This is a genomic window from Paenibacillus sp. 37 (assembly GCF_008386395.1).
In the GTDB taxonomy this organism is placed as follows: domain Bacteria; phylum Bacillota; class Bacilli; order Paenibacillales; family Paenibacillaceae; genus Paenibacillus; species Paenibacillus amylolyticus_B.
On the sequence record NZ_CP043761.1, the window covers coordinates 3,398,975 to 3,514,317 of the forward strand.

Annotated in this window: 94 protein-coding genes (2 of these 94 running past the window's edge); 77 read left to right on the plus strand and 17 right to left on the minus strand. The window is 44.2% G+C overall.

The annotated features are described in order from the left end of the window. The 4 genes from F0220_RS14665 to F0220_RS14680 all read left to right on the plus strand — a co-directional run. On the plus strand, positions 1 to 1,235 hold the 3' portion of the coding sequence (locus F0220_RS14665) for a sensor histidine kinase (RefSeq protein WP_149846656.1). The gene continues 529 nt to the left of window position 1, outside the view; 1,235 of the gene's 1,764 nt are visible here — the last part of the coding sequence; its start codon lies off the left edge, out of view; the stop codon is at positions 1,233 to 1,235. A gap of 16 nt (positions 1,236 to 1,251) precedes the next feature. Next, on the plus strand, positions 1,252 to 2,778 hold the full coding sequence (locus F0220_RS14670; protein ID WP_149846657.1) for a response regulator: 1,527 nt from the start codon (positions 1,252 to 1,254) through the stop codon (positions 2,776 to 2,778). A 243-nt stretch (positions 2,779 to 3,021) separates the two neighbouring features. Then, positions 3,022 to 5,007: a methyl-accepting chemotaxis protein gene (locus F0220_RS14675; RefSeq protein ID WP_181155402.1), complete on the plus strand. Its 1,986-nt coding sequence runs from the start codon at positions 3,022 to 3,024 to the stop codon at positions 5,005 to 5,007. Positions 5,008 to 5,264: 257 nt separating this feature from the next. Beyond that, on the plus strand, positions 5,265 to 6,020 hold the full coding sequence (locus F0220_RS14680; protein WP_149846658.1) for a gamma-glutamyl-gamma-aminobutyrate hydrolase family protein: 756 nt from the start codon (positions 5,265 to 5,267) through the stop codon (positions 6,018 to 6,020). 107 nt (positions 6,021 to 6,127) lie between these two features. Here F0220_RS14680 and F0220_RS14685 read toward each other — a convergent pair whose 3' ends face one another. Both F0220_RS14685 and F0220_RS14690 read right to left on the minus strand, forming a co-directional pair. After that, entirely contained in the window at positions 6,128 to 8,452 is a 2,325-nt protein-coding gene (locus F0220_RS14685; RefSeq protein WP_149846659.1) for an MMPL family transporter, read from the minus strand. A 20-nt stretch (positions 8,453 to 8,472) separates the two neighbouring features. After that, positions 8,473 to 9,120 (minus strand): TetR/AcrR family transcriptional regulator, encoded by a 648-nt coding sequence (locus tag F0220_RS14690; protein WP_091016359.1) that lies wholly within the window; start codon positions 9,118 to 9,120, stop codon positions 8,473 to 8,475. Between the two features lie 234 nt (positions 9,121 to 9,354). Here F0220_RS14690 and F0220_RS14695 point away from each other — a divergent pair, with 234 nt between their 5' ends. The 5 genes from F0220_RS14695 (at position 9,355) to nspC (ending at position 15,037) form a co-directional block, all read left to right on the plus strand. Continuing rightward, positions 9,355 to 10,248, plus strand: a complete 894-nt coding sequence (locus tag F0220_RS14695) for a TetR/AcrR family transcriptional regulator (protein WP_091016357.1) — start codon at positions 9,355 to 9,357, stop codon at positions 10,246 to 10,248. Positions 10,249 to 10,466: 218 nt separating this feature from the next. Continuing rightward, positions 10,467 to 11,720 carry a cytochrome P450 family protein gene (locus tag F0220_RS14700; RefSeq protein WP_197997667.1) on the plus strand — a complete coding sequence of 418 codons (1,254 nt, stop codon included), beginning with the start codon at positions 10,467 to 10,469 and terminating at the stop codon, positions 11,718 to 11,720. 113 nt (positions 11,721 to 11,833) lie between these two features. Next, positions 11,834 to 11,971 (plus strand): hypothetical protein, encoded by a 138-nt coding sequence (locus F0220_RS32890; RefSeq protein ID WP_223199950.1) that lies wholly within the window; start codon positions 11,834 to 11,836, stop codon positions 11,969 to 11,971. 698 nt (positions 11,972 to 12,669) lie between these two features. Beyond that, positions 12,670 to 13,908 (plus strand): saccharopine dehydrogenase family protein, encoded by a 1,239-nt coding sequence (locus F0220_RS14710; protein ID WP_017688530.1) that lies wholly within the window; start codon positions 12,670 to 12,672, stop codon positions 13,906 to 13,908. A gap of 1 nt (position 13,909) precedes the next feature. Then, the gene (nspC, locus tag F0220_RS14715; RefSeq protein WP_133384741.1) at positions 13,910 to 15,037 is read left to right on the plus strand and encodes a carboxynorspermidine decarboxylase; all 1,128 of its coding nucleotides are present in this window, start codon (positions 13,910 to 13,912) and stop codon (positions 15,035 to 15,037) included. A gap of 84 nt (positions 15,038 to 15,121) precedes the next feature. On the opposite strand, the gene F0220_RS14720 is transcribed toward nspC, so the two are convergent. Continuing rightward, entirely contained in the window at positions 15,122 to 15,877 is a 756-nt protein-coding gene (locus F0220_RS14720; protein ID WP_149846660.1) for an SDR family NAD(P)-dependent oxidoreductase, read from the minus strand. Positions 15,878 to 15,988: 111 nt separating this feature from the next. Between F0220_RS14720 and F0220_RS14725 the strand changes: the two genes are divergently transcribed. Both F0220_RS14725 and F0220_RS14730 read left to right on the plus strand, forming a co-directional pair. Then, positions 15,989 to 16,345 (plus strand): MerR family transcriptional regulator, encoded by a 357-nt coding sequence (locus F0220_RS14725; RefSeq protein ID WP_149846661.1) that lies wholly within the window; start codon positions 15,989 to 15,991, stop codon positions 16,343 to 16,345. Between the two features lie 90 nt (positions 16,346 to 16,435). Further along, positions 16,436 to 17,308, plus strand: coding sequence for a YitT family protein (locus F0220_RS14730; protein WP_149846662.1), 873 nt, complete (start codon positions 16,436 to 16,438; stop codon positions 17,306 to 17,308). A 74-nt stretch (positions 17,309 to 17,382) separates the two neighbouring features. On the opposite strand, the gene F0220_RS14735 is transcribed toward F0220_RS14730, so the two are convergent. After that, on the minus strand, positions 17,383 to 18,054 hold the full coding sequence (locus F0220_RS14735; protein WP_149846663.1) for a cyclase family protein: 672 nt from the start codon (positions 18,052 to 18,054) through the stop codon (positions 17,383 to 17,385). Between the two features lie 162 nt (positions 18,055 to 18,216). On the opposite strand from F0220_RS14735, the gene F0220_RS14740 reads away from it, so the two are divergent. From F0220_RS14740 to F0220_RS14760, 5 genes are all read left to right on the plus strand, one after another. After that, positions 18,217 to 18,411, plus strand: coding sequence for a hypothetical protein (locus F0220_RS14740; protein ID WP_017688524.1), 195 nt, complete (start codon positions 18,217 to 18,219; stop codon positions 18,409 to 18,411). A 199-nt stretch (positions 18,412 to 18,610) separates the two neighbouring features. Then, positions 18,611 to 20,560 carry an AraC family transcriptional regulator gene (locus tag F0220_RS14745; RefSeq protein ID WP_223199951.1) on the plus strand — a complete coding sequence of 650 codons (1,950 nt, stop codon included), beginning with the start codon at positions 18,611 to 18,613 and terminating at the stop codon, positions 20,558 to 20,560. A gap of 25 nt (positions 20,561 to 20,585) precedes the next feature. Next, entirely contained in the window at positions 20,586 to 21,170 is a 585-nt protein-coding gene (locus F0220_RS14750) for a nitroreductase family protein (protein ID WP_091016346.1), read from the plus strand. Positions 21,171 to 21,401: 231 nt separating this feature from the next. Beyond that, a complete protein-coding gene (locus F0220_RS14755) occupies positions 21,402 to 22,535 on the plus strand; it encodes a serine hydrolase domain-containing protein (RefSeq protein ID WP_105598692.1) in 1,134 nt (377 codons plus the stop codon). Between the two features lie 294 nt (positions 22,536 to 22,829). After that, a complete protein-coding gene (locus F0220_RS14760; protein WP_181155404.1) occupies positions 22,830 to 23,972 on the plus strand; it encodes a DUF4309 domain-containing protein in 1,143 nt (380 codons plus the stop codon). Between the two features lie 102 nt (positions 23,973 to 24,074). Here F0220_RS14760 and F0220_RS14765 read toward each other — a convergent pair whose 3' ends face one another. Further along, on the minus strand, positions 24,075 to 25,049 hold the full coding sequence (locus F0220_RS14765; protein WP_091016341.1) for a DMT family transporter: 975 nt from the start codon (positions 25,047 to 25,049) through the stop codon (positions 24,075 to 24,077). A gap of 273 nt (positions 25,050 to 25,322) precedes the next feature. On the opposite strand from F0220_RS14765, the gene F0220_RS14770 reads away from it, so the two are divergent. The 9 genes from F0220_RS14770 (at position 25,323) to glyA (ending at position 34,562) form a co-directional block, all read left to right on the plus strand. Further along, positions 25,323 to 26,312, plus strand: a complete 990-nt coding sequence (locus tag F0220_RS14770; protein WP_091016339.1) for a LacI family DNA-binding transcriptional regulator — start codon at positions 25,323 to 25,325, stop codon at positions 26,310 to 26,312. Continuing rightward, entirely contained in the window at positions 26,305 to 27,183 is an 879-nt protein-coding gene (gene rbsK, locus F0220_RS14775) for a ribokinase (RefSeq protein WP_091016337.1), read from the plus strand. The genes F0220_RS14770 and rbsK overlap by 8 nt, the downstream gene beginning before the upstream one ends. Then, the gene (gene rbsD, locus F0220_RS14780) at positions 27,183 to 27,584 is read left to right on the plus strand and encodes a D-ribose pyranase (protein ID WP_091016335.1); all 402 of its coding nucleotides are present in this window, start codon (positions 27,183 to 27,185) and stop codon (positions 27,582 to 27,584) included. Before rbsK ends, rbsD begins: the two co-directional genes overlap by 1 nt. Before the next feature lie 14 nt (positions 27,585 to 27,598). After that, positions 27,599 to 29,080, plus strand: a complete 1,482-nt coding sequence (locus F0220_RS14785; protein ID WP_149846664.1) for a sugar ABC transporter ATP-binding protein — start codon at positions 27,599 to 27,601, stop codon at positions 29,078 to 29,080. 10 nt (positions 29,081 to 29,090) lie between these two features. After that, positions 29,091 to 30,053 (plus strand): ABC transporter permease subunit, encoded by a 963-nt coding sequence (locus F0220_RS14790; RefSeq protein WP_397387004.1) that lies wholly within the window; start codon positions 29,091 to 29,093, stop codon positions 30,051 to 30,053. A gap of 14 nt (positions 30,054 to 30,067) precedes the next feature. Continuing rightward, a complete protein-coding gene (gene rbsB / locus F0220_RS14795) occupies positions 30,068 to 31,000 on the plus strand; it encodes a ribose ABC transporter substrate-binding protein RbsB (RefSeq protein ID WP_091016330.1) in 933 nt (310 codons plus the stop codon). Between the two features lie 323 nt (positions 31,001 to 31,323). Further along, entirely contained in the window at positions 31,324 to 32,067 is a 744-nt protein-coding gene (locus F0220_RS14800) for a YggS family pyridoxal phosphate-dependent enzyme (protein ID WP_149846666.1), read from the plus strand. Positions 32,068 to 32,086: 19 nt separating this feature from the next. Then, the gene (locus F0220_RS14805; protein ID WP_181155406.1) at positions 32,087 to 33,292 is read left to right on the plus strand and encodes a benzoate/H(+) symporter BenE family transporter; all 1,206 of its coding nucleotides are present in this window, start codon (positions 32,087 to 32,089) and stop codon (positions 33,290 to 33,292) included. A gap of 25 nt (positions 33,293 to 33,317) precedes the next feature. Next, entirely contained in the window at positions 33,318 to 34,562 is a 1,245-nt protein-coding gene (gene glyA / locus F0220_RS14810; protein WP_149846667.1) for a serine hydroxymethyltransferase, read from the plus strand. Positions 34,563 to 34,697: 135 nt separating this feature from the next. Here the strand turns inward: glyA and F0220_RS14815 are convergent, their stop codons facing one another. Continuing rightward, positions 34,698 to 35,318, minus strand: a complete 621-nt coding sequence (locus tag F0220_RS14815; RefSeq protein WP_149846668.1) for an NAD(P)-dependent oxidoreductase — start codon at positions 35,316 to 35,318, stop codon at positions 34,698 to 34,700. A gap of 45 nt (positions 35,319 to 35,363) precedes the next feature. After that, on the minus strand, positions 35,364 to 36,794 hold the full coding sequence (locus F0220_RS14820) for a MocR-like pyridoxine biosynthesis transcription factor PdxR (protein WP_149846669.1): 1,431 nt from the start codon (positions 36,792 to 36,794) through the stop codon (positions 35,364 to 35,366). Positions 36,795 to 37,080: 286 nt separating this feature from the next. Here F0220_RS14820 and F0220_RS14825 point away from each other — a divergent pair, with 286 nt between their 5' ends. The 4 genes from F0220_RS14825 (at position 37,081) to F0220_RS14840 (ending at position 42,203) form a co-directional block, all read left to right on the plus strand. Continuing rightward, a complete protein-coding gene (locus F0220_RS14825) occupies positions 37,081 to 39,186 on the plus strand; it encodes a serine hydrolase domain-containing protein (protein WP_188310551.1) in 2,106 nt (701 codons plus the stop codon). A gap of 343 nt (positions 39,187 to 39,529) precedes the next feature. Next, entirely contained in the window at positions 39,530 to 40,975 is a 1,446-nt protein-coding gene (locus tag F0220_RS14830) for an amino acid ABC transporter substrate-binding protein/permease (RefSeq protein WP_149846671.1), read from the plus strand. Continuing rightward, positions 40,968 to 41,696, plus strand: a complete 729-nt coding sequence (locus F0220_RS14835) for an amino acid ABC transporter ATP-binding protein (protein ID WP_091016318.1) — start codon at positions 40,968 to 40,970, stop codon at positions 41,694 to 41,696. Before F0220_RS14830 ends, F0220_RS14835 begins: the two co-directional genes overlap by 8 nt. A gap of 132 nt (positions 41,697 to 41,828) precedes the next feature. Continuing rightward, positions 41,829 to 42,203: a hypothetical protein gene (locus F0220_RS14840; RefSeq protein ID WP_105598704.1), complete on the plus strand. Its 375-nt coding sequence runs from the start codon at positions 41,829 to 41,831 to the stop codon at positions 42,201 to 42,203. A gap of 83 nt (positions 42,204 to 42,286) precedes the next feature. Here the strand turns inward: F0220_RS14840 and F0220_RS14845 are convergent, their stop codons facing one another. The 4 genes from F0220_RS14845 to F0220_RS14860 form a co-directional block, all read right to left on the minus strand. Next, positions 42,287 to 43,567: a glycoside hydrolase family 27 protein gene (locus tag F0220_RS14845; RefSeq protein WP_105598705.1), complete on the minus strand. Its 1,281-nt coding sequence runs from the start codon at positions 43,565 to 43,567 to the stop codon at positions 42,287 to 42,289. A gap of 108 nt (positions 43,568 to 43,675) precedes the next feature. Continuing rightward, positions 43,676 to 44,557, minus strand: coding sequence for an AraC family transcriptional regulator (locus F0220_RS14850; protein ID WP_105598706.1), 882 nt, complete (start codon positions 44,555 to 44,557; stop codon positions 43,676 to 43,678). 34 nt (positions 44,558 to 44,591) lie between these two features. Further along, positions 44,592 to 45,392 carry a GNAT family N-acetyltransferase gene (locus tag F0220_RS14855; protein ID WP_181155410.1) on the minus strand — a complete coding sequence of 267 codons (801 nt, stop codon included), beginning with the start codon at positions 45,390 to 45,392 and terminating at the stop codon, positions 44,592 to 44,594. 29 nt (positions 45,393 to 45,421) lie between these two features. Beyond that, complete coding sequence (locus tag F0220_RS14860) at positions 45,422 to 46,057, minus strand: TetR/AcrR family transcriptional regulator (protein WP_105598708.1); 636 nt, start codon at positions 46,055 to 46,057, stop codon at positions 45,422 to 45,424. Positions 46,058 to 46,195: 138 nt separating this feature from the next. Here F0220_RS14860 and F0220_RS14865 point away from each other — a divergent pair, with 138 nt between their 5' ends. The 4 genes from F0220_RS14865 (at position 46,196) to F0220_RS14880 (ending at position 49,851) form a co-directional block, all read left to right on the plus strand. After that, positions 46,196 to 46,957, plus strand: coding sequence for an alpha/beta fold hydrolase (locus F0220_RS14865; protein WP_105598709.1), 762 nt, complete (start codon positions 46,196 to 46,198; stop codon positions 46,955 to 46,957). Positions 46,958 to 47,156: 199 nt separating this feature from the next. After that, positions 47,157 to 47,591: a ribonuclease domain-containing protein gene (locus F0220_RS14870; RefSeq protein WP_091016306.1), complete on the plus strand. Its 435-nt coding sequence runs from the start codon at positions 47,157 to 47,159 to the stop codon at positions 47,589 to 47,591. A gap of 14 nt (positions 47,592 to 47,605) precedes the next feature. Continuing rightward, positions 47,606 to 47,881, plus strand: coding sequence for a barstar family protein (locus F0220_RS14875; RefSeq protein ID WP_091016304.1), 276 nt, complete (start codon positions 47,606 to 47,608; stop codon positions 47,879 to 47,881). Positions 47,882 to 48,156: 275 nt separating this feature from the next. Next, entirely contained in the window at positions 48,157 to 49,851 is a 1,695-nt protein-coding gene (locus tag F0220_RS14880; protein ID WP_105598710.1) for an ABC transporter substrate-binding protein, read from the plus strand. A 137-nt stretch (positions 49,852 to 49,988) separates the two neighbouring features. On the opposite strand, the gene F0220_RS14885 is transcribed toward F0220_RS14880, so the two are convergent. After that, a complete protein-coding gene (locus F0220_RS14885) occupies positions 49,989 to 50,852 on the minus strand; it encodes an AraC family transcriptional regulator (protein WP_105598711.1) in 864 nt (287 codons plus the stop codon). Positions 50,853 to 51,015: 163 nt separating this feature from the next. Here F0220_RS14885 and F0220_RS14890 point away from each other — a divergent pair, with 163 nt between their 5' ends. The 5 genes from F0220_RS14890 to F0220_RS14910 all read left to right on the plus strand — a co-directional run bounded on the left by F0220_RS14890 (position 51,016) and on the right by F0220_RS14910 (position 59,321). Further along, positions 51,016 to 52,533 (plus strand): glycoside hydrolase family 43 protein, encoded by a 1,518-nt coding sequence (locus F0220_RS14890; protein WP_105598712.1) that lies wholly within the window; start codon positions 51,016 to 51,018, stop codon positions 52,531 to 52,533. Positions 52,534 to 52,540: 7 nt separating this feature from the next. Further along, positions 52,541 to 54,091, plus strand: a complete 1,551-nt coding sequence (locus F0220_RS14895) for a glycoside hydrolase family 43 protein (protein WP_105598713.1) — start codon at positions 52,541 to 52,543, stop codon at positions 54,089 to 54,091. A gap of 125 nt (positions 54,092 to 54,216) precedes the next feature. Beyond that, entirely contained in the window at positions 54,217 to 55,896 is a 1,680-nt protein-coding gene (locus tag F0220_RS14900) for an extracellular solute-binding protein (protein ID WP_105598714.1), read from the plus strand. A 48-nt stretch (positions 55,897 to 55,944) separates the two neighbouring features. Continuing rightward, positions 55,945 to 57,711 carry a sensor histidine kinase gene (locus F0220_RS14905; RefSeq protein WP_308737307.1) on the plus strand — a complete coding sequence of 589 codons (1,767 nt, stop codon included), beginning with the start codon at positions 55,945 to 55,947 and terminating at the stop codon, positions 57,709 to 57,711. Continuing rightward, complete coding sequence (locus F0220_RS14910; protein WP_105598716.1) at positions 57,696 to 59,321, plus strand: response regulator; 1,626 nt, start codon at positions 57,696 to 57,698, stop codon at positions 59,319 to 59,321. The genes F0220_RS14905 and F0220_RS14910 overlap by 16 nt, the downstream gene beginning before the upstream one ends. A 124-nt stretch (positions 59,322 to 59,445) precedes the next feature. Here F0220_RS14910 and F0220_RS14915 read toward each other — a convergent pair whose 3' ends face one another. Continuing rightward, complete coding sequence (locus F0220_RS14915) at positions 59,446 to 60,213, minus strand: helix-turn-helix domain-containing protein (protein WP_047842955.1); 768 nt, start codon at positions 60,211 to 60,213, stop codon at positions 59,446 to 59,448. 274 nt (positions 60,214 to 60,487) lie between these two features. Here F0220_RS14915 and F0220_RS14920 point away from each other — a divergent pair, with 274 nt between their 5' ends. The 15 genes from F0220_RS14920 (at position 60,488) to F0220_RS14985 (ending at position 81,646) form a co-directional block, all read left to right on the plus strand. Beyond that, positions 60,488 to 61,840 carry an ABC transporter substrate-binding protein gene (locus tag F0220_RS14920; protein ID WP_091016292.1) on the plus strand — a complete coding sequence of 451 codons (1,353 nt, stop codon included), beginning with the start codon at positions 60,488 to 60,490 and terminating at the stop codon, positions 61,838 to 61,840. A 105-nt stretch (positions 61,841 to 61,945) separates the two neighbouring features. Further along, positions 61,946 to 64,843 (plus strand): extracellular solute-binding protein, encoded by a 2,898-nt coding sequence (locus F0220_RS14925; protein WP_105598717.1) that lies wholly within the window; start codon positions 61,946 to 61,948, stop codon positions 64,841 to 64,843. A gap of 19 nt (positions 64,844 to 64,862) precedes the next feature. Continuing rightward, positions 64,863 to 65,819, plus strand: a complete 957-nt coding sequence (locus F0220_RS14930; protein ID WP_036615906.1) for a carbohydrate ABC transporter permease — start codon at positions 64,863 to 64,865, stop codon at positions 65,817 to 65,819. A gap of 2 nt (positions 65,820 to 65,821) precedes the next feature. After that, positions 65,822 to 66,697, plus strand: coding sequence for a carbohydrate ABC transporter permease (locus F0220_RS14935; RefSeq protein WP_026081082.1), 876 nt, complete (start codon positions 65,822 to 65,824; stop codon positions 66,695 to 66,697). A gap of 15 nt (positions 66,698 to 66,712) precedes the next feature. Further along, positions 66,713 to 68,176 (plus strand): NHL repeat-containing protein, encoded by a 1,464-nt coding sequence (locus tag F0220_RS14940; protein WP_036670947.1) that lies wholly within the window; start codon positions 66,713 to 66,715, stop codon positions 68,174 to 68,176. Continuing rightward, positions 68,160 to 68,795: a YIP1 family protein gene (locus F0220_RS14945; RefSeq protein WP_036670948.1), complete on the plus strand. Its 636-nt coding sequence runs from the start codon at positions 68,160 to 68,162 to the stop codon at positions 68,793 to 68,795. Before F0220_RS14940 ends, F0220_RS14945 begins: the two co-directional genes overlap by 17 nt. A 17-nt stretch (positions 68,796 to 68,812) precedes the next feature. After that, positions 68,813 to 71,389 carry a DUF5696 domain-containing protein gene (locus tag F0220_RS14950; RefSeq protein ID WP_149846672.1) on the plus strand — a complete coding sequence of 859 codons (2,577 nt, stop codon included), beginning with the start codon at positions 68,813 to 68,815 and terminating at the stop codon, positions 71,387 to 71,389. 53 nt (positions 71,390 to 71,442) lie between these two features. Continuing rightward, positions 71,443 to 72,288, plus strand: coding sequence for a carbohydrate ABC transporter permease (locus F0220_RS14955; RefSeq protein WP_091016283.1), 846 nt, complete (start codon positions 71,443 to 71,445; stop codon positions 72,286 to 72,288). Between the two features lie 17 nt (positions 72,289 to 72,305). Continuing rightward, on the plus strand, positions 72,306 to 73,253 hold the full coding sequence (locus tag F0220_RS14960) for a carbohydrate ABC transporter permease (protein ID WP_105598719.1): 948 nt from the start codon (positions 72,306 to 72,308) through the stop codon (positions 73,251 to 73,253). A gap of 58 nt (positions 73,254 to 73,311) precedes the next feature. Beyond that, complete coding sequence (locus F0220_RS33240; protein WP_256704251.1) at positions 73,312 to 73,446, plus strand: hypothetical protein; 135 nt, start codon at positions 73,312 to 73,314, stop codon at positions 73,444 to 73,446. 82 nt (positions 73,447 to 73,528) lie between these two features. Next, positions 73,529 to 75,235 carry an RICIN domain-containing protein gene (locus F0220_RS14965; RefSeq protein ID WP_105598720.1) on the plus strand — a complete coding sequence of 569 codons (1,707 nt, stop codon included), beginning with the start codon at positions 73,529 to 73,531 and terminating at the stop codon, positions 75,233 to 75,235. Between the two features lie 293 nt (positions 75,236 to 75,528). Continuing rightward, positions 75,529 to 77,880, plus strand: coding sequence for a helix-turn-helix domain-containing protein (locus F0220_RS14970; protein ID WP_105598721.1), 2,352 nt, complete (start codon positions 75,529 to 75,531; stop codon positions 77,878 to 77,880). A gap of 275 nt (positions 77,881 to 78,155) precedes the next feature. Then, complete coding sequence (locus F0220_RS14975; protein ID WP_036671100.1) at positions 78,156 to 79,010, plus strand: ABC transporter permease; 855 nt, start codon at positions 78,156 to 78,158, stop codon at positions 79,008 to 79,010. A 27-nt stretch (positions 79,011 to 79,037) separates the two neighbouring features. Then, positions 79,038 to 79,967, plus strand: a complete 930-nt coding sequence (locus F0220_RS14980) for a carbohydrate ABC transporter permease (RefSeq protein WP_091030502.1) — start codon at positions 79,038 to 79,040, stop codon at positions 79,965 to 79,967. 20 nt (positions 79,968 to 79,987) lie between these two features. Further along, on the plus strand, positions 79,988 to 81,646 hold the full coding sequence (locus F0220_RS14985; protein ID WP_105598722.1) for an ABC transporter substrate-binding protein: 1,659 nt from the start codon (positions 79,988 to 79,990) through the stop codon (positions 81,644 to 81,646). Between the two features lie 222 nt (positions 81,647 to 81,868). Here the strand turns inward: F0220_RS14985 and F0220_RS14990 are convergent, their stop codons facing one another. Next, positions 81,869 to 83,011 (minus strand): family 8 glycosyl hydrolase, encoded by a 1,143-nt coding sequence (locus F0220_RS14990; protein WP_105598723.1) that lies wholly within the window; start codon positions 83,009 to 83,011, stop codon positions 81,869 to 81,871. 289 nt (positions 83,012 to 83,300) lie between these two features. Here F0220_RS14990 and F0220_RS14995 point away from each other — a divergent pair, with 289 nt between their 5' ends. The 14 genes from F0220_RS14995 to F0220_RS15060 all read left to right on the plus strand — a co-directional run bounded on the left by F0220_RS14995 (position 83,301) and on the right by F0220_RS15060 (position 99,728). Continuing rightward, positions 83,301 to 84,584, plus strand: a complete 1,284-nt coding sequence (locus tag F0220_RS14995; RefSeq protein WP_091016271.1) for an SGNH/GDSL hydrolase family protein — start codon at positions 83,301 to 83,303, stop codon at positions 84,582 to 84,584. Positions 84,585 to 84,625: 41 nt separating this feature from the next. Then, entirely contained in the window at positions 84,626 to 85,399 is a 774-nt protein-coding gene (locus F0220_RS15000) for an alpha/beta hydrolase (RefSeq protein WP_105598724.1), read from the plus strand. 71 nt (positions 85,400 to 85,470) lie between these two features. Continuing rightward, positions 85,471 to 86,106, plus strand: coding sequence for a glycoside hydrolase family 11 protein (locus tag F0220_RS15005; RefSeq protein WP_091016268.1), 636 nt, complete (start codon positions 85,471 to 85,473; stop codon positions 86,104 to 86,106). A gap of 133 nt (positions 86,107 to 86,239) precedes the next feature. After that, positions 86,240 to 87,079 (plus strand): formylglycine-generating enzyme family protein, encoded by an 840-nt coding sequence (locus F0220_RS15010; protein WP_105598725.1) that lies wholly within the window; start codon positions 86,240 to 86,242, stop codon positions 87,077 to 87,079. Positions 87,080 to 87,423: 344 nt separating this feature from the next. Continuing rightward, positions 87,424 to 88,539, plus strand: coding sequence for a response regulator transcription factor (locus F0220_RS15015; RefSeq protein WP_149846673.1), 1,116 nt, complete (start codon positions 87,424 to 87,426; stop codon positions 88,537 to 88,539). 4 nt (positions 88,540 to 88,543) lie between these two features. Further along, complete coding sequence (locus tag F0220_RS15020; RefSeq protein WP_105598726.1) at positions 88,544 to 90,325, plus strand: sensor histidine kinase; 1,782 nt, start codon at positions 88,544 to 88,546, stop codon at positions 90,323 to 90,325. Between the two features lie 13 nt (positions 90,326 to 90,338). Further along, complete coding sequence (locus F0220_RS15025; protein WP_105598727.1) at positions 90,339 to 91,880, plus strand: response regulator; 1,542 nt, start codon at positions 90,339 to 90,341, stop codon at positions 91,878 to 91,880. A 139-nt stretch (positions 91,881 to 92,019) separates the two neighbouring features. Then, on the plus strand, positions 92,020 to 93,675 hold the full coding sequence (locus tag F0220_RS15030; protein ID WP_091016262.1) for a type 2 periplasmic-binding domain-containing protein: 1,656 nt from the start codon (positions 92,020 to 92,022) through the stop codon (positions 93,673 to 93,675). A 112-nt stretch (positions 93,676 to 93,787) separates the two neighbouring features. Next, entirely contained in the window at positions 93,788 to 94,753 is a 966-nt protein-coding gene (locus F0220_RS15035; RefSeq protein ID WP_017688458.1) for an ABC transporter permease, read from the plus strand. 12 nt (positions 94,754 to 94,765) lie between these two features. Next, entirely contained in the window at positions 94,766 to 95,668 is a 903-nt protein-coding gene (locus tag F0220_RS15040; RefSeq protein WP_017688457.1) for a carbohydrate ABC transporter permease, read from the plus strand. Between the two features lie 282 nt (positions 95,669 to 95,950). Next, the gene (locus tag F0220_RS15045; protein WP_091016260.1) at positions 95,951 to 96,325 is read left to right on the plus strand and encodes a response regulator transcription factor; all 375 of its coding nucleotides are present in this window, start codon (positions 95,951 to 95,953) and stop codon (positions 96,323 to 96,325) included. Then, a complete protein-coding gene (locus F0220_RS15050) occupies positions 96,315 to 96,950 on the plus strand; it encodes a hypothetical protein (protein WP_017688455.1) in 636 nt (211 codons plus the stop codon). The genes F0220_RS15045 and F0220_RS15050 overlap by 11 nt, the downstream gene beginning before the upstream one ends. Next, positions 96,943 to 97,905, plus strand: coding sequence for a sensor domain-containing diguanylate cyclase (locus F0220_RS15055; RefSeq protein ID WP_105598728.1), 963 nt, complete (start codon positions 96,943 to 96,945; stop codon positions 97,903 to 97,905). Before F0220_RS15050 ends, F0220_RS15055 begins: the two co-directional genes overlap by 8 nt. A gap of 1,025 nt (positions 97,906 to 98,930) precedes the next feature. Further along, positions 98,931 to 99,728, plus strand: a complete 798-nt coding sequence (locus F0220_RS15060; protein WP_105598730.1) for a peptidase — start codon at positions 98,931 to 98,933, stop codon at positions 99,726 to 99,728. A 73-nt stretch (positions 99,729 to 99,801) separates the two neighbouring features. Here F0220_RS15060 and F0220_RS15065 read toward each other — a convergent pair whose 3' ends face one another. Then, entirely contained in the window at positions 99,802 to 100,146 is a 345-nt protein-coding gene (locus tag F0220_RS15065; RefSeq protein ID WP_074095086.1) for a winged helix-turn-helix transcriptional regulator, read from the minus strand. 265 nt (positions 100,147 to 100,411) lie between these two features. Here F0220_RS15065 and F0220_RS15070 point away from each other — a divergent pair, with 265 nt between their 5' ends. The 3 genes from F0220_RS15070 (at position 100,412) to nfsA (ending at position 103,732) form a co-directional block, all read left to right on the plus strand. After that, positions 100,412 to 101,515, plus strand: a complete 1,104-nt coding sequence (locus F0220_RS15070; RefSeq protein ID WP_105598731.1) for a Gfo/Idh/MocA family protein — start codon at positions 100,412 to 100,414, stop codon at positions 101,513 to 101,515. Between the two features lie 115 nt (positions 101,516 to 101,630). Further along, entirely contained in the window at positions 101,631 to 102,977 is a 1,347-nt protein-coding gene (locus tag F0220_RS15075) for an NtaA/DmoA family FMN-dependent monooxygenase (protein WP_105598732.1), read from the plus strand. A gap of 14 nt (positions 102,978 to 102,991) precedes the next feature. Further along, positions 102,992 to 103,732, plus strand: coding sequence for an oxygen-insensitive NADPH nitroreductase (nfsA, locus tag F0220_RS15080; RefSeq protein WP_091017686.1), 741 nt, complete (start codon positions 102,992 to 102,994; stop codon positions 103,730 to 103,732). Positions 103,733 to 103,817: 85 nt separating this feature from the next. On the opposite strand, the gene F0220_RS15085 is transcribed toward nfsA, so the two are convergent. After that, entirely contained in the window at positions 103,818 to 104,369 is a 552-nt protein-coding gene (locus F0220_RS15085; RefSeq protein ID WP_181155414.1) for a TetR/AcrR family transcriptional regulator, read from the minus strand. Positions 104,370 to 104,588: 219 nt separating this feature from the next. On the opposite strand from F0220_RS15085, the gene F0220_RS15090 reads away from it, so the two are divergent. From F0220_RS15090 to F0220_RS15100, 3 genes are all read left to right on the plus strand, one after another. Beyond that, complete coding sequence (locus F0220_RS15090; RefSeq protein WP_091019089.1) at positions 104,589 to 105,350, plus strand: SDR family oxidoreductase; 762 nt, start codon at positions 104,589 to 104,591, stop codon at positions 105,348 to 105,350. A gap of 115 nt (positions 105,351 to 105,465) precedes the next feature. Beyond that, positions 105,466 to 105,894: a MarR family winged helix-turn-helix transcriptional regulator gene (locus tag F0220_RS15095; RefSeq protein WP_091019087.1), complete on the plus strand. Its 429-nt coding sequence runs from the start codon at positions 105,466 to 105,468 to the stop codon at positions 105,892 to 105,894. Positions 105,895 to 106,180: 286 nt separating this feature from the next. Next, on the plus strand, positions 106,181 to 108,499 hold the full coding sequence (locus F0220_RS15100; protein ID WP_105598734.1) for a glycoside hydrolase family 95 protein: 2,319 nt from the start codon (positions 106,181 to 106,183) through the stop codon (positions 108,497 to 108,499). Positions 108,500 to 108,614: 115 nt separating this feature from the next. Here F0220_RS15100 and F0220_RS15105 read toward each other — a convergent pair whose 3' ends face one another. Continuing rightward, a complete protein-coding gene (locus tag F0220_RS15105) occupies positions 108,615 to 109,466 on the minus strand; it encodes an AraC family transcriptional regulator (protein WP_105598735.1) in 852 nt (283 codons plus the stop codon). Between the two features lie 159 nt (positions 109,467 to 109,625). Between F0220_RS15105 and F0220_RS15110 the strand changes: the two genes are divergently transcribed. The 4 genes from F0220_RS15110 to F0220_RS15125 all read left to right on the plus strand — a co-directional run. Continuing rightward, the gene (locus F0220_RS15110) at positions 109,626 to 111,608 is read left to right on the plus strand and encodes a hypothetical protein (protein ID WP_105598736.1); all 1,983 of its coding nucleotides are present in this window, start codon (positions 109,626 to 109,628) and stop codon (positions 111,606 to 111,608) included. A 102-nt stretch (positions 111,609 to 111,710) separates the two neighbouring features. Beyond that, positions 111,711 to 113,297, plus strand: a complete 1,587-nt coding sequence (locus tag F0220_RS15115) for a response regulator (protein ID WP_105598737.1) — start codon at positions 111,711 to 111,713, stop codon at positions 113,295 to 113,297. A gap of 5 nt (positions 113,298 to 113,302) precedes the next feature. Beyond that, complete coding sequence (locus F0220_RS15120; protein ID WP_223199953.1) at positions 113,303 to 115,018, plus strand: sensor histidine kinase; 1,716 nt, start codon at positions 113,303 to 113,305, stop codon at positions 115,016 to 115,018. 121 nt (positions 115,019 to 115,139) lie between these two features. After that, on the plus strand, positions 115,140 to 115,343 hold the start of the coding sequence (locus tag F0220_RS15125) for an ABC transporter substrate-binding protein (RefSeq protein ID WP_105598739.1). The gene runs 1,458 nt beyond the window's last position; 204 of the gene's 1,662 nt are visible here — the first part of the coding sequence; it begins with the start codon at positions 115,140 to 115,142; its stop codon lies beyond the right edge, outside the window.

A 115,343-nucleotide genomic window follows, 5' to 3' on the forward strand; every position in this document is an offset into this window, starting at 1 on the left:
GCACGATCAATGATCAGAACGGCAAGGTGTACGGTTATCTTAGCATCCAGATGGAACAGGCCTATATACAGAATCTGACGGAGGGCATTACCGCTGGCGATGTCTATATTCTGAATGAACAAGGGGAGCAGATGACCGGCTCGGAAACGGGTGTGACATTTGCCAATTGGACAAAGCCTTCATCAGACGAGGGACTGGATGTGGACAAAAACGACAATTATATCACGCATTCCACATCACCCAGTACAGGCTGGATCACGTATATCATAACGCCCAAAAAATCTGTTCTGGGTTCGATCCATTCGGTTCAGACGATGTCCATTCTGCTGATTACAGCACTGATGCTGGTTTCGTTTGTGTATATCTTCCTGTCGACACGTAACCTGCTGCTGCCTATCCGCAAGCTACGTGGTCAGATCTGGCGCATGAACTATAGCAATATGAATCTGAAAGTGGATGAAACGCCGAAGAATAACGATCTCTCATTGTTGAATGAAGCCTTTCAGGATCTGATGGAGAGGCTGCAGCAATCGATTGACCGGGAAAAGTCGGCGCTTCATGAAGAAGTAAAGGCACGTAATTCGGCGCTGCAAGCCCAGATTGCACCTCATTTTATTCATAATGTCTTATACCTGATCAGTATAGCCGCCCAAGAGGGAAAGACCAAAGTTGTATCGGATATGTGCAAACATCTTTCGGACAGTCTGCGTTATATTGTCTCTTCACCATACGCGCATGTAACTTTGGCTGAGGAGCTTCAACATACGAGACATTATCTGTCCCTTGTACAACAAAAGTACGAAGAGGATCTGGAGTGGGACATCAGTGCTGACGAGCTGGCGAACGATATCAGGTTGCCGCGGTTGGTCATTCAGCCGTTTGTGGAAAACTGCATTGAACATGCCTTTGCCAACACTACGCCGCCTTGGCGTATCCAGATTACCGTGAAGCAATATAACGGATTATGGGCTTTGGAGATCAAAGATAACGGAGAGGGCTTTCCACCGGATAAGATCCAGGAGATTTTAGCCAATATTCAGGCATCGGGTTCTGGAATGAACCAGACTGCCAATCGTGGAACAGCCCTTGGTAACATGGGGATTATCAACAGTGTCAATCGACTCAAACTAATGTATAACAACCGGCTCTTTATTAATATATTTAACAATCATGCGGAAGAGCAACATGGAGCAACGATTCAAATCATCGGCTCACTGATGAAGGATTTTTACTAGCAAGGAGGTATAGGCGATGTATAACGCGATGATCGTTGAGGATAGCAAACCGATATTACGTAATATTAAAATGCTCTTGGAGACGCTGAGCTTCCCAATTCGTGTAACGGCTACGGCAACGAATGGAGAGGAAGCCTTGGCAGCGATAAAGCAGTCACCGATTGATCTGCTGTTGACAGATATACGAATGCCGAAAATGGATGGGCTGTCCCTGATTGAGCAAGCCAAGCTTGCCAACCCGGATCTGAAGGTTATCTTGATTAGCGGTTATAGCGATTTTGAATACACAAGAAAAGCATTGAACCTGCAAGTGTTTGACTATTTGTTAAAACCTGTCGAGCGAGAGGCGCTTGAAGAAGTCATGGGTCGGGTAATTGATCAACTTGATCAACAGATGTCCAAGGAACTGCTGGATTTGCAGGAAATCATTCATCCCCAAGGTGAGACTACGCCCAAACAAGGGGAGGAGTTTCCGCCTTTATTCAGCCAGATGATGATTATTATGAGCAAACAGCCTTTTACCGCAGGGCATGAACGATGGGTGCAGGTGGAACTTGAGCGCATAGTGCAGGATTTTTTTGCATTCCATCCTTGTCGTGTTTACACTAGTCAAACCCCATATCAATTTATCGCTTTTGTCAATAAGAGTGCACTTGAGGTGTACTCTTCCGTACATGAGTGCCTTGAATCGATGCGACGGCATTTGGTTGCGCATGACATCGATGCGATCATTGGAGGACAACTTCTATTCGCTGAGTCTGGTAATCTGCCGGAGCTCTATCACCGCATGTCGTCCATTTTGTCTGAGCAGCAACGGTTGAAACAAGGAATAGTGCTGGATACCGGTAATCCGGTGTCGATGGCCAGATCTGAGACAGGCTGTCTGGATCCGGTGCAGGAATCTGCTTTTGTACAGATGATACAGGCTCGGCAGAAAGAACGGTTTGCTCTTAAGTTATCCGAATTGCTGAATCGATGGGCAGAGGATAATGTACATATGACCGAGGTGGATCGGTTTATTGGTTTGGTCGTAGACACGTTTGCTCATCTGTACGAGGAACAGGGGTCGGGCATGAGATTGGGTCTGGAGCTTCGGTCAAGACAATTCGCCCAGGCACAGTCCTATGCCGATTTTTGCAGGGAACTGGCGGAATGGACGGGACAGTGCTTCGATATGCTGCAATCCCACGTTCGAAAAAGCAAGGCGATCCTGTTCGAACAGATTGACGATTACGTAAAACTAAATAAATACTCTCAATTATCTATCAACGACATTGCCATGAAGTTTCATATTAGCCCGTCGTACGTCAGCAGAGTGATCAAAAATGCAACACAAATTACGTTTGTTCAGTATTACACCCGGCTTCGCATTCAGGAGGCAGTCAGACTGATGGAAAGTCAACCCGACATGAAGTTTAAGGAAGTATCCGATTTGTTGTCATTTAGCGATCAGCACTATTTCTCGAAGGTGTTCAAAGAGTATACGGGGCTAAGTCCTACGGATTATAAACAACAGATGTCTGGTATAAAGAACCAATCATAGCTAACAAACCCTTTTTATTTATGTTATAATACGAAACAAATACGGCTTGTTACTGAATTTATTCAGGCAATACCTATGTATATACATGCTCAAAGTTTCTTTGGGTGTGCATATACATGGGTTTTTTTGCGTTTACTTGCCGATTGATTCTACCAAAAATGGATAAAGAGAGGAAGATTCACTTTGGAAAAGAAAAAGAAAAAAAGGTCATTTTATAAGAAAGGAGGAGCTGGTTTACGATTAATGAGTACTAGACTCATTGCAGCTTTCCTTGCGGTGCTTATTGTCCCAACTGCACTTATCGGTTATTTCTCGTATCATAGTGCCAAAGATCAGGTGCAACAAAAAATGACAGATCCCATTAATACAATTTTAACGATGACAGGACAGCATATTAACAATCTGGTAGGGGAAAAAGCAGAAATGTTGAGTTACATAGACAGCATGTATGGCTCCGATCCCAGTCAGGCGAACAATGAAGTAATACAAGTAGGAATCGACCAGTTAGCTGATACATACCCTGATATTATTGCCATAACCGTAGGCAACGACCAAGGCAGTGTTATATCTTCTCCAGCAATTGAGGATGCAACATATGATCCACGCAGCACAGAATGGTACACCAATGGTATAAGTAACAATGGATCACTCTATTTTTCGAGTATTATGAAAGATTCGGTATCCGGGAAGATTTATGTAGAGATTTCAAAAGCTCTGTCAAATGAACAAGGTGTAGCAAGTATTAAACTTGATCTGGAGCGATTAGCAAATGAAATATCGATTGTGGATGTCGGAGGTAATGGGAGTCTGATTGTGGTGGACTCCAATCGAACCATCGTGGCTTGGTCCGGTGCCATTGTAAACGGTGGGGGAGGAGAGCTTGGCGGAGCACTCATCGAGGGAATTCCAGTCCATCCAAATACGGCTTCAAGTTCCGATGAACCGATGGCATTTTCCCAATTTGTCAGAACGGATCTGGCGTATGATCTGGAGGTATATAACGGTGTTAATGCTTTGACGGGTTGGAATGTCATTGCTTTAATGGGCCATGAAGACTTTATCGCCGCAGCGAAGCCCATCATGGTATCGAGTTTAACCGTCATTGCGATATCTGTATTGATTGCTGGTGTAATTATTTTCTTCATCCTGAGATCTTTTATCGTACCTATGCAAAAACTGCGAAAGGCCACTCGCAGCGTAAGCGAAGGGAATCTGTCCGAACGGGTTAATCTTAAAACTGAAAATGAATTTGGCATATTGGCCAATGATTTTGACCAGATGACCATTTCACTTCAATCGGTGGTTGCCGAACTTCATCAGACGTCATCGTTGTTAAGTCACTCTTCTCAGATGATTCAGGAGAGTACAGAACAAACGACCCAATCGGTACAACATGTGGCTGTAACCATGCAACAGACTGCGGAGTCAGCTATCGTTGGAGCGGAAAATTCGGAACAGACAGCAAATGCAGTCGAAGAGATGGCGAGAGGCATCAGTACAATTGCAGAATCTGCGAGTGCGATTGTAGATTCGGCTGAAGAGACGGAGCGCGCTGTTGCTAATGGTGGCAAAACCATTAACCAGGTCGGAGAACAAATGGAACATATTCTCGGAGCTGTTGAAGAAACCTCGGCATTGATTAATGAGCTGTCCAGTCTGTCTGCCGAAGCCAATCGAATGAATGAAGCGATCGCGGATATCTCTCGGCAAACCAATCTTCTATCACTGAATGCCTCTATTGAAGCATCAAGAGCAGGAGAGCATGGAAAAGGTTTTGCTGTCGTTGCAGGCGAGGTACGAACGTTATCGATGCAATCCAAACAAAGTGCGGACGAGATTGGCGCTACCATTGGTAAAATGCTTGATCTGATTGCCAAATCCACGTCTCTTATGAATGATAAAGTTCGTAATCAAGTTGGTGAAGGAATCCGGATCAGCCAAGAAGCTTCAGCAACCATATCGAATATTGAACAGTATACAACACATATCGTGGATCAAATTCAGGATATTTCCGCTGTCTCCGAACAGTTGTCAGCCAGTACGGAAGAAGTCTCGGCTACAGTTGCCACGATGAGTCACATCTCTAAAGTGTCGGCTGACAGTGCTCAGACAACTTCAGCAGCAGCCCAAGAGCAAATGGCGGCAATGCAGGAGATATCCGCATCATCTGCACAGCTATCCAAAACAGCTGAGAACATGCAAGAATTGGTTCGCCGGTTTAAGCTCTAGAGTAGAAGTAAGTAAATGTGTAAGGAAATATGTAAAGAGATATGTAAAGCACCAGGCGCTCCCCAAATGGAGCGCCTTTTTGCATTTAGAGAGATTAGTAAGAATGTGATCACTTGAGCACTCCTCCTCCTCATATCCTTTCCAACATTCCTTATGAAACGGGTTCGTAGATGATGGAGGTAGGATAATGCAATAATTCAGTGAATTTATATATGAAGAGATCTGATAAAATGAATGAAAAGCTGGGAGGTAAAGCCATGAAAAAGCCCATGATCGGTGTACTGCCTTTGTATGATACGGACAAAAAAAGTTACTGGATGCTTCCAGATTATATGAACGCCATAGAAGGAGCAGGTGGGATTCCAATTATGCTGCCTTTGACAACGGATACCGAGATCATAGCAACGTTGGCTAATCAGTTCGATGGGTTCCTGTTCACCGGGGGACATGATCTCAATCCTGAGCTGTATCATGAGCATGCTGAGGTTACCTGTGGAGAGTTGTGTATTGAACGCGATATGATGGAGTCGATATTATTACAAAAGGTAATTGAGCTAGATAAGCCTGCGTTTGGCATATGCCGTGGACTACAGCTATTTAACGTTATGTTGGGTGGAACGTTATATCAAGACATTCCGACTAACCTTCAACTTCATGGGAACAAGATCGTTAATCATAAGCAAAGTCCGCCGTATACAGATCTTGTACATGATGTACATATCGAGGAAAATAATATCCTATACGATATTTTGCAAACCGATACGATAAAAGTGAACAGCTACCACCATCAGGGACTCAAGATGTTATCGGATAAGTTAACTGCCGTGGCAGTCGCTGAAGATGGACTCGTTGAATCCGTGGTCATGCCAAACCGTTCATTTGTTTTGGCTGTGCAGTGGCATCCAGAGTACAGCTATAAAGTAGATGACTACAGTCAGAAGTTATTTGCGGCGTTTGTTCATGCTGCTAAATCCCCACGCTATACTATCCATATTGAAGACATCATCGCATAAAATGTGAAAAAGAAAAAAGACCTCCTGTTTATAAAAACAGAGGAGGTCTTAGTATTGGTGAATATAGTCGTAATAGTAATCCTGGTATTACCCTTCTATTGGCAGGATTATTTTAATCCAGACTTCGTGTTCGCATGCTCTTCAGCATTCAGGGAAGCAATCAGCTTCTCGCCTTCAACATCCAGATTTGGCAGAATGCGATCCAGCCATTTCGGAAGTGCCCAAGCTTTATCTCCGAAAATAGCCATGATGGCTGGAACCAAGCCCATACGGATGATGAAAGCATCAATCAGAATGCCTACCGCCAAGGTGAAACCAATCTGCTTGATCATGACATCATCAGTGAATATAAATCCTGCAAATACAGAGACCATGATCACTGCTGCGGCAACAACCACACGACTGACCTGATTGTACCCATGAACGACGGATTCGGTCCCGCGATGACCGTGGACATATGATTCCCGCATAGAGCTAACAAGGAAGACTTGATAGTCCATCGCGAGGCCATACAAAATACCTGTCACGATGATCGGCATAAAGCTCAGCAACGGGCCGCCAGTATCGAAACCAAAGAGCGAATGCAGCCAACCCCATTGGAATACAGCAGTCGTAATCCCGAATGTGGCCAGGATACTAAGCAGGAAGCCAATTGTAGCTTTGATAGGAACGATGATCGAACGGAATACAAGTAACAGGATGATCAGCGATAGCAGGATTATAATGCCTACATAAATAGGGAATACCTGCGCCAATTTGGCAGACATATCAATGTTAACAGCCGTAAGACCAGTAACCCCAAGCTTCACATCATAGGTCTGTGCGATACTCGAATCAGCCGAGCGCAGATCACTGACCATTGTTTTAGTGAGCGTATCGTTAGGACCTGTTTTTGGAATGAGACTAAAGATAGCCAAATCTTCTGTCATACCAAGCGGTGTAACCTGTGCTACGTTATTCTGATCTTGCAGCTCCATCATCAGACCACCCAAGAGTTCCGGCGTGACTTTTGCAGAAGATTGATTAGGCTCTGCGACCAGAATAAGTGGTCCGTTGAATCCTTCTCCGAAGCCTTCCGAGATAGCATCATAGCTCTGTCTTGCGTCCGTATCGAGATTCGCTGAGGAAGCGCCAGGGATACCCATTTCCATTTTGGTGATAGGTGTCGCGGCAAAACCAAGAATAACGATAATCGCGATAATGATAGCCCAACGATTCTTGATAATGAATTTCACCCATCTATCCGCAACTCCGTGACTAGCGGCTTTAGGATGTTTCTTGCTTTTCTCACGAGCTTTGGCGGAACAGATGCGTTCTCCTACCAATCCCAGCAAAGCCGGCAACAGGGTTAAAGCAACGAATACGTTGATGAGCACGGTGGCAGCTGCGACCAAAGCCATCGTAGACAAGAATGTGAGACCGATGACAAGCATACCGCACAGTGCAATAATGACGGTTAACCCGGCAAAAAATACTGCGCTGCCCGATGTACCAATGGCTCTGGCTGTTGCTTCTTTTGCGCTCAAGCCTTGATCAATGATCATTCGACGTTGACGATTAACAATGAAGAGAGCGTAATCGATTCCAACAGCCAATCCAACCATGAGAGCCAGGACGGAAGTGACACTTGGCATTTCGATGAATTTGGAGATTGAGAATGCTCCACCTACTCCGATCGCAACACCCAGTAATGCAGTGATCAGAGGCAGACCTGCTGCAACGACGGAGCCGAGGGTGATCAACAATACGATTACAGCAATGACCAGTCCAACAATCTCTGCGGAGCCGACCCCAATCGATACCGCTTTGAGCGTTTCGCCTGGCAAGACCGTAATGTTGGTTCCTTTCTCTACCGTCATAACGGATTGAATAACGGAATCAAATATATCCTGCGTGATGGCAGACTGCTCGATTGTAAATTGGAACTGGAACAGTGCAATACTACCGTCTGAAGAGATCAGCATACCAGGTACAGGAACACCATCCACCATCAAAGGTCCATAGGGAGGAGGCGTGGTTGTTGCGGATTGAGCTGCACCCGCAGACTGAGCATTCTGAGCAATCTCTGCAGAAGCCCCTGAATTACTCGCTTCAGCTGCATAATCGGCAGGGTTAAGGACTTTGTCTAATGCGTAAACTTCATTAACACCTTTCATCATGGCAGCCAAACGTTCAGGCGTATCCAAACGCTCGTTGTCCGGTGCCTTGAATACAACACTTCCTTGACCGCCGGAGGCGGCTGGCAATTCTTTTGCTAATTGATCCAGAACCTTCTGCGACTCTGTGCCTTCAATCTTCATTTCAGAACTGATGTGAATACCATTGATGCTGATCATGGAGATGACAATTCCCAGAATTAAAACCCAGCCAATGATGAAGGTTGCAGGTTTGCTAAAAGCGGTTTTCCCCACTCTGTATAATAATGTAGACATTTCTCTATTTTACACTCCCTCTATGATGAATGTGGATGGTTGGCATGTTCGAATCCCGCCCGCAAATGACTAAACGTCGTTTCCAAAAATTGATCGAATGTTAAAGCACCGGGCTTGGTATCCTCAGTAATGACTTGTCCGGGTAGTAACACATTAAGTCTTCCATCAATTAATGGCAGTATTGTTCCATATAGTGCGTTGATCAAAAGATAAGTATAGATCTCGTCATACTTCCCGTTAGATAAGTCTAATAAGGTATCTTGTGCCTGCGTCTGCATCCGGTGCATGGCTCCAAGGTAATGCGGTTCAAGTACGGGATAAGTCTGGGATAGTGAGAGCAACTGATGAAGTCTTCCAATTAGTTCTGTTGTAAGCTGCATCTTGATCAGGTTATACAGTACGTCAAGCAAGGAGACGTTGTCGGGCATTTTGGTAAGTAACTCTTCGAGTTCCGTTGTATTCTGAACGGATATTGCGCCTCTTGCTACAGCTTCTTCTTTACATGTGAAGTAGTTAGCAAATGTTCTACGTGAACAACCCACCTGATGCACAATATCTTCGACCGTAAAGCCATCAAGCCCATGTTCAAGGGTAAGTTCAAATGCAGCACTAGCAAGTGCTTTTTCAGTTGCTTCTTTCTTCAAATGTCGCAAGTTTCGTTTGATCATTATTCTCCGCTTATGCGTTCACCTCCAATACCAATGACTATGGTTTGTTTTTTTTAAGAAGAGCACACTTACTGAATATGCACTTTGTGAGGTTTATCATAACAACAAGTTGCTCATTGTGCAAATTTACCCATTGTGCAAATATTTTATATGACGGCTATACTATGAACCAATGCTTCAACTCCTGAGGAATGAATGTTAAAATCAGATAAAAACCTGGGGCGATGATGGAAAATGAGTAGTCGTAAACAAAGTTTATTGGAAACAGCACTTGCACTATTTTTAGAGCATAGCTATGCAAATACAACAATCCAGATGATCCTGGATCAATCAGGTGTATCCAAAGGTACATTCTACAAATTCTTCAGTTCGAAAGAAGACTGTTTATATTCGATTATTGATCAGCGTATGCAGGAGGATGTTTTCATTCGCAAGGAACTTGAACAAAATCATTATACTTCGGATTATGCTCTGCTTGTTGATCAGATTGCCATTCCCATGTCTGGACCTGACAAAGAGCGAGTGTGGGAATTGTATTGGACTGGTTTTTACGCCGGAGAGATCAACTCAGCTAAACTGGCTAAAGTGCATCTAAACTGGCTGTCTACACGCTTGATTCAGGTGTATGGAAAAGACATCAGCTTATACGCCAACGAAGGTGCAATATTGTGCTATGGCATACTACATCAGATTGCCAACACCTCAAGAAGTCTAAATACTCAAAAACCGGTTTGGAGCGAAGTTGTTCCAAAAGTATTAACGTACATCGAAGTGATATTAAGAACAATGCACCAAAGAAATGAACATATTTTTGACGTTCAGTCTCTTTATTTTCTGAATGCCGATGAGCGTAACCATGATCATGGTCTCGATATCGACAAGCTGTTGGAGGAATTGGATGAGTTCAACAAGATTGTTCAAAAATCCAAGGAATCTACATCATTAAAGCAACTTTCCAAGGGACTTTTGGCGTTATTACAGGATAAAGAGGATTTAAATATTCCTGTAATCGAAGTTGTCCTTCAAGCATTTCACAAAGAGTACAAATCAAGTGCATTTCACTCCGAAGCCAATAGACTAACCGAAGCCTGCTGGTGGTATTTGGAACTTGTGAAGCACCATAATTAATTTGGAGGTTGGCCCCAAAGCCAACCTCTTTTTTTGTTTTTTTTATGCTTGAAGTTATTATTAATATACTATTAGTACATTAATTAATTGTTGTTATAACAGTTGAATGTTGCAGTTTAAACTACGGAATTTGAAATTAAATATACGAGTAGTATATAATCGAAATGAACATATATTTCCATAGATTTCAATAACTTCACTAAGAAAGGAAGATTTCAATGAATAATAACCAAACATCGGAAAAATCAGAATTCAATTTGTTTAGTGAAGAAAATGTTAAAGATCAATTTGCCATGTTTAAACAGATGCGATCCAGAGGCTCCGTTGTTCCTGTTCCCAATCCAATGGGTGGAGCAGAGCAAACCTGGATTATAACTCGGATGGACGTTGCCATGGAAGTGTTGAAAGACCACTCTCGATTTACGGTAGATATGAACTCTATCGATAATGGCAATGATATTCGAAAGAATCTCTCAGACGATCTTGGTTCATCGGAACCCCAGACTTTTTTTACCGGAAAGTCGATGCTCTTTGTTGATGAACCGGATCACCGAAGACTGCGTAGCCTGGTGTCCAAAGCATTCACTCCAAGATATATGGAAAGCCTGCGTCCGCGTGTCCAGGAAATTGCCGATGAATTAATTGATCAATTTGAAGGAAAAGGAGAGATGGATCTTGTAAAAGACTATGCCTACCCTTTCCCAATTAACGTCATATCCGAAATGCTCGGTGTACCTCAGGAAGACCGACCTCAGATCCATGTATGGTCTGAAGCCATTGCGAAAGGTCTCGGTTTCGGTAAACAAGATCCTGAAGTAGCGCAGCATTTGCGATCATTCGCAGAATACACGGCTCAGCTTGTGGCGAACAAACGAGTGGAACCTTCCGATGACCTCATCAGTCAATTAATTGTGATCGAGGAGGAGGGGGATCGACTGAATGAAGATGAATTAATATCCATGATCACGTTATTAATATTTGCTGGACATGAGACAACGTCGAATCTGATTGCGACCGGCTCTTATCTACTTCTGACACATCCCGAACAACTGGAACAACTTAAACAAGATTTGAATCTGGTTCCTTCTGCGGTGGAGGAGTTGTTACGATATAACGGCCCCGCGACTTCGTCAGGTCCTCGATATGCAACGCAGGACACGGAGCTGGATGGACAACGGATTAAAAAAGGAGATGTTGTGATTCCTCTTTTGAAATCAGCGAATCGGGACGAGTTACAGTTTAACCAACCTGAAGAACTGGATCTTGAGCGCAAAATAAAACGGCATTTGGCCTTTGGCCATGGTATTCATATGTGTCTTGGTGCTCCACTTGCCCGTGTGGAGGGAGACGTAGCGTTTACTACGCTATTAAGTCGACTTCCTGGTCTTCAGCTTCGTGTTCCTCCGGAAGAGATTCATTGGCACTACTCACTATTATCTGAGGGATTGGCATCATTACCAGTAAAATTTTAATAGATAAATTTAGTGTGTCTCACTGGAGTATGACGAATTGTCGTCATACTCTTTATTTATAATGATGATAGAACGGTATGAACAAGAAGCATTCCAATGGAGTGAACATGCTAATGCAAAAACATAAAATTGAGTACATAAATTTTGTTGTGGAGGTAAACTTTATGAATAAAGATGAACTATTCATGCATAAAGCCATTGAGATTGCTTTGCAAGCTCGCAAAGAAGGAAACGAACCATTCGGCCCATGATCAGTTAGCGGAAATTGCTGGCAGCAACATCATGATCGCGTGTGAAGAAGTGTTTGAGAAAAGTCCTCAAAAGCCTGAAGTAGTGGGGGAATTACTGAGCGCAGAAGGCTTGAAAGTATTCGAAGGATATCAATTTCTTTCTTAGTCCTCGTTCGGACAAAAAAATAATTTTTAATTATTGCTTGATTTTTTTTTCAACGTCTGATAGTGTAAGACCTGTGATTTTGGGAAGTTAATTTATCAATATGAATTAGAGCTTTCCAGCAGATAATTTTGACCACTTCACCAGGAAGTTAAGGCCATACGGACAGCCGGGTCAAACGCCGATTGGCAACTTACGTTGCTTTATTGATTGAGTTCAAAGCTCAAATTTTATAAGTTGGTTACTTTACAACCAGTGCAATTGCACATCAACTTGTGAAACGGTCAATAAGAGTGGTAAAGGCGAATTATTTGCTATATAGACTCTGATCCAATATTGATATACATGAAGGAGCTTTCCGCCAAAGGAGTTCTTGTGAACTTTTTTGGTCATGGAGACTTCACGTCTTTTTTATGATGTATATCGATAAGCAAGTGTGATGGTGCGCGATTGCGGGCATTTTTCACCTTGCTTTTTTTGTTGTCTTGTTGTCGTTACTGTATCAAACAAATTAAACCAATTAAAAAAAATACATATTGGGATAGGAGAATGTAAAATGGGAAAAGCACTAATCATCGGCGCCGGCGGCGTTGCTTCCGTGGCAGTACACAAATGCGTTCAAAACAGTGAAGTTTTTGAGGAAATCTGCATCGCGAGTCGTACAAAATCCAAATGTGATGAACTCAAAGCCAAGCTGGACGGCGGAAAAACAAAAATTACAACAGCACAAGTAGATGCTGACAATGTTGACGAACTGATCGCTCTGATCAACGAAGTTAAACCGGATATCGTTATGAACCTTGCTTTGCCGTATCAAGATCTGACAATCATGGATGCTTGCCTTGCAACTAAAACAAATTACATGGACACAGCGAACTATGAGCCACATGATACAGCGAAGTTCGAATACAGCTGGCAATGGGATTACAAAGAGCGTTTTGAACAAGCAGGCATCACTGCATTGCTCGGTAGTGGATTTGATCCAGGCGTGACAGGCGTATTCTCCGCTTATGCCCTGAAGCACTACTTCGACGAAATTGAGTACATCGACATTCTGGACTGCAATGGCGGCGACCACGGCTATCCGTTCGCAACCAACTTCAACCCTGAGATCAACATTCGCGAAGTATCTGCCAACGGTAGATACTGGGAAAATGGTGAATGGATCGAAACGAAGCCGATGGAAATCAAACGTGTCTACGACTTCAAAGAAGTTGGCGAGAAAGACATGTACCTGTTGTACCATGAGGAATTGGAATCTTTGGCAAAAAACATGCCAGGTCTGAAACGTATCCGTTTCTTCATGACATTTGGTCAAAGCTACCTGACTCACTTGAAAGCTCTTGAAAATGTAGGCATGACTTCAATCGAGCCTATTGAATATGAAGGTAAACAAATTATTCCACTGCAGTTCCTGAAAGCAGTACTGCCTGATCCAGCATCCCTTGGACCACGTACTGTAGGTAAAACAAATATCGGTTGTATTTTCAAAGGTAAAAAAGATGGTCAAGACAAAACATATTATGTTTACAATATCTGTGATCACCAAGAGTGTTACAAAGAAGTGGGTTCCCAAGCGATCTCTTACACAACAGGCGTTCCAGCTATGATTGGTGCAGCAATGGTCATGACAGGCAAATGGAACAAACCAGGCGTATACAATGTAGAAGAGTTCAACCCGGATCCATTCATGGAAGAGTTGAACAAATGGGGCCTCCCATGGGTAGAAGACTTCAACCCGGTACTCGTTGATGAGCTGCCAGAAGAAGTTAAAGAATCGGAGCTAGTTCGTTAAAATGCGGTTCGAGCAATTACCGACACCATGTTTTGTTGTTGACGAGGCGCTTATCGAGAGAAACCTGAAAATCCTGAACGGTGTTATGCAACGTACAGGTGCCAAAATCGTGCTCGCTCAAAAAGCATTTTCCATGACTGCGATGTACCCGCTGATTGGAGAATACCTGAGCGGAGCTACGGCGAGTGGTTTGTATGAAGCACGCCTGGGCCACGAGGAAATGGGCAAAGAGAATCATGTCTTTGCTCCGGCATACCGCGCAGAAGAGATCGACGAGATTCTCTCCATCTGCGACCACATTATTTTCAATTCTTTTTCACAGCTTGCAAAATTTAAGGATAAGGCGCTTCAGGCTGGCCGTAAGGTCGGCTTGCGCGTCAATCCAGAATGCTCTACCCAAGAAGGACACGAGATCTACGATCCGTGTTCTCCGGGTTCGCGTTTTGGCGCGAAACAAGAAGATTTCCAAGCAGATCTGTTGGAAGGTGTCTCCGGACTACACTTCCACACACTGTGTCAGCAAAATTCAGATGATCTGGAGACTACGCTGAACGCAGTTGTTGAGAAGTTCGGACAATGGCTGCCACAAATGGAATGGATCAACTTCGGTGGTGGACACCATATCACACGTGAAGATTATGATATTCCAAGACTGGAAGCATGCATCAAGCGTATGCAGAACGATTATGGCCTGGAAGTATATCTGGAGCCGGGAGAAGCTGTTGCGCTGAACGCGGGTTATCTGGTGACCTCTGTGCTGGACTTCCATAAAAACGGTATGGACATCGCTATTCTGGATACTTCAGCTACGTGTCATATGCCGGATGTGCTGGAAATGCCATATCGCCCGCCGCTGATCGGTTCGGGAGAAGTGGGTGAGAAGGCTCATCTGTATCGCCTAGGTGGACAAACCTGTCTGTCTGGTGACGTGATTGGGGATTATTCATTCGATCAGCCTTTGCAAGAAGGCGACCGTCTGGTATTCGAAGACATGGCGATTTACTCCATGGTGAAAACCAACACGTTCAACGGCATGCCGCTTCCAGCGATTGCTGTTAAAAGAAAAGACGGCGATTGCGAAGTTGTCCGCGAATTCGGATATCAGGATTTCAAAATGAGGCTGGCATAATTACTTCATTATATAGTAAGCATTGAATATAAATACAAAGAAGGGAACCTGGAGACAGGTTCCCTTTTTAACGTTAACTAATGTTTAACGTCTTGAAGCGTATGAAAAGATCGGTTCTCTTAGTTCAAAGTCATACGTCAACCCGTCCACAATGCCGACTACACTTTCACTGTCATACAACTCCAGCAAAAATCCAGCCATTTGTTCCGCCGTATGGAACTTGGGAACTCTGCCTTCATACTCAAACTCGTCTACATTAAAGGAATGTTTCGCAAACTCGGTCTCGGTTGCAGCCGGAGCGAGAACTTTGGCTTGCATTGCTGCGTTCTTGCCCTTTAACTCTTGCGCAAGCCCTTCCGTAAAGGCACTTACATAGAACTTAGTTGCGCAGTAGGTTACTGCATCGGCTACAATCGTATATCCTCCACCAGAGGAAATATTAATGATCTGTGTGCCATCAACGTTTGCATAATCACGTACATACAGGGAAGAAAGAATCGTAAGAGCTTCTATATTAAGATGAAGCATCTGCTCAATCTTGGGCAGGTGTTGTTCGCCAACGGAAGCAAAATTCCCGAATCCTGCATTGTTAATCCACGTCTCAATGGAGTAAGCCTGAAGACTCTCATAGAATTCATGCACATTAGCGGCAATGGACAGATCCACTGTACGAATGACAATATCCAGATCAGGATTGATTTCAGCTACTTTTGCTTTTAATTTGTCCAATTCATCGGTTCTGCGTGCTGCCAGGATTATATTTTTGCCACGAGCTGCAAAAGCTAAAGCCGCTTCATATCCAATGCCTGAACTGGCACCGGTAATCACTGTGTATTTCATGGGAATTCCTCCTGGATCTGATTTCATTATTTATTGTGATGTGACCACGAGTTGATTATACTGATTAGAGCTTACTCTAAGTCAAGCGGGAAAATGGAGGGGAGGTTAACCATGCATACCATTGGTGAAGTGGCAGAATTACTCCATATCAGTGCACATACGTTGCGTTATTATGAGAAGGAACAGATTGTAACTCCTCTCCGAGATGCGAGTGGAGACAGGCGGTACAACGAGTCACACCTGAAATGGCTACAATTTGTAATTAAATTAAAAGAGACTCAGATGCCCATTGCTACCATTAAGAAGTATGCGTCCTTGTTTCAGGAAGGGGAGCATACGGCGGCGGATCGTTTGAAGCTACTGGAGGAGCATAAAGAGTCGATTCAAAAACAGATGCACATCCTTAACACAGCAGATGAGATGCTTGAGCATAAAATTTCGACGTATCGAACGCTCATCGGACAATGAACTAACACACACAAATGACGATCTATTGCCAAAACAGTGATTTTTATTATAGACTGTTTTTTATCGGTTGTTCATCAAGGGGGAAATGCAATGCATCAAATCAGGAAACAAAAGTCAAATAAGTTAAAGATTCTCTCCAAAGTATTATTGATTATCATTGGGGGATTTATAACGGCATATGGTCTCGAAGCCATATTGATCCCGAATAATGTCTCAGATGGTGGTGTCACAGGTCTGAGTATCGTAGGATCACAACTGTTCGGATTACCACTGGGGATACTCATCGGGATTATTAACATTCCATTTGTGTGGCTAGGGTACAAGCAAATCGGAAAAAGCTTTGCGTTATATTCGATCATCGGTATTGCTTCACTCGCAATCAGCACCAGTCTGATGCACCATGTACCAACCATCATTGAAGGTGATACCTTGCTTGTTACGGTTGTCGGCGGGATTATTATCGGTTTTGGTATGGGACTTGCATTACGTAATGGTGGCGCATTGGATGGCATAGATATGCTGGCTGTACTCCTTTCGCGAAAAGTCCCTTTTGGAACCAGTGATCTCATTCTGTTCCTCAACATGTTTGTATTTATTGTCGTTTCTACCGTGTTTGGTCTGCAAGGTGCGATCTTGTCAGGACTTGCGTATTTCATTGCTTCTAAAGTAATACATATTGTTGAAGAGGGCTTGAGCGGCTCCAAAACGTTTAAAATTATTACGAATCAACCTGAGATTATGGTTGAAACCATTCGGGACCGCTTAGGCCGTGGAGCAACATATACCGAGGCTTACGGTGGCTATTCTAATGAGCAATTCAAAGAAATTACTTGTGTCATTAACCGGATGGAAGAGAGTAAAATTAAAGATATCATTCACGAAATTGACCCAACTGCTTTTGTAGTCGTATATGATGTAGCAGAAGTCAGAGGCGGCAATTTCAAAAAGAAAGATATACACTAACATACAAAAACGCGCTGACAGGAGAAATACTCTTGCCAGCGCGTTTTTGTTTTACCATATGTGTATAAAAAAAATCAAGCTTCAGTAAAAACTGTACTGAAGCTACTGTCAACACCTTCAATATATAATGGAACAGCATATACCTTTTCAATTCCAGATAAGTCATGGTTTAAATTCATATCCTCTATAAGTAGAATGAACTTGCCATCAACCCGACCTTTCCCAAGCATAATCTGATGAAAAGTGATAGCCTCATCCACATGAATCACAGAGCCAGAAGAGATCATATCCATTCCAACTGCTCTCAATGAATCAAAAACCATCAAGTAACTTGCAGCATCTGCTGCAAACCCTGGGTTATGATCACTATAACGAACAGGGTCAGATGACCGAAACTTTCCAAAACCTGTACGTATGAGCAGAAGATCAGAGCCAGCGATCTGGTGTTCATACGGCTCCAGGTCAGCTTTTGTAATAAGTTCATCGTCACCTTTGGGAATATCGAGGATTGTTGGATGAGTAAAGATAAAGTAGTCTATGGGAATCTCGCTTATTTTTAGACCTTGCGGATTGAAATGCCAAGGCCCGTCAATATGAGTTCCATTATGGTTGAGAGATGTGATAATAAATTGGTTATACAGATCTCCTTGATCTATGCTGGACTGCTGCTGAATCTCAACAGGAGGATTATCTTTATAAACGGGAGTATTTACACTAAGAGGGTAGGACAAGAGGATCCGCTTCATCTGTTGTTCTCTCCTTTATGTCACACAGGTTCTATATCATGATTGGTGAATGTATGGACTCATATTATGAAAGGAATCGGTATTTCATGCATAAGCACAGCTCTATTATGGAAAACTTCTGTAGTGTGATTAAAAAGCATGATTCTATGGGAGGTTAGCATAGTGACAAAACAGGACCCGCAAGAGCTTTTGAAGCAAAAACATGAACTGGATGAACAAAAAAGACAGTTCACTAATTTTTCCCGAAATATTTCAGGTCATGGTGAGGTTGAAGCTGGTCAAGAGTTCAGTGTTGACCGAGTGCCAGATGACCAAAATCGTATGAAATCGGTTGAGAACAGACGCGGCGAAGTCTAAAACGTTACAACATAAGCTGATCCTTTATTGGATCGGCTTATTCGTGCGAAGCATTTTATTGAAGAGAAAGATATATGTTGTGGTTGAGAATGATTATCGATAGAATGTAGAAAAGTGAAAATATCTGCTGATTTTGCGGATGTTTTGCTAACTTAATGGGTTGTGGAAGGTGAAGGAAGAGATGCACGTAGAAGAGCATGTGAAGTTATGGAATCTAGCCACCATTAAAATATGGGATGTGCGTCACGTCGTAGTGGGCGCTGACGAATCAATCTATGCCTACCGATTTCCGGTTAGCGGTTTTATATACACCGTAAGAGGCAATGCAACGATTAAGCTGGATGACACGATGTACGTGATTGATCAGATGCAAGTCTTGCATGGAGGCAAAGGGGTATGGATGAATATCTCCCTGAACGAGGATTCATTTGAATTTTATTTGATATTTTATCGGGCTAATTTGTCGTTATCCAATACTCGTGAGAATCAAGCTCTGCTCAGGCAACATGTCCCGTTTCATCTGCAATATGCTTTCGCCCCAGGCTATCCCATGGACTTATATGATAAAGTCCAAAGAATAGAGCAACATTGGGAACGGACGGATGTGTTCTCGAAATTTCAGGTAAAGACGTTATTTTATCAATTTATTAATGAATTAATGAGGCAGTTAAGTGCACAAGGGATTGAGACTGCCAAGCCCGATCTGGTAGCTCAAGCCGTTCGTTATCTTCAAGAGAACTACATGTTGCCCGTTATGGTCGATCCGCTCGCAGAACTTCTGGATTGCAGTGCAGGGCATCTGTCGAGAACGTTCAAGAAAGAGACAGGCAGCAGTCTGATTACCTATTTAACTCGGATACGGATGTACAAAGCCAAGGAGCTGCTGTTGCACACAGATGCATCTCTTCAGAAGATTGCCGAGGCAATCGGCATTCCGGATGTGATCTATTTTAATCGTTTATTTAAAAAGCATGTTGGCCTTTCACCAGGTCGGTTCAAACAAAAATGTATCGCCCTGCCAACCGGTCAGAATAATGCTATCAAAGAATCAGAATTGTCCATTGTCAGTCCTATGCATCGCGGTTATGATCCTATTGATGATAATTATTATCAATACAAACCCAAAGGAGAATCACTTACATCTATGAGATCGAGAAAACCCGTTGCATTGCTTTTGATGCTCAGTCTTACATTATTAATATCAGCCTGTTCCCCTTCTCAGGGCAGTTCAGCAACAAGCAGTGATGGAACAAGCGGTAACAATGCTCCAACTACCGAAGTCGCGCAATCCACTGAATCAGCAGTACAGGAGCGTGTTGTTAAACATCCCTGGGGAGAAACGGTCATCAAAGGTGATCCTGAGCATATTATTTCGTTGTTCCCGGCTGCAACTGACTATTTGTTAGCACTCGGTATTGTACCCCAGGCAGCATCCAGTAATGAGGAGGGGAGTGATCAGTTTCCTACCTACCTGTCCGATCAACTACAAGGAAAAGAAAATCTGGGCTGGCAGGTTGATCCCAACTACGAAAGCATATTGGCGGCAGAGCCAGACCTGATTATCGGTCAGGATTTCATGAGTGATGCCTATGACAGCCTCAGCAAAATTTCGCCTACCTTGCTGGCAGAGAAGCTGCAGGACGAGCAAGGTATTATTCGTATGAAGACAAGCCTGTTACATATGGGAGATATGTTAGGGAAGACGGATCAGGCCAAACAGGTCATTGAAGAATACGAAAAGAAGGCTGCAGAAGCCCGTGAGAAAATCAAGCAATCCATCGGAGACGAGACCGTGATGTTCCTGCGTTTATCCGACAAAGAAGTGCGTTATTACAGTAAAAGAAACTATGAGGTTCTGTACGACGATCTAGGCCTGACACCTCCTATATCCATACCTGACCCGACAGATTCAATGAAAGTAATCTCCATGGAGTCGTTACCATCGATTAATCCGGATCATATTTTCCTGTTGTCATCAGACGAGAATGAAACGACAGAATTGCAAAAAACAGCAGTGTGGAAAAGCCTGAATGCTGTTAAAAACAACAATGTCTACATCGTTGACTACGGTTTGTGGTTCCAAGGTCCGGGAGGACCCATTGGACAGAGCAAGATTATAGAAGAAGCGGTGAGTTTCCTTACCCAATAAGAAAACAAGACAGGAGGATCCCCTTTTGGAAACGTCTGTAATGGAAAAGATTATTCGTGAACGAAGAACCATTCGTCAGTTCAACGGCAAACCGCTGGCGAAAGAAACGATCATGCACTTGCTGGAAGCGGCCGTGTGGGCACCTGTTCATTCCCGCAAAGAGCCATGGCGCTTCATATTATTTGTAGAGGAAGGTCGGAAGCAATTTGCTGATGCAGTGCTACATACGTTTTCCAAAGATGAGCGGGAGCGTTGGACAGAGAAGCTGCAAAAAGACTACTGTGAGTCTATCCAAGCCCATCTGCTGGTTGTAATTGAGGCTGATCCGAGACAACGGGTATGGGAAGATGCTGTGGGTGCTAGTGCTGCCCTTATTCAAAATATTCAACTCCTGGCATGGGAGCAGGAGATCGGCGTAGTGTGGAAGACGAATGAATATAATTTTGACCCTGATTTCTACGCCAAGACAGGTGTAAAAGCAGGGGAGAGAATCATTGGCACACTTCATCTGGGGTATTTTGATACAAACAAGGTTCCAAAACCTCGTCCTCGCACACCCGTAGAAGAATTGATGACCTTTGTCTCCACGGCAATAGCAGAAGTACAGTAGTAAGACATTGAGGAGTTCAAACTGTTTCTGATTAATGTTATCTCACACTGCCTGCCAAATCATGAACGAAGTGAAATACAAATTCGGCGGTCAATAAATGGATGGTTGAGGCCATTTAGGTGGTGGTCAATCGTTGTAAAAGGTCGTATATTATTACTATGTCGATTGTGGGATTGAATATGGACCACATCGCAATATGATAAACGATTTTACATAGAAGGACGGGAAAAAATGGACTTTAAACCGCTTGCTTCATTTATCGACCGCATTACATCCTGGCGTATACCGTGGGCAGAGGTGCTGGTGATGCATCGAAATGATACCGTTTTCCATTATCGTAATGGATACGCCAATCTGGAAGAGAAAACACCTATCGGTGATGGAGCGATCTTCAATCTATACTCCATGACCAAAATCATGACTTGCGTGGCAGGGCTGCAACTGGTGGAGAAAGGGGAAATGCTGTTAAGCGATCCCTTGTCTGATTATCTGCCAGAGTACGCTGAGATGACGGTGAAAAAAACGATGGCGAACGGGGAGATCCGACTGGAAAAGGCGACAAGAGCCATTACAGTACGTGATTTGTTCACCATGACTGCCGGGTTCTCGTATAACGTTGATTGTCCAAGCATCCAAGAAGCTGTAAAAAGCACCGATGGAACATTGCCAACACGCGACTTCGCGAGAGCGCTTGCGAAAGAACCGTTGTTATTTGAACCAGGGACACACTGGAATTACAGCATGTGCCATGATGTGCTGGGAGCCTTGGTGGAAGTGGTAAGTGGCAAACGCTTTGGTACCTATCTGCGGGACGAAATCACCGGACCCCTTGGCATGAACGATACAGCATTCAATCTGAACGATGAGCAGCAGAAGCGCCTGATTCCACAGTATGCTTACAACGATGAGCTTGAAAAGGCTGTACGTATGGATGGTAATGGATTCCGAGTAGGTACGGAGCTGGAAAGCGGTGGTGCAGGATTATTGTCAACCGTTAGCGATTATGCACGTTTTCTGAACGCGCTTACTGGGCATGGTACGAGTCCCGAAGGCGTGCGCATTCTGTCACAAGCTTCAGTGGAACTGATGCGAACGGACCACCTGAACGAGATGACTCGTGCTGATTATTCGTGGGATCATATGTATGGATACGGCTATGGATTGGGTGTTCGCACACATATCTCCAAAGCAGGAAGCGGCTCACTGAGTCCAATTGGCGAATTTGGATGGAGCGGCGCTGCTGGCTGTATGGCTATTATTGATCCGGATTCAGAGCTTACAGTCATGTATGCACAGCACCTGCTGAATAGTCAGGAACCATACGTTCAACGACGCTTACGTAATGTGGTTTACTCCTGTCTATAAATCATATCGTATTCGAAGTTACTTGAAGAGCCGCTAAATAGCGGCTTTTTATGTTATATGATTCGAAATCTATTAATTAGATTGTTATTTCTTTATTGGAAAGGGTATGTTATCATTCTTAGGAAAATAGTACTAGCAGGAGGATATGCTTATTGAATATAAACCTATATTAATTACATAGTTTGATCAAAAGTACACTCTAGCAAGATCTATTAAAATGTTGAGATTATGCACGATTCAAAATTAGAAATGAGCTTTTAGATGTTTATTTTTTTATTCAAAGGAGAGTCATCAATGATACACCCTAAGCACCAATCAAAATGGGCTTCTCTGGCCCTACTAACCTTAATCGGCTATGTTCTGAGCGCATTGCTTCTGTTACCACCCAATGCTGCTGCCAAAGGAGAGCAAATCTCCGCCAAACAGCTCGAAAGTATGAGCCGGCTTTCATTTACGCTTCGTGATGCCAAACAAACGGCTTACACCGTTTATATTTTCGCTTATGATGAACAGAAGAGAACACTGACCGAAGAAAATGGTTGGACCAACAATAAAAAAGGCGATAAGAGCTATTCAGGTACGTATCGTGCGGCCTTGCTGAAAAAAGGTGCAGCATACGGAACTGTTCAGGCAGCAAAACTGGATCTGAATACGATTATTTTGCCTCAAACCTGGAACTTTGTTGTGAAAAGCAAAGAGGCTAGTACACCAGACATGCTGATGATCACCGATTGGGGAACTTCTAATTTCAATGAGGTGAAAACGTATATTGTTCGTTCCGGGGAATTGCGCCGTGTAACATATGTCGATAATAAGGGAAAAAAAATAGACGATTCCTACTCTGCAAGCAGAGATGATGGAATCCGTACTCTTTCAGGTGCCCGAGTGCAGTTCAAAAATTACAACAACCTTCAATTTGTCTATGGAGTTGATACGTTTAAGCTGAATGTGAACAAATTGGTATTGCAGTTGGAAGATACACGTAACCTCCGTTCAGATGCTTGGCCGAACTCGGGTGTTGGCGATCGCGCTTACCTGAAAAGCCTAAAGGAAGCCGCTTTAAAGGGTGTATTGCCAGGTCGGACGGACATCAAGATTGGCATGACGCTTCAAAATGCGCAAAAAAAGTTGGGGAAACCAAATTCTCGTTCAAACGGGGAATGGGGAGCGTACTATTTTTATTCTAAATTCGGCGTCGGATTTGATTCATACATGCACGAGCTTACCAATAAATCACGTATTGCCGTTTTTGATTTGTACAATGAAAAGCAGAATCTTTCACCACGGAATGTGAAAATATGGATGGGAAAACCTTCCTCAGAATATTACAATGAAGTCGTGGTTGGTTATGAGATGGTATACCAATTGGGTAATCACGCCATTGTATTCACTTATGAGGAAGAAGAGGACTTGATTGATTTTACGAGTATATATTAAGGTATAACATCGTAAAAACAAAAAGTATATCGTATTGGTATGTACAAAAAAAGCCGCTAATTAGCGGCTTTTTTTGTTATCTATGAAATTGGGACGCGTAGTCTATTTTATTGGAGTGTTATTAGAGGTTTGCACAGAACGTACACGATTGACTAAATAAATGCCAACGGATACAAACAGCAATGCGGCCAGATTTTTCAGTTCCAAGATCGTTTCCCCGAGGAATAACGCTGATAACAATGCGCCAAACACAGGAATTAGGAAGTTGTATACAGACACTCTTCCGACCTTGTTATACTTGAGAAGCATATTCCATAGACAAAATGCGACGGAGGACAGCAAAGCCAGGTAGATCAAGTTACTGGTGGATTCCAGGGTGAAATGGGTGACTCGACCGCCGAGTGATAGACCTAACAGCGTAAGCACCAGTCCCCCGACGAATAAGCTGACACCTGTTATGATCAGAACATCGATGGTGGCGGTGAGACGTTTTGCGTAAAGGGCTGTAACGGAAAAAACAAGTGCCGCTATAATAACGAAGCCTTCGCCTGTGAATGAAAAGGAAAAAGCAAGCAGATCCGTATGGAAGTTTACGATAATGACGCCAACGAATCCGAGCAAGCAGCCAACGATTTTATTTCTGCTTAATTTGTCGTTCTTATAGATGAAATGGGCCAGAACAACACTGAAAAAGGTTGTCGTTGCATTCATAATGGAGCCTTTGACACCCGTTGTATTGGCTACGCCAACGTAGAAAAACATATATTGCAAACCGGTTTGCAATATACCTAACATGATAAGGCTTGTCCACTGAGGCCGGGACAATTGAAGCTTCTCTTTTCTAACGATACGAGACAGGAGCAATAGCAGCAAGCCCGCCAGTGTGAATCGATATCCGGCAAATACATATTTGGAAGCAATGTCTTCCGGCAGAATGTTAAATGCGATATATCCAAGTTTGATGGACGGGTACGCACTTCCCCATAACAAGCAACACAGGCTTGCGACGAGCATGACAAAAATGGGATCACTAAATTTACTCGGTTTTTGATTTTCAAGGGTATTTCTCTCTATCACTCTCAATCTTCTCCTCGCATTTCATGCACATATGTATGTACGAATCTACTATCCTCACTGACCATATCACATATCGCTAATATTTGTAATGATAATTAACTCCTTAATATAGCTGAGAAGACTGAATAAGACGGAAGAAGCCAGGTTACAGATGAATTTCAATGTACTTTCATGTTTACTTGGAGAAATTTCCAGAATGAAAACGCTTGTCAAATTAAAAATAATATGATAATTTAATGTCTGTAACCGGTTACACATAGAGGAGAGCAACTTATGAAAACAATTAAAGACGTAGCTCAACTGGCTGGCGTATCTGTTGCCACCGTATCCAGAGTCATTAATGATAGAGGTTATGTTCATGCCGACACACGCAAGAAAGTGGAAGATGCTGTGAAGGCGCTTAATTTTTCGCCAAATGAAGTGGCCCGCTCATTATATAAACGCAAGTCCAAACTGATTGGCCTGTTGTTGCCGGATATTGCCAACCCTTACTTCCCGCAGTTGGCCCGCGGCGTAGAGGACCGGATGCAAGAGCAGGATTATAGACTGATATTTGGAAATAGTGATGAGGATGAACGGAAGGAGCAGGATTACATCCAGACGTTTATCCAGAACAACGTGGTCGGTGTGATCTCTTCAACGAACTACCCTCATTCTTCAATATATGAAAACCTGAAGATTCCCGTTGTGTTTCTGGACAGAACATCACTCGATCGTCCATCCGTGTATGCGGACGGCAGGGAAGGTGGAAGACTAGCTGCAAGGGAGATAATCAAACGCGGCAGTCGCCGGATCACAGTTATGCAGGGACCGTCACAGATCAGACCCGCTCAAGATCGCTTTGAAGGAGCGATTGAAATCATCCGTGATGCTGGGTTAGACTACCGGGTGATCCAGACGACCTCATTTTCAATTAACGAGGCAGGTGTATGGGCTGAAGAATTATTCAGGAAGTATGGGGACACAGACGGGGTCATTGCCAGCAATGACATTGCAGCCATGGCAGTACTGCATGAGGCAGCACGAGTTGGAAGAAAAGTTCCCGATGACGTACAAGTGATCGGTTTCGATGATATTCCAATGAGCAGCCTGTTGTCGCCAGCGCTGTCGACTATCCATCAGCCAGCATACGAGATGGGAAGAGAAGCGGCGGGATTACTTATCCAGCTTGTGGAACAAGCTGCAGTAGAGAACAAAAACATACAGTTACCCGTAAGTTTCATCGAACGGGGCACTACGAGAAAGGTGAAATCAGATGGCTAAAATATGTGTAATAGGAAGCAGTTCAATGGATCTGGTTGTTACTTCGTCAAGACGGCCGGGGGCGGGTGAAACCGTTCTTGGCGACAGCTTCAAAACGGTTCCGGGTGGCAAAGGAGCCAATCAGGCTGTTGCCGCTGCACGACTGGGTGCCGAGGTTGCGATGATCGGCCGGGTAGGCGACGATGCTTTTGGCAAAGATATTGTAGAGAACTTTAGAGCAAATGCTGTAAATACGCAAAATGTGAAACCGGTTACACATTTAGAAAGTGGAACGGCTCATATCATTCTGGCAGAAGGTGATAATAGTATCGTAGTGGTTGAAGCGGCGAATCGTGAAGTCACTCCTGCATATGTCGATGAAGCAGCTGAAGTGATCCGCGGTGCAGATATCGTATTAATTCAGCAAGAAATTCCGGAGGAAACGGTTGTGCATGTGAGTGCATTGTGTGCAGAATTCGGAACACCCCTGCTGCTTAATCCCGCTCCGGCGAGAACATTACCGCAACAAGTGATCGACAATGCCGCATATATCACGCCGAACGAGCATGAAGCTGAGATTTTGTTTCAGGGCATGAGTCCGGCACAGGCATTACGTCAGTATCCAAACAAGTTGTTCATCACGGAGGGCAGTAAAGGTGTACGTTACTTTGATGGCACTGAGGAAATTCTAGTCCCAACTTATAAAGTTGAGGCTGTTGATACTACTGGGGCAGGGGATACGTTCAACGCCGCATTTGCAGTTGCTTTGGCTGAAGGAAAAGCGTTGCAAGAGAGTATACGCTTCGCCAATCGGGCTGCATCGTTGTCCGTCACCAAGTTCGGAGCGCAGGGCGGCATGCCGACGCGTGATGAAGTAGAGGAGAGCTTGTAATGAAAAGAAATGGCATGTTAAATAGTCACATCTCCAAGATTCTGTCTGATCTGGGCCATACGGACTTGATTGTGATTGCGGATGCAGGTCTGCCAGTACCGGACGGGGTGCTCAAAATAGATCTGGCCCTCAAGCTGGGAACACCAAGTTTTCGCGAAGTGGTAGAAGCGATTGCAGAAGATATGGTCATTGAGAAAGTCATTGTGGCTGAAGAGATTCGCGAAGGCAATCCCGTAGCCATGCAATTCATCAAGGAGAAATTCGGGGAAGAAGCAATCGATGCTTCCGTCAGCCACGAACAATTCAAAGCATTAACACGGCAAGTGAAAGCTGTTATCCGCACAGGTGAAGCCACACCCTATGCCAATTGCATTTTACAATCGGGAGTCCATTTCGGTTAAAAGGAGGTTGCGTAATGCACATTCAGATGCAAGACATTCATAAAGCGTTTGGCACCAACCAGGTGCTGAGCGGAGTGGATTTTGAATTAAAAGATGGTGAAGTTCATGCCTTAATGGGGGAGAATGGAGCCGGTAAATCCACACTGATGAACATTCTGATTGGTCTCCATGAGCGAGATCAGGGAACCATCACGATAGACGGAGAAGAAAACTATTTTGCAAGTCCGAAGGAAGCCGAGAAACTAGGTATCACCTTTATCCATCAGGAGCTGAATGTATGGCCTGAAATGACGGTGCTGGATAATCTATTTATTGGTAAGGAAATGACATCATCCATCGGGTTGCTTAATACAAGACAAATGAGAGCGCTTGCCAAAGAACAGTTTGCCAAGCTTTCCGTAGACATACCACTGGAACGTCCTGCGGGAGAATGCTCTGTCGGGCAGCAGCAGATGATTGAAATCGCCAAAGCACTTATGACAGATGCCAAGGTTATCATTATGGACGAGCCAACAGCGGCACTCACGGAGCGCGAGATACAGAAACTGTTTGGTGTAATCAGCTCACTGAAGAAGGACGGAGTATCCATCGTGTATATTTCTCACCGCATGGAGGAGATATTCACGATCTGTGACCGGATTACCATTATGCGTGACGGCAGAACGGTAGACACTCAGCCAATTCCACAGACAAGCTTTGATGAAGTGGTGCGGAAAATGGTAGGTCGTGAACTTACAGAGCGTTATCCTGTCCGGAATCCTTCTTATGGTGAAGTTGTTCTGGAAGTAAGGAATGCAAGCAGTAAAGGGTTGTTCGAGAATATTAACTTCACTGTGAGAGCGGGAGAAATACTTGGTTTCTCAGGACTTATGGGTTCTGGACGAACCGAGATTATGCGAACAATCTTCGGTTTGGATACGTTGGATAGCGGTGAAATCTTCATCCGCGGCAAAAAAGCGAACATTCGTAAACCGGCAGATGCAGTGAAACATGGAATCGGGTTTATTACAGAAGACCGCAAGGATGAAGGGCTGGTATTAGACTTCTCTATTCGCGAGAATATGGCGTTGACGAATCTGTTCAGTTTCTCAAACAAAGGTTTCATCTCAGCTCCAAAAGAACAAGATTTCGTAGATACATTGATCAAACGTCTACAGATCAAAACGCAATCCTCGGAGACGGCGGCAAGGAATCTATCCGGGGGTAACCAGCAGAAGGTGGTTATCGCGAAATGGGTTGGGATCGGACCAAGCGTGCTTATCCTGGATGAACCTACCCGCGGAGTGGATGTCGGGGCGAAGCGCGAAATCTATGAATTGATGAATGAACTGACTGACCGCGGCGTTGCAATCATCATGGTATCGTCGGAGCTACCTGAAGTGCTTGGCATGAGCGACCGGATCGCAGTTGTGCATGAAGGACACATCAGTGGAGAGGTTGCAAGGGAAGTAGCAACACAAGAACACATTATGACATTGGCCACAGGGGGACAGTGATATGACATCAATGCAGGAAAACAAAACGGCTAAAAGCGGCTTCCGTTTCTCAAGCGTGATACAAAAATTGGGACCGCTGCTTGGCTTAATCATTCTTATTCTCATCGTATCGGTGTTGAATCCAAGTTTCTTGGAACCGCTTAATATCTTGAATTTATTGCGTCAAGTCTCGATTAATGCGCTGATTGCCTTCGGTATGACGTTTGTGATCCTAACGGGTGGAATTGATCTGTCGGTCGGCTCAATCCTGGCTTTATCCAGTGCTTTTGTAGCAAATATGATGTTGTCTGGCCTCGATCCGATCTTGTCCATCATTATCGGTGTAGCACTCGGTGGTGTCATGGGTATGGTGAACGGACTGATGATTACCAAAGGTAAAATGGCTCCGTTTATCGCCACACTCGCTACCATGACGATATTCAGAGGACTGACATTGGTGTACACAAATGGTAACCCAATTACAGGCCTCGGGGATAACCTGTTGTTCCAACTGTTTGGCCGCGGTTACCTGCTGGGTATTCCGGTACCTGCAATTACGATGCTGATTACCTTCATGATTCTGTGGATTGTTTTGCATAAAACGGCTTTTGGCCGTAAAACGTACGCTATCGGTGGTAATGAGAAAGCCTCCATTATCTCGGGTATCAAAGTTAATCGCGTGAAAATTATGATTTACTCCCTGACAGGTATGCTCGCTGCTCTGGCAGGTGCAATTCTGACATCGCGTTTGAATTCAGCGCAACCAACGGCAGGTACATCCTACGAGCTGGATGCAATCGCAGCAGTTGTATTGGGTGGTACAAGTCTGGCTGGAGGACGTGGACGCATCGTTGGTACATTGATCGGTGTTCTGATTATCGGCGTATTGAATAATGGATTGAACTTGCTTGAAGTAAACTCATTTTATCAAATGGTTGTAAAAGGTATCGTCATTGCCATTGCCGTCCTGCTGGACCGCAAGAAAACAGCATAAGGAGAGAAGCGAATATGAAAAAGTGGACTGTAACACTCATAAGTATGCTGATGATCATCGTTCTGGCCGGGTGCTCTCTGGAGCCACCGGAATGGGCGAAACCTAACCCAAACAAAAGTAACGGACAGAAGAAAATAGGTTTGTCGATATCTACATTAAACAATCCATTCTTTGTATCACTGAAGGACGGGGTCATGGCTGAAGCCAAAAAACAGGGAATACAGGTCATCGTGGTGGATGCGCAGAACGATTCGGCCAAACAAACCAATGATGTGGATGATCTCATTCAGCAAGGCGTTAGTGCACTTCTGATTAACCCCGCGGACTCTGCAGCTATCTCCACAGCGGTTCAATCCGCTAATAGTGTTGGCATTCCCGTGATCACGCTGGATCGCTCCGCAGATAAAGGCGAAGTGGCGGCACTAGTGGCATCTGATAACGTTAAAGGTGGACGCATGGCAGCTGAATATTTTGTGGAACAACTGGGTGAGGGAGCAAAAGTCATTGAACTTGAGGGTGTACCTGGCGCTTCCGCAACAAGAGAACGGGGTAAAGGTTTCCATGAAGTGGCTGACAAGCAACTCGATGTGGTTTCCAAACAATCTGCTGATTTTGATCGGTCCAAAGGATTAAATGTCATGGAGAATCTGCTTCAGGGTAATCCTGACGTGCAGGCCGTATTTGCCCATAATGACGAGATGGCACTGGGTGCGATTGAAGCGATTCAAAGCTCAGGTAAAGACATTCCGGTCATCGGATTCGATGGCAATGATGATGCAATCAAATCCATTCAGGATGGGAAATTGACTGCAACAGTCGCTCAGCAGCCTATACTGATTGGCCAACTGGCGCTGCAAGCAGCTCTGGATGTGCTCAGTGGCAAGCAGGTGGAGCCATCGATTCCGGCTGAATTGAAGCTGGTAACCAAGGAAAATGTGAACGAGTAAATCATCATGTAACATGTTTCTCGTCTTGTGGAGAAGAGCATAGGAATATAACCAAGCCGCTAATTTAGCGGCTTTTTTCATTTGTAATGTGAGGGCATCACATCAATCAGATTATTGACTTTTAATAGCATATTAAAGGTGCCCCAATTGAATTAATGTCCACTTTTGTATCTTTGGATTGCTCAAAAATAGCTTTTTTGGATATGTATATCCAATCCATGCGTTGCTATACTAGCATGACGTTCCACACAGTCTTCACAATACATAGGAGGAGCTAATCTCAATTATTCATTCCTGTTTGGAATAGAAAGAAGGTAGCTGACATGAAACATCTAGTAGGAGAAAATCTTCAAACTGTAAGACAGCAAATGGCACTGGCCTGCCAGGCTTCCGGTCGCAACTTAGAGGAAATTCAGTTGTTGCTCGCGACCAAAACGGTACCGCTTGAGAAACTAGAGGTAGCGATTCAAGCAGGTGAGGTTCTATTCGGAGAAAACAAAGCTCAGGAACTTCGGGACAAATTTCCGCTTATGCAGCAACACGAACAGGTGGAATGGCATTTTATCGGACATCTGCAAACGAATAAAGTAAAAGACGTTGTTAAATATGTTACGCTCATCCATTCCGTAGATCGTCTGAAACTGGGTCAGGCGTTACATAACCAGCTTGTCAAAGAGAATAAGACCTTAGACATTCTTGTGCAAATTAATACGTCCTACGAAGAAAGTAAATTTGGCGCATCTCCAGAAACAGCCGTTGAGCTTGTAGAACAGTTGTCTCAATTCGAGACATTAAATGTGAAAGGTTTAATGACCATTGGAAAACTGAATGCGACGAACGAAGAAACACGACATTGTTTTCGATTGTTAAACCAGATCCGTACACAGATTAAAGAGAAAAATATTCCACGCGTAGAAATGGATATTTTATCGATGGGTATGTCTGGTGACTTCCAAGTCGCCATTGAAGAAGGAGCTACAATGATCCGGGTAGGGACAAGTGTATTTGGTCAACGCTACTTACCGGACGAGTATTACTGGAATGAAAACACACGCATCGATGATTAAGTGAGAGGTAGTGTTAAATATGAAGACAGCATCCCCTTCGTTACGTGGCCGTGATTTGATATCGCCTATGATCGCCGCTTTAATATCCGTAATTGTGAATTACGGGGGTACGTTTATTCTTGTTTTTCAAGCTGCAAAAGTGGCTGGTTTAAGCCCGGAAATGACCGCTTCCTGGATTTGGTCCATCTCGATTGGGGTAGGAGTGACAGGAATTTGGCTCAGTTATCGGTACAAGGAACCGATTATTACAGCCTGGTCTACACCGGGTGTGGCGTTTCTCGTTTCAGCATTAGCGGTAACCCCTTATCCAGAAGCTATTGGCGCTTACATGATTTCAGCAGTCGGATTTATTATTTTAGGTTTGTCAGGCATGTTTGAACGTTTCGTTCGACTTATTCCCCCAGGCATCGCTTCCGGATTGTTAGCTGGCATTTTACTACAGTTTGGTATTTCGGCCTTTGGAGGGGCGAAGGTAGATCCTTTGCTTGTGATTGTACTGTTTGCAGGCTATATCGTGCTAAGAAGGTTTACTTCCCGTTACGCCATTGTTGGCATATTGGCAATAGGTTTGATTTATTTGATATGTATGGGGAAAACAGACTTCAGTACGATCCAATTGGCTGTAGCATCGCCTGTATTTGTTGTTCCAGCATTTTCGTTAAATGCTTTACTTGGCGTTGCGTTACCGCTGTTCATTATTACCTTGACAGGGCAGTATATGCCCGGAATGCTTGTTCTGCGTAATGATGGATTCAAGACAAGTGCCAATCCTATTTTAGCTGTAACAGGTTTGGGTTCGCTTCTTGCAGCCCCATTCGGATCACATGCTTTTAATGTGGCAGCTATTACAGCAGCGATTTGTACAGGGAAAGATGCACATGAGGATTCAACGAAGCGGTATATTGCAGGTATTGCTTGTGGTGTTTTTTATATTTTTGTCGGCATTTTTGGCGTAACATTGGCTGCTCTGTTTTTGATTCTTCCTGCTACTTTTATTGCAACATTAGCGGGATTGGCCTTACTTGGAACCATCGGTGGCAGTCTTGCCAATGCATTAACGGACCCTAAGGGACGTGAAACTGCATTGATTACGTTTTTGGCGACAGCAGCGAATGTGACTTTGCTTGGTGTGGGTGGTGCATTTTGGGGACTGTTTGCAGGAATGATGGCACATCTACTGATGAATAGTAAATTTCCCAAAAAACAATTTGGAACGAATAAATAACCGTAATATTGAGAGGAAGATGTTCATGAAACATTTGGAGAAGCAAGACAAAGTAATAGGAATGGCTGTCCAGCAAGAGCTTGGAAGGCAGCAGGATACGATAGAACTGATTGCATCAGAGAATTTTGTAAGTCAAGCTGTGATGGAAGCAACCGGTTCGGTATTGACCAATAAATATGCGGAGGGGTATCCGGGCAGAAGGTATTATGGCGGATGTGAGCAAGTCGATACAGTCGAAGAGATAGCAAATAGTCGCCTTAAAGCACTTTTTGGCGCTGAACATGCGAATGTGCAGCCTCACTCCGGTTCTCAGGCTAACATGGCAGTATATTTTGCCTCGGTTGAGATTGGGGACACAATACTTGGCATGAATCTATCCCAAGGTGGTCATCTAACACACGGAAGTACTGTTAATTTTTCAGGTAGGTTTTACAATTTTGTTCCATATGGTGTTGATGCACAGACGGGCCGCATTGACTTTGACGAAGTACGTAAACTTGCTTATAAGTATCGTCCACGCATGATTGTTGCAGGTGGAAGTGCATACCCGCGGACCATTGAGTTTGAATTATTTGCCCAGATTGCCGCCGAAGTGGGAGCTCTTTTCTTTGTAGATATGGCACATATAGCCGGAATAGTCGCAGCGGGTTTGCATCCTAATCCGGTACCGCATGCTCATTTTGTCTCAACCACCACGCACAAGACTTTGCGAGGTCCACGAGGGGGAGCCATTTTGTGCCGGGAATCGTGGGCACAAGCGATCGACAAAGCTGTATTCCCGGGGACTCAGGGCGGGCCATTCATGCACGTTATCGCGGGGAAAGCGGTGGCATTAGGTGAGGCATTGCAATCCGAGTTCACAACATATATTGAAGGTGTTCTGAATAACGCCAACGTATTGGCAGAAACTTTAATGAATGAAGGGCTCACCCTTGTATCGGGTGGAACAGATAATCATATTGTGTTGGTTGACTTACGAACTATGGGCCTTACAGGCAAAGAAGCCGAAGCTTTACTGGATGGAGTAGGGATTACGGCGAATAAAAATGCAATCCCTCACGATACGGCAAGTCCTTTGATTACAAGCGGTATTCGTTTTGGAACTCCGGCTATGACTTCAAGAGGGCTTGGAGCCAGGGAAATGAAAGAAATTGCTCAGCTGATAGGGCTTGCTTTCAAAAATCCAAAGAGTTCGAAGGTGAAAAATCAGATATTAGGCAGTGTCCGCGAAATCACTTCGCAATTCCCTCTATATGAAGGACTTAAATAGCTCAACAGCAGACACAAATAGAGCCTGCAATTGTTCCTAATGGATAACAGTTGCAGGCTCGAAAATTGCCTGTTTATATTGAAACTTACTTTTTTGAACGAAGAGATATACCTTAATTGAGATTTAGGAGACACCCTAGTAGGCTATGCCTACACGTGACTGTACATACTCATCAGACATTAATTGTTGATAAGCAAACTCTGCCGTATCGATTACAGATATTGAAGTTCCACCGTCAGGCAAGTAGTCGCGCTCAACCCGGTACTTACCGAGGGATTCTCCATCAAATAAGTAGGTAGGACACACGATGGTCCATTCTAACTTTGAAGCTTTGAGAATGTTGTACATCTCCAGATGCTCTTCAGCTGCTCGCGTGGACTTACGTTTGGACTCAGGGGATTGAAAACGAAACAAGCCAGGATCCGTTCGACTTTCCAATATTCCTGCTGTACCAATGGTAATGATTCTTTTGATACGCTCCTGAGCCATAGCTTCAACAATATGTCCCATGGATTGCGATAATGTAGTCGTTCCATCGGTACTTAAGGAACTAACAACGAGATCAACACTCTGTATGGCGTGATGAATATCCTCTTTGACTAAAGCGTTTCCTTGATGCAGAACGAAATTGTCATCGCTGATTTGTAGCTTTTCCGGGCTTCTAACCAGTGCAGTTACATGATGATTGGAACGTAGGGCATTAGAGACGAAATGACTTCCAACCCGTCCGGTGGCTCCTAACACTAAAATTTTCATTACAAAAAACATCCTTTCGAATCCGATTGGAGAGCATGTTCTCCATCATAATACAATCTTTGCAAGCCGGCGTATGCCGTCCTCAATCTGCTCCTCATCCACTTTCGCAAAACCTAATATCCATCCTTTTCGATGACTCTCCAAGCAATACCTACTAAGTGGATACACGCGTACACCTTGATCAAGGGCGGCATTCGTCAGCGCTTCTTCGTCAAATGACGTTTCAGATTCTAGAAGCATATGTAATCCCGTCTCCACACCACTTAATGTAAATCGTGAGCCTAGCCCTGAAGCAACAATGGCTTTGGTCATGACTTCGTGTCTACGTCGATATATATTCCGAACTCTTCTCATATGGCGCATAAAATGACCACGCTCAATAAAATGAGTTAGCGTTAATTGTTCCATAATCGGCAGATGACGATAGGTTAATTCATGAACTTGGGTAAGGCGATTGATGGCTATTTTGGGACCGATGATAGCGGATAGTCGAATGCCTGGTGCAACCATTTTGGAAAAACTCATCATATAAAGCGTATTCTGAGGTTGTTGACTAAATATAGTTGGAAGTGGATCTCCACGGTACCTAAATTCGCTATCGTAGTCATCCTCAACAATCCAATATCGATGATGAGCTGCCAAGTGCATCAATTGTTGCCTGCGTGGCTCCGACATAATAACACCAACGGCGCATTGATGAGAAGGTGTGACAAATACAAGTTTCGTCTGTGGGTGAATATGATCTACACTTAATCCATACTCATCGACTGGAATGGGATCCACATGCATCCTGCGGTATTTCATCGCCATCCAAGCGGCAGGGAAGCCGGGATCTTCTACGGAAACTCTGTCTCCCTCACTTAAGAGTGCCTGGGCAATTAAATCAATGCTATGTTGAGCACCTGAGGTTAACAAGATTTGATCAACATCGATATGAATGCCTCGTTCAAGTGACAAATAACGCTGAATCTGTTCTCTTAACGCCAGTAATCCTCTGGCATCGCCATAAGCCCATATATCCAGATTGGGTTCAGTGGAAGCTTGTAAAAAGGATTGCCTCCAGGCTTTAGTGAAACTTTCATCCAGATAAGGCTCGTGAGGATTAAAATCAATTTCTATTTTGCGATTGTCTCTATTGCCAAACCAACTATGCAGATGACCAATCGATTCGTTTAGTGTAGGTAGTTCGGGCGGAATAGGTCCTTGCATCGTGACGTCTTCTGATGAACGAGGTGCATAAGTCCAATCACTAACCCTTGTCCCGGCTCGTCGGGAGGTTACCGTATACCCTCGGCTGAATAATTCCTCGTATACAATCTGTATGGTTGAGCGTGAAACACCAATTAATTGAGCAAGTTCGCGTGAGGGGAGTAGCAATTCGCCTGGTTGCCATTTCCCGGTTGTAATATTATGAATCGCTTGATCCAGAAGTTGCTGCCAGATCGGGCGTTGGTCATTCCGATTAACTTTTAGCATTGCTTCAACTCCATTACTCATGCTGAATTATGGATTGCATTTATTTATGTACTTAGCCATGTTATTGGCACTCCATTGATTGATATACCATTATAACAAAAGTTTAATTTGTAAACAAAACAAAAGCTGGACTAAAGCGATTTATACCGTGTGTCCAAGCTATTTGGGTTGCTCCTGCTTGGTTCATACTCGATTCATATTCAAGCCACAGACAGTTCATCTTCTTCGGTTACACTACGGGAGTACTAACACAGAGATTCCTAATCCATAGACTAGACAGGAGAAGATGAGATTGACACGAAAGAAACGAACAACGATTGCCGCCATAACCTTGGTGTTTGCGGTGATGTCCCCAATGTCGGCCATGGCCACACCCGCTATCAGTAAAGGTAGTAGCCCTACGTATGATGTAACTAAAAAGGCAGCAAATGCTAAGGCGAAGATACTTACCGAATCATACGCTACGACAAGTGTGCAGTACGCACTGATGGAGGATGGTGAGATTGTGATCACCGGTCAGGCAGGCAAAAATGACCTGAAAAACAACATCCCGCTTTCTTCAGATACCATGTATGGCATTGGTTCAACCAGCAAAATGATGCTCACAACCGCCGTTATGAAGCTCGTTGACCAAGGCAAGATTGATCTCGATGAGCCTGTCGTGAAGTATATTCCGGACTTTAAAATGAAAGACAAGCGTTACCAAGAAATTACACCACGCATGTTACTGAATCATTCATCCGGACTTCTCGGAACATCAAGTAACAGTGCAATATTGTTTGGAGATAATGATATCTATGCACATGATACGTTACTGGAACAATTGGGAACGCAACATCTGAAGGCCGATCCTGGCGCATACTCGGTGTATAGTAATGATGGTTTTACATTAGCTGAAATTCTGGTTGAGCGCGTCAGCGGCATGAGTTTCACCACTTTCATGCACCGTTACATAACGGAACCACTTGGGATGGATCATACTAAAACACCGCAGGATATTGTGGACCTTAGCCAGATGGCAGCAACATATTCCCCGTCACAAGAGGAGAAACTTCCATTAGAGACTACAAATATGATTGCCTCAGGAGGCATCTATTCCACCGCTGAAGATCTGGTTCAGTTCTCGAAAATCTTTACAGGTGAGGTTGAAGGTGTTCTTTCGAAGGAATCCGTAGAGGCCATGGAACAGGAAGAATACAAGAGAGGCATGTGGCCGGAAGAAGGGGATTCATCCATTGGTTATGGCCTGGGGTGGGATAGCGTGAACCTGTTTCCTTTTAATGATTACGGCATCCAGGCAATAAGCAAAGGTGGCAATACGATAACCTATCATTCCTCATTGATTGTGTTACCGGAATATAATATGGCTGCTGCCGTAACCTCTTCGGGTGGTCACAGCTCAACGGATCAATTGCTGGCAACTGAACTGTTGCTTGGTGCGCTTGAGGAAAAGAATATTATTCCAGAGCGTAAGCCGGAGAAGTCACATGGGGCACCGGTAAAAACAACCATGCCGAAGGAACTTACACAGCATACGGGTACGTATGGCAGTGGTGCAAACATGTTAATGAACTTGACCGTGAAGGATGGCGGACAAATGACGATATCTTATCTGTCGTCTCCTAAAAGTCCTGATCAGACCTATACGTACACCGCTGATGGCTCATTCATTAATGATGAGGGTACGGAAAAGCTGAAGTTCGTTCAGGAAGTCAATGGGAACACATACTTGTGGTCTCGCTCATATCAGTCTGTCCTTGGGCTTGGGCAAGTTGCTTCTTCGGAATATAAGGCAGAAAAGCTTGAAATCAATGAATTGTCGGAAGAAGTAAAGACCGCATGGCAGAAACGGGGAGGCAAAGCCTACGTGTTGGTCAATGAAAAATACACATCAACACTGTACAACACAGCGATGCCGATGATCCCCATTCAAACTTTTAATGAGCTACCGGGTTATGTCTACACGAATAAAATCGTTGGGGCTAACCAAGCCGTAAACCAATTGCAAATTCCTGGATTAGCCGGACGTGACACGATGGAGTTCAATTTCTATGAGGAAAATGGCGTGGAATACGTTACAGCTGGAGGCAATGTCTACGCTGCTCAAGAAATCATAAAACCGATCTATGCGGGAAGACAATCGAAGACAACAATTCAAGCAAATGGTCATGCTACATGGTTTGCGATTCCGGCATCTGTCGCCGGTAAAGAAATGGCGGTCAAGATGTCTGCAAACAGCGCATTTGCTGTATACAACCAAGCGGGCGTAGGCATTAATCATACAGTGGTCAGTGGACAAAACGAAATTGTATTGCCTGAGAACGGAACCATTGTGTTCGCGGGTGAAGCTGGTTCGAAGTTCGAGATTGTATTGACAACCAGAGCAAATTAATAGATGATAAAAAAACTGTACAACAAAAAGTCGCGGAAATCGCGGCTTTTTTGAGTTTTAAATTTTAAATAATACGTTTTAAAGTAAATGCACTTTTTTCAGATTCGCGATGTAATATTGGGTTTCGTAAAGCTTACCTAAAGGGTAAGTATGAAGAGGGCTTTTACTGGTTGGAAAAAAATGATGGAGGAAAATGTTGCAAGTGGAAAGGCAAAGCATTGATTGTTAATATACAGTAAATAATAACAATCAAATATGTAGAAGATCGACAAAAAGTTTAATAGAAATACCGATTCCAAAGAAAATAATGATTATTCGGACAACACCGAGACGGGGAGGACACATGAAAACAACGAAGATTTCATTTTTTATTCTTTCACTGATGCTGCTCCTGGTGAGCGGTCTATCAGGGTGGGCGGGGGAAGCCGCTGCAACATCCAATTCCAGTAAGACCTATGTTATTGGAACTGATGTCACATTTGCTCCATTCGAATATGAAGATGAGAATGGTGATTTTGTTGGTATCGATATGGACTTACTGGATGCCATCGCTAAAGATCAAAATTTTAAGTATCAAATCAAAGCTCTGGGTTTTAATGCAGCTGTACAGGCACTTGAAGCCAATCAGGTTGATGGTGTCATTGCAGGGATGAGTATTACGGATGAAAGAAAAGCAAAATTTGATTTTTCAGAGCCATATTATGATTCAGGCGTTGTTATGGGGATTAGTTCCAATAATGATACCATTAAAAGTTACGAAGATCTTCGTGGTAAAAAGGTCGCTGTAAAAACGGGAACAGAAGGGTACAGCTTTGCTGAGTCCATCGCCTCAAAATATGGCTTTACCGTTGTCCCATTCGATGAATCATATCAAATGTATGATGATGTAAAGACCGGTAATTCGGTGGCCTGTTTTGAAGATGAACCCGTTCTAAGGTATGGGGTAAAGCAGAATAATGGTTTAAAAATCGTTACCGCCAAAGAAGACGGGGCTTCCTACGGATTTGCGGTAAGTAAGGGTAAAAATCAGGAACTTCTGGAGATGTTCAATGCTGGTCTTGTGAATATTAAAGCTAACGGTGAGTACAAGCGCATTATCGAAGAATATGTTGGAGAGAATGCCCAAGTCGCAAATCTGGGGCGTTGGGAGTTAATCCAGAAATCTCTTCCTGCACTTTTTAAAGGTCTGGGAAAAACACTTTTATACACGATTGTGTCCCTGTTCTTCGCGTTTATCATCGGTCTGATTTTCGGATTTATGAAAGTGGGACAGAATAAATTCCTTCGTGGTGTTGCCACCGTATTTGTGGATATCTTCCGTGGTATTCCGCTGATCGTCCTGGCATTCTTTATCTATTTCGGGATTCCACAGGCGATGGGTTTCACAATGCCATTGTTCCTGGCGGCTATTCTGACACTTAGTCTGAATGCAGGGGCGTATGTAACCGAAATTATCCGAGGCGGGATTCAATCGATTGATCGTGGTCAGATGGAAGCTGCCCGTTCATTGGGACTTCCTTATCGCAAAGCAATGATTAAGATTGTCATTCCGCAAGCAGTGCGTGTTATGATTCCGTCCTTCATTAACCAGATGGTTATCACGCTGAAGGATACGTCAATCTTATCCGTTATTGGTCTCGTAGAGCTGACACAATCGGGTAAAATTGTAATTGCAAGAACGTTCTCCTCTTTTGACATTTGGTTAACGGTTGCTGTTATGTATCTGATTGTTATCATCACACTGACCAAAATTGCTGATTATCTGGAGGTGAAGGTTCGTCGTGGCTAAAATTAAAGTTGAAGGTTTGAAAAAAAGTTTCGGCACAAATCAGGTTCTTAAGGGAATTGATGTGGCTGTCAGCGAAGGTGAAGTGGTCTGTGTCATCGGGCCTTCCGGTTCAGGAAAAAGTACTTTCTTGCGCTGCATCAACCAATTGGAAGATATCACAGCTGGTCGAGTTATCGTGGATGATCAGGATCTCAATGATCCTAAAACCAACATTAATAAAGCACGTGAAAATATCGGCATGGTGTTTCAACATTTTAACTTATTCCCTCATTTTAACGTCTTGAAAAATATAACGTTTGCGCCAAGAGAATTAGGGGTTTTAAACGCAGAAGAGGCTCGAAAAACGGGCCTTAGCCTACTCGATCGTGTCGGGTTGTCTGATAAAGCGGATAGTTTCCCCAGTCAACTCTCGGGTGGGCAAAAACAACGTGTTGCTATCGCTCGTGCGCTTGCCATGAACCCGGATGTCATGTTATTTGATGAACCGACCTCGGCGCTTGACCCAGAGATGGTAGGCGAAGTTTTGGGGGTTATGAAAGATCTTGCGAGCGAGGGCATGACGATGATTATTGTTACTCATGAGATGGGTTTTGCACGTGAAGTAGCTGATCGTGTCATCTTCATGGACGGTGGTTATATTGTAGAGCAGGGTACCCCTGAACAGATATTTGGAAATCCGAAGAATGAACGGACGATCAGCTTTTTGGAAAAGGTACTCTAGAACTGATCAAGACTATACAGTTATCACATTGAAAGTCGCTAGTTTTAGCGGCTTTTTTTGTTATATTTATGAGGTGATTTAATTTAATATATTTGAATACCAAATAAAGCAAGAGAGAGAGGTTAGCACGCTATGGAAAATGTGTCACAGGAAGACAAACTGGAATCCATCAAAGCCTTTCAATCAACCATCCGCAAATCGGAGAATGCTTTAGTGAATATGACTCAGAAAAGTACTAACACAACATTGCTACAGAAACGTCTTCAAGCTTTTTACATTGGTCTAGCACTGTTGGATAAACAGTGGAATCAAAAAGCTCATTCATACACCAAGGAAGATATAGCAGAAGCCCGACTTGTCTTAATTGGATTGTTTCCATCCCTTGAGAGCATGTATGCCAAGGCCAAAGAAGGTAGCCCTCAAAAGACTCTTCTTGAAAGAAGGATTAAAGCATTTCATCTGGCCGTTCAAGCCATGGATACATATCGACTATCGAATGGAAACTGAATGCAATCCATTCTAGCGATGAACATGAAATGAGAGAGAGGTCTGTCTAATGAACGACGGACCTCTCTTTTTCTTTTGCAAGCTTAGGAAAAGCGATAAAGACGCACACCATGTGATGGCACAGTCGTAACTAAGGAATTCTCTGTAAATTCAGCTGCTTCTCCGCTCCACAACTCCGTACCTTCGGTAATGCCGGACAGTCCGACCTTATCAAAAGACAGATCAACGGGAAGAGATTTCTCTCCTGTGTTAAATACAGCGACGTAAGAGGAACCATCCGCATGCTGGGCAGTCCACACAATAAGATCGTCTTTGCGTAAGGCTTCTTTGGCTCCATAACTCTCGCGATGCATTCGCAGAACCTCACGATTGGTTAACAGGGATAGTGTCCAGTCATCGTTATCTCGCAGTTCACCACCAAAAATGAGCGGGGAACGGAAGATGCTCCACAGTGACATCATCGTCAACTGCTCGTCAGGTGTGAACCGAGTCCAGCGATCTGCTCCACCACCGTCTACAGAACGGATACCGATATGACCCAAAGGCAACATATCACAGTCTGGCCAGCAGCCTGCTTGGGAAACGCCCTGCCACGTCCGGCAGCGGTCGAACATATCCAATAACAGCGGCCAAAGGTCCCAGAAATCGTCCGTGACACGCCACATGTTGGCATGATCAGCCAAGAATTCTGAGTATTCTACTGGAGCAGGGCCAGGAGAGAGACTTAGTACCATGGGCCGACCGGAGCGCTCAATCGCTTTGGATATCATTTCGATCTCAGGCTGATGGGTATCGTAGAGCCTGGAAGCAGCAATATCGTCTACTTTCACCAAGTCAACGCCCCATTGTGCATACAGTTCAAACAGCGAATCGTAATAGGCCTGCGCGCCTTCTTTTGAGCTATCGACACCGTACATATCTGTGTTCCATGGACAGATGGAGTTTGGATGAGCAATGTCGCGCGCAGTGGAGGTTGAACCCAGGATCGGAGTAGCCGCATGTGCAGCTTGACGTGGAATACCACGCATGATGTGAATCCCGAATTGCAGTCCAAGACTATGAACGTAGTCGGCTAACGGCTTAAATCCCTGTCCACCTGCAGCGGAGGGAAACCGATTCTCAGCAGGCATAAGCCGTGAATATTCATCCATGATTAGTGGAACGAATGGACGATATTGCGAAGAATTGGCCAAAGGTTCGTACCATTGAATGTCGACCGTAATATAGGTCCAGCCGAAGTCTTTAAGATGTTCTGCCATGTACTCCGCGTTGCCACGAATTTCGTCTTCCGTAACGGCCGCGCCGTAACAATCCCAACTGTTCCAGCCAAGCGGTGGAGTTGATGCTGCAAGCGTATGATTCATGGGAATACTCCTCTACTGATTAATTATTGCTCTCGCTAAATTCATCATAATAAAGGATTTTATTAATATCTACAGTAATGTTGAGTGTGTAATAGCAAAATATTGCGGTTAGTCGAAGAATAATTTACGGTATACAAGGCTTTCACCGCCGCTTCGAAATTCACCTGGCGTAACCCCAGTTATACTGCGAAAAGCTTTGATAAAATAACTTCCACTGGAATAACCAACTTGTTCGGCGATGACTTCAATGCTAAGAGTAGTTCCGCGCAGCAGTTCGAAAGCTTTCTCGGTACGTACACGGGTCAGATAAGCACCTGGAGTCAAGCCTGTACTGGAGGAAAAGCGACGTATAAAGTGATATTTGGAAAGGGAAACATACTCGGCAAGGTGATCAATACTGATCATCTTGGAGTAATTGTTCTCTATGTATTCAACGGCTATTTGAATGTTTTCAGACCAATTCTCCCTGTTGCGTAATGTTGTTTTCTGTAAGCGGGTCAATTCTGTCATGAACTGATATACGCTGGATGATGCGATCAGAGGATCAGTGATCCTGCCTGCCGCCGCATCAGTCACGATCATCCGCAACAATCGGATGGGTGTACAATCAGCGGGAAGATAGGGAACTTCTCCCGCTTCCTGAAGGAATTTTCGCCAATGGGACAGAATAAGAGTGGGCCTGAACAACAGGAACAGAAACTCCCAAGGTTCTTTTGATGCTGAATCATAGTAATAGCGATGTGCGCCTGGAATTTCTGCCAAAAAAGCTTGTCCTGCGGAAACATGGTGTATGCAATTATTTGACTCAAATACACCTTCACCCGAAGTTGTATATTGGAATAACAGGAGAGGCCCGTCCGAACGTTCGAGTCCATCCCAATGATAAGAAGGTTCGGTTATTGAATCACTTCCAGCTGCATAGAGTACACACAGTTGGAGCTCTTTGTCTTCGGCGAATCGAAACCCATAAGTTCCTCTGGGGATATTCATGTCAGCTCTCCTTGTTGCCCCAAATTTTGCGCATTTATGCGTTATACCAATACATTGGTTGCTCCTCGATCTTATCAAAACAAAGCTTGTTTGCCATATGTAATGATTCAATGTTATCGGCGTGACAGCACCAGTTCGGTACTAATCCTTTGTGTATGCACTCTCGAATAAACCGAACACCGACAGCTGTAGCCAATCCTTGCATCTTATGTTCCTCAAGTGTGATGATATCGATCTCCGCATAACCACCACCTACATACGGAGAAGAGCAGACGCTAACAATTTCACTATCTCGAGTAATAAAATGCGCAATACCATTAGCAATAAAATGCAGTACAGAGTCCCATACAATTGAATAGTAGGAGTAAAAATCATTAATGTACTTCGTTGCGATGGATGGATTTAATTCTACGAGGTTAAAGTGTTTACCTAAAGTGAGAGTATTTCCTTGGTATCTCTCGGTAAACTTCATCTTATTGAAAGAAAAATATGTGCGTTTGATTTTCTTTGCGTTCGGTAATTCATAGTTATCAAGTAAATCGGTCCATTCTTCCGAAAATAGTGCCAGTGCATAAAAATCTATTTTATGATTCTCTTTGTTTATTAAAAACCGAATGACCTCATCATTAAATTTTCGATTGCTTGCTGTCCCCAATAAACAGTAAAAACCACCACAGCTTGTGATCAGGGCTGAAGTTATGTTGTGCTTGTTATTTACGAATACAGTTCCTTGTTGTCTTTGCTCAAGTACGGAATACACAAATACAGCTTTATTCTTGATCTCTATGAGAAGAGGAAGTATCAAATGAACCTCTTGCCATGTTAGAATTTCCAAAACTACACCTTCCTTTGCGTTTATCATGCTTATATAGGGTAGAATTTCTCGTCTCGAGCAGCTCCGCGAATGAAAATTTCTACTAGCTTTTGGCCCAATGAAAGATTGGAACCATATTTATGCAGGTTATCTTCCCGATTACCCATTAACATCAATGTCGAGAAGGTCTCTGCAAGGAAAAATGGATCGTCCGTTCGCAGTCTGTTTTCATCCATTGCCCGTTGGAAATGGGAGGCTAACACTTCGTGAATCAGATGCTCCGCGTTGCGTATATCCTGAATTTGAGCTGGTTCAAGAAAAGGTTCAGCTTCTCTCAGCATGGTTTCAATCTCCGCATGTGGATTGGCCAGTCTGGCCTCTGCCAAACGCACAAGCCCCGACTCCAGACTCTCGGCTTGATCGAGCATATGCGAGGTTAATCGGCTCACATTTTGTAACATCGTTGTAAAGGCAACCTTAAAAAGCTCTGGTTTGCTGGTGAAATGATAATAAATGGTTGGTTTTGACACGTTACATGTTTTACCAATTTGCTGAAGTGTGACTGTTTCGTAGCCGTACTCCATGAATAGCTTTGAAGCTGTATGAATAATCGTTTGCTGAACTGAGATATCGTCATCGCCATGTTTGGGTCTTCCAGGCAAACGTTTGTGTGATTTTTCTGTCATTGGACTTCCCTCCATGAATAGTTTATGACAAATAACGATGGTTAGCAAAATCATCTTGTAATTATACTTACCGGTAAGTATAATTATGAAGAGTTAAAAAAGACATATCATTATCCTCATACTAAGGTGGTTTTAAGGTTGAAAACAGCACAACGTACAAACAAATTGAAAAAGATAATCATGTGGACGATCTTGTCCATCGTGATCATTGTGGCTGGAGTGTTCGTATATCTCAATTCGGTTACGTATAGTCCTTCTGAACGAGCTGAAGCGGCAATAACAAGTGACGCTCAGGTTACTGTCACCAAGTTGAAGGACGGTTACCGGTTTGAACCCGTGAATACAAAGTTAACCGAACCGAATATTATTTTTTATCCAGGAGGTCTAGTCAAACCTGAAAGTTATTCTCCACTTGCTAGAGAAATGGCAGAACAGGGACACCGCGTTTATATCGCTATCATGCCAATGAACTTGGCGATTTTCGGTCAGAACAAGGCAGATTCGTTTATCGAGGAACATCCTAACGAAGCTTTTGTAATTGGCGGACATTCATTGGGAGGGTCATTCGCAGCACGGTATGCTGCGGAGCACAATGAAAAGCTGGCAGGCGTCTTTTTCCTGGCTTCCTATGCAGATGATGGGGGGAGCTTAAAGAATACGAACTTGTCTATTTTACAGATTACAGGCTCGAATGATGGGGTGCTTAACAGGGAATCCTGGGAGAGCGCCAAAGCAAACCTTCCAGAAGACACGACTTATGTAAGTATTGAAGGTGGAAATCATGGTCAATTTGGCTCATACGGTATGCAAAAAGGAGATAATCAGCCTAAAGTTACAGAAGAGAAGCAGTTAGAAGAGGTTGTTGTAGCGTTGGAGAACTGGATGGATCGATTCAAATAAGATCATAAATGAATGTGTTGAATGGTAATGATCCGTGGTACGATTAAAGTCGCTATTTTAGCGGCTTTTTTTAGTTGAAGGATATGGTTGTGCCTCAATGGAGAAGGGCTAACTTCTTATATTGATTGAATTTCGGTTCAATGATAGGCTTAAAAACGAAGACACAGCAAGAGCAAGAACATTCAAAGGAGAAAAGATTATGTTTTTCAGAAAATTTGTTTACACGTTAGTGATTGTCCTCGCTGCATTAATGTTCTCGGGTTGTACATCAGAGTCTGTGCTGGATATCGGATCACCTCAAGTATCAGAGGATATGGGATTTGATGAAGTTGCCAATTATATCTCGGAGCATCATGAACTCCCACCGAATTACATTACCAAGAAAGAGGCCAGGGAATTGGGCTGGGAGCCAAGTGAAGGGAATCTACATGAAGTCGCTCCAGGCAAAAGCATCGGCGGCGATGTGTTTGGTAACCGGGAAGGGCTACTCCCCAGCAAAAAAGGCCGGATATGGTATGAAGCTGATATCAATTACTCAGGAGGACGGCGCGGAAGCGACCGAATTCTATACTCGAATGACGGTTTAATCTACCAGACAACAGATCATTACAAGTCATTTGAACAGTTAAAATAAACGGAGGTCATGATATGAGCAATATTCAAATTGACGGATACCACATTCACAGCAAGGAAGAGTTGCATCAAGTACTTCAGAACCAGCTTGAGTTAGACGAGAACTACGGAGGCAATTTGGACGCGCTGTGGGATGTCTTGACTGGGGCTGTAAGCATGCCGCTTACTGTTCAATGGCTTGGTTTCGAGAAAAGTAAAGAAACTCTTGGTGATTACGCAGATCAAGTCATGGAATTGTTGCGAGATGTGGAAGCGGAAATCCAAGGTTTTACGTTGGAATTATATTACTGAAAAGGATGTTAGATGTTATGAGGCGATGGGCAACCATCGCTTTTTTGGTCTTCACATTTTACTGAGATTCATGTCTAGATCATGCTATTTTCATGGCTTAATAATCAAGGTTGGGGTTATTAGACTTCCTTATACTTTAAGCATGGAATAGGTTAGGCAGGAGTGTAGTCGTACATTACCGATTGAATATGTAAGCGTATACCACTTCTGAACGAACCATCTTTAATGTCTGGATTGGTTATTACGACTAACACCATTTAGGGGGCAGAAAAATAATGAGAGCCGTTTCAAAAGTGCTAGGAGCATGTCTCGTAACAAGTGTTGTACTGGTTTCCGCCGGTTGCGGAAACGCTACAGAGAATTCAGAATCGAATACCAGTGACCCTAACAGCCCGATCACGTTTACCTTCTTCGGTGCGGATGCAAGTCCCAACTGGAACAATATGCAGGATGCTGTAGGGAAGAAAATTACGGAAGAAACGGGTGTAACCATCAATGCAGAATTCGATATCTCAAGCGGGGGAGGAAACGACCGTATATCCCTTATGGCCGCAAGCGGTGATTACCCGGATCTGATCTTTCCTAAAGGCAACTTAAGCAGACTTGTTGATGCTGGTGCAATGATTGATCTGACGGATCTGATCGAAGAACATGCACCCAATTTGAAAAAGATATACGGTGAGCATTTTAATCGCTTGAAATATAGCAATGAAGACCCATCCATATACTGGATTCCAACGAATGGTGCGATCGATCAAGAAAGCTTCGATGCGACAAATGGTGCTGCTATTCAGCATCGTGTCGTTAAAGAGCTTGGGTACCCTGAGATCAAAACCTTGGAAGATTATGAAAATGTCCTCCGAGAGTATTACAAGAATAATCCAACGACAGATGATGGCCAACCGACAATCCCGCTGACACTCAGTGCAGATGGATGGCGCCGTATGATTACCGTAACTGATCCGGCAGTCATGGCTACGGGAGGACCTGGGGATGGTGAATATTTCATTAACCCTGACACATATGAAGCTGTTCTTCATTATAAGCGTCCTGAAGAGAGGGAATATTTCCGTTGGTTAAACAAAATGTATAATGAAGGTCTAGTGGATAAAGACAGTTTTGTTCAAAAAGATGATCAATATAAATCCAAGATCGCCAGCGGACGTGTTCTATCCGTACTTGATCCGCTTTGGGGATTTAGCGATGCGGAAAATGCGTTGAAAAGTGCAGGCAAGGACGATATGACTTATGGCTTCTATCCGGTAACGCTGAACGACAACTTCCAGCGCAAAGATTTTCAGGATATCGGCTTTGATGGATATGGTATCGGCATAACTGTTGATGCTGAAGACCCGGTTCGGGCCATCAAATTCCTGGATTGGCTTTCTTCTGAGGAAGGTCAAGTGTTGAGAAATTGGGGTATCGAAGGAGAACATTACGTTGTGGAAGACGGAGTTCGCAAAATACCGGCAGATATTCAGGAACGTAAAAACAAAGACAATAGTACATTCAGCAAAGAAACCGGTATCAACTTATACACCATTTTTGGCGCTCATTATGGAGACGGTGTCAAAGATTCAACGGACAACTATTATACAACCAACTATCCTGAGCAGATCCAGGAAGGTTATTCTGATATAGAAAAAGAAACTCTGAAAGGGTACGGTATTACAACCTGGAAGGAGTTATTCCCTAACGGAGATGAGTTCCCGGTGAAAGAGTGGGGCGCAGCTTATAATATGCCGATTCCTACGGATAGCGGAGACTATAATGTGGTGTATCAGAAGACACAGGATATTATCCAGAAACGGATCGCGGAAGCAATTACATCCTCTCCAGCTGCCTTTGAAGACATATATGATAATATGATTGCAGAACTTGATGCTGCGGGCGCTGTAGCCATGGAAGAGCAGTATACAAAGTGGATTAAAGAACGTGTTAGTCTGTGGTCTGGCAAAGAGATCAATTAACGGTTGGACATGATCTCGTTAACAGTTTAATACAGATTAAATATGTATACCAAGCAAATGAAGAAAAAGAAAAACATCGAGCCATCCTGCATGGCTTGATGTTTTTTGCTTTTTGTTGCATTATCTTGTCGTTATCATCATAATATTTCGAGTGCATCACGTCGTTGTTTGCTATATTTGCCTGGAGAAGTGCCGACCATTTTGGTAAAACTGCGAATGAAGTTAGCATAGTCACTAAAGCCAGATTGAAAGCAAGCATCCGTAATACTCATTCCTTCAGACAGGTGGAATTTGGCCCGTTCAATCCGACGACCCAAAATGTAGGAACGAATCGTCAATCCGGTATGCTTTTTGAATTGTCTGCTGATGTATGTGCTGTTCATATAGAACACTTCGGCAAGTTTGCGAAGTGTAATGTCTTGATTTAGATGTGTTTCAATATAATCCATGGTTTCACGAACCAGTTCAGGCATAATATCATTGGGAACAAAGGAATTGTTATGAAACCAGACGTTAATCATGACCAACAATTGGGCTACGGCTGCATTTATTTTGATATCGGTGCCATAAGCATCGGAAGCAAGCAATCTTTCCAGTTCGTTCGTACATTGCAGCATCTGCTTCAAGTTATACTCGTCTAGATGCACGATGTTGCCTGTTCCTTTGGGGCGATGATCAAAACATGATGATAGATTGGTTGATGGTGTGGAAAGCTGAAATAGATATGTTTTTTTGAGATTGATTGTAATTCGCTCATACTCAGATTCATCCAGAATAAAGGCTCGGTGCATCTCCTCGGGTGACATCACTAGCAAATCCCCCCGCTGCAGATGATAACATCGATTTTCTACATAAAAGTGAACGTTGCCACGAAGAAACAGGTAGATCTCGTATGCATTATGGCGATGATAGATCGTTTCCAGCTTATACGTTGTTACGCGGTGCAGATATAAGAGCTCAGGCTGGATGGGATCATAAAAACATTCAGAGGATCCACTCATGAAGTACCTCCCGTCATTTCACGCAATAAATAGAGCGGTTAACGCAATGAAATTGTACTCAGCTTACCTTAAAATGTAATCATCCTATCATGATACCTTTTGTATTGCAAACGCTTTCTCTTTATAAAGTACAACTAAAAACGATTATAGGGGGATTTTTTCGATGAATCATCATTCTACACCACATGCTGGTGAGCAAAAGCAAACCCAAGCTGCCAATCTGGAGAGTATTCCAGGGGAGATTGGAAAGCTTCATCCCAACGGTAACCCTCTGGTGGCCCACAAATTCGGAGCCGATCCCTATGCTTTGGTATTTAACAATCGAGTCTACTTATACATGACTAGTGATAAGCTGGAATATGATAAGGACGGTCTTCCTCAGAAAAACAGTTACAGTTCAATCAACAAGATTACGGTCATTTCTTCGGATGACTTAATCAACTGGACCGATCATGGGGAGATCAGAGTTGCTGGACCTCAAGGCGCTGCAACATGGGCTTCGCAATCCTGGGCGCCGGCAGCTGCTCATCGAACCTTGGATGGCAAGGACTGTTTCTTTCTTTATTTCGCCAACAATGCCAGTGGAATTGGTGTATTGTCTGCACCAACACCTATTGGTCCATGGATAGATCCGATAGGCAAAGCACTTATTACAAGAGAAACTCCGGGAGTGGAGGAAGTAACCTGGTTGTTCGATCCGGCTGTAATCGTAGATGATGATCATCAGGCCTATATATACTTCGGTGGTGGTATTCCGCAGGGGAAACCAGAAAGACCTGATACGGCAAGAGTTATGCGATTGGGAGACGATATGACCAGCGTTGTTGGTATAGCAAAGGTGATTCAGGCGCCTTATATGTTTGAAGATGCAGGGATACATAAATATAATAATAGTTACTACTTTACGTATTGTTCCAATTTTATTGAGGGTGATCGGCCAGAGGGCAGTCCACCACCCGGTGAAATTGCATATATGACCAGTGTTCAGCCGATGGGGCCATGGACATATCAGGGAACGTTGCTCCAGAATCCGGGCCACTTTTTTAATGTTGGCGGCAATAACCATCATGCTATATTCCAACTGGCCGATCAGTGGTACATTGCCTATCATGCTCAGACTTTAAGCCAGGCTATGAATATTCCCGATGGTTACCGTTCAACACATCTGAATCGAGTCGAGCATGATGAGGCCACGGGTAAGATCCAGAAGGTACATGCAGATTATCAGGGCGTAGATCAAATCAAGTGCTTCAATCCTTATGAATGGGTAAGCGGTTCGACGATTGGATGGAGCAGCAGAGTAACAACAGAGCAATATCTTGACGCTGCTGAGATATCTGCATCCGATTCGAATATCATGTCCGCTAAGCTGCAAAACGACAGTTGGATAGCTATATCCAAGGTCGACTTTGAAAGTGAAGGACCCACAACCTTTACAGCCATTATTGCGAATCAAGGAAGCGAAGGCACGTTGGAACTTCGGCTTGATCGTGCAGACGGACCGTTAATTGCCGAAATCATTGTTCCGCCTGCGACCGGAACTCTTCAATGGATGGAACTAACAACGAAAGTTACGGGTGCAAAAGGTGTGCAAGATTTGTATATTAAGCTTAAGAATTCAACCGACAGCTCCATCATCCTTTTAAGAGAATGGAAGTTTAACAGAAAAAATGAGGTGTAATTGAAACATGTATCCAAATCCGATTATTTGGGCTGATTACCCGGATCTTGACGTTATTCGTGTAGAGGACACATATTATATGGTTAGTACGACCATGCATATGATGCCGGGATGTGTCATCCTGCGTTCATATGACCTGATCCATTGGGAAGTAGCGACATATGTATACGACACATTGGACGATACACCTGCACAGCGGCTGGTGGATGGTCAGCACATTTATAGCAAAGGCATGTGGGCTGCATCGCTCCGCTATCATCAAGGGATGTTCTATGTGATCTTTGTGGCGAATGATACCCGAAAAACATACTTGTACACGTCACCCACCATCTCGGGAGTGTGGAAGAAACAAGTAGTCGAAGGGTTTTACCATGATTGCTCCTTATTTTTCGACGATGATGAACGAGCATATCTTGTCTACGGGAATACCGAGATCTATCTGACCGAATTAAGCTCTGATCTGTCCGGGCCGAAACCTGGCGGAGTGCATCGCTTGATTGTAAAAGACGAGCAGTCTCATCACCTTGGTTATGAAGGAGCACATTTCTACAAGATTAATGGGAAATATGTTGTATTCCTGATTCATATAACGAAAGCTACCGGACGGAGAACGCAGGCGTGTTATACGGCAGACTCTCTGGAAGATGTCTTCACTGGCGGAGAAGTATTTAATGACGATATGGATTATTTCAATTCAGGTGTGGCTCAGGGTGGCATCGTGGATACACCGAATGGGGACTGGTATGCAATGCTGTTTCAGGATCATGGGGCTGTAGGCCGGATTCCTGTTTTGGTTCCGCTCCATTTTGATCAAGGTATTCCGGTATTTGCAAGCAAAGCTCCAAAACAGATTCATATTCCGAGCACGAGACCAGAGCACCGTTATAACCCGTTAGTAGGTAGCGACAGTTTCAATTATGCAGCTGAAGAAGATGGAAGAATACGCCTCCGCGATTTTTGGCAGTGGAATCATACACCTAATCATGAACTTTGGTCCGTCACAGAGAAACGAGGAGTTTATCGTGTTCGAACTGGACAGATCAGCCCAAATCTGACGTTTGCGGTAAATACTCTAACCCAGCGTTCCATGGGGCCCGCTTGCGAAGCAATAGTTATGCTTGACGGCAGTCGTCTGAATGATGGGGATTATGCTGGGTTGTGCTTTCTGATTGGTTCATACGGTATGATCGCTCTTACGAAGCAGGATAGCAAGTTTTACTTGGTCATGCATGCTAGAAATAGTGAGGACTCAACCATATTTGGTAATCTTATTGACCAGGAGCCAGCCACTGAACATGAACGTATCCCGGTATCAGATCCAGTCGTTAAACTGAAAGCATTCGGAAATTTTGAGAATAATCTGGATGAATGCTCTTTTGCCTATTTCGATGGGGTGGAATGGAGAGATATCGGGATTATCCATAAAATGGTATATAAACTTGATCATTTTATGGGTTGCCGAACGGGGTTGTTTGCATATTCAACTCAAATGGTTGGCGGAACAGCTGACTTTTCGAATTTTGAATATCGTGTGATTAATCCTGATGAGAAACAATGAAATATGTAAAAGCCGCCCAACGGCGGCTTTTCGTATTCAATGATTACAAGTTGTTGTACAATGATATGGATTCATAATGGACAGAGAGAAGACAGTTGTTTAAACCGAACTGGGGGCATGTCGTCATGTATAAGAGATGTCTGGACATAACAAAATGGACTTTTATTCTGTTCCTAGCTGTGTCGATACCAGCAGGTCATACCGAAGGAAATTCCAAACAACCTCATCCGCAGCCAGATGGGCAACAGATGAAACTTCCCGCTACGTTTGAGAGGTATTCTCCTCCTATTGTGGTCTCTTTTGTCAGGGAAACCGGAGATGACCTCGAGCGCATGATTAGCCAGTTGCCTGGTGAGACGATGCTGGATAATCGCTGGACTCGTTTGTACGAGAAAGAGTTAGGTATTCAAATTCACTATGACTGGATTGCTAATGGAGATGTATACAATCAGAAGCTGGGTGTATCTCTTGCTGCAGGACGTTTCCCGGATGTGGTAAAAGTAAATCCATATCAACTTAGACAACTGAGTAACGCTGGAATGATCGAAGATTTAACCCATGTGTACCAAGAGCATGCTTCACCACTTACGAAGAGCATATTAGAGGCAGAGGGCAGAGGAGCGTTTGATGCGGCAACCATAGACGGCCAACTCATGGCTATTCCTGAATCCTCTTCCTCCATTGAGACTGCGCAGTACCTGTGGATTAGAACCGATTGGTTGGAGAATCTGGGACTACGGCCGCCTGAAACGATGGAAGAGCTTCTTCAAGTTTCGAAAGCGTTTACAGATGGAGACCCCGACGGGAATGGAGAGCAGGATACGTACGGACTTGCGCTAACCAACCATTTATGGGATCCAGTTATGGGAGCTGCGGGATTGATTTCTGGCTACGGTGCCTACCCTAATATATGGGTTAAAGATGCAGAAGGAAATCTCACTTATGGAGGTATACAGCCTGAAGTTCGCGAGGCTCTGAAAGCACTGCAAACATTGTATCGTGAAGGCCAACTTGACCCGGATTTCGGCTATAAAAGTGGAAGCAAGGCGTTTCGTCTGGTTAAGGACGGAAAAATAGGGATGCTCTACGGAGAACAGTGGACACCCTTTATGCTCCAGACCACCCGTGACACAGATACAGATGTAGAATGGCAGGCATACCCCATTGTTGCCAAGTCAGACCGGAGTCTGTTCGTACCGCTACGTTCCAATACCGGGCAATACTTTGCTGTAAAAAAGGGATTCGCTCATCCGGAGGTGGTTGTAAAGCTGATGAATCTGCATCTGGACATCAACTGGGGCGATCAGGCACAGTACGAAACATACTATAATGACGACTCCCGAGCTGTATGGATGCTTTCACCGGTGACTCCATTTCCCGGTAATAAAAACATAGATGCATACAAACAAATTCGTGATGCCAGAAGCACAGGAGACTTCTCGGCTCTGGAGAATGAAGCTCTCGCCATTCACAAGCGCATTGTGGCCTATGAATTGGAAGATGTAGAGAGCGGCTGGGGCTGGAAACAAACCTATGGTCCTTCGGGTGCTTTTAGCATTGCAGATGCGTACGAGAAGAACGGTCAACTTCTCTATGATGAGTTCACTGGCGGCATTACAGACACCATGGTTGATCGACAAATTATTCTTCGAGATCTTCAGCTTGAAGCCTATATGAACATTATTCTAGGCAGGCCGATAGAAGAGTTTGATCAATTCGTAGAGAATTGGCGCAAGCTGGGGGGAGATCAGATCACATCGGAAGTTAACGCGTGGTTTCGCACCAGCAAGCCAAAGGAGCACTAATGTTCACTTTATTCATACAAGGAACCCACTCAGCCTTTGGCATTGGAGGTGAATGCATTGATCAAGATCCCTGCTAAATCATGGTTTAACAGTATATTTGCGCGATTAATAATCACCTATCTGGTATTTGTGCTCCCCCTGATTCTCCTTGGAGTGTATCTGTATCATTGGAGTTATGACAATGCAAGCCAGGAAATATCATTGTCAACAGAGAGACGGTTGAACCAATATGTCTTGGAATTGAACAGAGAGATGGAATGGATGGAATTACAGCAGTTTGATATCGTTGAGGATCGCAAATTGAATCGTCTGGCTATTCTCTGGGATATGATGGATCAGGTTGAGCGACGGGATACATTAAATTATCTGACTGAACGACTCGCTTCATTCAAGAATAGCACGGCTTATATCAAAAACGTATATGTACATATCCCTTCAGTTGGCAAAAGTATATCCGCGATCCAAGGTATCGATGATTTTGATAAAAGTTCATATGTATACTTCAGTTCAGGCATGCAAGGAAAAGGTACACGTTTCACGGTGAAAGAGGACACCCTGAACCACAGTGCCGTCAGACTGACGGGTACCAGAGGAGAGCCCCCGCTTTTTGTCATTCAAGTGGAGCTGAATACTGATCATTTTCAAAATGAACTTACACGACTTAATTTGTACCCGGAGAGTTCAACTTTCCTGATTGAGGACGTCACGGGGCATGCCATCACAGATAACCATCAAGCAAGTGTTATTCTCGCAAATTATCGTGAGAACAGTGTGAAAGGTACACTTGATGGCTTTCGGATGAAGGTGGGGGACACCATGTATCATGTTAGTCAGTTGCATATGGATTCTCTGGGCTTATCCGTAGCTACATATCTACCCGAGGCCATTGTCACCAAACCGCTTAGCAAGTTCTATCATTGGGCTTGGCTGTTTGCAATTACATCATTTGTTGCCATCACGGCGTATCTCTATTCAAGTTACAAGTTGATTCATATCCCGTTACTGTTGTTGGTGAAAAGATTCAAAAAAATGGAGGGAGGCATGCTTGATGTCCCCATTGCACATAACCGAAAGGATGAATTCGGCTTCCTCTACACCCGTTTTAATCTAATGATTGAAAATCTTCAATCCCTTATCGATCGAGATTTTAAGAAAACACTGATGATGCAACGGGCCGAGTTGAAACAGCTCCAATCGCAAATTAATCCTCATTTTCTGTATAATAGCTTCTTTATTCTGAATTCACTGGCAAGGACAGGAGAAACCGAACGTATTGAGCAATTCACGAACATGCTTGGAGAGTATTTCAGGTTCATTACCCGGAATGAAACAGATCATGTGAAGTTGAAGGTGGAAGTTGAGCATTCACGAATCTATACAGAGATTCAACAATTACGATTCTCCAGACGAATCAAAGTTGATTTTGGGTCACTACCTGCTGAGATGGAACACATCAAAGTTCCCAGACTCATTATTCAACCCATTATTGAGAATGCCTACGAGCACAGCCTTGAAAAGAATTCGGACTCCGGTCTTCTAATTATTGGGTTTAATATGGAAGAGTCATATGCCGAGATCACCATAGAGGATAATGGTAATGAGTTGGAAGAGCAACACATTCAATCTCTTCAACAACGCTTGCATAAGGACGGAGGTACAGACGAAATGACCGCGTTAATAAATATTCATCGACGTCTGGTCCTGACGTATGGAGAAGGAAGTGGCCTTTTCCTAACCAGAAGTGAACTGCAAGGGTTAAAAGTCACAATTCGAATCCAGTGGAAAGAGGGGGAAAACGAATGTATCGACTTTTGATTGTAGATGACGAGGAGATTATTACGGATAGTCTCTATGAAACGTTCGCCAGACATATACCCGACCAGCTTGATGTATGTAAAGCCTACTCTGCAACAGAAGCATTGTCCTGGATGCAACGGTCGAGAATTGACATTGTTCTAACGGACATCCGTATGCCGGGCATGAGTGGGTTGGAACTGACAGAGCGGATTCAAGCCAGTTGGCCGAATTGTCGCGTCATTTTTCTGACAGGACATAGCGATTTTGATTATGCATATCAAGCTTTTCAGATGGCTAATGTGCGTTACTTGCTCAAAACGGAAGGTTATGACAAGGTGATGTCAGTTGTAGAAGATGTGATGGAAGAGATCCGTCGAAGTTACAGCATGATTGAGTTGTTGGAACATTCTCATAAAGTCAATTCGCAGCTTGCACTGATTCAGCAAAAAGAGTATTTACGGAAGTTACTTCAAGACTGTACAGCGGTTATAGATTCTACCATGGATATGCAGGACGAATTATCCAAACGAGATATAAGATTACAGATCAACTCGCCTGTTTATCTCATACTGGGTCGGTTCAATAATCTGCCAGAAAAAGGTTCGGACCTCACACAAGTCCAGGAATCTGTTCGCATTATCGGCTCTTCTCTGATGAATGAGCGTACAGTGTGTGCAAGTGTAACGGACCATTATGGGGATACGATCTGGCTGCTTCAGCCGAAGCAGGAGGAAGAGATGACTAATGATAAACTTGTGCGATTTCTAGAAGGTACGCTGGAACTGGTACAGGAAGCATGCATGGTCTCACTCGGCGTATCCATTGCTTTTTCATTAAGTAGTCGAAGCTGTAATTGGTCCGAATTAACCAAACAATATGAACGTCTGAGATTACTCCAGTGGATGAAAATTGGGGATGGTGTATCCATGGTACTCACGGATCATCGTAATGATCTCTCATCTGATGTACCCAAAGAATCCATGCGGATCTCAAACCGGATCGAGATTATGTCAGGATATTTGGAAACGGGAAGAATTCAGCCATTTTACGATATATTTGAGGAGCTTGCAGGAGAACTGCTGCAACAGGAAATTACGATGGAACGTGCCATGGAGACATACTACAATCTGGCCTTATTATTGCATTCAACGATCAATCGTTGGGGTCTTCAACAGAAAATCCCGGATCAACGAAGCTTGCTGCACTTAGGGGAGTATACATGCATGAAGGATGCAGTACAATTTCTATATCGTGCTGCCGATGAACTAGTACGCTACAAAAGATCAAATGAACAGGAACGCGCTAACGTTGTCATTCATTCCTTATGCAGTTACGTCAAGGAGAACCTTGAGAAAGATCTTTCTCTGGTGAGACTGGCAGAACTTCATCATTTTAATCCATCCTATCTGTCCCGATTCTTTAAGCAGGAAATGGGAATAAACGTGTCAGAGTTTATTGACGACTGCCGAATACGGAAAGCCAAAGAAATGCTTCAGAACACAAATCTTATGGTGCGTGAGGTCGCACTTCAAGTGGGGTACGAGGCTGCCCATTCATTTACCCGACTTTTTAAGAAAATAACGGGAATGACTCCCCAAGAATACCGGGAATCCCTTTTGGTACGTTAATGGTGAATACTCTGGAATTGACCAAACCCAAACAACTACAAAAAAACGCAGGAAGAAGAATACATCCTGCGTTTTTTTGTAGTTATTATCTAATCGATACACAAACCGATTCGGCAATCCACCTTTAGGCCGTGTGGATTTTTTGTCTTCTATAAGCATTGGGACTTGATCCGGCATACGCTTTGAACTTTTTATAGAACCAATCAATATCCTTATAGCCTACCTCAATAGCAATCTCATATATTCGCAGATTCGTGGAAGACAACAACTGCTGTGCCTTTTCCATACGTTGCTGGAGCATATAATCATTGAAAGACATTTTCTCTTCCAGCTTGAACTTCTGTCCGAGGTACGCACAGTTAAAATGAAGCATGTCAGAGATCTTCTTCAGCGTGATTTCATCACTCAGATGATCCCGTACATAGGCCTTGACGATACGAATAACATGACTGGAGTGCATGGGTTTACCGTTCATTTGAACAGGTGTTTTGAAGAACGACGACGTTTTGTGTGCCGGGTCGGTTTCAAGATGGGATCTAAGTCCATGCAGACTGTTAAGTAAAGAAGAAGGACTAACTGGATACGGGAGATAATCATTTACCTGATACGTCAGGGCTTTGCGTACGAACCTGAAGTGATCTCTTCCACCCATCAGGAGGATAGGTATCTGACTTTTTTTTCGAATGTCGTTGCATAACCAGAGCCCCGCGGTATCAAACCTCTCTGTATGTACCATAACAAGGGAAAAGTCTCGTTCTGACAATGCGGTCAAAGCCTCGGCCGATGAGAACACACAATTTGCGATAGTATATTGAGCTTTGCTCCGTAGCAACATCTGTTGCAACTCCCCGCACAAACGACGGCTGAAATCCACAAGTAAAATATCATACATGAAGCAATACCTCACCTTCTGCTGAATTGTAATGCGCTAGATTAACTGAAATTTGACTTAATTTCATTATGGTAATAAAAGAAAGCGCATACAATGTGCATATTTTTGTAGACAGTGCATTTCTTTACCAATTAAAACCTATAATGCACTTTGCTCGTGCAAAATTACGCGAATCTATATTCAGCCCGGGTAAACATCTGTATTTCGGCAGGTTGTTTGCGCTTTCATTTGAACGATACACTGTGATAGCAAACGACAATCAGGGGGGAAGACGATGAGAAAAAACAAGTTCATGCTACTGAGCCTGGTATTTGCGGTCTTGTTGGTGATTGCTGCGTGCAGTTCTGCACCTACCGCTCAACCTGAGCCGGAAAAGACAACACAGGAGGAACAAAAACCCGCGGAAACCGAGCCAAAGAATGAAAACTCCACGCCAGAAATGGACTTTGACATGGGTGGCAGAACCATCAAGGTTGTTGCTTGGTGGGACATGGAAATACAGGGGAACAACCCGGACAACATTCAACGCCTTGAGAATCTCGAAGCGCTGAAGAAAAAACACAACTTTAATATTGAATATGTTTCCATCGATTTCGGTGAATATCAGGAAAAAGTAGTTGCTTCCCTGATGGCTGGTGAACCGCTTGGCGATCTGGTGAGACTGGGCAAAAACTATGCCATTCCGGCATTGACCAAACAGGATCTGTTATGGCCGGTGGATGATTATATTAAAAACGACAAGGTATTCAACCAGAAAACAACCAAGGAATACATGCAGTATGAAGGCAAAGGTTACGGCTTTACCGAGGACCAGTCCTCGTTTATCAACGGAATTTTCTATAATCGCACACTCATGCAAGAGCTCGGCTTGAAGCCACTTCAGGAGTATGTGGATGCCGATGAATGGAACTGGGATACGTTCATCAGCGTTGCCAAGCAAGCGAACAAGGATCGAAACAATGATGGCAAGCTGGACACTTGGGGACTCGCGCAAACGGGCTTGCTGGAACCGATTCTGTATTCCAACGAGGCTTCTCTGACCAAAGAGGATAAGCAGAACCTGGAAGATCCAAAAACGAAAGAAGCGTTGAACTTCCTGTCCAAACTGGCTACCGAGAAGGTCGGCAGAGCTTCTGAGGGCGGCGATTGGACAGAGCCATCCACGTTCTTCCGTCAAGGCAACACCTTGATGTATTCAGGTGCCATGTACGAAGTCGAAGGTATTATGACGGATATGCAGGACTACGATATTGGTTTTGTACCGTTTCCAAAAGGTCCAAGTGCAACAGCGTATCACTCCGGTGAGTCACGTTACCAAGCTATAACGATTCCAAAAGCGGTAGAGAATCCGGAACAACTGATGTACATCTGGGAGAAAATTAATGAGATCGAATCGATCTATGAATACCCGGGACAATCCACACTGGAGACACATCTGACCGATGAAGCAGATATCAACAATGCCAGAGAGGTAGCGGAAGGTATGTTGGTTCTCGACCATAACACATTCCCGTCCTTGCCGTTCTGGGATTTTGATGGGGAACTCAAAGAAGGGGTATCCGTATCTACGCTGATCGAGAAATACAAGGCTCCTTTCCAGGCTGCGATTGATGAGGTTTACAAATAGGTATCACGTTACACGGGCAGAACGCACCAGTGAAGGTGCGGTCTGTCCGGGTTAGTCAATCGTTCAGTTCTCTCAACGCTTACAGGAAAGGGGATACAATCAAACATGCGGTCACGTAAGAAAAAGGGACTAATCCTGGTGCTTGTCCTGGCCTTGGTGCTCTCCATATGGACACTATATCCATCGCGGGATCGTAATCCGGGAACGGTACATGCGCTTGAGGACTTTGAGGCGGTATCGGGAACCGAGGATTCATTCAGTTATGAGCATTATCTGACTGCTCATGACAATACGGCCAAACCGGATGAAATCGTACGCATCGAAGGCGAATCTTATGTTCAGGCAGAGGATGGGGAATTTGAGGTTGTGCAAGGGTACGCCGGATTAGACGAAAATGCCGTAATTACGCCGGAAACTGGAACCATTCGCTGGGATGTTCCCGTTCAAGTGAGCGGTTTGTACAACATTCGCATTCACTATTATCCCGTAGAAGGCAAAAGCTCCGGGATCGAACGCAAGCTTGAGCTTAATGGTAAGGTTCCCTTCAGAGGGGCCGATATTCTTTTGTTTGACAGGGTATGGGGGAATCGCGAGGATAACGTCCGGCAGGACGATCGTGGCAATGAGCTTAGACCAAGACAAGTGGAGCAGCCCGAATGGCAACTGACTTCCTTCAAGGACAGTGCAGGGTACTTCGAGGAACCGTTTCAGTTTTATTTTGAAAAAGGCAGTCAGAAGTTATCGCTCACTTCATTAAGAGAAAGCATGGCGATCGATTATATCGAGCTGTACCAAGAAAGCGAAGTTCCTTCCTATGCAGAGCTGGAGCAGACCTATGCCTCACTCGGCTTGAAACAATCGGCTCCTGTCATGTTGAAAGTTCAGGGGGAGGAAGCTGTTAGCAAATCATCTCCTACACTTGCACCAATCTCAGACCGATCAAGTCCTTCACTCGAGCCTTATAATGTATCGAAAATTCGGATGAACGCCATCGGGGGCATTAACTGGAAACTGCCGGGCGAATGGATTGAATGGGAAATTGACGTGCCGGAAGACGGACTATATCAACTGGCGCTTAAGGTGAAGCAGGATCAATTGCGTGGCATCTATGCCACCCGCAGTCTGACGATTAACGGTGAAGTGCCGTTTAAGGAAATGAAACGCATTCGATTTAATTACAGCCCGGCTTGGCAAACTCAGGTGTTGGGTTCGGGAGAGGATAAGCCATATCAGTTTCATCTTGAAAAAGGAAAACACCGAATTCGAATGACGGTTACACTTGGCGACATCGCTCCGCTGCTGCGGACCGTGGAATCCAGCGTGCTGGAACTGAATGAGATGTATCGCAAAATATTAATGATCACCTCCAACAGTCCGGACCCACTGCGGGATTACCAACTGGAACGGCGTATCCCGGAGATGACGGAGGTGTTTGAACGACAAGCTGACACCTTGCGCTCCGTTGCAGATTACCTGGAAAAGGCCACAGGTGAGCAAAGTGACAAAGTGGCCGTACTGCACGCCATGGTATTGCAGCTTGAAGATATGGCCGCCAGACCAGAGACGGTTCCCAAACGGCTGGATACGTTCAAAATTAACGTAGGTGGTCTCGGCACATGGATTCTATCGGTACGTGAACAGCCGATTACGTTGGATTACCTTGTCGTATCTCCGCCGGGTGAATCGCTGCCAAAAGCGGAAGCGAGCACCGTCCAGCAGGTGAAGCACGAACTGGGCGCATATGTTGCCTCGTATACCGAAGATTACGACAGCATTGGTAACGTGGAACAAAAGAAGGATGCCATCACCGTATGGATCACGACCGGACGAGATCAGGCCCAAGTACTGAAAGGCATGATCGACGATTCGTTTACCCCGGATACGGATGTGTCCGTGCAGTTACGTCTCGTTCCGCCTAATATTTTGCTGCCCGCAACACTCTCGGGGGAAGGACCGGATGTTGCCATGCAGATGGGCGAAGACATTCCGGTGAACTATGCGATGAGGAATGCAACGGCGGATCTAAGCCAGTTCCCCGATTTCGAGGAAATTTCGGGCAGGTTCCGTGAAAGCGGATTGACGCCTTACCGCTACAACGACGGGGTATATGCCCTTCCGGAGCAGCAGCATTTTCCAATGCTCTTTTACCGCAAAGATATTCTGAATGAACTGGGCCTCGAACCACCGAAAACGTGGCAGGACGTATATAACGCCATCGCCGTGCTGCAGAAGCATAACATGGAGTTTTATCTGCCGATTGAGGATACGCTGAACAATGCCAACCTGGTTCCCAATTCAACCTTTGCGATGTTGTTATATCAGAATGACGGAACGTTCTACACCGAAGACCAGAAGAAAAGTGCACTGGATTCGGAGATTTCAATGGACGCGTTCAAACGCTGGACGCAATTTTATACCAATTACAAGTTTCCGCTCAAAGCCGATTTTCCGAACCGCTTCCGTACCGGGGAAATGCCGATCGGAATTGCTGATTACACCACGTATAACATGCTGACGGTTATGGCTCCGGAAATCCGCAATCTCTGGGACTTTACGATTGTTCCAGGTACACAGCTTCCGGATGGGTCCATACGGCATGAAGTGGCCAGCGCTACGAGCGCGGTGATGATGCTCGAAAATGCCGACAACAAGGAAGCGGCGTGGAAGTTCATGAAATGGTGGACTGCTGAGCAGACCCAGATTGAATACGGGAGAGAAATGGAAGGTCTTATGGGAGCGGCTGCCCGTTACCCGACGGCCAATATCGAAGCCTTGAAGCAATTGCCTTGGCCTGTGAAGGATTATCAAAATCTCGAGAAACAATGGGAATGGGTACAGGGAATCCCGCAGCTTCCTGGAGGTTATTTCACGGGACGACATCTGGACAACGCCTTCCGCAAAGTGGTCAATGCAAATGAAAATCCGCGTGAAGCCTTATCAGACTATGTATTGTACATTGATGATGAAATAGAGTTGAAACGCAAAGAATTTAATCTGAAATAGAGGAAAGGGAGGGTAACGGTTGCAAGCTAAAACTACCAAGACAGCCGCCGCTCCTGCCGTCCATACCCGCCAGGTCGGCTGGTGGTCCCTATTGAAGCGGGATCTGTATCTTAGCAGGCATTATTATGTATTGATGGCACCGTTTATGCTGATTTTTTTCATGTTTACTGTCATTCCGGTCGGCATTTCACTCGGGCTCAGCTTTTTTCATTTCAATATGCTGGAGCTGCCGCGATTTGTCGGCTGGCAGAACTATTCCCGGCTTTTCCTGAACGATGACGTATTTCTGATCGCGCTCAAAAACACGCTGCTTTTTGCCGTAATTACAGGCCCTCTCAGTTATATTGCCTGCTTTTTGTTTGCGTGGATCATCAATGAGCTGTCTCCTAAAATTCGAGCGGTCATGACGCTGGTTTTCTATGCCCCATCCATATCGGGCAACGTCTTTTTCATCTGGCTGATCATCTTCTCGGGTGACAGCTACGGGTATATGAACGGATTTCTGATGCGCCTTGGCGTCGTACTGGAACCGATCCAATGGCTCGCAGACGAGAAGTATGTACTGGCAATCGTCATTATTGTACAGCTGTGGCTGAGCCTGGGAACCAGCTTCCTGGCCTTTATTGCAGGACTGCAAACCATTGATCGTTCTCTGGTTGAAGCAGGAACCGTAGACGGGATCAAAAACCGCTGGCAGGAGCTCTGGTACATCACCTTGCCTTCGATGAGACCGCAGCTGATGTTTGGTGCGGTAATGCAGATTACTGCTTCCTTCGCCGTAGCTGAGATCTCCATCGCACTGGCAGGTTTCCCGAGCGTAAACTATGCGGCACACACAGTTGTCACGCATCTGATGGACTTTGGAACCATTCGTTTCGAGATGGGGTATGCCTCGGCCATCGCAACGGTTCTGTTTGCCCTGATGCTGGGTACAAACGTTTTCACGCAAAAAATGCTTAGAAAGATAGGTGAATGACGATGACCAGCAAAGTACGTGCCGTGTTTGGCATGCCAAAAAGGCTCAATCGGTCATTTACCGTCAGCCTGATGTTATTTGCATTGCTGGGCGTGTTCGGCTCCTTTATGGTGCTTCCGCTCATCTATGCAGTCAACAATGCATTCAAGCCGCTGGATGAGCTGTTTATTTTCCCGCCGCGTTTCTGGGTGAACAATCCGACAACGGAGAATTTTGCCGATTTGATCAACCTCATGGGCAATTCGTGGGTGCCGTTATCCCGCTATATTGCCAACACATTGCTCATTACGATACTTGGCACAGCGGGGCACATCCTTCTTGCATCTGCAGCAGCTTATCCGCTGGCTAAGTATCGTTTTCCGGGTTCCAAAGTGTTGTTCACCATTGTCATTCTGTCCCTGATGTTCTCGCCGCATGTTACGGCGATTCCGAACTACATGGTGATGTCCTGGCTTGGCTGGATTAACACTCATGCGTCCATTATTGTGCCATCACTTGCGTTCTCGCTAGGACTTTTCCTGATGAAACAGTTCATGGAGCAGATTCCCGATGCTTTGCTGGAGGCAGCCAAAATCGACGGAGCCAATGAATACCGGATATTCTGGAGCATCGTGATGCCCAATGTGAAGCCGGCATGGCTCACGCTCATGATCCTGCAGTTTCCAGCGTTATGGGGAACGGATGGCGGAAGCTTCATTTACAGTGAAAATCTCAAAACGCTGCATTATGCGCTCAGTCAGATTGTGCAGGGAGGGATCGCAAGAGCCGGTGTAGGTGCGGCTGTTGCCTTGCTGCTGATGATTGTACCGATCACTCTGTTTATTATCTCTCAGAGCAGTGTTATGCAGACGATGGCCACTTCGGGCATGAAAGAGTAGAAAGGAGGCAGCGAGGTGCGGAGAAGCACATGGAAAAAACGTAAATCGATCATCATGGGCATGATCTGCCTCCTGTTGTTCGTTCAAGAGGCGCCCTACGTGAATGCAGATGGTAAAACGGATGCGTATCATTATTCCTTCTGGGGTGACGCAGTTCCTTCACCGGCGGCATATGAGGCAACAACCATTATCACCGGCAAGAAGCTGAACACAACTCCTATGAAAGAGCCAAGTGACATGCATGTTACCGCCAATCAGCACGTCTTTGTGCTCGATTCGGGCAATGGCCGCATCATTGAGATGGATCGCAACTTCAAGCTGGTACGGACGATTGATTCATTTGAGCAGGAAGGCAAGGAAGATCATTTTAAAAATCCACAGGGATTGTACGTCACGGAAAAAGGTCATCTGCTGGTCGCTGATTCGGATAATCACCGGGTGGTGCATCTGGATGAACAGGGGAAGCTGGTCAAGATTGTGTCTGAACCAAAATCGGATCTGCTAAAAGCAGACTTCCAGTTTAAACCGATGCGGATTGTTATGGACAAAGGGGAGCGTATCTACGTCATGGCCGAAGGCGTATTTGATGGATTCATGGAGTTCAGCGCCGATGGTACGTTCTCTTCCTTCATTGGAGCGAACAGAGTTCAGGTGGACCCGGTGGAATATCTTTGGAAACGGTTTGCAACACGGGAGCAGCGCAGTCAGATGGTGATGTTCACTCCAACGGAATTTACCAATCTGGACATGGATGAAGAGGGATTTATCTACGCCACTAGCGGGGATCGCGGCAAAGATCCGGTCAAGAAGCTGAATGCCCAGGGGACAGACATTTTGCGCAGAGAAGGCTATCAGACTCCGCAGGGGGATTTGCTGTATACCCAGGAAGCAGGGCCATCCCGCCTGATTGATGTGGATGTGGGTGACAGTGACATGTATTCCGTACTTGATTCCAGCAAGGGTCGAATCTTCACCTACAATGGAGACGGATATCTGCTCCATATTTATGGCGGTATCGGGAACCGGCTGGGCCAGTTTAATACACCTGTTGCCCTGGAACGTGCGGGAGACCGGATGTTAGTTCTGGATAAAGCGCTGGGTGAAATCACCGTCTTTCAAACAACTGAATACGGACGTACACTCCACGAAGCGGTGCGTAGCTACTATAACGGTGATGAAGATCAATCTTCGGTGCTGTTTGCCCAAGCTGCCGAGATGAACGCTAACTTGGAATATGCGTACGCGGGAATTGGCAAAGCATTGCTTCGTCAGAAGGAATACGCCGAGTCTGCAAAATATTTCAAGCGCAGCATGGAGCCTAAAGGGTATTCCAAAGCTTTTCTTTTGTACCGCAAAGAGCTGATGCGTGAACATTTTTCATGGATGATGTCCGGTATATTCCTGGCTGTCGCTGCGATTGTCACCGTCATCATCGTTCGCAGGCAGAAAAGGAGGACTACGAATGCAGGCATCAAGTAAGCAACTATACCAGTACCCGCTGCATCTGATTTTTCATCCGTTTGACGGATACTGGGAATTGAAATATGAACGGAACCAGAGAAACTCACTGCTGATTGCTTTCATGATCCTGGTGCTTTTGGTCATCACCAAAATTTTGCATGCCCAGTACAGCGGTTTTCTCATTAATCTCAGTAATCCAAAGTACCTGAACAGTCTGCTCGAAATGTTATATGTCATTATACCGGTACTGTTTTGGTGTGTGGCTAACTGGTCGTTAACCACATTGATGGACGGGGAAGGCAAGTTCTCCGAAATTTTCATGTCAACGTGTTTTGCATTGGTACCGTTGTTACTCATTCATTTCCCATGGATCTGGCTGAGTCTTGTGATCTCTGCGCAGGAAACTGCCTTTTATTATTTCTCCAATGCACTCGCCGTTGCATGGACGGTATATCTGTTATTTGTGGGGAATATGACGGTTCATCAGTACACACCAGCCAAAACGGTGCTCACCATGCTGCTGACACTTGTAGCGATGGCGTTTATGGCATTTCTGTGCCTGTTATTCTTTAGTCTTGTACAGCAGATTGTATCGTTTGTCGTAACCATCTATCAGGAATTAGTGCTTCGGGGCTAAGGGAGGAGGAAATTGTTATGAATTATACCGTAGCCAAAAAAATAACAGGAATGCTGCTCGCGGGAAGTCTGCTTCTTGGCGGTTGTCAATTCTCGCCAACACCGCTCGCTCACGAGACAGTGACTGCCGCAGATCCGACGGACTTTCCCTCCCTGCCTCCCGGAGAGAAACTGAAATCATCTTTCAGCGATGTCCGCCTTCCCGGCATGGTAGGCATTGCGCAGAATGCTGCGCTGCAGTTGTTCATTAACGAAGAGACTGCCGAGATTGCAGTGATTCACACGCAGAGCGCCCAGATCTGGCGCAGCAATCCTGCAAATCGTGAGCAGGATGGGGTTGCAGCCGGGATAAACAAAGACCTTTTGTCATCACAAACGAAGCTCAGCTTCTTCAACAGCCTCGGACAGAGCAGCACCGTGAATTCTTTCACGGATAGTGTTGCACACAAGCAGATAAGCTACGAGGTGCTGCCAAGCGGCGTGCGGGTCCACTACCAGTTTGGAAGCACTGAGCGATCCATAGAAGACTTGCCGATGAAGATCAGCAAGGAGCGATTTGAACAAAAGCTGCTTGCACAGCTAGACAAGGCCGGGCAACGGGCCTTGAAGGTCGGTTATGCGGAAGACAAGGATGAAGGCGCTTACGTCCGGATTGATAAGGCGATGCAAGGATTGCAATTGTCCCGAGCCTTGAAAGCTTTTGACACAGCCGGTTACACATCGGAGGATCTGGCTCAGGATCACGCCGAGTTTGGCATTGAAGAGGAACGAAGTGGACCACGGCTGTTTATGCTTACGATGGAATATGAGCTGGATGGAGAGGATCTGCTCGTGCGTGTTCCGTCCTCAGGCATTCATTTTCCGGAGGAATATCCGATCAACAGCATATCTGTAATGGATTATTTCGGGGCCGGGGGTTCAGAAGATGAGGGCTCCATACTGGTGCCGGACGGTTCGGGAGCGCTGATCCATTTTAACAATGGCAAACTGCAGTATCCTGCCTATCAACAAGACATATACGGACCGGATATGACCATGAAACTGCGGGAAGCAAGTTCAAATGAAGCCAGAGCCAGGTTGCCGGTATTTGGACTGATTCGGAAAGAGGGGGCTTTCCTGGGCATTATTGAACAAGGGGATGCCGTCGCAGTTGTGAATGCCGATATCAGCGGTAAGCTGAACAGCTACAACAACGTATATCCCAGCTTCTATGTAGTGAACAAGAGCGATGTGACGCTTCAGGCAAGTGATATGGTCCGTACACTTCCGAAATTCCAGAAGAAACCGACGGTGTCCGACTTTGTCGTTCGATATGCTTTTGTGGGGGCGGATAAGGCCTCGTACTCAGGGCTTGCATCTCTCTATCGGGATTATCTGATGCAAAACGGCGGACTTCCCGAGTTGAACGCCAGCAAGGAGCAGAGTAACGTTCCCTTTTATCTGCAACTGTTCGGCGGCATGACAACAAGGCAGCATATGCTGGGCATACCGTATGATTCAACGGAGGCTTTGACCACGTTTGATGAAGCCAAAAACATTCTCTCCTCCTTGACGGAGAAGAAGGTATCCAATATTCAGGTGCGCTATGCGGGATGGCTTAACGGCGGACTTCATCATCGACTGCCGGATTCCATCCAAGTAGACGGCGCCATAGGCGGGAAAAAGGGATTGCGGGAATTCAGCGCATACACACAAGAAGCGGGCATCGGTTTCTATCCCGATATCGCTCTGCTGAATGTGCAATCCAAAAAAGGGTTTAAACCGTCCAAAGAAGCTTCGCGCACATTAACTCAGGAACCGGCGGTCTTGTATCCGATGAACCAGGCCATCCAGAGGCGGGACCGGGATCGTTCACCATCCTATGTGCTTTCGCCCAACAAGCTGGAGGACGTGACGGCAGACATGTTAGATGAGCTGAGGTCCCTTCAAAAGGATGGACTGTCGCTAAGCCTGAATGATCTGGCAGCTCAGTTAAACAGCGATATGAATCCGAAAAAGCTGGTGGACCGAACACAAGCGCTTGGCTCCGTAAAGAAGGCACTTGAACAGATCGGGCAGCAGGCTGGCTCGCTTGTTGCTGAAGGTGGGAACGCTTATGCCCTGCCGTATGTAACTGGTCTGACAGATGCGCCGATGACCAGCAGTCGTTTCAAGCTGGAGGATGAAGAGATTCCGTTCTATCAGCTCGTTGTACACGGCAGCATCGGTTATACGGGGACGCCATACAATCTCTCCACATACACCAATGCAAGGCAATATGTGCTGAAGCTGATTGAATATGGAGCCAGTCCTTACTTTGCATGGTTCAATGCGCCAAACCATGTTGTGAAAGAAACGGATTATGATGATCTCTACGCGGCGAATTATGAACAATGGATCGATCTGGCTGCCGAGATCTACAACGAGGTGAACCAGGTGAACCAACCGTTTGCCGGACGTTCCATGATATCTCATGAATCCCTGGAGGAGGGCGTCTTCCGGACAACATATGAAGGTGGCGGGTTCGTAATCGTCAATTATAACGACTTCACTGTAGAAGTTGACAACGATACAGTGGAAGCCCAAAGCTATGTGACTGGTGGTGAGCAGCTCTGAAGACGCTCCTGAAATGGAAATGGGGAAGTCGTACGTATGCTCAGCAGAAAGCCATGTGGGGCGTAATCTACGTGCTTCCTTGGCTCATTGGTTTTGTGTTGTTTTTCTTCATTCCGCTGTTAGCCTCTCTGCGATACAGCATGAGTACAATTCAAGCTAATGCTGAAGGCATAGCGATTCAGTTCAACGGTGTTGCCAATTACATTCAGGCGCTGACCGTCAATACAAGCTTTAACCGTGCGTTAATTGAGGCGATCACAGACGTACTCATCAACGTACCGCTTATCGTTATATTCAGTCTGTTCCTTGCCGTCATCCTGAATCAGAAGTTCAGGGGCCGGGCTGTAGCGCGGTCGATCTTTTTCCTGCCCGTTATTCTGGCATCGGGAGTGATTATGACACTGGAGAGCACCAGCCTGATTGACGCGGTTAATCAGAGCAGCACAGGTGGAAGCTCACTTGGGACATTTGAACTCGAAAATCTGATGGTTAACGCCGGAGTGAGCGATTGGATCGTCACATATCTGAGCAGCGCCGTAGATCGGATCTATCAGATCGTCAGTCAATCCGGTGTACAAATTTTGATCTTTTTGGCAGGGATCCAGACGATTTCCCCTCAACTGTATGAGGCTTCGAAGATGGAAGGGGCGACGGGTTATGAAGCCTTTTGGAAAATTACGTTCCCGATGGTCAGCCCGCTTATTTTTGTCAATGCGATCTATACCATCATTGATTCATTTGCCAATAACGCCATGACGGAACTGATCCGGGATACCGGCTTCGTCAAATTTGACTTTGGATTAAGTTCTGCCATGGCATGGGTCTACTTTCTGGCCATTGCCATCATTCTGGTTATCGTAAACATCATTTTCTCGAAGCGAGTCTTCTATCAAGATTAGAAAGGAGGGTGTCCCACGTGACAACATCACGATTATTATCGCTGGAGCATTGGAAAGGCTGGCTGTGGGCCATGATCCGATTCGTTCTGATTACCGGGCTTTCCTTCGTTATCCTGTTTCCCATATTTCAGAAGGTTTCCACATCCATCAAAGCTAAAGGTGATCTGTATTCGGCAGTGGTGGTATGGATTCCACAGAACTTCTCCATCGACAATTTCAAAGAGGCGATACGCGTAATGGATTACTGGGCAACGCTGTTCAATACGTTTGCCCTGTCTGCAACGACTACACTGCTGACTACAGCATCCTGTGCACTTGCAGGATACGGATTCGCCAGACTGAAATTCAGGGGAAGCAACTGGCTGTTTGCTGGTGTAATTCTGACGATTCTTGTGCCGCCAACGACCATTCTCATTCCGGTATACCTGAATCTGAAAAGCTTTGACCTGATGGGGCTTATGACGCTTATAGCCGGAAAACCTGTTAATTTGCTTAATACCTATTGGCCGTTTATTCTGACGGCGATTACGGCCAATTCACTTAAAGCCGGTTTGTATATCTTTATCTTCCGGCAATTCTTCAGAGGTATTCCGAAGGAAGTGGAGGAGGCGGCCTATGTGGACGGCGCGGGCATCGGGCGAACATTTTCAAGAATCATGCTGCCCAATGCCATTCCGTCCATGGTAACAGTCATGCTGTTTTCCTTCGTATGGCAGTGGAACGACAGCTTCTATACGACGACTTATCTGACTTCAAGTAAAGTCATGTCGACTCAGTTATCGTCCCTTCCGTATAATCTGGCCCAGCAGGTTACTGACGGTGCAGCTTCCCAGGCCGATCCGTTCTATCTGAGCATGATCCAGGATACAGGAATTCTTCTTGCCATTCTGCCTTTGATCGTCATCTATTTGTTTGTTCAACGATATTTCGTAGAGAGTGTGGAGCGTACGGGAATCGTCGGTTAAGTTAAGTTCTTATGTACGTTTGGAGTGGGATCAGACTGGAAGAGGGAGGAGGAACATCATGCAACATTCCATCTGTGAAAAGGGGGCATGTAACGATCTCATGAACGTCTGCTCACAGCAGAACCGCGATCCTTCCCTGCGCAGGATCCCCCTGCTGGTGTGGAACGGGCTGCGGGAGCGGGCGCCGACCTGAGCGATCTGTTTAATCAGAGACACTCTGACGGAGCTTACCTCGCGTTATTGCAAGGCAATATATCAGATCAGGAGGAATTATAGTGAAGAAGTTCATGATATCTTGTAAACTTGTACTCATTCTCGCTTTATTGATCACAATTGCTCCATGGGGAGGCAGCCGCGCCGAAGCATGGGTAGGCATGCCGATGGGCAAGCTGCACGTAAACGGCAAAAACCTGGTGAACAGCAACAACCAGCCTGTGCTACTGAACGGTTGGCATCAACCTTCAGGTGCCTACTGGACATATCAGGACAGCAATTATTATCTCAATCTGCACGGTAATAACCGTCATGCAGCTACACTGGCTTATCTGAAAGACATTACCGATACTTTTGCGGACACCAGCGCGAAGTACGGAAGCAATCATGGCTGGAATATGAATCAGGTACGTCTGTTCATCGATCGTCAGGACATGGGAGATGTGGCTGCTGGTACATATAACTTTGCCGGTGTGCAGACCGTTACGCAAAATGTAATTATTCCGTACATTCAATATGCTAAAACAAAAGGTGTCTATGTTGTCCTGGGACTGGACTTCACATTGAAGGATGATCAGGCAACAACCCCTGCCAACCTGCAAAAATTCAACGAAATCTGGGGTTATCTCGCTTCACGTCCGGAGATCAAAAGTGCAGACAACGTTCACTTCGAACTGATCAACGAACCGGTGAAATCCTATGCCAATGGACATTGGGGTGGATACAACGGGGAAAATGACTTTGTGGATCACTGGAATGACTTGCGTAATTTCCAAAATTCCATGATTTCAACAATTCGCAGCAAAGGTGCGGACAATGTCATCTGGGCGGCAGGTCTGGGATACAACCAATTTTACAGCTTGACGGCAAGCCATCCATTGACTGATCCGCTCAATAACTATGGATATGCGGTTCACTGGTACCCTGGTTATGGCGCATATGACAACTTCTCTATCCTGCAAGACCAGTGGAATACCAACGTGAAGGCAGCCGCTGACAAATATCCGATTAATATTACCGAGGTAACCTGGTTCAAAAACAAACCTGGCGATTCGGCCTATTGGAACTTGTTTAATGGCAGCAATGAAGGGTTTGGCACCAATACCAAAACGATTTTCAACGCAGCAGGCAATGTCAGCATTGCAGCTCATATGAACGGATTCATTCTAAGTGAAGGACCACGAAGCTCCTTTGCCGACCCAACGGCTGGACTGAAATGGGATGGGGATGCTTCACGGAGTGCCATGGGACGATTCCTGTTCAACTGGTACCATGAACGTGCCCAGACTTATCCGGGCAGTGGACAAGGTGGCGGACCGACAACGGGTCTTGTATCCGGTGCAACTTATAAAATCGTAGCCCGGCATTCCAACAAAGTTGTTGATGTTCCTGGTGGTCAAAATGAAAATAATCTTCAGCTCCAACAGTGGAGCGATCTGGGCGGTAACCCTCAGAAGTGGGTTCTGACTTCGATCGGTAACGGCAACTATACACTGACAAGTGTGAACTCGCCGGACAAAGTCATCGACATTCGCAACGGTACCCTCACCAATGGGGAAGCGGTTCAACTCATGAGCAATCTGAACACAACCGCTCAGCATTTTAAGGTCAACGATCTTGGTAACGGGTACTGGAGTATCATCAACGTGAACAGCAATAAAGCGATTGAAGTGGCAAACGCTTCCACTTCGGATGGAGCCAAGCTGCAGCAGAACACCTACACAGGTGCTACAAACCAACAATGGAAATTTGTTGCCGTTAGCAATTAATAAGGTTAATGTTAAACAAAAACCTTCCCAAGTCATTCCATGTCTTGGGAAGGTTTTTTGCGTTTATTTTTAATACTTTGGGAATGAGACCATGCGAAGGTAAAATACAACTATATTTGTGCGTCAACCCGCAGAGTGACAATTATTTTCATGCAAGCATTGTACACTGCAGTATGTAAATGTACCATAAGGAAGAAGTTGTACCTTCACCAGGAAGAAATGCCCGGTGTATCATTGAACAGCTACCTTATCACAGAGAAATGTAAGCGCTTGATAAAAAAGGGAGGGTACATATGCAGCTCCTATGGTCCAAATTTTCACCCGTGTTCCGCCGATTCCTCATTTCGTATCTTGTCATTCTAATGATTCCTCAAATTGCGGGATATGCCTCTTACCGAGCTTCCATTGAAGCAGCCCGTTCCAGCTCCATTGAGAACAGTTTGAAGTCGCTGAGTCTTGGCAAAGAGATCATTGAGCGAAATCTTCTTCAAGTCGAAGCTTTTACCAGACAGCTTGCCGTCAATCCCGATTTGCAAAATTTAATTGCTGGCCCAAAGCCGCATGATCTCTACAATGTCTACGGTATGAACCGCATGCAGCGGAGCCTCTCCATGTACAGCAGTACCAATGATTACTTGTCTCATTTCTTCATTCACATTCCGAACTACAATGCCATCATCACACCAAGAACTGTGTATTATCGTCCAGAGCATTATTATGCTGCCAATCAGCTGGACGGTATGTCGTTTGAACAATGGCATGACCAAATTCTCAAACAACCACACTTTAATGAAATCATACCGCTTCGAAACTATAAACGTGAAATACTGGGCACTGTGCTTGCAGACGTTCCCGCCATTACGTTTCTGCAATCTCTGCCTTTGAACAGCTTCAACAAACCGCAAGCGACGATTGGTGTCATGATTGATCAGGATCAGATGGCAAGCCTTACTCAAAATATTGTGGATCAATATGGCGGCTGGACTCTCGTCACCGATGCGGAAGGGCAGATCATTTTCTCCCTTGGCATTGAACAGGCCGAGGCTGAGCAAATGGCACAGAATCATCGGAGAGAAGGTAACACTGGGGAAACGGAGCTGAACGTGCAGAATGTACAGCCTGGAAGTGATGGTCGGCTGCTGATATCGATACAGTCCAGTCAAAATGGATGGAATTACATGGCAGGGATTCCGGAGAAAGCACTCATGACAAAAGCGGACCAAATCAAACAAGTCACGCTGGTCTTTACTTTGGCAACCATTGCCTTGGGACTGTTATTCGGGCTGTTTCTGGCCTATCGGAATAGTGCACCCGTTTACAGATTGTTGGCCTCTTTTCGGGAACAAATCACCGATTCTCCAGGCAGACGGGGCAATGAATATGATTTTTTGGCAAGCCATATTAACAATCTGATTGCTAATAATGACTCACTTAAAAACGCCATGAATGAGCAGATTCCGTTGTTGAGAGACGGTTTTATCAAACGTTTGTTAACCGGAGAAGTCTATACCTCACTTGAGTTGGAGGTTATCTCATCCCAGGCGCACATTTCTCTTCATAGCAGCAAGGGCTTGGCAGGCTTAGTGAAGGTAAACGGATATGCCAATCCGGACAGTGAAGAAACTATCCATGAACTGGGTGTTGCAAGGCTGCTTATCAAACAAGTACTTACAGAATGGAATGCGCAGCTGCTGATCACGGATTGGGGAACAGACCAGATCGCTTTTGCCTGTCCATTGGATGAGAACTCACTGAATGAAGCTATAGGGATATGTGAAAAAGAGCTGAACACCTTGATGGAAGTGATCTACCGGGAGCATCGGATATCCACAACAATTGGCACAGGTGCAGCTTACGAGGTCTGGAATGATGCGGGTCGCTCTTTTGACGAAGCCAAACAAGCTCTGGATTATGCCATTCATATGGGAACAGATCATCTGGTGAGATTTGAAGATACGATGAAGGAAAATGAAATGTACTATTATCCGATTGAGTCTGAACAGCGCCTGCTGAACACGATCAAAGTCGGTGAGCCTGAAGAGGCGATACGCATTCTGGAGCAATTGTTTCTTCGTAATTTAGAGGAGCGGGAACTGTCCTACGAGATGACGCAGCAGTTCATCATGGAGCTGAAGGGGACTTTTCTGAAGCTGGACGAACCAAAATTCAAGCTGGATGCCTCCCTGCTGGAGGAATATAAATCTCGGGTGACATCCATTCAGATGACAGAAACGATTACCTCGCTGCGGGCAAAATTCAAACAGTTAACAGAAGACATCTGCGGTGACTTCCAGAGAAGAAGAGCAGGAGCACATGCGGATACTGTAAGCGAAATGATTTGTTTTATCCAACATAATTATGGGGATGCAAACTTGACGATCTATCGGATTGCCGAGCACATGAGCAAGTCCGAGAAGTTTATATCCCAACTGTTCAAAGAACATACAGGAGAGAATCTTTCCGATTATGTAGAACGGGTACGCATTGATGCTGCCTCGAACTTGTTGCACTCTACTGGTCAGACTATTGACGAGATAGCGGAAGCCACCGGGTATAATAGTGCACATTCATTCCGCCGAGCTTTCAAGCGGGTACGCGGCATTTCTCCGAGTGTATTTCGGAAAATGGACGTTCATAGCGGTTAATGTAGGCTGTTTCTCGGGAACTATATTCGCTTTTTGTACTTTCTCAGCATAACTGTACCTTTACGCATCCCCAGCGTAATCTTATGATTACTCAAAAAGTAAGCGCTACCAAGTCGAGTTGCAGTTCAGCACGATTTGGAGCCAAGAATGGGGGGATGATTCTGAGAACCACAATGACCAGTGAATCAAAGTCCGTGGAGAAACCAAGTAAACCGTTTGCCTTGAAGCAAGCATTATCCAGAAGCTGGAGGCGACATTGGCAGCTGTATCTGCTGATCCTGCCACCGATTGCTTACTTTATTATTTTCAAGTATGTACCCATGGTGAATGCGGTCCTGGCATTTAAAGATTACAACGTCATCAAGGGGATCTGGGGCAGTCCGTGGGCCGGAACCAAGTATTTCGAATTACTTTTTAAAAATCCGGCGTTTGTCATGCTAATCAAGAACACGCTCTACATTTCGTTTTACAGCCTGATCGTTGGTTTCCCGATTCCTATATTACTCGCACTCGCGCTGAACGAAATCAAAAACATACGATTCAAAAAAACGGTGCAAATGGTGACGTATGCTCCATATTTCATTTCTACCGTTGTTATGGTCTCCATCATTATGCTCTTTCTGTCTCCTAGGCTGGGTATTGTCAACACGATTGCAGGTGCCCTTGGTTTCGAAGCAGTGAATTTTCTCGGTGAGCCCGGGCTGTTTCGATCCATCTACGTTTTCTCCGATGTGTGGCAGGGAATGGGGTACTCCGCTGTGATATATCTGGCCGCTCTGGCAGGTGTTGATCCGTCCCTGTATGAAGCCGCCAAAGTGGATGGAGCCAACCGAATACAGAAAATCATTAATGTTGATCTGCCTGGACTACTTCCGGCAGCCGTCATCATTCTGATCCTGAGTGTAGGGAATATCATGGCTGTTGGGTTTGAAAAAATATATTTGCTGCAAAATCCGCTCAACCTGTCTGCTTCGGAGATCATCTCCACGTATGTCTATAAAATAGGATTGCTGAATGCCAATTACAGCTTCGCTACTGCGGTTGGCCTGTTCAACTCGGTGATTAACCTGATTTTGCTATTAATCGTAAACGCGGTCGCCAAGCGACTGTCCAATACAAGCTTATGGTAACGGGAGCGAAAGGAGGAGAAGCAACCCATGCCTAACACACAGACAAATGCAGGACGTTCGCGGATCAAGAGCAGCAGTACGATTCGTGAATCCTGGGGGGACCGCGTATTTATAACGGTTGTTTATTTCATGCTGACAGTTGTGCTGATTGCCGTGCTGTATCCCTTGATATATATTGTGAGTTCTTCGCTCAGCAGCCCTGCTGCCGTCTCCTCGGGAAAAGTCTGGTTGTGGCCCATTGACCTGACGTTTGACGGTTACAAGTCTGTATTGCGGAATGATCAAGTCCTTACCGGCTATGCTAATTCCCTTTTCTATACAGCCTGCGGCACCTTCATCAGCGTGGCACTGACCATCATGATTGCTTATCCATTATCCAAAAAAACGTTTGTTGGTCGCAGTTCGTTAATGATGTTTATTACCTTCACCATGCTGTTCTCGGGCGGTTTGATTCCTACCTATCTGGTGGTCAAAACCATGGGACTGATTGATACCCGCTGGGCGTTGCTGATTCCCAATGCCGTCTGGGTATGGCAAGTCATCATTGCCCGTACCTTTTTTCAGAATTCGATACCGGAAGAATTGTCCGAAGCAGCAGACATCGATGGCTGCAGTGACATCCGGTTTATCTTCAGTATTATCCTGCCACTCGCCAAACCGATTATCGCCGTATTGTCACTTATGTACGCAGTCGGTCAGTGGAATGCATACTTTGACGCCCTCATCTATCTGAAATCACAGTCGCTCTATCCGCTACAGCTGATATTGCGCAGTATTCTTATTCTGAACAGCAGTACGGGGAACATGGATGCATCGGAAATGATCAAACAGCAGCAGATGGCTGAACTCATGAAGTACTCGTTAATTGTGATGGCCAGTTTGCCTGTGCTAATTATCTATCCTTTTGTTCAACGGTATTTCGTGCAAGGCATGTTGATTGGCTCAGTCAAAGGATAAGTTCATTTTTTCTATTATTCATGAGGGAGAGGATTATATTGAAAAAAGCGGGATTCATCATTCTTGCCTGTATGCTGTTTACCTCGTTGGTACTTGCCGGATGTTCAAGTTCTGATAAGGGGAACGGGGAAGGCAGCGCCCCGTCAGGCAAGACAGTTATTAATGTGTTTGCTCACCAGGGCTCGGATACCAACCTGTCCACTAACAAATTCACGAAGAAAATGGAAGAGAAGTTTGATATTCAGTTTAACTGGACCACGGTTCCATTCGACGGTGCAGCGGAGAAAAGACAGATTTCCCTGGCTTCCGGTGATTATCCGGACTTGTATCTGCTCATCCCTTGGGTAGATCGTTTCTCCCAGACAGACTTGTTGAAGTTTGGTCAGCAGGGGGTTATTTTGCCGCTGAATGATCTGATTGAGGAGCATGCTCCCAATATTAAAAAAGTGCTTGAAAGCAATGACTATTATCGGGCCATGAACACTGCTCCCGACGGAAATATCTATGGTCTGACGGGTCTGAATGAATGTTTTCACTGTTCATACCCGAACAAGATGTGGGTCAACACCAAATGGATGGAACAACTGGGCCTGACCGAACCCACGACGACAGAAGAATTTAAGGAAATGCTTCGGGCATTTAAAACGAAAGACCCGAACGGGAACGGTAAAGCCGACGAAGTACCGCTAAGCGGTTCGACTGAAAATTTTGGTGTGCACATTATTCCGTACTTGATGAACGGTTTTATCTATGACGACGATCGGAATTATCTCATTGTCAATCAGGGGAAAGTGGAGACCGTAGTGAACAAACCGGAGTGGAAAGAAGGGCTTGCCTATATTAAATCCCTGTACGATGAAGGGTTGATTGATCCAGGGGCATTTACCCAAAACGTGGGGGCCTTCAAAAAAATTGGCGATAACGCTGATGCACAGCTTCTTGGTGCGGGAGCAGCGATGCATCCATCGTTATTCGTAACGACTGCGGAAGGTTCACCTTACGGAAATGATTACAATCCCATCCCTCCATTGAAGGGACCCCATGCTGCTTATGCTACGTACAACTATCCAATTGATCCCGGAGCGTCCTTTGTACTGACAAACAAAGCCAGTGAGGCAACGCAGATCGCGGCCATAAAGCTGCTGGATTATATCTATACCCAGGAAGGAACCATGGCATCATATCTGGGAGAAGAGGGCGTAAGCTGGCGCAAACCACAAGAAGGAGAAGTGGCGCTCAATGATCAGATTGAGCCGTTATATAAAGCCATTCCGCTTCCTTCTGGAGAAGAACCTCGTAATGACAGTTGGGCTGCATTGAGTCAGTACAATCATTATCAGGCATATCGGGACTCCGAAGTACAGGGGACAGACATCTATGCCAATGATGGTGGTGAGCGACGTCTCTATGAGGCGACATTGTTAATGGAGGGCAAGGAACCAAAAGAGATTTTCCCTCATTGGGCATTGTGGGTAGATCCGTCCCAAGCTGATGAAGCCAGCATGATGCAGACCAATCTCAAGGATTACATCGATCAGAACGCCCTGCAATTTATTACAGGCGCCAAAAGTCTGGATAAGGATTGGGATGAATATGTGAAAGGTCTGGAGGGACTGAACATTAATCGATATCTGGAGATCATGCAGTCTTCCTATGATACTTCTTCTGTTTCCAAATAATTAAAGTATCTGAATTATATCCAGTCAGAGCGGGAAAAGGTACTGCCTGTATTTGCACAACCAAACGTTCCCGGTTCGCAGTCAACATATGCGAGCCGGGAACGTTTTTTAATTGATATAGATTATCGTTATATCATTGCATTCTTCTTAGAATTCTGTGATTGAACCTGTCCTGCAAGCCAAACGTTCACAGGACAGGTTCAACGGCTCGTACACATTCCCTTAGTACATGCGATATCTTCCGCTTAGAGCCAGCATGCTGAAAAAATACAGGCAATTGTCGTAATAACGTCGCTCACCCTGACGCAGAGGTGTGTTCCAGAACTTACGAACGAATGTGTCAGCATGTGGACCGTCCGCAGCAAGTGAAGCCATGGCATTGGTAGCCAGCAAACCTACAGGATGCAGTGAAGGTTCGTCGAAAGGTTCACCTTCTATTGTATAACGACGATAATCGGACATTTCAATCTCACTGAAGAAGGATTGAATCCGGTTGGATTGCTCGATCTGCCAGTGATCCTTGCGGAACCATTCCCAGTCCAGCGCAATATTTGCAGCAGTACGATATGCATCACTGTAAAAATGCCTGAAATCCCCATGTGGCTGTATTGGAGCCGGAGAGCCGTCATAATTCGCATATTCAGGTGAAAGTCCTGTTACGGGATGGCAAGCTGTATGCAGGTAAGCCCGACTAGCGGCCGCCGCTTCATTCCAAAAAGCCTGATCTTCTTCATCCGCATATTTCGCGAATAGTTCATAAAAATGAGGCAGATGGTAGGACGGATCGCTAAACGGTGTTTCTGGAATGAATTTGATCAGTTTTGTTTCCGGGTCCCACATGGGGTCACCTTCGCCGTCTTCGCCCTGATGTATACATGCACGAAGGATTTTGCGGGCTTGTGCCTTGTAATCATAAGGTTCAGCGCCATCGCCCCAGCGGTTAGAGGCGAAAAAAAGCGCCATGGCAAAAAACTCCTCACCATCAGGAGCAGGACCTTGTGAGAGTCTGGTTCCGTCAGGCTTGCAATGCCAAGCGAAGTAATCTTTGTATCGACCCTCGGTATGCTGCATAAACGTGTGGGAGAAATTCCAGATTCGATTAAATTCTTCCTTTTTGTCCATCTGAACAGCCATCATCATGCCATAAGACATGCCTTCGGAGCGAACATCGAGATTACCGGTGTCCAGCAAATAACCCTTGTCCTCACCCATGGGGTAATATATTCGAGTATTTTCATCGCCATAAAACAGCTCGTTCCATGTTTCTTCCAATCTGTTCGTGATCTCATTCTCATCGTAACCTAGCTTCGAAAACAGATTTGTATATGTACCCGTATCCCACGCGCCTTGACCCGTGATATTCATGTGTCTCCTCCTTCATCAATGCGGTTTTTCAAAATTATAACATGGAAACAGTATACAAATTAAAGCGTTTACATGAAAAATTATAGGTGTTCTAATTTGCATGTGATTGTAGTCGAATTAAAATGATATAGTGGTGGAAATCCTATAATTTGTCAGGTTGTTGTAAAATTATGTAAGGGATACACTTTGGGGGAAGGATCACACTTGATCCAATCATAGTCAAGCTGTGATCCTTTAAATGCTGTTTGAGGATGATCAGAATCTAGCCGAAAGGATGTGATGGTGATTTATGCTCCAGGATTCAGAAGATGCAGGTGAAAACACGGAATTCACTGCACCGCGCGATCCAGTCGGAGTGACAGCGTCAGCAGTCAAACCCGCAATTGATTTTGAATCACATGGATATCGCGACATGATTGGCCGATCTCTTCTGAACAAAGGGAATAATGTCAGATTAAAACGAGCCATTGAGAAGGCAAAAAACGGTGAACCTGTCGTTATCGCTTATATTGGAGGCTCCATTACCCATGGTGCTGGTGCAGTACCTATTCATCTCCAAAGTTACGCTTATCGGTCGTATGAGTCGTTCAAGTTTATGTTTGCGCTTTCAAAAGATAGTCCGATTCATCTGATTAAAGCAGGTGTGGGTGGAACTCCTTCAGAACTGGGGATTGTACGTTATGATCGTGATGTGCTGAGGGGAGGTGCCGTTCAGCCGGATATTGTCATAATCGAATTCGCAGTCAATGACGCAGATGATGAAACCCAAGGTAAATGTTACGAGAGTCTGGTACTCAAAGCACTTACTGCCGATAACAAGCCAGCGGTCATCTTGTTATTCAGTGTATTCGAAAATGACTGGAATCTACAGGATCGCCTCGCTCCGGTAGGCTGGCATTATGATCTGCCAATGGTAAGTGTGAAAGATGCTGTCGTAGATCAGTTCAACAAGACAAAAGGTGAAGGCAACGTTATTTCCAAAAAGCAATTTTTCCATGATATATATCATCCAACTAACATAGGGCATCGAATTATGGCCGATTGTTTGGAATATTTGTTCGACGTGACGAATCGTTCTGAGTGGGATGAGAAAGATCATGATATTGAAAAAACTCCGCTAATTGGAAATGAATTTGTTCATGTGAAGCTATTGGATCGGAAAAACGGCAATAGTATTGCCCGAATCAATGCAGGCTCTTTTTGTAAAACGGACACGGATCTGCAGATGGCTGAGATGGATGCTCATGACTATGGTACACCTCAGTTCCCCAACAACTGGATGCGTACAGGAGAGGGAAAAGAGGATCAGAGCAGCTTTCGTATAAGTTTGCAGTGCAAACGCCTCATTCTGATCTTCAAGGATTCGGGTAACGATGAATTCGGAACTGCACATATCAAGGTAGATGGGGTATTCGTCCAAAAAGTCGATCCGCGTCAAGTGAACTGGACCCATTGCCATGCCACACTTCTGCTTAACGAAGAGCATGTGGGGGAGCACTCCATAGAGATCGAAATGGCGGAAGGTCATGAACATAAATGCTTCACTATTCTGGGTTTTGGCTATGTGGATTAACTGAAGATTGATAGTCACTCATATGTTCGGAGGAAAAGAGAATGGAATTGATCTCACCAGCAGTAACGGGATATGACCAGTATCGGGAGAATATACCACGTGGAGTCATGGAGATGGTAGAGTATCCTTCCACCACGGTTGGCAATTCCCGTAAAGCGATGGTGTACACCCCACCAGAATTTTCTTCGACAACGATGTATCCTGTACTTTTTCTTTTGCATGGTATTGGTGGAGATGAAACCGAATGGCATACTCATGGTTCTCCCCAAATTATTCTCGATAATCTGTACAACGATAACTTGCTTGAGCCGATGGTTATTGTTTTCCCCAACGGTCGCGCAATGTCGAATGACCGAGCTGAAGGAGACCTGTTTGAACCTGAGAAAATCAAAGCATTTAAACGGTTTGAATCCGATCTGCTCAACGATTTGATACCTTACATGGAATTGAACTACCCTTTGCATAAAAGCCGGGATAAAAGGGCGATTGCTGGTTTATCCATGGGTGGAGGTCAATCCTTAAATATCGGATTAAGTAATCTAGACCATTTTTCATGGATCGGTGCTTTCTCCGCAGCCCCAAACACCAGAAGTCCGGAGCTACTTGTCCCTGATCTTTCGAAAGCGCCTTCATTACTCTCGCTGTTATGGATCTCTTGCGGTGAACAGGACAATCTTATAGAGATTAGTCTTGGGGTTCACCAATATTTGGCGCAACACGGAGTACCTCACATTTGGCATGAAGAAAGTGGAGGACATGATTGGCCCGTATGGAAGAACGATCTGTATCTGTTTTCGCAACGTCTTTTCAAGTGAATTTGCTGACGAACATTCATATCGGATTGTAGCATCAACCAAATCTATTAAAATATCAGGAGGTATTATCTATGTTCAAATTTAGCAAAAAATTGTTAACCGTTGTTCTTGCAGCTTCCATGAGTTTTGGTGTCTTCGCAGCAACATCGAGCGCAGCAACAGATTATTGGCAAAATTGGACAGATGGCGGAGGAACGGTCAACGCCGTGAATGGATCGGGCGGGAATTACAGCGTGAATTGGCAAAATACCGGGAACTTTGTTGTCGGGAAAGGGTGGACATACGGTACACCTAATCGAGTAGTCAATTACAATGCTGGTGTATTTTCTCCATCAGGTAACGGATATCTGACCTTCTATGGCTGGACAAGAGGCGCACTCATTGAATACTACGTGGTGGATAGCTGGGGAACATATCGTCCGACTGGCACGTACAAGGGCTCAATGACTAGTGATGGTGGCACATATGACATCTATACAACGATGAGATACAATGCACCTTCCATTGATGGTACGCAAACCTTCCCTCAGTATTGGAGTGTTAGACAGTCCAAGAGACCAACCGGAGTCAATTCTACCATCACGTTCAGTAATCATGTGAATGCATGGGCGAGCAAAGGGATGTACTTAGGCAACAGCTGGTCCTATCAGGTGATGGCAACGGAAGGTTATCAAAGCAGCGGAAGCGCAAACGTGACGGTTTGGTAAAAATGATGTGATGCAGTTCAACTTCTGCAACTGCATTTGAATTCAATTTTCCGGTAGCGTTGAGTAACGTTTTTCTCCAGACTAACGGACCTTGACGTTGCCGGATTTAAGCTTAGTAAAGGAGAATAACTGAATGAGGAAGCTGGTATGGTTAACTTTAATCGCTATAGTTGTTAGTCTAAGTGCTTGTTCAGTAAGTAATACCAAATTAAACGATGACTTGGTATTCGTCGAAGGGGGAGCCTTCAAGAGCAATAAGCCGAGTCAGATTGATAGGAATGAAACGCTGGATTCCTTCTATATTGGCAAATACGAAGTAACTCAAAAAGAATGGATGGAGGTTATGGGGGAAAACCCTTCTGGCTTCAAGGGAGATGACCTGCCTGTTGAAATGGTCAGCTGGTATGACGCAGTGGAATACTGTAATCAAAAAAGTATAAAAGAAAACCTGAAACCTTATTACAATATAGATAAAGACAACCAGGACACGAATAATCACAATGAAAACGACAATATAAAATGGACTGTAACGATCAACGAGGACGCCAACGGTTACCGCTTACCCACAGAGGCAGAATGGGAATACGCTGCAAGCGGAGGTCAAAAGAGCTTAAATTACACATACAGCGGAAGTAATAATCCTGATGAAGTTGCTTGGTACTGGGTAAATGCCGGCGACAACATTCTGACGGGTGACTGGAGCTGGCCCGCTATTGAGAGCAACCGTAATCAAACCAAAAAAGTCGGAACTCAGAAGGCGAATGAGTTAGGAATCTATGATATGTCTGGGAATGTGAGAGAATGGTGCTGGGACTGGTACAGTGATTCGGAGAGTCCCGATCAATCCTGGCGAGTTGTGAAAGGTGGAGGCTGGATTGGCGGTGTCAATAACAATGAGATATCATTCCGAGGCAAATTTGATGCAAATGGTTTTGGTCCCGATCAAGGATTCCGTATTGTACGTGGAGAATAAAATGCCCTGCTTGTTAGTGGATTACTTCTGAACTCGACCTATAATTTGTCGGGTGAAAACCTATAGTTTATCAGGTTGTTGTACCAAAATGTAAGCGTTACACTTGTATTGTCATCCCGGCGCTTCGTTATAATCGGAGCGTTCTTATAGTTAGTTCGGTCTGATAGAACCATTTTTATGTTATTGATTAATGACGAGGAGACTGGTAGAAATTTCATTCTACAAGTTGTGCGAGCAGACAACAATCCTGCTGTTGTTCTGCTGTTTAGCGTTTTCAGAACAACTGGAATCTACCTATAGATAAAATACATGCAGCTGATCAAGGATAAAAGAGAGGTGAGCTAATGTACAAGGTCATTGTCGCGGATGATGAGCCGTTTATGCTAGAAGGATGGAGAACGATGATTGACTGGGGAGCTTGTGGATATGAACTCTGCGGGACGGCCACGGATGGGGAGGAAGCACTTGCTTTGTTCAACTCGGTTGAACCGGATCTTGTCGTCACTGATATTCAAATGCCTGTTATGGATGGTCTCGGTTTGATTCACACCTTGCGAGAAGATCTCGCTTATACCTCTAAAATTGTTATCGTTACAGGATACTCCGATTTTAATTACGCGAAGCAAGCCATACGGTATCAGGTCGATCAGTATGTGCTTAAACCTCTTGTTCCCGAGGAAATTCATCAAATCCTTATGGAAATGATTGAACCTCTGGACAAACGCAGAAATGAGCAAAAACAGCAAAATGGAGTCATGGTTACAGATGAAGCCTATGAAAATCATCTTAATGAATATCGAATAAGCGAAGAATATGATTTAGAGCAAATGATGAACATCTCCAAAGAGATCTTGGGGTTGATTGAAGCAGAGAACACGTATTCCATCGATATTGCAGTGAGTGGACTGTTAGAGAAGAGTGAGAAAGCAGAGGTTTCGTTGGAATGGATACATCATGTCATTCGATATATCCATGGGGAGTTGCTACGAAAATATGGGAAAAGAGAGGGTTGCAGAGAAATACTATGTGAAAAAGAATGGCATGAGGCTGCGAGTTGGTCTTCCGGCACATTGCAAGACCTGTGTGTTCGACTGTCCAAGCAACTTTCCCAATCTGAATCGAAGCAAAAGGCGGGTACGGGAGGACTGGTTGCAGAAGCAGTGAATGAATTGAAGCAACACTATCGAAGTAAAATTAAATTACAAGATGTAGCTAATCGTATTCACGTGAATTCTGCCTACCTGGGTCAACAGTTCAAGCGGGAGATGGGGGTCAGTTTCAGTGACTATGTGCACCAGCTTCGTGTTGAGGAGGCCCGTAAACTCCTGCGACGTACCAATATGAAGATCACTGACATTGCATTCAGGCTAGGATATCATGATGCTGAATATTTCACCCAAAAGTTCAGAGCGCATACAGGGGAACTTCCGTCAGTCTATAAAAACAAAAACCAAGGGTGATCATATGCGTCATAAATTCTGGATGTTCCGTAAGGTTAATGATATTCCTCTCCGATCCAAATTTCTGCTTATTTATGTACTTAGTATTCTCCTTCCTGTAATAACGATTAATATCTTCTTTTATCAACGAACCTCTGCGGATATCAAGATTAGAGAACAGGAAAATCTGCGCAAATCCATCGACAGGGCTGCGGGGGAACTGCTAGGCATGATTGATGAGAGCGTTGCCCTGAGCCGAATTATTGCAGCAGACGATTCGCTCTATGAGGCACTGGATCGGACCTATCACTCCCCCGTGGATTATTACAACGTCTACCATGCATTCCTGCGAGATAAATTAACACGGTACATGTCAGCGAATATTCTGGAGGTGCGTATCTATACGGATAACGATACCATTCAGACGGGCAGTCATTATATTGTAATGAAAGACAAGAATGTACTCCCTGGATTGAAACAGCTGAAATCCACCAGTGGAGGCATTCTTGTCGTTGATTATATTGAGCCATCCGGATTTAACGCGGGAAGAAGAATCAGTGTAATTGGCAAAATGGATACCTATACTTCCTATGCCAATTACAACAAGTATTCCAAGATTGATCTGGAACTTAGCCGGGTGTATAGCATTTTAAATCGTGAATCAGACAGTCTTCAGCTGCGTCTGGTGGACAGCAACAATCGAACTGTCGTTTCAAGTGGAGAATTCAGCGAAACCGACTTATCCCCCCTTGATAATGAATCAATACTCAAGGAATCTGGCAGTTCTGCTTACACGCTCGAAAAATCGTTGGGGAATCTAGCCTACCTAAAGGGTTGGAAATTGATTGGAGTTGCCGATACGCGTCACCTTGACCACCTTTTACAAGAAGCCTTTAAATCAATTCTGGGGTTGCTCGCATTAAGTATCGTGGTCCCTTCTGTATTGATCTACATTATTTTGCGTTCCTATCACTATCGGATTCGCAAGCTATCCAGACATATGGAGAAGGTTCGTAACGAACGATTCGATCTGATTGAAATTCACGAAGGGCGCGACGAAATTGGTGGGCTTATTCGTACATTTAACATCATGATTGGTAAAATTCATACGCTGATTAATGACGTATATAAACTGGAAATCCGTCAAAAAGATCTGGAGCTGGATCAAGTGAGGACTGAATTGTCCATGCTCCAGAGTCAGATGAATCCCCATTTTTTATTTAACACATTGAATGCCTTGCTGGTCGTTAGTACAAAGAATGGATATACGGAAGTCATTGAGATTATTAAAAGTCTGTCCAAGCTGATGAGACAGTTGCTCAGTCATTCTGACAATCTGATTCCTTTGCAAGAAGAGCTGGAATTTACGAATCTTTATCTCCAGATTGAGAAGTTTCGCTTCGGGGAGCTTTTTAATTATACCTTCGAGGTTGATCCTGATGCTGCTTCGTTGCTCATTCCCCGCATGAGTATTCAACCGCTCGTTGAAAATGCATGCAAACATGGCTTGCAGGCGCGAAAAAATGGAAGACAGATTAAGATAACGGCGATACGCAACGCTTCTGAACTGGTTATTCAGGTGATCGATAATGGAATCGGTATGGATGCAGGGAGACTAACGGAGCTTTTGAGAGATATTCGTTCTGAAAGAGCCAGGAACGGCGAGCATGTTGGACTCCGCAACGTCTATCGAAGGTTGGAACTCTTTTATGAAGGAAATGCGATATTTGATCTAAGCAGTGTACCTGGAAAGGAAACCATTGCAGGGTACCGTATACCGATCTCCAAACTGGAACAGAGGAAATAGGAGGTAAACTCTCATGTATAAAGTACTGTTAGTTGATGATGAACCGTATGCCATTGAAGGGTTACAGCTTCTGATCAATTGGGAAAAGCATGGTTTTGAAATCAGAGGTGTGTGCGCCAACGGTGAGGAAGCCATTCGGATGATGGAACAAGATCAGCCTGATCTCGTGGTGACAGACATTCGTATGCCTGTGATGAATGGGCTGGAACTTGTAGAAGAAGCACGACGATTGGAACATGAGTCTGTGCTGTTTGTCATCACGAGTGGATACAGTGACTTTAATTATGCCAGACAAGCTATTCGATTAGGTGTCTCCAACTATTTAACCAAACCGGTTGACAGTACAGAAGCAGAGGATATGTTGGTCCGTCTCCGTATGCAATTGCAGGAGCGTGAAAACCAGGAGCGTATAAGGGAACATGCAAACGAGCAAAGGATCAAAGCGTTTTTGTCTGCACTGATAAAGGATAAGCAAAATATATCGGAGGAGGAGATGTCAGATATCCTTCCTCGTTTAACCAAGTCACATTGGGCTTACCTGCGGATAGCCTTTCAGGGAGATATTCAGGAAGCCTGTTCAGTAGCCGAACAAACGGCTGAAGAAACAACCTGCTGTTATGTAATAGACAGAACAAGAGACTCGTTGGGACTTGTATGGGGGGAGGAAACGAATGATAGAAATGAGACATTTGAAGCAATTAAAGCTTTTACACAGCGTTTGATGAACAATATGCAACATAACGGCTGCGAAGAAATTCATATCGCGGTTGGATTAACGGTCAACAAATTGGAGCATTTATCTGAATCCTTCCGCTCCGCTCAGGAAGTTGGGCGTTATTTGTTTTTTAACCAAGAGCGTCTTTTGTTTGCCGAAGATATTCAGCTGGAGAATTGGCAGTTTGATCCGGAAACGCTGTCAGAGGTGGACCATATTTGCGATTTGCTTGAAAACGGTTCTGTGGAGGAACTCTCGTCTGCGATTTGGAGTGCTTTTGAACTGTTTGTACAGATGAAGGCTGCGCCAGAGATTGTACATATTTTCTCTACCCATATTATATTCCGCGGACTGTCCCTGTGTAGAGAATTAGGAGGAGAACCTAATGCTCTAATGAATGAATTTGCGAGCGGATTTCTGGAAAAGGGCCATCGAAATATAGAAGAGGTTGCTAACAATCTGGAACATTTCTGTTTGCAATGCAAGTCAGAACTGGCAATTTTCCGGGAGAGACAAATGGGTGGCATCCAGGCGACGGTTGCTGAATATGTGCAGATGCATTACAGAGAGACATTTACGATCCAGGAGCTCGCAGAACGATTCTACGTGAATCCTGTCCATTTAGGGCAATCCTTTTTGCGAAAGTATGGTAAGGGTGTAATCGAGGTAGTACATGATCTAAGAATGGAAGAAGCAAAGTGTCTGCTCAAGCAGACAAATCAAACATCAAGTGCGATTGCAGAGCAGGTAGGGTACCGCAGTTACCAGCATTTTCTCAGACACTTCGAAAAACGAACAGCCATGAAACCAGTAGAATACAGGCAAAAGTATACGAATTGATCCATGAAAAAGAAGAACCCCTCCTGATTAAGACCTACAATTACAGGGGGGTAGACCTTAAATGTATATATTTTGTAACCGCATACATTTCTTCATACTAAAAACAGTAAGACATACCACTTCCAAGGAGGGCAAGTACATGGGGGGACTTAAGAAAAAGAAGCTTTGGGGTTCCGTATCACTCGTTCTGGCTTTGAGTTTGGCACTGGCAGGATGCAGCGGTGACAATGAGAAAGCGACTACAAAGGATGGGAAAGAGGTACTGAACATCACGGCCTTTATCGGAACGCCAAATCAGGCGCCAGCTAAAGATAACCGAATCTACAAGAAGATCCAGGATGAACTCGGCGTTAATCTTGAGATGGAGTTTCTAGTAGGTGATCTTCAACAGAAGTTGGGCGTTATGATTGCCGGGGGCGATTTCCCGGATCTGATCACAGCAGACACCAAGTTGGTCTCAGCGGGTGCGGTTATTCCGCTCGAAGATCTCATTGAAGAGCATGCACCTAATCTGAAGAAACATTTCGGTAAAGACTGGAACCGGATGAAAGATTCCAGTGACGGACATATTTACTGGTTGCCTAACTATGGAGTGTATACAGGGGAGTTCATTAGTAACTATTATTCTGGTCCTGCATTCTGGATCCAAAAGTCCATACTGAAGGATGCCGGGTACCCGACTCCTAAAACGTTGGATGATTTCACAAAGTTGATCCGTGATTATGCAGCCAAGAATCCAACTATTGATGGTCAACCGACGATTGGTTTCACTACATTGGCTTCAGACTGGCGGACGTTCCCTTTGCTTAACCCACCTGAACATCTCACGGGTCATCCCAATGACGGGGGCGTAGTTGTAGATGACGGTGGAGTCGCAACCGTGTTTGCCGACAAAGATATTTCCAAACGGTATTATAAAGAACTAAACAATCTGTATAACGAGGGATTGCTGGATAAAGAAGCCTTTGTTCAGAACTATGATCAATATCTGGCCAAAATTTCTTCGGGACGTGTGCTTAGTATGTTCGACCAGCACTGGAATTTCCAAGCTGGCGAAGACCCACTCGTAGCACAAGGGAAAATTGGCCAGACATACGTAGGCTTCCCGCTTGTTTATGATACAAGTATCACAGATCATTATCTGGATCGTCCGGTCATTAACTTGAACAATGGTTTTGGTATCAGTAAAGATGCCGAAGACCCTGTCGCACTCATCAAATTCCTCGATAAGCTTATGGACGAGAAGTACCAGAAGCTCTTGTCATGGGGTGAAGAGGGTGTAGACTATCAAGTGAATGAAGAGGGAAGATTCTATCGTACACCAGAGCAACGGACAGAGCAGGATGATCCAGCATGGAGATTGGTTAACAAAGCTGAAGGTTTCTACGCTGCTGCACCGAAGCTCGAAGGAACATTTGAAGATGGTAATGCAATTGGAGCGATCAACCAACCTGAGGAATTCTATGACAACCTCAAACCGGAAGATAAAGAACTTCTGGATGCATACGGCTTCAAAACGTGGAGTGACTTCTTCTCTCCTGCACCAGAAAATCCAGTGTACTATCCAGCATGGCAGGTCGATCTGAAAGAAGGCTCTGATGCTGCGGTAGCGAACAAACAAATGACAGACACTTCATTGAAATTCTTGCCTAAAGCAATCATGTCAAAACCGAATGAGTTCGATAACATTTGGACTGAATATGTAGACGCTTACAAGAAGATCGATGTTAAATCCTATGAAGATCGAATTAATGACCAACTGAAATGGAGAATCGAGAACTGGTCTGTTAAATAAAAAAATGCGGCAATGATTCTCTCGGAAGGTATCAACCAAAGGATTACTCAGGCGAGTGCCTTCCGGGGACATCATGCTTAAAGTCGCTGCAAGCCAATAGGAGGAGTGAAAGATGGCGAACACGCCTGGAGCCATACCAGAGCAAACTACCCGTACAGTCGTACCCAAAGCACCACTGTTAAAACGATTGCGCGGACAAAGACAACTCATGTTCATGTCATTGCCCATCGTTGCGTACATTCTCGTATTCTCGTATTATCCCATTTGGGGCTGGGTTATGGCCTTTCAGAATTACAGTCCTGCGAAGAGTTTCACCCAGCAGGAATGGGTCGGGCTCAAACACTTTAAGTTTTTGTTAACAGACGATGCATTTCTTAACGTGCTTCGTAATACCATTGCGATGAGTGTCATCAATATGGTGCTCGGATTTGCGACAGCAATTATATTTGCCATTTTACTTAATGAGATCAAACATAAGTTATATAAACGAACTATTCAAACAATATCGTATTTACCTCACTTTCTCTCATGGATTATTGTGACAGGTATCGTAGCAAGTTCACTATCTGTAGATGGTGGGATTGTAAATGTGGTACTCATGAAGCTGCATATCATTCAAGAACCTATCATGTGGCTTAGCGTTCCAGAATACTTCTGGGGCATTGTAGGCGCATCCCATGTATGGAAAGAAGTTGGATGGAATGCCATTATTTATTTGGCGGCCATCACGTCTATCGATCCTTCCCTCTATGAAGCGGCAGAGATTGATGGTGCGAACCGATATAAGAAAATGCTGTATGTGACCTTACCCGGAATCAAATCCATTGTTATCATTTTGCTGATCATGAATATGGGCTGGATTTTGGAAGCTGGATTCGAGGTTCAGTATCTGTTAGGTAATGGTGTGGTTGTCGACTGGTCACAGACGATAGATATATTTGTCCTGAAATACGGACTACAGATCGGGAATTATTCTTTGGCTACTGCGGCAGGTATCTTCAAAACAGTAGTTAGTATCACGCTGATCTTTGCGGCGAATTCAATTTCCAAACGGCTCGGGGAAGACCGATTAATATAAGGGGGACTAGAGATGGGAATCAATAAATCTCGGCTTGAACCGATTGTCTTCCATACGTTAAATGGTATACTGATGATCGCAATCGCGATTGTTACCCTGTATCCGTTTGTGAATACACTCGCCGTATCATTCAATGCCGGTAATGACACCATCCGGGGTGGGATTTATCTGTGGCCTCGGGTATGGACAGATCAAAACTACAGAGCAGTATTTGCAGGAGGGACCATCTTCAGCGCCTTTGGTATATCTGTGGCGAGAACGGTTTTGGGGACAGTTTTAAGTCTATTCTTAACCTCCATGCTGGCTTACACACTAAGCCGAAAAGATTATATATTACGAAAGCCTATTACCATTACAGTTGTTCTTACGATGTATTTTAGTGCAGGTCTTATTCCAACTTACTTCCTAATGAAAGATTTGCATTTGTTAAACAACTTCCTGGTGTACATTATTCCTGGGCTGATCAGTGCCTTTAATATGATTGTTATTCGAACTTATATCCAGACACTACCCGAGGGATTGATCGAATCAGCCAAAATTGATGGTGCTGGAGATTTCAGAACATTCATTTCCATTATTCTACCGCTGTGCCAACCGGTTCTCGCTACTGTTGCACTGTTCATTGCAGTCGGTCAATGGAATTCTTGGTTTGATACGTTTCTGTATGCATCTTCCAAACAAAACCTGAGCACGCTGCAATATGAGTTGATGAAACTATTATCATCTTCTATGAATTCCAACAGCAGTGCAGCCGTTGCCAATGGTGCAGATCTTGGCGCTGCGCGTAACATGGTCACACCTGTATCTATTCGGGCAGCGATTACGATTGTTGCCGCATTACCCATCTTGGTTGTATATCCATTTTTGCAGAAGTATTTCGTTCATGGCTTGCAGCTTGGAGGGGTAAAAGAGTAAACTTAATGCAGTTCCAGATAACCGATCAAAAACGGTCACTAGGTGACCGTTTTTTTATGTTTTTTAAACGGCGGGCGGTAGTAAGTCAATTGCACACGAATCTACCTTATTCAATAATGTTGTTGACAATTAAATTAAAGTTACTATAATTTATATTTACTTGATTCACCAGTCAGTCTCTTTTCAGGGTGCCACTGCGCGCGAAAGCCCTATATCAAGAACTGTCCACAGCGCCTGACCATCCCGAGCTCTTACCATTTTATCAAGGAGACTGAAGAGAAAATGAAAGTATTAATCGTAGAAGACTCCATTTTCGTACAGAAATTGCTTACAAAGCTGATTGTTGATCATATTCCAGCATGCGAGATTCAGATTGCTAACAATGGAGAGCAAGGATACAACCTATTTAAGGAATTTCAACCTGATTTTATAACCACCGACCTGCTGATGCCTGGTTTGAACGGACAAGAAATGCTTCGAATGATTCGAGAAACGGATAGCAATGTCAAAATTATTATCTTATCTGCAGATATTCAGAAGACAACTAGGGATGAAGTTGAAATGTTAGGCATTTCTGGTTTTTTGAATAAACCGTTAACCGCAGAGAAGGCAACGACCATGATTCAACTGATTCAGGCGGCCTATCATGCTGAATGATTTACAGAAGGATTTACTTACTGAACTAGTAAACGTTTACGTGGGACAAGCGGCTAACATGTTGTCGGAGATTGTGGACAAGCGCATCGTTTTGAATATTCCGGAAGTGGAACTAATCTCCATATCCGATGTTGATCCTGGAGATCGAAGATACAACATTTTCTTTAGTGAAGGTCACCTGTTTAGGTCATCTTTACAGTTTGGCTACGAATTTCAGGGGAAAGCATTTCTGATGTTTCCTGTTGAGCAGGCTAAAGTATTGGCAAACATCTGTCTTGGAGAACTGGGTGAGAGCGTTATACCGAACGATCCGAACCTGATGGACACGGATTTGGACGTTTTGAAGGAAGTTAGCAATGTCCTGCTTAACGCCATTATTGGAGAATTTGGTAATTTCCTGGAGATCAAACTGGAATACGTCCTGCCTGATATTGAACTGATCTATGTCACCAATTCCGATCAACAAATATTGCTTCAGAATGAAGTCTATGTCCTGGTTTTACATACCTCGTTTTTACTTGCCGATACGGATGTGACAGGTATCATTGTCATAGCATTAAGTATGAACTCCATATCGAGCCTGCTGGCCAAAATGGACGCTTTGTTGGAGGCGGACAATGGATAATCTTATTTCACAAGCTTTGAACAAAGCCCATATGGGAATAATGATCGTGGACAGACAATTGAAAGTTGTTGTGTGGAATGGCTGGTTGGAACGCCTTACAGGCAAAAATAAAGAAGAAGTAGTTGGCTTGAATCTGCTTGAAGTATGCCCAAGGTTTAAGTCGAATGTGTATTTGAATATTTTGCAAAATGCGCTGTATCATGGACAAAGCAGATTTTGCTCAAGTGCTCTACATAAGGCTTTTATTCTTCCGAAGGAAGGCGAAGATGAGCATTTATTAAGACAAAACATGAATGTGGACCCGCTCTATTTGGAAGATCGCAGTTATGCCCTCATTCAAATCAGTGATATGACAAACGTGAATACAAGGGTCTATAAACTTAAAAATCTGATCAAAGAGCTGGAGACGGAGTACGCCAAAATCAAAATCTCCGAGAAAATCAGCAAGCATTTGTCTTTGCATGATCCACTTACAGGTCTGCCTAATCGTCTTGCTTATAATGACCGTCTTGCCTGGGCCATCAGTAATGCCCAAAGAAACCATAGCAAACTAGCCGTCATGTTTGTGGATGCTGATGGGTTTAAACAAGTTAATGATACATATGGACACCATGTTGGCGATCAAGTGTTGCTGGAAATGGCAAAGCGATTAAGCGAAACAATTCCAAGTGCGGACACTGTAGCTCGGCTTGGCGGGGACGAATTCATCATTTTAAGCCATCTGAAAGATGATCATGATGCTGAAATTATCGCCAAAAGATTGGAAGCTGCATTCAGTACCCATTTCAAAATTGCCGGAAACTATATCAACCTTTCGATGAGTATTGGTATCAGCCTATTTCCCAAGCATGGACAGGAGCCTTCCGAACTTCTGAGACATGCGGATGGAGCCATGTACAAGATTAAAAAGAATGGCAAGAATGGTTATGGATTTTATGAGCCTGAAGATGCTTAAGAAATCTAAAATGTCTTTTAATAAAGTTGCTATAATAGCAACTTTATTTGTCTATACAATTAACATAAGAAAAAATACGTTTTTTCTATGAATAATATTTTTTTACATATGAAGATGAGAGAGTAGTTATTGAGTAATGAAGTAATCATTCAGCCAGTAATACTTATAAAGGAGTGTACATATTTAAAGGGTACAAGAAGCGCAGAGGTGTGAAGACGAAAGATAAGTCGGTGGCTCCTGATGGTCAGCAAGCTAATATTAAACCATAGGATTAATGTTGCTACCACAATATTGAGAGGGACCAAAGTATGGCCCCATTGAGAGCCGCCGACGAGCGGCTTTTTTGGATTTTAAATAAGGAGAAGTCTGAAAGAGGCGATAGTCAGAACAGTACCAAAAGCAAGGAGAAAAACACCTCTAAACTTGATACCCATCATATCGTATTCATGAAGTTCATCCTTCGTACGATTAAAAGGCCATGAATTAGGTCGTCTCAGTGCTCTAACCCCAAAGAATAAACCAAGCATTCCAAGCAACAGAAAGAAAAAGAAGAAAAACATATCATCCCCCCTTTAACAAAGGTAAGTAATATGGAAGCCTATTGATCATATTGATTTGCCTATGCTGGCTGAGAATACATACTTTATGAAGGGTTACGTGGTTTGAACATTTTGTAGAAGATCAAACTGTATACATACGCCATCACCATATGGATTAAAATACGAAGCGTAAGACCAGATGGTTCCATCCATTAAAATGCCTGTTAATAAAGTATATCATAAGACATCCAGTCATAAGGAAGAGACTCACATCGAATGGCAGAGCTGAAAAGGAGCGATTCGTGAATTCCGGAGCAAGGTGTCAAAAGGTTAAGATTAGCGAATCTATTTCAAAAAAATTGGAACAATGTTATGATATAAAAGGGAAATAAATCTAATTATTACAATAAATTTAATATATTTACAGAGAGGGATTAAAGATTGAAACTATAATCCAAATATTTTTTATTATGAGGAGGATAAACTATGAATAAGAGAAAAACGAAGAAAGTTAGTACGGTAATGATTTGTATTCTATCGTTATTTTTGGCATCTTCAACAGTCCTGGCTAATACTGCATCTTCACCGTATAGTACACCCAAAATTAAGGGACACACGTACACTTTCACATCTGAAGTATGGACTCGAAATTTCACTACAGGTACGACTGCTGAAGCCGTTGCATCAGTGAAGGCTTCAGCAAGTGTTCCAAATGGATATATGGGAACTATGGCTAGATTGTACACATCTGGCGGAAGCTTAACAGCTTCAAGTTCCATGACATATAATACGTCGAAAACCTCTAGTTTTTTTGTCTACTCTCCAAGAATAACGACTAAAACGACGTATTATGCTCAGAACGTAGGTGAATTCTATAATGGGAATGGATACACTCGTTATACTGGATACAAATCGCCAAACTTAAAGTTATCGAACGTAAATTCATCAAATGCTTTATTTGAAAACAACACTGAAACATCGGAAACGATTCACGAATTATTGCTTCAAACTAAATATGATGTCAATTCACAGGGCGATACCTATGGCTCAGCATTATCTGAACCAATCATTGGGGTTGAACCCGATTTGATTGCTGCAATTGGCACCAATGGAATCGAGGGTTATCTAAAAGCTGAAGATCTTACACCTAAAATCACTACCATCGAAGAAGCCTTAGCACAAACACAAGTGAATGGTACTGTTCGAACGATTCATTTGTATGATGTAGAAGGAGACAATATCATTGGAGAATTTGATGTAGTTACTGATTATAAAGCAGAATAGAAATTTTTCAGAGTAAAAGAGCCGCTAAATTTGCGGCTTTTTTGGGTTAAGCTATCCATTTCAATTAAGTTGTTTAGCCGTATTCTTTGCCAAAGTCCTCCATCTTTTCAAGAATTGGTAGTAACTTCATTCCCTTGTCTGTTAACGAATACTCAACTCGCGGAGGAACTTCCGGATATACATCGCGTTGAATAACACCATCATTCTCCAACTCTTTAAGCTGCTTTGTAAGGGAGCCTTGAGACAGATCTCCAAGGAATTTTTTGATATCCGTATATCGCCGTGTTTCGTCTTTTAGGTACCATAAGATAAAATATTTCCAACGCCCAGAAAGGACATTCTGAGTAAAAGCTATGGCGTACATGTCACTTTTTCCATCTATAAACTCTTGTTCAAATCCTTCATTGCAAACTCTCATTCATATCACTCCTGATCCAAAGGTACAAAAAGATGTACTATGTTCATTTAAATTGCCCTCTTTGCTAACAAAACAAATACATCTATGATGGTGTCAACACCAAAACAATTTTAGTTTACTAATATGTGAAAGAATAATTAGTCTTATCTCGATTGAATAGTTAGCAAGCTAAATAAATATATCATAGAAATGAGTGACTGATAAGGGCTGGAGACAAACCGATATTCGATCATACTGTAAATTTTAACAAGGGAGATGTTTAACAATGAGTAAAAAAATTCGTACAGGTATCATAGGGGCATCCATTAATAACGGGTGGGCGAGTGGAACACATATTCCAGCTATTCAGCATTTGGATGAGTTCGAGCTTACAGCGGTTGGGACAAGTAATATGGTGAGTGCAAAGAAAAGCGCAGAAGCTTTCTATGCAGATCACGGCTTTGATAATATGAAGGAGTTGGCTCAGCATCCTGATGTGGATATGGTCGTTGTCAGTATTAATGTCAAGGAACATTATAACGCCGTGAAAGCCGTCGTGCCTGCTGGCAAACCAATCTATTGTGAATGGCCACTGGGGTCGAATACAGAGGAAGCGCTTGAAATACAGGAATGGGTAGCATCCGCACAACTGCCAAATGCGATTGGATTACAGGCTAGACAAGCCCCGGCCGTTCAATATGTTAAAGATTTATTGGCAGAAGGTTATGTCGGTAAAGTGTTGTCTGCCATCCTGAAGATCTCTATAGATAGCATGGGTGGCGTTGGTGACAAGTCGACTGCGTACTTGTATGACCGGAAAGTTGGAGGGAACTTGCTGACCATTGTAGGGGGCCATAATCTGGATGCCTTCACTTACATGCTTGGGGACTTTACAGAATTGTCTGCCACCACAGCTCAACAGTTTTCAGAAGTTGAATTGGTAGATATTCAGAAAGTCATCAAGAAAACAACAGATGATCAGATCATGATTACAGGAAAATTGACTAATGGTGCAGCAGCCAGCGTTCATATTCAAGGAGGAGTCAAACATCAGACAGGACTCACACTTGAAATTTTCGGAGACAATGGCACGATTGTTCTGAGCGCTCCTGCATCCATTCAATTCGGATCACATCAATTACGCGGTGCAGGATCTACGGACAACGAGCTTCGTGAACTAACCATTCCCGATGCCTATTACTCGGCTCCACATTCTCTATATAACGACTCCGGATTTGTTCTGAACATGGCTCAGGCTTATCGTAAGTTTGCCAAGGATATTCAAGAAGGTACTACCTTAGCACCTACTTTCGCGGATGCGGTGAAACTTCATCAGTTACTGGATGCCGTCGAGAAATCAGCCCAGACCGGTGAACGTCAATATCTATAACCTCACTCAAGAGAACAAAAGCTGATCCATCCCTATATTTAGCATGCTAAATATATTCGCACGATAGAAAGGTTACACATATTTGTGCCTTTCCAGAACGAAGGAGAAAATCGTTATGAAAAAAAGAAGTGAAATGCAACTGGCTTTACAGATGGTTTCGGGTTATGGAGCCGAATTTAGCGCATGGAGAATGCCTGGCACGGATCCTGCAGCTTACACCAATATGGATAGTTATGTAGAACGGGCTAAATTAGCTGAACAAGGAAAATTTCAAATGATTTTCATCGCTGACACTCCAGGATTATCCAACAATTTAGGCCCACAGACGCCTATGTTCCCTATGGACCCCATGTTGGCACTGATGGCAGTAGCAAGAGAGACACAACACATCGGGCTTGTTGCTACCCTCTCTACAACATTTAATTATCCCTACAACATTGCACGTCAGTTCAAAGCACTGGATGTTATCAGTCATGGACGTGTGGGATGGAATGCGGTTACCACATCCGACCCCCTAGCGGGGGCTAATTTCGGTGCCAGGGTTGAAAATCGCCAAGAACGCTATGACAAGGCACATGAAAGCATACAAATTGTTCAGGCCTTGTGGGGGAGTTGGGAACCAGACGCTTGGACGTTAGATGTAGAAGGAGGGGAATTTGCGGATATGGACAAAATCCAGCCTATAAACCTTCAGGGTCAATATTACGCATCTCGTGGTCCTTTGCCCATTCCGCCCTCTGAGCAAGGCCAGCCAGTGATTTTCCAGGCAGGGGGAGGAGGTGAAGGAGTAGAATTAGCTGGGAAATATGCTTCGGGAGTGTACGCCAATCCTTATGATATTACGTCTGCCCGTGAACACAGACAAGCGATAAGGCAAAGTGCTGCCCGTTTCGGTCGAAACCCCGATGATATCAAAATGTTTGCAGGTTTTATGTTTTCTCTGGCTTCAACGGAGGAAGAAGCTCTGGATCGTCGGAAACAGCTTATGAGCTTTAATCCTCAGGAAATTCCCAGCAGGGTAAGTTACCTCGGATCCATGGTTGGTTTACCCTTATCGGTAAACTCAGTAGATATAGATCAACCTTTAGCGGCAGGCTTGTTGAAAAATGCATATGCCAACCCCATGGACCCACGTTCTCCAAGAGCCTTAAAGTTATTAAAAGAAGGACTCTCTGTAAGGGATGTTCTCGCTCACGGGGTCATCAACTATCATCCGGTCGTTGCAGGCACTCCGACACAGGTTGCTGACTTCTTGGAAGAATGGTTTCTGGCTGAAGCATGTGACGGATTCTCAGTCGTGCCCGATGTATCTTTTGATGGCGTTGCAGATTTTGTGAATCAGGTAGTTCCTATCTTGCAGGAGCGCGGTTTGTTCCATAAGGAATATGAAGGAAAAACACTACGCGAGAATATGGGCGTTCCTTACGAATACGGATTGCAGGAACATGGAATCAACGAATAAAGGAGAGTTTTTTAATGAATAACACACTCGAATTGCTTCATAACCATACATCGTTTCGTTCTTACACATCTCAACCCCTAACTGAGGAACAAATAGATGCAATATTTCAGGCAGCGAATCAAACTTCATCGTTCAGTCTTCTTCAGGCGGTATCCATTATTCGCATCACAGATCCAGTACTTCGAAAAAAACTCAGACATCTCTGTGTCGATCAACCCTATATTGAAGAAGCGGCAGAATTCTGGGTCTTCTGTGCTGATTTCAACCGAAATCATGAAATCGCTCCGGATGTGGATATTGAATATATTGAATTTCTGTTGATTGGTTCATTCGATGCCGGCCTGATGGCACAAAATGCGTTAACCGCGGCTGAATCGATGGGACTTGGCGGAGTGTTCATTGGTGCGGTCAGAGCCAATATTAGCGAACTATCTGACGTATTGAATTTACCTAAATATGTTATCCCTCTGGTGGGATTATGTATCGGTAATCCAGCTGGAGATAAGCCGGAACTGAAACCTCGCCTCCCTCAATCCATGGTATTGCTTGATAATCAATACCAACCGATGGATCAAGAGAAATTGGCAATCTATGATGAGACCATGCTGAAGTATTATGAAAATCGTCCGACGAGAGCTCCTTTCACCGTAAAAAAAGTAAAAGGATGGAGTGACCATATCCAGGATCACCTCGAGAGAAGTATTAATCCGCAAATGATGGCCTACTTGAACAAGCAAGGTTTTGCCAAAAAATAAGCTTTACGATAAATCCAATCTTCCTGAACTTTAGAGTTGTCCATAATAGGTAAACTGACGACTGTAACTTATTAAGTATGATAAATCACTCTGATGAAGAAGGCATCATTCGCACAATATGCTCTGCTATACTTCGTTCTGTTAGTTTAGTTTGTTCAGCAGTATGCAGAGTAACTGCTTCATTAATCATGTTAGCATAGATTTGTGCGTACAAAGTACGTTCATCAGAGTTTATGTCCTGCATACAAAGATCCAAATAATGCTTAAGTGCAATGACTAATTTTGAAGAGAGAAGAGGAATAATTTTATTATAGTTCCGTCGACATTTCTTTTTGACTTGTTGATGATACTCAAATGCTGCGAATACCAAGTGCATCATATTGTCTTTGGTAAATGCACACACACCATTAGTATGTTGTTGAATAAGTTCTTCTGCTGATTTTTTTATAATCTCATCCAATAATTCATATTTATCTTGGAAATGAGCATAGAATGTTGCCCTATTGATTTGGGCTCGCTCCGTTAAATTTTGTATTGTTATTTTATCAAAATCTTTTTCTTCCATTAGTTCAAAAAGTGACTCGAAAATGGATTCTCTTGTTCGAGTTGTACGAATATTTCTTACTTTAAGTCCCATGAATCTATCTCCCTTTTTTAAACCAACAAAAGGCTCGCATTGTTGGTTGTTCATCAATGATGTTCCGGATACAATTGAACTACTAAAGCAACTATTGTTGTATTAGTATAAAACTAAGAAGGTGGTTAGTCTATTAGAACTTTAAAGTGCAAGCTCTATAGTAAGTAACTAAAACAGTAATAAATTTTCGAATTAAATACAAATATTGGGGGATTTTAGATGAAACTCACAGGAAACACGATTTTCATTACAGGTGGCGGTTCAGGAATTGGACGTGCATTGGCAGAAGCTTTACACAACCTTGGAAACAAAGTAATCATCTCGGGTAGACGAAAAGAGCGTCTGGAGGAAGTACTTAGTGCTAATCCTGGAATGTCTGCAGTTGAACTGGACATACAGGATCTTTCCAGTATTGAGGTAACCGCTGAGCAACTTATTAAGGACTTCCCTGATTTGAATGTGTTAGTTAATAACGCCGGCATCATGCTTTTCGATGAGGCTGCGGGTGTGATTAACGAAGAGGTTCTGGTTTCAACGGTCTCAACAAACTTGCTTGGACCAATTCGGATGACGTCTTCATTAATCGAACATCTGAAGTCTAAAGAAGAAGCTGTGATCATTAATACGACTTCTTCAATCGGGTTTATTCCGTACGCAGCGACTGCAGTGTATTCCGCTACCAAAGCAGCGCTCCATTCTTATACCTTATCACAACGTTATTTGCTTAAAAATACAACAGTAAAAGTATTAGAAATTATACCACCTGGGGTTCAAACAGAACTCATGGCAGATCTTAGTGACGATCCACATGCGATGCCACTTGAAGCATTCATTAAAGAAACAATAAGATTACTCGGTACGGATGCTGAAGAAGTTCTCGTGGAACAAGCTAAAATGATTCGTGATAACCAAGGCCCGAATGAAGGAGCTTTTGTAACCCAACTTAACGATATGGCGAGCCAAGCTGCAAAAGGCCATTAATTTCATTTTTCCAAGACTTTGGTTTCATTGTTACCAAAGGTGAATTGACACCTATATATCCCCATGATACATTTAGTCTGCTAAATATAATTCGAATGTTAGGGAGGGACCGTTCATGACGACAGATGCAGTAGATTGTGATATTCGACAGTCTTTAGATCGAATTTCCTCCCAAATGCGTCGAAACTATAGTGAATCTCTTCGGGAACTTAATCTCTATGTAGGACAAGATAATCTGTTGTATCGGCTGTGGTTGGGTGATGGGGTAACACAGATGCAACTAAGTGAACATATGAAATGCGAACCACCAACCGTTACGAACATGGTCAAATCACTGGAACAGAACGGATTTATATATCGCAAACGTGATGTACAGGATGCAAGGATCATGCGTATCTTTCTAACCGATAAGGGCAAAGAATTAGAAAAACCGGTTGAGTATAAATGGAGAGAGCAGCAAGAGAAACTACTTCAATCCATTTCTTCGGAAGATCGGCTGATATTGAGGCAATTCATGCAACAAATGGAGCGAAATATCTTATAACTTATGCCAAGCTTTACGTAAGCTAAATGAAATGAACGAAACAGAGCCGCTATTATAGCGGCTTTTTTTATTTCCAATAGTTATACTTCCTTGCCCAGAACAAGAATTTGTACTTTCAGTTTCGGAATTTACGATTACAACTCTAATGTGGGATAAGATTGTGATAATTCAAGTTAATTTTGTTCATTTAGATGCTTAAGAGATTACAGTACACTGGAAGAACATACAAATGGAACACACTAAACATAAAAAATGTGAGGAATTATAATTCGTTGGAGGTTTTAACGTGAAGACCAAAAATATCTGGTTTAATCAACCTGCTGAAAGATGGGAAGAGGCATTACCTATCGGAAATGGAACTCTTGGAGGCATGATATTTGGGAAAACACAGATCGAAAGAATTCAGCTTAATGAAGATAGTCTGTGGTATGGTGGTCCGATGCAGCGGAATAATCCTCAAGCACTTGAATCTTTATCTCAGATCAGAAGCCTGATTTTTGACGGTAAGATTAGGGAAGCAGAAGAACTCGCGGCAGATACTCTGGTAGGTGTTCCTGACGGTCAAAGACATTATGAGCCATTAGGGGACTTCTATATCGCTTATGATCACAGTGAACATGAACCAAATGGATATCAAAGACATCTCGATCTGGAACAAGGCAAGGTAAACGTGAATTATGCCGCAGATCAGTCCATTTACAGCCGAGAATATTTTGCTAGCTACCCGGATCAAGTGCTCGTTGTTCATCTCAAATCTAGCTTGCCTGGAAAGTTATCTTTCTCCACTGTTTTTGGCAGGGGAACCGTTCTGGAATCAACATCCTATTCAGATATTCTTAAGCATCCTGTTGGCTTCCAATCCTATCTGGACCGGATCGAGAAGCGTGGAACGAATAACTTGATCATCCGGGGAAGAAGTGGGGGAGAAGAAGGAATCCGATTTTGTTGTGCGATTCGCCTTATATCTGAAGGAGGGCAGGTTCATTATTCAAGCGGCCAGCTTTCTCTGAAGGATGGTAATTCAGCGACTATTCTAATCACGGCTTGCACGGATTTTCGAGTACCCAAGGCACAACTCGAAGTGGAGTGCCTCCGCAGAATTGATGCTGCTTCCGCAAAACCATATAGCGAACTGCTCGCCGATCATGTATCGGACTATCAAACCTTATTTGAAAAGATGGATATACATCTCGAAGATGAAAATAAAGATGTTGGTTATTCCGAACTTCCAATCGATCAGCGCCTTGAGCGGCTTAGAGCTGGTAAGCATGATCCGGAACTCATGAGTCTATACTTTCAATTTGGTCGTTATCTGCTTATCTCAAGCAGTCGTCCAGGTTCTTTACCTGCAAACCTTCAAGGGATATGGAATAAAGACATGCTTCCTGTATGGGATAGCAAATATACGATTAATATTAATACACAGATGAACTACTGGCCTGCAGAAAGCTGCAATCTGTCTGAATGTCACATTCCATTGTTTGATTTTATAGATCGACTGCAAGTCCGGGGAAAGGAAACCGCTAGAACCATGTACGGATGCAAGGGATTCGTTGCTCATCACAATTCGGATATCTGGGCAGACGCTGCACCGCAGGATGTATGCATGACATCGACGTTTTGGACCATGGGAGGAGCATGGCTTTCATTACATCTATGGGACCACTACGAATACAATAAGGATGTTCAATTTCTCAAAAAGGTTTACTCCACGATGAAAGATGCGGCTATGTTTATTCTGGATTATCTAATAGAGGATCCTTCCGGTAATTGGGTGATATGTCCTTCGTCCTCACCGGAAAATCGCTATATATTAGATAATGGAGAGTCGGGGGCTTTATGTTTTGGTGCTTCAATGGACAATCAGATTATTAGAGAACTCTTTACGCGTTGCATTGAAAGTACCCAGATATTGCAAGAAGATCAGGAATTCGGAGAAGAACTCCGTAGTGCTTTAACCAAAATACCGGAGACCTCCATTGGCAAACATGGCCAGATCCAAGAGTGGAGTAAGGACTATGATGAATTGGAACCTGGCCACAGACATATTTCCCATTTATTCGCTTTGCATCCCGGAACGCAAATTACGGTGCAATCCACACCTGATCTGGCTAAGGCAGCGCGCGTAACACTCGATCGAAGATTGGAACACGGTGGTGGACACACAGGATGGAGCAGGGCGTGGATTCTCAATATGTGGGCACGATTAGAGGAGTCGGAACTTGCACACGATAACATCGTGGAACTTTTACGTTCCTCCACGTTACCCAATCTGTTTTGTGACCATCCTCCATTTCAAATTGATGGGAACTTTGGAGGTACTGCAGGGATAGCAGAGATGCTTCTCCAGAGCCATAACGAAGTAATCAGATTGTTACCTGCTTTGCCAGCAGCTTGGCCAAAAGGATATATTCGTGGTATTCGGGCTCGTGGCGGATTTGAATTAGATCTGGAATGGGAAAATGGTCGTCTGTTAAATACCAGAATTCGCTCTATTGCAAAATCAAGAGTTACCTTATCCTATCTGGACCAAAAGATAGAATTAACCTTTCCTGGCCCCAATGCTATAATTGAATTAAAAGGGAATAAATGGAATAATAAATAAGAAATTACCGATTACCTGAGCGAATACCGGCTGACAAAATAGCCGGTATTTGCTCTTTTTATTTGCTGAGATAAGATATAGGCAAGAGGTGGCGTGTTCTTGCTCAATGCAATGTTTAAAGAAGACTTCCATATTTAACAAATTTACCAGGTGAAGTGCCGACCTGCTTGGTGAAGGTGCGAATAAAATTGGCGTAATCTCCAAAACCGGATTGATAACAGGCCTCTGTAATACTTAAACCTTCGATTAAATAAGATTTCGACAGCTCTATACGGCGACTAAGAATGTATGCTCGAATCGTGAGTCCGGTATGCTTTTTGAATTGTCGACTAATATAGCTGCTATTCGTGAACATCGCCTCTGCCAATTCTTCCAGCGTCAGTTGCCTCGTCAGATTACATTCAATGTAACCCATCGTATTTCGAACTAGTTCAGGCATAATATCCGTTGCAACAAAATCCGTATTTTGAAAAGTTAGATTCGTTAGAAGAAGTAGCTGTGTAATCAAAATATTCCCCAGAATATCTGCTCCATAATCACTTGATGAGAGACACTGTTCAAGCTCGCCAGCTAATTGCAGCACTTGTTGAAGCTCCTCCTCTTCAAGATGTACGATATTACCCTTACCCTTGGGACGGTAGTCGAAACATGCGGATAAGTTGGTGCTAGAAGTAGACAAGCGGTTCAGATATGACTTTTTCAGATTTATGGTAATTCTCTCATATTCGTTTTTGTCCAAGGCAAAGGAACGGTGCATCTCCTCCGGGCTAAGAACGAGCAGATCGCCACGTTGCAAATGGTAACAACGGTTCTCAATATAGAAGTTTACATTGCCACGTAGAAATAAGTAGAGTTCATATGCATTATGTCGATGATAAAACGTTCCCATATTATACGTGGTGGTGCGATGAAGGTACAACAGCTCATTCTGGATTGGATCAAACAGGTATTCTGAAGTCTCATTCATATCAGATATATGACCTCCTTGTCGTTTCGCGCAATAAATATAGCCGCTTGTGCAATGAAATTGCAGACGTGAACCTATAAAATGTAACCATCCTAGCATGAAGGATACATAATTGCAAGCGTTTCCACACGAGTGTGTACAACGCGATTGGAGGAAAAGATGGATCTGATTTTCACGGCTAGAAGTAGAGTGCAGGACAACGTAGAGTACACGGCATTGAATAAGCATGCTCTCAAGGCTGACGTAAAAGTAACAAGCGGGCACGGCAGTGCAGAAGACCCATGGCAAGCCGACATTCAGATTTACAACGAGGGCCAGAATGCTTGGGCAGGGGTTATTCATGTGGAAATGCCGTTGGACAAACAGAATCCGAGGTTTTTTTTGCCTGCATTTATGTATGGCCGCAACCGGGGCGAAGCACCCCAGAATGTCCCAAATGAGTTCCCCAGACTAAGGGAGGGCAAGCGCTCTCGTCCTTCATCACCTTGGTGGATGGTCCGAAGTGATCGTCTGTCTCATCCAGCTGCACTTATCTATGATGAAGGTCGGATTGTTGGTCTAAGCGCAAGTCCCTACTGGATCAATACAGGAAACCAGAAGCAGCAATGGTATCCAGAAATGGAAGGAAACTTTGTGCAATATGGGGGATTCACATGTTCTATTGAAAAGGGTACGGTCGGATATACGTTGGGATATGAGAATGCTCCGTTGTTATTTATCAAATCCAGACTTGTCCATGAACGAGCTGCCCTTGGAGAAAATTGCTTTGAACTTGCGGCAGGTGAATCGGTTGGGCTCACACTTGAACTATATAACTACGAGTCTGAATCAGAACTGGGCATCAATCCAGCACTGGAAACAATCTATAAGAGGTATCACGAAAAACCAAGAGAAGGAAGTGACATTCAGACAACGGTAACAGATTTGTCCAATGCCATCTATGAGTATGCCTGGCTTCCGGAGGATCATCATTATTCTACATTTGTATATGAAGATGCTGCTGAAACCAGTGGCTACCGATACAACAAAATTATTTCAATCAGTTGGACAAATGGTATGACCATCGCTGCACCAATGCTTATGGCTGCATTGCGACTGGATAATGAGCCCATGCGACAGCAGGCATTATCCTGCATTACCAATATTATCGAGAATGCCATGAATCCCGAATCCGGACTTCCATATGACGCCTATCAGGATGGGATATGGAGTGTTAAAGGCTGGTGGTTCGACGGCATGCGTACCCCAGGACATTCCTCTTACCTTGTAGCTCAAGCGATGTTCTACATTCTGAAAAGCTACGATTATGAGAAGCGCATTCGAAATGTGAGACACGATGATTGGCTTGCTTACGTCAAACCAATACTTGATCGTCTGGAGTGCACGAAGAATACGGATGGAGAATATCCCACCATTTTGTCAGAGCGGACCGGAGCAGGTCTTGAATATGATGCTTTTAGTGGAGTCTGGTGTCTTGCTGCCAGGGCATATTACTGTTGGTTAACCCATGATGAATCTTCTCTGGAAGAGCTCAGACGCAGTGAAGCCCACTATTACAACACCTATGTGCAACACATGGAATGTTACGGCGCTCCGCTCGATGCGGACAAAGCTGTTGATTCGGAAGGCATTCTGGCGTACATCAAAGCTGTTCGGTTTCTGCACGCGTTGACCGGTGACGAGCTGTATCTGGATCACATGAGAGATGCGATCAGTTATGAATTCAGCTTCAAATTTTGTTACAACTCACCTATTAAAATTCCGCCACTCAGTACATTAGGCTGGTCCAGTTCCGGGGGAAGTGTTACTTCAGTAGCTAATCCGCATATTCACCCCATGTCAAGCAATCTAGTAGATGAGCTGTTGTATTATGTTGGACAACGGGAAGACAATTATGTTCGCCAACGTAAGATGGATACCATCGGGTGGGGGTGTCAGACCTATAATCGTTATGATCAAGAATTCGGCTATGGCAAAAAAGGATGGATGTCTGAACGCTTCTGTCATTCGGAAGGACTGGTCACTGAAAAATATGCGGATGGTACACCAGCCAGCACCTGGTTTTGCCTGATGCCATGGGCCAGTGGATCGATCATCGAAGGCCTTGTTGGCGACTATTGGGATTATGCGCGACCTGTATGAATTTATTTTGCAATAACTACAACAGTCACCATATTAGATACCGCCGATAGGGAGACATGCTACCGGCGGTTTATTTTCGTTGGAGGAAAGGGGACACACGGTATGTTAAAAGTATTACTGGTAGATGACGAGATGTATGTACGAAAGGGGCTGTATGAACTCATAAATTGGATGGATCTTAACATGGAGATTATCGGAGAGGCAGAGAACGGTGCAGAGGCATTAAATCTGATTGAATACCTGCAACCAGACGTGATTATAACAGATATCCGTATGCCAATCCTGGATGGACTGGAACTGATACGTGCCGTTGAGAAAATGCCACATCTGGAACCTGTGTTCATTATCATCAGTGGTTATCATGACTTCAAATATGCACAGCAGGCAATCAGGTACGGCGTTCATGACTATATCCTCAAGCCTATTGATGATGAAGAACTGACAGCGACGTTGCAGAAGTCCGCTAATCTGATTTGCAATAAAAGAAAACATATTCTTTTGGCTGAGGGGCAGGCGAGTAACATCATGCTGGAGGATGTGATCAAAGGCCATGTACAGAAGGAAGATGAACATCGATATGCCGAGATGCTTGGGATCAATCGTAACTCCAGTCTGCTCATGACTTTGATTGAACTTCAGACCGGATTAGATGAAATTAAAATTACCATTGAACAGCTGCGTGAAGCAGTACATTCTCTGGAGAGTAATTTATGCAAAATGTTCATCAGTGAGCAACAACGCGGGACGTTTGCTTTATTACTGTTGTGGCCTGATCATCATCAAGGGGGCTTGGCGTTACAGGATAAACTGCATAATATTCATATAACACTGAGCAAAAGGTTTAACCTGGATATCGGTCTTTATGCAGGAACACTCGTCAAAGAAATTGGTGATGTCCCACAATCCCTTATGGCGGCTGAAGAAGCAGCCAAGCATAAATATGCTGAAACTGGTGGTGTCGTACGTTATACGGAGATCAAGGACAAATCGCTGTTTGTTTTCAATGTATACCAGGACGAGGTGGATCACTTAATTTTAAGCCTGGAAGAGGGGAATAGGCCTGCTTACCACAAGATTGTAGAAGAGAAATTCAAATTGTTTCATATGAATCGGTTTTCTCCTCAGGCTGTATCGGGTTCTCTTTTGCGTTGTATAACGGGTATTCTCGCTGTGGTCCACGAAATGGGTGGTAATGATGAAGGGTTGCAGCAGCTGAAGGAGCTGGCACAACAAAGTCATGAAGGTTGGAATTTACGACTATTGAAGAATGCTTTTCTCACCGCGCTGGAGGAAGCCGAGGATTATGTCTCTCAACTGCGGATGGAGCGATCCAAAGGGGATATCAGCAAGATCAAACGGTATATTGATGCAAATTATACCGAGAACATCAATCTCAAAAGCATTGCTGCGCTCTTCTATATGAATCCCGTCTATCTTGGGCGATTATTCCGCAAAAGCTACAATCAATACTTTAATGACTATCTGCTGAACCTGCGGATTCATGAGGCGAAGAAGTTACTGCGCCAGACGGATCTGAGAATGTACGAGGTTGCTGCACGCGTAGGATTTCAGAATGCGGACTATTTTGTAACCCAGTTTGAGAAACTTGTTAAGTTATCGCCTACAGAGTATCGCAATCTCCTTATGGGAAATGAGCAGCGAGGTGCACAATGCCAAGATGGAACCTGAATTACATGAAGCTTCGAGATAAGCTACTGCTCATGTATGTCTTATCTGTGTTTATTCCCATCGTTGTTACCAATGTGGTGTTCTACAATGTCACATCCGCCAATATTCGTAGTCAGAAAACTCGTGATGCCGGCATGGCCTTGAACAATCTGAAGAACGACCTGCGGGTAACCATTGATCAGGGCGTCGGTCTCTCTTATTCGTTATATACTGACCCTGTATTCAACGACACCATCTCCCGTTCATTTCAAAGTCATTTTGAGTACATTGACGCTTATAATTCCTATTTAAAAGGGCAATTCTCCGGTCAAATGAATCAGGGAATTCGCTGGTATCAAGTGTATACCGATAATTCTACCATTTTATCTTCCGGTTATATTGATCGTTTAACTGACGATGTCCGCAACTCGGACTGGTACGTTCAATTTCAGGCATACTCCGCCCCTTATCCGGCACTGATCTCATCGGATCAGATGTTAAGCCTGGTTCAAAGGCTCGACAATCTGGACACTGGGGGGAGAGAGCAGTTACTTAAAATTGACCTGAATATGGATATGATCAAGCAGTATTTCCACAACAGCGGATTTGATGGAAAAGTGTATCTTCTTGATCCGGGGGGACACATCCAATTTTCAAATGATCCTACAGCAGAAGAAGCTCAGATAGGGAAACGTTACAGCGAGATCCAGTTTCCGAACAAAATGATTCCCTTTGAACTTACGTATACAGGCATTAACTATCTGGAAGGGTGGTCCCTGCAAGGGGTGATGGATGAAGAAATTGTGTTGAAGGAGGTGCGGAAGTCCCGTTCCTTCGTCGTATGGCTGGCTTGCATTAATTTTGTCCTGCCTTCTATTATCATCGCGGCTATGTCCAGAACCATCCATGTCAGGCTGGTGCGCATTCTGAAACATATGAAAAAAGTAAAAACACAGAATTTCCAGACGATTCCGCCTGAAGATGCAAGAGATGAAATAGGTCAACTCACGATGGAATTTAATCGAATGACCGAGACGATCCATAACCTGATTCATGAGGTATATCTCGCTGACATCCAAAAGAAAGACCTGGAGTTAAAGCAGCAACAAGCACAGCTTCATGCGCTCCATAGTCAGATCAACCCGCATTTTTTGTTTAATACGCTGGAGTCGGTACGTATGCGGAGCCTCATCAAAGGCGAGAGAGAGACTGCCAAAATTGTGCATAACATGGCCAAGATGTTTCGCAAGTCAATTAGTTGGAATCAGAATGATGTGACAGTGAAGGAAGAATTGGAACTCATCGAGAGTTTTTTGCAAATTCAGAAATACCGCTTTGGAGAAAAACTTCAATATACCATTGAGGCAGATCCTGCGGTACTGATGTACCGAATCCCCAAGATGGTTATCCTTCCCTTTGTTGAAAATGCAAGTATTCATGGAATTGAGTCATCTCCGGGTGTAGGTATCATTCAACTCTTCGTTTCAATGGAAAATGACCAGCTCCATATCAGACTAACGGATAACGGTATAGGGATGTCACATGCAAAATTGGAAGAGTTGTTAAGTTACCTGGATCAAAACACCGATATGGGAGAGCATGTTGGCATGAAAAATGCGTATAGTCGCTTAAAACTTTGTTATAAAAATCACTTTACATTCGACATCCAGACATGGGAAGGAGAAGGAACCCATATCCAAATTAAGCTTCCACTTGATCCATCAGCCATGCCAGGCGACTAAATATGAGGGATATACTTTTCAAAGTAGGAGGTACACTTTCATGGGTAACTTTGAAAGCGCTATCTTGATATATTGAGAAGGCTTAAAGACACAAACAATACTTTAAGGGGGCATTTGCTACATGTTTAGAAAAAGAAACATTATAACAGGTCTGGCCATTTTACTGGCTGTAACCCTGGCAGGTTGTAATAAAGCCAGCCCGGAAGCCTCTTATCCTGACAGTAATGACAACACCCCGGTCACCTTTAAATATTTCACGTTTGGCGGTGGCAAGAAGGACATTCTGGCAAGCAGCACGACCATTGGCAAGAAGTTACAGGAACAA

Coding starts and splice junctions, on each gene's coding strand:
- F0220_RS14670 (WP_149846657.1), top strand. CDS start 1,252: ATGTATAACGCGATGATCGTTGAGGATAGCAAACCGATATTACGTAAT.
- F0220_RS14675 (WP_181155402.1), top strand. CDS start 3,022: ATGAGTACTAGACTCATTGCAGCTTTCCTTGCGGTGCTTATTGTCCCA.
- F0220_RS14680 (WP_149846658.1), top strand. CDS start 5,265: ATGAAAAAGCCCATGATCGGTGTACTGCCTTTGTATGATACGGACAAA.
- F0220_RS14685 (WP_149846659.1), bottom strand. CDS start 8,452: ATGTCTACATTATTATACAGAGTGGGGAAAACCGCTTTTAGCAAACCT.
- F0220_RS14690 (WP_091016359.1), bottom strand. CDS start 9,120: ATGATCAAACGAAACTTGCGACATTTGAAGAAAGAAGCAACTGAAAAA.
- F0220_RS14695 (WP_091016357.1), top strand. CDS start 9,355: ATGAGTAGTCGTAAACAAAGTTTATTGGAAACAGCACTTGCACTATTT.
- F0220_RS14700 (WP_197997667.1), top strand. CDS start 10,467: ATGAATAATAACCAAACATCGGAAAAATCAGAATTCAATTTGTTTAGT.
- F0220_RS32890 (WP_223199950.1), top strand. CDS start 11,834: ATGCAAAAACATAAAATTGAGTACATAAATTTTGTTGTGGAGGTAAAC.
- F0220_RS14710 (WP_017688530.1), top strand. CDS start 12,670: ATGGGAAAAGCACTAATCATCGGCGCCGGCGGCGTTGCTTCCGTGGCA.
- nspC (WP_133384741.1), top strand. CDS start 13,910: ATGCGGTTCGAGCAATTACCGACACCATGTTTTGTTGTTGACGAGGCG.
- F0220_RS14720 (WP_149846660.1), bottom strand. CDS start 15,877: ATGAAATACACAGTGATTACCGGTGCCAGTTCAGGCATTGGATATGAA.
- F0220_RS14725 (WP_149846661.1), top strand. CDS start 15,989: ATGCATACCATTGGTGAAGTGGCAGAATTACTCCATATCAGTGCACAT.
- F0220_RS14730 (WP_149846662.1), top strand. CDS start 16,436: ATGCATCAAATCAGGAAACAAAAGTCAAATAAGTTAAAGATTCTCTCC.
- F0220_RS14735 (WP_149846663.1), bottom strand. CDS start 18,054: ATGAAGCGGATCCTCTTGTCCTACCCTCTTAGTGTAAATACTCCCGTT.
- F0220_RS14755 (WP_105598692.1), top strand. CDS start 21,402: ATGGACTTTAAACCGCTTGCTTCATTTATCGACCGCATTACATCCTGG.
- F0220_RS14760 (WP_181155404.1), top strand. CDS start 22,830: ATGATACACCCTAAGCACCAATCAAAATGGGCTTCTCTGGCCCTACTA.
- F0220_RS14770 (WP_091016339.1), top strand. CDS start 25,323: ATGAAAACAATTAAAGACGTAGCTCAACTGGCTGGCGTATCTGTTGCC.
- rbsK (WP_091016337.1), top strand. CDS start 26,305: ATGGCTAAAATATGTGTAATAGGAAGCAGTTCAATGGATCTGGTTGTT.
- rbsD (WP_091016335.1), top strand. CDS start 27,183: ATGAAAAGAAATGGCATGTTAAATAGTCACATCTCCAAGATTCTGTCT.
- F0220_RS14785 (WP_149846664.1), top strand. CDS start 27,599: ATGCACATTCAGATGCAAGACATTCATAAAGCGTTTGGCACCAACCAG.
- F0220_RS14790 (WP_397387004.1), top strand. CDS start 29,091: ATGCAGGAAAACAAAACGGCTAAAAGCGGCTTCCGTTTCTCAAGCGTG.
- rbsB (WP_091016330.1), top strand. CDS start 30,068: ATGAAAAAGTGGACTGTAACACTCATAAGTATGCTGATGATCATCGTT.
- F0220_RS14800 (WP_149846666.1), top strand. CDS start 31,324: ATGAAACATCTAGTAGGAGAAAATCTTCAAACTGTAAGACAGCAAATG.
- F0220_RS14805 (WP_181155406.1), top strand. CDS start 32,087: ATGAAGACAGCATCCCCTTCGTTACGTGGCCGTGATTTGATATCGCCT.
- glyA (WP_149846667.1), top strand. CDS start 33,318: ATGAAACATTTGGAGAAGCAAGACAAAGTAATAGGAATGGCTGTCCAG.
- F0220_RS14815 (WP_149846668.1), bottom strand. CDS start 35,318: ATGAAAATTTTAGTGTTAGGAGCCACCGGACGGGTTGGAAGTCATTTC.
- F0220_RS14820 (WP_149846669.1), bottom strand. CDS start 36,794: ATGCTAAAAGTTAATCGGAATGACCAACGCCCGATCTGGCAGCAACTT.
- F0220_RS14825 (WP_188310551.1), top strand. CDS start 37,081: ATGAGATTGACACGAAAGAAACGAACAACGATTGCCGCCATAACCTTG.
- F0220_RS14830 (WP_149846671.1), top strand. CDS start 39,530: ATGAAAACAACGAAGATTTCATTTTTTATTCTTTCACTGATGCTGCTC.
- F0220_RS14840 (WP_105598704.1), top strand. CDS start 41,829: ATGGAAAATGTGTCACAGGAAGACAAACTGGAATCCATCAAAGCCTTT.
- F0220_RS14845 (WP_105598705.1), bottom strand. CDS start 43,567: ATGAATCATACGCTTGCAGCATCAACTCCACCGCTTGGCTGGAACAGT.
- F0220_RS14850 (WP_105598706.1), bottom strand. CDS start 44,557: ATGAATATCCCCAGAGGAACTTATGGGTTTCGATTCGCCGAAGACAAA.
- F0220_RS14860 (WP_105598708.1), bottom strand. CDS start 46,057: ATGACAGAAAAATCACACAAACGTTTGCCTGGAAGACCCAAACATGGC.
- F0220_RS14870 (WP_091016306.1), top strand. CDS start 47,157: ATGTTTTTCAGAAAATTTGTTTACACGTTAGTGATTGTCCTCGCTGCA.
- F0220_RS14875 (WP_091016304.1), top strand. CDS start 47,606: ATGAGCAATATTCAAATTGACGGATACCACATTCACAGCAAGGAAGAG.
- F0220_RS14880 (WP_105598710.1), top strand. CDS start 48,157: ATGAGAGCCGTTTCAAAAGTGCTAGGAGCATGTCTCGTAACAAGTGTT.
- F0220_RS14885 (WP_105598711.1), bottom strand. CDS start 50,852: ATGAGTGGATCCTCTGAATGTTTTTATGATCCCATCCAGCCTGAGCTC.
- F0220_RS14890 (WP_105598712.1), top strand. CDS start 51,016: ATGAATCATCATTCTACACCACATGCTGGTGAGCAAAAGCAAACCCAA.
- F0220_RS14895 (WP_105598713.1), top strand. CDS start 52,541: ATGTATCCAAATCCGATTATTTGGGCTGATTACCCGGATCTTGACGTT.
- F0220_RS14900 (WP_105598714.1), top strand. CDS start 54,217: ATGTATAAGAGATGTCTGGACATAACAAAATGGACTTTTATTCTGTTC.
- F0220_RS14910 (WP_105598716.1), top strand. CDS start 57,696: ATGTATCGACTTTTGATTGTAGATGACGAGGAGATTATTACGGATAGT.
- F0220_RS14915 (WP_047842955.1), bottom strand. CDS start 60,213: ATGTATGATATTTTACTTGTGGATTTCAGCCGTCGTTTGTGCGGGGAG.
- F0220_RS14920 (WP_091016292.1), top strand. CDS start 60,488: ATGAGAAAAAACAAGTTCATGCTACTGAGCCTGGTATTTGCGGTCTTG.
- F0220_RS14925 (WP_105598717.1), top strand. CDS start 61,946: ATGCGGTCACGTAAGAAAAAGGGACTAATCCTGGTGCTTGTCCTGGCC.
- F0220_RS14935 (WP_026081082.1), top strand. CDS start 65,822: ATGACCAGCAAAGTACGTGCCGTGTTTGGCATGCCAAAAAGGCTCAAT.
- F0220_RS14945 (WP_036670948.1), top strand. CDS start 68,160: ATGCAGGCATCAAGTAAGCAACTATACCAGTACCCGCTGCATCTGATT.
- F0220_RS14950 (WP_149846672.1), top strand. CDS start 68,813: ATGAATTATACCGTAGCCAAAAAAATAACAGGAATGCTGCTCGCGGGA.
- F0220_RS14955 (WP_091016283.1), top strand. CDS start 71,443: ATGTGGGGCGTAATCTACGTGCTTCCTTGGCTCATTGGTTTTGTGTTG.
- F0220_RS33240 (WP_256704251.1), top strand. CDS start 73,312: ATGCAACATTCCATCTGTGAAAAGGGGGCATGTAACGATCTCATGAAC.
- F0220_RS14970 (WP_105598721.1), top strand. CDS start 75,529: ATGCAGCTCCTATGGTCCAAATTTTCACCCGTGTTCCGCCGATTCCTC.
- F0220_RS14980 (WP_091030502.1), top strand. CDS start 79,038: ATGCCTAACACACAGACAAATGCAGGACGTTCGCGGATCAAGAGCAGC.
- F0220_RS14985 (WP_105598722.1), top strand. CDS start 79,988: ATGAGGGAGAGGATTATATTGAAAAAAGCGGGATTCATCATTCTTGCC.
- F0220_RS14990 (WP_105598723.1), bottom strand. CDS start 83,011: ATGAATATCACGGGTCAAGGCGCGTGGGATACGGGTACATATACAAAT.
- F0220_RS14995 (WP_091016271.1), top strand. CDS start 83,301: ATGCTCCAGGATTCAGAAGATGCAGGTGAAAACACGGAATTCACTGCA.
- F0220_RS15000 (WP_105598724.1), top strand. CDS start 84,626: ATGGAATTGATCTCACCAGCAGTAACGGGATATGACCAGTATCGGGAG.
- F0220_RS15005 (WP_091016268.1), top strand. CDS start 85,471: ATGTTCAAATTTAGCAAAAAATTGTTAACCGTTGTTCTTGCAGCTTCC.
- F0220_RS15010 (WP_105598725.1), top strand. CDS start 86,240: ATGAGGAAGCTGGTATGGTTAACTTTAATCGCTATAGTTGTTAGTCTA.
- F0220_RS15015 (WP_149846673.1), top strand. CDS start 87,424: ATGTACAAGGTCATTGTCGCGGATGATGAGCCGTTTATGCTAGAAGGA.
- F0220_RS15020 (WP_105598726.1), top strand. CDS start 88,544: ATGCGTCATAAATTCTGGATGTTCCGTAAGGTTAATGATATTCCTCTC.
- F0220_RS15025 (WP_105598727.1), top strand. CDS start 90,339: ATGTATAAAGTACTGTTAGTTGATGATGAACCGTATGCCATTGAAGGG.
- F0220_RS15030 (WP_091016262.1), top strand. CDS start 92,020: ATGGGGGGACTTAAGAAAAAGAAGCTTTGGGGTTCCGTATCACTCGTT.
- F0220_RS15035 (WP_017688458.1), top strand. CDS start 93,788: ATGGCGAACACGCCTGGAGCCATACCAGAGCAAACTACCCGTACAGTC.
- F0220_RS15040 (WP_017688457.1), top strand. CDS start 94,766: ATGGGAATCAATAAATCTCGGCTTGAACCGATTGTCTTCCATACGTTA.
- F0220_RS15045 (WP_091016260.1), top strand. CDS start 95,951: ATGAAAGTATTAATCGTAGAAGACTCCATTTTCGTACAGAAATTGCTT.
- F0220_RS15050 (WP_017688455.1), top strand. CDS start 96,315: ATGCTGAATGATTTACAGAAGGATTTACTTACTGAACTAGTAAACGTT.
- F0220_RS15055 (WP_105598728.1), top strand. CDS start 96,943: ATGGATAATCTTATTTCACAAGCTTTGAACAAAGCCCATATGGGAATA.
- F0220_RS15060 (WP_105598730.1), top strand. CDS start 98,931: ATGAATAAGAGAAAAACGAAGAAAGTTAGTACGGTAATGATTTGTATT.
- F0220_RS15065 (WP_074095086.1), bottom strand. CDS start 100,146: ATGAGAGTTTGCAATGAAGGATTTGAACAAGAGTTTATAGATGGAAAA.
- F0220_RS15070 (WP_105598731.1), top strand. CDS start 100,412: ATGAGTAAAAAAATTCGTACAGGTATCATAGGGGCATCCATTAATAAC.
- F0220_RS15075 (WP_105598732.1), top strand. CDS start 101,631: ATGAAAAAAAGAAGTGAAATGCAACTGGCTTTACAGATGGTTTCGGGT.
- nfsA (WP_091017686.1), top strand. CDS start 102,992: ATGAATAACACACTCGAATTGCTTCATAACCATACATCGTTTCGTTCT.
- F0220_RS15085 (WP_181155414.1), bottom strand. CDS start 104,369: ATGGGACTTAAAGTAAGAAATATTCGTACAACTCGAACAAGAGAATCC.
- F0220_RS15090 (WP_091019089.1), top strand. CDS start 104,589: ATGAAACTCACAGGAAACACGATTTTCATTACAGGTGGCGGTTCAGGA.
- F0220_RS15095 (WP_091019087.1), top strand. CDS start 105,466: ATGACGACAGATGCAGTAGATTGTGATATTCGACAGTCTTTAGATCGA.
- F0220_RS15105 (WP_105598735.1), bottom strand. CDS start 109,466: ATGAATGAGACTTCAGAATACCTGTTTGATCCAATCCAGAATGAGCTG.
- F0220_RS15110 (WP_105598736.1), top strand. CDS start 109,626: ATGGATCTGATTTTCACGGCTAGAAGTAGAGTGCAGGACAACGTAGAG.
- F0220_RS15115 (WP_105598737.1), top strand. CDS start 111,711: ATGTTAAAAGTATTACTGGTAGATGACGAGATGTATGTACGAAAGGGG.
- F0220_RS15120 (WP_223199953.1), top strand. CDS start 113,303: ATGAAGCTTCGAGATAAGCTACTGCTCATGTATGTCTTATCTGTGTTT.